We start from the raw sequence: 115,343 nt of genomic DNA, 5'->3' as shown, positions 1-115,343 counted from the left end.
GAGCTGATTCCACTGGCCTGACCAGTTAGAAGGAGAAGTGTGGGCTTGTGTTCCTCGAGGATGAGTGGTATCAAATCCTTTACCTTTCTGAAGCTAACGGGTAGCTGTACTTTAACAACCTCGGCTCCTTCTAGAGAGTCGGGTAAGAGCTTCACGGCTTCCCATGAAGAGTTTGTTTTGTCCCCGCCGAAGGGCTCGAAGCCTGAAACTATTATTTTCACAAGGGCTTCTATAGGGGGTCTAGACATAAAGGTAACTCTTAGTGATTCTCTTATCAGGGAGGGGTGATTCTTGCGCTGGCTAGTTTTGAAACCTGTATCTTGGACGGAAAGCCTTGTCAGGAGCTCTTTACACGTGAAAAATTTTTGTTTTCAACCGAGTTAGGACAGAGTTACTTGAATGTATTAGCCTTGTTTGTTATATTATAAAGAATTTCTTTCATAAAATTGCTAAGTAACTTTAAATGTGTAAATTAAGGCTGTCGAGTGCTATGGCTAAACCCGGCTCTAAAAAGACAACACTAGCAGTGGCTGTAGCGCTTATAGCTGTGGTAGCTGTTATAGCGGCCTACTTCCTCCTTGCCCCGAAAGCTCCGAGAGTTAAGAACGTCATAGTTATTGGCACCACCGACAATGTTCAAACGACTCTCGACCCTTGCGAGGCATACGACTACCTCGGGGTTAACATAATACAGAACATGGGCGAGGGGCTCTTCGCATATGAGCCTGGAACTGCAAAGCTGGTAAACAAGCTCGCCGTCAGCTACACAGTTAGCCCTGACAGGAAGGTATGGGACATAAAGATACGCACCGATGCCAAGTTCCAGGACGGGACACCCTTAACGGCCCAGGCTGTCGTGTGGTCCTGGGAGAGGACGATAAAGCTCAACCAGGACCCCGCCTTTCTAATCGGCGACTTGATCGAGAAGGCGGAGGCTATCTCCAGCGACACTGTGCGCGTATACCTTAAGCAGCCCTTCGAGGAAACATACGTTAAGTCGCTCCTCGCAACGTGGGTTGCTTTCCCCGTGAACCCGAAGACTACCCCGATGGATGTCGTGAAGCCGCCAAATACCGTAGACATGATAGGCCCCTACAAGCTCGCCAGCTGGAAGCCGGGGGAGTATATCGAGCTCGTCGCCAACCCCAACTACTACGGTGAGAAGCCTAAGACCGAGCGCGTGATTATAAGGTTCTACAAGGATGCCCAGTCTCTCAGGCTGGCTGTCGAGAACGGGGAGGTGGACGTGGCCTTCAGGACGCTCTCCCCAGCGGACGTCAAGGACATAATGGCTAAGGGTGCGCTACAGGTGGTTAGCGGGCCTGGAATAGCCCCGATCCGCTACATGGTGATAAACGTCAACAAGGAGCCGTTCAACGATAAGAGGGTTCGGCAGGCTATAGCCTACCTGATAGACAGGAACCAGATCGTGAACACCGTCTATATGGGGACCTTCGCGCAGCCCCTTTACAGTATGGTCCCGATAGGCTTCTTGGGCCACAAGGATAGCTTCAAGGAAAGGTACGGTGACAAGCCTAACGTCCAGGCGGCGAGACAACTCCTAGTGCAGGCCGGCTTCAGCGAGTCCAACCCATTAAAGATGGAGCTCTGGTACACCCCGGTCAGGTACACGCCCGCCGAGCCAGACATAGCGGCCATCATAAAGCAGAACCTAGAGGTGAGCGGCATGATCAAGGTGGACCTTAAGAGCGCCGACTGGGCCACCTATAGGTCGCTCTTCAAGCAGGAGAAGATAGCGGTCTGGCTTCTCGGCTGGTTCCCAGACTTCCTCGACTCCGACAACTATGTCAGGCCCTTCTACCACTCAGGGGCTAACGGTTGGCTACACGTGAACTACAAGAACCCCACGATTGACAAGCTGATCGACGAGCAGGTGCTCCAGCCCACGGAGCAGAGGATTAAGACGCTAGCCCAGATACAGGACATAGCCGCTGAAGATGCACCGATAATACCCTTGTGGCAGGAGGGGCAGTTCGCGGTTGCACAGAAGAACGTGAAGGGGATAGTCCTCGACTACTCGCAGATATTCAGGTACTGGCTGATCTACGCTGAGGTAAGCGGCTGAACGAGATTTTTCTCCTGGTGCTACTGATGGGTCTAAAAGAGTACGTTTTTTCCCGTATTCTACTCACACCTGTAATGCTATTCATACTCTTGACCTTCGTCTTCCTACTCCTAAGGGTCTTGCCGGGCGACCCTATAACGATGCTGGAGGGCAAGAACATACCCGAGGACGTTCTAGCAAGGCGTAGGGCCGAGCTAGGACTAGACAAGCCGATATACGTCCAGTACATAGACTACCTTTACTCCGTCTTCGTGAAGCTCGACCTGGGCGAGACTGCGCTAGAGAGAGTGCCGGTGGCCTACCTTATAGCTGTCAGGCTTCCAGCCACGATCGAGTTAGCAGTATCATCAACGATTATCGCGGCGTTGATAGGCCTATCAATGGGTCTACTCTCGGCGAGGTACCAGTACGGGAGGCTGCCCTACGCTGTTAGGGTCTACTCCTCCGTCGTCTACTCCATACCTGTTTTCTATATCGGGCTCCTGCTTCAAGCCTTCCTCGCAAAACCCCTGGGTATGCCTACAACGGGGAGGCTAAGCCCCATAAACATGGTTCTAGCAGACTCGCTACCCGTTAGGACAGGCTTTATTTTCCTCGACTCGCTTCTATCGGGCAGGCTCGACATACTATCCGACTACCTGATACATCTGCTCCTCCCCTCGCTCACGCTGGGAATATACCTTTCCGGGGTATTCTCACGGGTAACCTATCTCTCCGTGGAGGACGCCATGTCGCAAGAATATACCCAGGCAGCGCGTGGAAGGGGGCTGCGTGAGTGGACCATCGTTAAAAGGTACGGCTTGAGGAACGCGCTCATACCGATACTGACCATGGCTGGACTGCAGGTTGCGGCACTCCTAGGTGGTGCTGTGCTGACCGAGACCACCTTCAACTGGGAGGGCATCGGCCTACTAGTCTACGAGGGAATTCTCAAGCGGGACTACGCCATAGTTCAGGGCGCGGTCACGATATACGCTGTACTAGTATCCCTGACAAGCCTCATCGTGGACGTTTTGTATGCATATGTAGACCCGAGGGTGAGGTACTGATGAGAAGGCCCAAGACATTCGGCGAGTGGTCTTTACTCACAGGAGGGGTTTTGACGGGCATCGTGGTTGTTCTCGCTGTGTTCGGGCAATACCTGGCTCAGGGGAACGTTACCTCCAGCTACATATACGTGGACAGCCGGCCTGTTGAGGTGCCTCCACTGCTGCCACCCCTCTCACAGGTCAAAGTAGGCGAGGAGACACGGGTATTCTATCTGGGAACAGACCAGCTTGGACGGGACGTTCTCGGGAGGCTTCTAGCCGGGGCGAGGTTCGTGCTTGCAGTCGCGCTTCTGAGCACGCTTATCTCAGGGATTGTCGGAACCCTGCTAGGATTGATATCGGGCTATACGGGAGGGCTGCTCGACAGGGCTCTATCAGTCACAATGGACAGCCTGTACTCGCTCCCGGGACTTATAATCGCAATAGCTTTAGCCGCTCTTCTCGGGACCGGCCTGTGGAACATCTCCATGGCGATAGCCGTAGCCTATATACCATCGTATTTCCGCATGGTCAGGGGCAATGTTCTATCATTGAAGAACATGCCGTTCGTCGAGGCCGCCAGGATTTCCGGTGCAGGACCCCTCAGCATCACTGTGAGACAAATACTGCCTAACACCTTCCCATCTATAGCCTCCCTGCTACCCATAACCTTCGCCGACGCAATAATAACGGAGGCAGGCCTCTCCTTCCTAGGCCTAGGCATCGAGCCACCCACTCCCGACTGGGGATTCGACCTGAACAAGGGTAGACAGTTTTTCCTAGCAGGCTACTGGTGGATAGGAGTGTTCCCAGGCCTCGCCATAGTTGTGAGCGTTCTCGGATTCCTCTTGCTTGGAGAAGGGCTTAACGAGATTCTCAACCCGAAGAGGTGGGATATATGAGTCTCCTGGAGGTCAGGGATCTAAAGGTCAGCTATACTACAAGGCGGGGGAGAATAGAGGCCTTGAGTGGGGTCTCACTCGCGCTTGGGGAAGGAGAAGTCGTGGGGGTTGTTGGCGAGAGCGGCTCCGGTAAGAGCACCCTGGGACAGGCCATATTGCGTCTACTCCCCAGGTACGCTCACATTGAGGGCGGTGAAGTCCTGTTTCAGGGCAGGAACCTCCTCGAGCTGGAGGAGGACGAGATGCGCGAGATAAGGGGGAGGGAGATAGCGATGGTCTTCCAGGACCCCTATTCCTCCCTGAACCCCGTGATGCGTATAATAGACCACTTCAGCGAGCTCTACGAGGAGCATGGCGCCGGCTACACGCGCGAGGAAGCTGCTAAGTTGGCTGGAGATATCCTTGAAAAGATGGGCGTGCCCCGCGAAAAGCTTCTAGAGTACCCGCACCAGATGAGTGGGGGGCAGAGGCAAAGGGTAGCTATAGCGCTAGGCTTGGCTTTGAACCCGAGGCTCCTTATAGCCGACGAGATCACCACTGCTCTAGACGCTCTAGTAGAGGCACAGATCGTTGACCTACTAAAAGAGGTCCGGCACACATTCAAGACATCTATCCTCTTCATCACACACAACATGGGCCTCGTCGCCCAGCTGGCCGACAAGGTTACAGTGATGTATGCAGGCAAGATAGTCGAGTTCGGGAACACGAGAGACGTGATCAGCAGCCCCCTTCACCCCTACACGAAGGCCCTCCTAGCGTCTGTGCCTAGGATTGGAGGCTCCAAGGAACTTCAACCCATACCCGGAGACCCACCGGATATGAGGAGCCCTCCCCCGGGATGCAGGTTCCATCCGAGATGCCCCCTTGCCACTGAGAAGTGCAGGTCAGAAGAGCCTCCTTTAAAGTTGAAGGGTGATAGACTTGTCGCATGCCACTATGCATAAACTCTTGTCCTTGATAGACCTGAAGGTATACTTCCCTGTCAAGAGAACTATAGGGGAGGTGCTCAGCGGGAGGAGAAGGTTTTTGAAGGCCGTCGACGGCGTAAGCTTCGAGATAGGAAAGGGCGAGATACTAGCACTGGTTGGCGAGAGCGGCTCTGGCAAGACAACCGTTGCTAGGACGGTCGTAGGGCTTGTAAAACCGACCAGCGGAAAGGTCCTCTACGAGGGGAAAGACATATTTAGCCTCAACGGCGAGGAGCTCCGGAGGTATCGACGCAGAGTCCAAATGGTCTTCCAGGACCCTGCTGTGAGCCTTAACCCCCGGCTACGAGTAGGGGTCCAGGTCAAATACCCGTTGGATGTAAACAACATCGGAACGCCAGAGGAGCGCAAGGAGAGAGCCTTTAAGGCACTCGAAGCTGTCGGTCTAACTCCTCCAGAGGAGTTCTACCGGAGGTATCCACACCAGCTTAGCGGCGGGCAGAGACAACGCGTAGCGATAGCAAGGGCCCTCGTCCTCGAGCCAGAACTCCTGATAGCAGATGAGCCCATATCTAACATAGATGTCTCCGCGAGAGCCCAGGTCTTAACACTGTTGAAAGAGCTCCGCGGGAGAATGGGATTGAGTATGCTCTACATAACCCACGACCTCTCATCAGCATGGGCTATAGCCGACAGGGTCGCCGTGATGTATCTGGGAAAGATCGTGGAGTACGGCACAGTTGAACAAGTCTTCAGCGAGCCCCTCCACCCATACACTAGGGCCCTGTTAGGCTCAGTCCCAAGCATAACGCCACAACAAATGCTCGCTGTGAGGGTCGCCTTGAAGGGGGAAGTGCCGAACGCTTTGGATCTGCCCCCTGGATGCAGGCTAAATCCGAGATGCCCGTTTGCATCAGAAGCTTGCAGGGTAAGTGAGCCACTACTAGTCGATGTCGGTGGCGGACACCTAGTGGCATGCCACCTTTACTCGAAGGGATAGTGAAACGCCTTGTCGAAATAGAGCCGCCCGTTTCTCACGTTAGAGTTTAAACGTTGTCCCCACACGGGTCTATACGTATCCATGATACGTAGCCTCGATGCATCACTTTTAAACCACTGGATGTGGCTAGGGACTTGATGAGCCGTCTGAAACTAATTGTTACAGCATTGCTGGTATCGCTTTTTATAAGCCTTATAGCGATATTCTTTAACATGGCCCCCAAGACAGAGCATTCTCAGCCCCCAGCAACCGTGATGGCGAGCCCTCTAGACTCCTATACGGGCTTCGCGATACGCTTCTCCCTCAAGTCCGGCCTCGGGCAAAGGAACACTGTTGTTTCGCCGTACAGCGTCTACATGGCTTTGCTCATGCTGAGCGAGGGAGCCTCAGGGCAGACGAGGTCGGAGCTACTCACAGCCCTGGGCCTCTCATCCCTAAGTGATGCGAGAGAGTGGTTTAAAGAGTCTACGGGGAGGTTCCTAGCCTGCTCTACACCCACGAAGACAAGCATAGCGAACAGTATATGGGTAAAGAAGGGTGTTCCCGTCCGCGACTCCTTTGTGAAGACCTTAGTAGATTATTACATGGCCGAGAAATACACTTTCACGGATACGAATAGCGCTGTAAAGGATATAAACGAATGGGTATCAGACAAGACGCAAGGCCTGATCAAAGAGATACTTAAGCAGCTTGACGAGTCCAGCGTTGTAGTTTTGGTGAACACTGTTTACTTCAAGTCAAACTGGACTACACCCTTCGAAAACGAGTACAAAGACTTGTTCTTTTCACCGAAGGGTACAGTTGAGACCGAGTTCATGTCGGGCACGGTGCCAGCGGTCACGATCGAGACGGAGGACTATACTGCCGTCATGCTGGGCTACAAGGGCACTGACATCAAGTTCGTCATACTGATGCCTCGAAAGACCGGATTAAAGGAATTCATGGAGGGAATGACTAGTGAGAAGCTAATCTCCATATTCACGGAGCTCGCGACCAGCAGGGAGGAGAATATAAAGCTATCTATGCCGAGGTTCGACGTGGACAGCGGTATCCTGGAAGTGAAGCCAGTGCTTAAAGAGATGGGTATAAACAATGTCTTTACTCCGGAGGCGGATCTCTCCGCAATGATAGATACTTCTAAAATACTTGGGAATGTCTATGTAGACGACGTTTTTCACAGGGCTCGAGTCAAAGTGGACACAGAGGGTACGGAGGCTGCAGCGGCTACAGCTGTTGTGGTCAGGGTTACGGCAGTCCCCCTTCAAGTAAAGGCTGTGAAGATTGACAGGCCATTCGCATTCTTCCTCATAGACCCCCAGACGAAAGCCATCATCTTCGCTGGTAGTTTTGTTCAGCCGTAGAAGTATTACATGCACCCTGTCACTAATACGATTTTTTAGAAAAAGGGTAATTCCCGACCTGAAAGCGTTTCAGAGCCGTCTCCGATGCTAATCGGAGAGTAAGCTTGCTACTCGAAGCCCCACTTGTGGAGACTCGAGACCGCTAACGTTAAGACGGCAATCCAAAATGATAACAGAAAGACGATGTCGAGTGGGCTCAGCACGCTCATGTATCCACCCGCAGCTATCCGGGCAGCCTCGCCAAGAGGTGTAACCGGCAAGAGAAGTAATAAGGGTCTCATAGGCCAGGGGGTGAGGCTTAGGGGATAGAACACCGGTGAGAGCATAAGTATGAAGTTCATGACGGGGTTGGTCACTATGCTGAGCCTACTCTTAGGTTTTACATGGGGGGCAATGGCAAGGGTTGCGAGCATACCGAGAACTAAGGAAATGAGGGCTAGCGTGAAGAGCCAGGGAATAGAGCTGATGCTGATGTCCATCATTAAGATGAGGGCTAGGGGAAGCCATATCTCAAAAAGGAGGGCCGGTATGAGTGAGATTAAGATTCCAAGGAGATATTCAGAGAATGTTAGGGGCGAGGCTACGTAGACTTCGCGCTGGCCTGTAGCCCAATCCCACTCTAATATACGGGCAACACTACTCGACCCAAGGCTCCAGCCCCCGGCTATAAATGAAGCTATGAGATAGTCCCTTAAGAGGGTGGGACCGCCCCAGAAACCAACGAAGAAGAGCATCCCCAATAAGAAGCCAAATAATTGACCTAGGGGGCTCTTACGCCTCCACCAGAGGATAACCTGCATGCTAGCTACGCCGATTATCCTATATACCCTATCAGGGAGTCTTCGAAGGAAGAGTTTTCTAAGGAGGACGTATAATCTCCAATACTTTTCCATAAGCCTCCAGTAGATGTCCCTTAACCGCATGGCTTACACTCCCGCGCCAACCGACAGATCCTCCCCTTAATCCTTGGCCTCCTTCTTCTTCCAGTAGAAGGGCCCGAGTACTTCCCAGAGCTTCCTGGGAGGACCTTGAAACAATATGTAACCATCATCCAGGACTATAACCCTTTGGGCTAGCTTTTGAGCCTGGGAGAGATCCCTGAGTGTAAGCACGACCGTTATCCCCATTTCAACTCTCTTTTTTAGCCAGGAGATCATTAACTCACGTGTATTTTTATCGACTCCGCTAAACGGGTCGTCTAGAAGCAGAACCTCGGCCTGTGAAGCTAGGATTGCAGCAAAATATACCCTCTTCTCGAGGCCGGGACTCAGCTCGGCTATGGGCGTTCTCATATAGTCTTCTAGACCCAGTTCAAGCAGCCAGTCTCTCGTCTGCTCTCGGGCCTCGCCATATGAGAAGCCCCGAGACAATAGGTAAGTAAAGACGTATTCCCTAGGGGTCAAACTTGGAGGCGCAGAGTACCCTTCTGGGAGGTAAGCGATCATCTTACGAACTAAGCGAGGCTCCTTTAAAACATCAAAGCCTAGTATCTCTACCTTCCCAGAGTCAGGTTTGAGATTCGTTGATAGGATGCCTAGGAGGGTAGTCTTCCCAGAGCCTCCTGGTCCCGAGATAGCGACCAGTTCGACATCCACCTGGAAAGAGATACCCTTAAGAACATATTCGCCCTGCAGACTCTTATAAAGATCAGCGACATTGATCACAGTCATTAGGATACCCCGCCTGGGCTCCCTGTTCCTGAACGAGTAACTATAACCACAGGAATCTCCCGTTTTATTGGATATTTCTGCTTTATGCTAACACGTGTATTAAGGTCAAGAGGGCCTTTTAGATACAGGGCTAGACTGGAATTATATTCACATGGCAGTTTATCGGATCCCCCTTCTCGCCCACTAACCTTCTACTCGACTACCTCTGTTCTGGTGGTCCCGCTTTACTCGTGGGGATGCTATGCGTGCTTGGCTATCCAATCAGCTATCTCTGATGTTATTTGCCTCCACTCGGGTTCGTTTAATATCTCGTGCCTTAGGCCCTTATACACTTTGAGAGTCTTGTCTTTAGAAGATATTGACTCGTAGAGTTTCCTGCTTGCGGATGGTGGTACAAGGCAGTCCTCCTCCCCGTGCATTATAAGGGCTGGAACCTTTATGAGGGGGACCCTGCTCCACACGCTCGCCACCCCCTTTCCAAACTCGACGAGTAACTTCACGGTTGGGTCTTTGAGGACAAGGGGGTCGTCCACGTATCTTTTGATTATATCTTCGTCCCGTGTAAGACAGTCCGTCGCGACAGGTAATGGTATCCTCTTCCGTGGGGAGAAAACACCGAGGAGCTGGAGGAGTATCTTTTGTTTGAGAGGTGTTCTGACTTCTACTGCGGCCCCACTCGTTATGAATCCCCTGCTCTCATCTCCAAGTCTTGACACGGTGTGAGTGGCTATTAGACCCCCCATGCTGTGGCCAAATATAAAGAAACTCTTCACATCCGTCTTGCTTTTAACGTGCTCAACGAAGGCTATTGTGTCGCGGATGAAGTCCTCGAAAGAGTTTATGTATCCTCTTTCCGATTTTGAGAGGCCGTGTCCTCTTAAGTCGTACATGTATAGGGCTATGCCTTTCTCGACCAGAAATTCGCCGAAGTGGCTATAACGCCCACTGTGCTCCGCAAAGCCGTGAATGCCAACGACAACGGCCTTTGGGCTTGACTCGGGTTCCCAGAATCTCATTATTGTCTCGAGGCCTGTTTTAAGAAAGATATTTTCAGAGCCCGTCTTCATATGTTAATATACAGCATGTATGAGTTATTTGAGGCTTTCTCGATAAAACTTTTCCTCGTTCTTACATATCTCAAGAAGAAGAGGGGCAACGAGGGAATGCATTTATTGGCGTAACCCCACTTCAAATTGAGGATGATGATATTGAGTCCCGCACCGCACTGGTGAGGAACACCGACCTATCTGACCCACATGTTTTTGAACTTCAATCATCTCGGGAGGGATCAATCGTGGTGACTCGGGTTCTACAAAAGACTGATATATGAGACAGCCTTTCTATAATTTATGAGCATAACTCGCTCTGAACTAATAGGCAAGGCGGTTTATGATCAGGAGGCAAAATTCATAGGCACCGTTCAAGATATTGTGATCAAACTGGAGGAAAAGGACATCGGAATACAGGTTAGGACGCCACTAGGAACCCTCCTAGAGATCTCTTCAGACAAGATTCTAGCCGTCAAGGATATCATTTTGCTCAAGGAGAAGATCGAATTACCTAAAGAGGTTTCCCAAGGACCCGTACAACAAACCCCCCCGCTAGCCACCTCTCCCCCACAGCCATCTAGCGGGCTGAAGATTCCCATCCCGTTCAAACGGGAAGAAAAGATATGTCCTTACTGTGGAAAGCCTGCCACGTATATACCACAGTATAAGCGGTGGTACTGCTTTAATTGCCAGAGATATATTGACTAGGGATTCATCCTCAGAATTAACAATAGAATGTTTTCCCTATATAATCCAACAAGCCCTTAGCCTGACTACACAAAGGATTCTGACATTTTAAAATATAAGTTTTTATTCTAGCATCTTATATCCAAGCTGACGGTTCCAAAAAAGGTGGTGGATCTGCTCAAAGATAAGGTAGCTGAAGCTCTTAAAATGTATCGCGAGATTTCATCAAAAGCTCTATCGGGAGAGATTGAACCTAACCCGCCACAAAATGATTACTCTATTCTTGACTTATTAGCATCGGAGAGGCCAACCTTTCAACTCGTTAACCCCGAGGACCCTGTTTATGTTTCAAGCTTTAGGCTTCTAAGATGGTCGGAGCCCGTTGATCTCGGACAGAAGACATTTAACATTGTTTTATTCACGGCGGGTAGGGTTCTAGGGGAAAACGCTGTTGAACATGGCCTTATTAAGAACCTCGATGACCTTGTGGAATTTGCCTTGAATCAGAGGCTGGGAATATACGACATAGTCTCAGCCGATGATTCCAGTGTGGTTATCAACGTGTATGAGTCCATCTCGAGCTCCGGGATTCCTAACATTGGACGCACGGTATGCCACTTTGAACGCGGATTTTTAACGGCTGTTTTCTCGAAGCTTTACAAGCGTAGGGTAACCGTTGAAGAGACGCACTGCTGGGGGACCGGCTATTCCTTTGATAGGTTTGAGATAAAAATCAGCGACGTTTCTGTTTAAGCACGTTTACGAAGCATTAGAGTTTTTACTGGAGTTGGAATTTTTTCCTTAAGCCGCTTACACCTCTTTTAAAGAGTGTTGTTTCGAAAGAGATTTTCACTGGTTGGGGAGTCAGTTTAATCTTTTAGAAAGCTCTCTGGGAATGATTCTAATTTCCCTGAAAAAATCCTTTTATGCCATGTTATATTTGAAAATGCTCGTGAGTAGCGAGGACTTTTATGCTCAGTACTATGACATACTTTACTCGCACCGAAACGTTAAGAGCGAGGTCGACTTCTTAGAGAAGGTCTTCCAGAAACATGCCAAGCGAAGTGTAAAAAAGATTCTTGACGTTGGGTGTGGAACTGGAATACACAGCGTTGAACTTGCAAGGCGTGGATACTCTGTTTTAGGGGTTGACGCCTCGAAAGTCATGATAGAGCGCGCGAGAGAGAAGGCAAAAGACATCGATAACGTCTCGTTTATGGTGGCGGATGCGCGCCATCTTAAGCTACCTGAGAAGTATGATGCAGCTATCGCTATGTATGGCGTTATAAGCTATTTCACAACAGACGAAGACGCTCTAGACTTTCTAAAAAGCATCCGTGAATCCCTCGAGTCAGGCTCAATATTCGTATTCGATACCTGGAACATGTTAGGCGTACTCGAGAAACGTGTCTACTATGAGACGCCGAGCACCCACGTTCGCAAGTATGGCTCCCTTATAGCCCTTAAGGAGGAGTCGTGGAGGCTCAACGTGCTTAGCCAGACCTCTACTGCTGAGATATCCTGGTCCGTTATAGACTTGAAGAGCGGGGTAATCGACACGGCTAGCCACACGCTGGTTCTGCGATTGTTTACGCCCCGCGAATTGAAACACTTGTTGCGCGAGTCGGGGTTTGAAGTCGTCACAATGTTCGAGGATTACACCTGTAAGCCCATCACCGAGTCTAGCTCCGAACTAGTGGTTGTAGCTAGGGCTGTCTAGGGAGAAGAGGGACATCATAAAGAGAAAGAGTTCCTCATATTAAGGTATCCTTGTGGACTAATAGATTGAGAATAGATTAAGCAAAAATTCGCTTTACCGTTTCAGCCCGTTCTTTCTCGATAGGAACGCCTTTAAGGGTTCAAGGAGCAACACGGTTAGCGAGCAGGCTAGGACGGTTAGGATATCTTCGATGGACATCCTTGGCAGTATTACCCCGTATAAACCCATCAGTGTGAAGGCTAGGAAAGTGGCTATGATGCTTATAGTCAGTTCTCTCCCGGGCTTTGAATGCCACATCCAGTCCCTTTCACGAACCATGAGAACTCGGAATTGACTTGTATAAACCATGGCTAGGAGAGTTGTGGCACGTACTAAGCTCCAATCAGCACCATTGGAAAATGTAAACCTCGACACTAGGAAGACTGGCAATGCCATAAGGAATCCGAGCAGAAGAGATTGAATTGCTATGGGGACGAGGCGCCAACGGGTGGGCTTCTGGGAGGGAGTGGCATGGTCTGTCGCAAGGGACATTGTGAGGAAATCGTTGGCTAGAAGAAGCAAAGCCATGTCGACAGGCTCTAAAAGCATCCTTCTATAAACGAGCATGCCTGCTAGGAGCACAGCTATGCTTTGAACCGTCTTTGAGACCTTGTTTATAACCCAAGACAGAGCTCTCTCATGTAACGTCCTGCTAACCTTCACGGCCATAACTATAGGCTCGATGCCGGGCTTCACGAGGACTATGCTAGCCGCTGCCTTGGCTGCATCAGTGGCGTTTTCCACAGCTATTCCGACTTCAGCCTGGCTTAAGGCTGGTGCATCGTTAACGCCGTCACCAGTCATTGCCACGAAGTGCCCCTTTGCCTGTAGTGCTTTGACGACGTGGAACTTGTCCTCAGGATATACCTCAGCAAGGCCGTCGACCTCGTCTATTACGTCGACAAGCTCCTTGCCAGAGGATCTAAGATCTCTCACTGAGAGAACTCTTTCGCCTATTCCTACCTGTTTAGCGATTTCCTTTGCGACAGCTACATTGTCACCTGTGAGCATGATAGGTCGTATCCCGTTAGCCTTTAGCTCTAAGATCAGCTGCCTGGAATCAGGTCTGGGGGGATCTAAGAGGTGTATAAGCGCTACAAGATCGAGTTTTGAGATGTCTTCCTTGGATCTGGCCACTGCCAGTGTTCTCATTCCCCGCGAGGCTGCCTTATCAAGCTCCTCCAGAACCTCTTTCTCTATCTTTTCACGATTCGAAGAGAGTGAAAGCACTGTCCGGGGCTCCCCCATCACCACCTTAAAGCGTTCTCCGTCGTGCTGGACAACGGCTTCCGACCTCTTGATAGAGGGGTCGAACGGGGTAAATTCTACAACAGTGTATCTGCTCGCATCAACTCCTTTACTCTTGGCATACTCTATGACGGCAAGGTTGAGCGGGTCCTCCGCCTCGGCGCGTGAAGCGAGCAGCGCGTAGAGAGCAGCTTTCCCCTCATCTTCCATGAAGGTCCGAACCTCTACAACCTTCAGCTTGTTCATCGTTATAGTCCCCGTCTTGTCAAGGCAGCTTACATCGACAGCCGAAAAGTCTTCAGCCGCGCTGAGCCTAGTTACCAGGACTCCGTTCCGTGCGAGCTCAAGAGCGCCATAAGCCTGCATGATTGTCAATACTGCTGGGAGCGCTACCGGGACGGAGGACATTAGGAAGACGACAGCCATGTTTGTGAGATCTATGAGGGGTCTCCTCTCCCATATTGAAATAATCGAAGCGACGACAAGCCCTGCAAGCCCGATGAAGACGGCATATCTTGTTACCTGTAGAACGACTTCCTCCTGCTCTGAGCGGCTCTTTGCCTGTTTTATGAGCTCCAGCGTCTTCCCGAAATACGTTCTCGTACCTGTGTTGACCACTATGCACTTGGCCTCACCCCTCTTAACTATAGAGCCCGAGAAGGCCACGTCGCCAGGAGAGACCTCTACGGGCAGGGATTCACCGGTTAGAGCGGATTGATCGACGAGAAGTTTTCCTTCAATCAGCTTTACATCTGCAGGTACTACAGAGCCAAGCCTCAGGAAGACTATGTCCCCTGGAACAAGCTCACGGGCCGGTAGACTGACCCACTTGCCCTCTCGGAGAACCCTTGCGTTGACAGTCAGCTTTCTCTTTAAAAGCTCTACCGCTTTTTTCGAGGATCTCGCGTGGTAGTGGCCGAGTGTAGCATTTAAAACGAGTAGTCCCAGCATTATAGCTGCCTCAAAATATCTACCGGCGAGATAAGATACGGCGATCGTGAACTCCATAAGCCAGGGTAGGGGCCCCCAGTATCTTTTCAAGTATTCAAGGAGGGGGTTTTCCTTCTTCTCGAGGATCTCGTTGAAACCATACTCCTTGAGCCTTTTTTCTGCCTCCTGGCTGCTCAAGCCTTGCGGAGAGCTTCCCAGTTTCTCGAAAACCTCTTCAAGGCTCATCTTCTGGTAGTCCTTAGTCGAAATACTGCTCATGACACCTCGAAACTATCTAAACAATATATTGTTTATCTTATTTGCTTGGATTAAATCTCCTTATAGTTGTCGTCGAAGTGAAGGAAAAGACGAGCCTGGGGGTGAAGTCTTCTAGCCACCTCGAGGACTTTGAGGTCATCGTCGTGGATTTCTACTAGTTTCTGTATCCTGGCTAGAACGCTGGCTTTGAAGTCTACGTCTCTACGTCTCTCAGAGTTAGGCCTCATAACTAAAATCGTTCTCTCCATAGGCACCCCCATGCTCTTCAGCTGAGCGACTGTCGACTTGAATAACCTGTACGGCCTACCTGTGAGAATCAGGACGACGCCTTTACCCAGTCTGTCTAATAACAGCTTTATCCCAGTCTCCCTTGGCTTGTCAAGCTCGAGGAGCTCAGGGGACAAGAATACCTTCCAGAAAGCCTGTCTTAGCCCGGGCTCTATGTCCTCGGGCCTCTCATATCCCTCCAGGCCGACGCTCCTGAGGGCTGCTTTGAGACGCTCGCTTGCATCCACAAGTACCCCGTCTACATCGAAAACGTAGACGTCTTCGGTAGGAAGAAACACAGAATTCACCGTTTTATCTGGGGGAATTCGAGCTTTTCCTCAAACCTTCTTGAAGAGGATGGGAGCATCTTTAACCTTGAAAAGCTGGGTCTGACCGTAGGCGAGGTTCGGTGGTGGTATGATCTCGAATCCTAGGGAGCGAGAAACGATCTCACTCGTCTTTGGCATGACGGGGTAGAGGAGGTTTGTTGATATCCTTATAGCCTCGAGAACATTGTATAGTGGCTTGTTGGGATCCTCGCTGGACCATGGCTGTGTGCGGTTCAGGTAGGCGTTTGCCTCCCGGAGTAAGTCGAAGCTCAGGCTTAGGCTCTCAGCTATCTTGAGATCCCCCATGAGTTGCTGTGTCTTTGAGATAACTTCCGTTGCGAGACTGGCTAGAGACTCGTCTAGGCCTGCCTTTACAACCTCACCGTTGAGCCTCCTGAGGGCCAGGACGCCTGCTCGGCGTACAAGGTTCCCGTATGTGTCTGCTAGTTCGCCGTTGTATATGCTGTCGAGGAGGTTTTGGTCGAACTCTACGTCTTTCTCGAGGTTGAGTAGCCTCATAAGGAGGTAGCGTACAGCGTCTGAGGAGCCATACCTCTCGAGGAGGTCGTCTATCATAACGACGTTCCCGGTGCTTTTACCCATTTTGAGCCCCCGGTTCACGATGTAGGCGTGAACCACCAACATCTTCGGCGGGGCTACGCCGAGCATGCGGAGAACCGAAAACCATATGGCGCTGTGAAACCACAGGATGTCCTTGCCTATTATGTGGTGGGCCGAGGGCCAGTACTTCTCGAACCTGGAGTTGTCACGTAAGTACCCTACACCTGTCAGGTAGTTGAGGAGAGCATCTATCCAGACGTATGCAACAAAGTCTTTATCGAAGGGGAGCTCAACACCCCAGTAAACCCTTGACTTGGGCCTGGCCACTGAGAGGTCGCGGAGGCCCTCCTTTTTAATCCGGTTGGCAACCTCGCGTGCATAGCTCTCAGGCTTTATTATATTGCCCTCCTCGATTAAGTGGAGGATCTCGTCCTGCATGGCTGAGAGCTTTAGGAAGTATGTCTCCTCTTCAACCCACTCCAAGGGCTTGTTGTGGATAGGGCATAGTTTCTGCCCATCCTTCTCGACGTATTCGCCTTCACTGTAAAACTTCTCACAGCTTACACAGTACCAGCCACTATACTTCCCCTTGTACACGTAGCCCTTCTCATGCAACCTCTCGAAGACCCTGCCTACCAGCTCCTCGTGGTCTGGGTCGGTGGTTCTTATGAACCTGTCATACTGGATGTCGAGAAGTCCCCAGTACTTTTTGAATATCGGGACCATCTCGTCGACAAACTCCTTTGGAGTCTTGCCTGCCTTTTCCGCGCTACGCTGGAGTTTTAACCCGTGCTCATCTGTCCCTGTCAAAAAGAAGACGTCGTAGCCGTTACTCTTATGCCACCTGGCAAGCACGTCCGCCAGCACGGTCGTGTAGGCGTGCCCTATGTGCGGGACATCATTTGGATAGTATATGGGGGTTGTTACGTAAAACGTCTTCACCCTAATCACCTTTGAGCCCTAAGAGGCCCTGGAAATAAAAACTCTATGCCCCTATATTCCAGGGTAATATCGAGCGCCTCGACGTGACTCGGGACTTTAGACGCGCATATATGAGAGAGTAGCGTTCTCGTCCTATTCAACGATTTTCCATAGAAATGCTAACACGATCGCTGCAAGAATGTAGTAGAAGCAAAGGTCACACGTAGCCACCAGGGTAGATTTCCATTAAACCCTCAACAGAGATGGCCACCTCTCCATTTTCTTCAGAGAACAAAGCGGGGTATAAACAAATTCGTATACCGCTCAGAGGCTAGAGGAGAGATATAATCCTGTACTTGACGGCTTCTAAGCCTGTCCCCAAGGCCTCTAACACCTTATCCCTATTGCCCTCAAGCCTCTGGAAGCCTTCAATCAAAGGTAAGCATGCCAGCGCAGACGTATTTAATCTCCCCTGTATTTTTGAGCACTCATTACACATGTTAGCCACTATGCCTATGCTCCTTAACCCTTCCTGTGCGAGGAAGTCAATCATTCTTTTCGTCGATAAGAGGCTCATCTCGTCACAAGTTGAGATTATCAACACCCTTGAATCACGGTGGAGACGTAGGAGTTCTAGGAGAGTGTCCGAGAGGCCTGGGGGCGAGTCAACTATGAGGATCCTGCTTGACCACCTTGTAACTGCGAGAAGCTCGCGAAGCGCGTCTACGGTTTCATGCCCTCGTAGTGGTAGGGGCTTGTCCTTAGAGTAGAAAGCCGGGCTCATGAACTCAAGTTTATCCTCGACCCTTACAGGTAGGACTCCTTTTTCCTCTTCGGGAGTTATGCTCTCGGCGTCTAAGCCTAGCATAACGTGAGTGGTAGGGTTTGTGAAGTCTGCATCTAGCAGGCCTGTCGGTATGCCCTCCCTAGCAAGTAAGAGGCTGAGAGCACTCGCAACCGTCGTCTTACCTACACCGCCCTTCGGGCTGGCTACAGGCACGACGAGCCGGAAACTCTCAAGCCTCTCGCGTATAAGTGGGACGCGGAAGTCGAGATCCATCTTATATCACCCTTACCTTGACACCCCTTCCAGCAGTTATTTCGAAGTCCCTGCTACCGCACCTAGGACAAGAATAATGGGAGTGTACCACCTCTGGGACAAAGTGTACAGCCTCGCGGAACTCCTCCTTCACGGGCCATTCTTCCAGTGTCCAGGTGTGCCCGCAAACCTGGCACTTGAAGGCTGCTTTCTCGCGTGTAATTTTGAAGCCTTGAACATCTATCCCTTTCTCGCGGCGCATCTCTTCAAACAATTCTTTTAAGGCTAGCTCAAAAACCCCTTCATCAACAGCCTGAAGCTCCCCCAAAACGACCTCGACTTCCCTGACATCCCTGCCCTTTACTACTAGCTCCTCTACGGTCCTCGCCACAGCCTCTGCTAAAGCCCACTCGTGCACGAGTCGTAGACGTCATGTCTGCATAAAAGGGTTATGCTCTATCCTTTAACGAACAGGCAATAGCAATCTGTAAACGTCTAATATTGTTTAACATGCCTGATTAGTGCGTATAAGTTAATAAATCAGTAGGTAATCAAGGAGAGATTGTGCAGAAAAATCCTGGCGACGCGATAAAGAAAAAACTGTTAGCCTACAATTTCACCTCTAGCCTCTCCGGAAACCTAGTGTCGCCCTTCCTATCTTTATTCATTTACGAACTCGCGGGAGGCAGCTTCCTCGCAACGAGTATAGGAAGCCAGCTCCCGGCTGCCATATCAGCGGTAATGTCCTTTATATGGGCCCGCTTATCAGACTCTACAGGTAAGAGAAAGAGCTTCATACTCATGGCATCTCTCACAGGAATAGTTTCAAGCGTGGCCCTAAGCTTCGCGACAAACCTACAACAAGTCGTTATCATCCAATCGCTTGGCGCCATAACGGGAAGTGCTGGAGGATCCGCTTTCTCAGCACTCCTAGCAGAGAAATTCCGCAACGGGCGCGGGGAATTCCTAGGAAAATACAATGCTATGGGTGTAGCGGGAGGCTTCATTGGAGGCCTAGCTTCAGGGGAGCTATACACGCTGCTCGGCTACAGGAATCTACTTCGCCTATACGCGGCCCTGAACATAATACCGGTCGCCCTGATACTCTCCATAGACGAGGAGAAAACAACCAACGCTAAACCACACGCACGAGTTATTCTTCACATCCCAAGGGTTCCAAGGAGGTTTTGGAGATTATACGCGTCAAGGCTGCTTTTAACGCTACCCGGGGCGATTAGCGGGGGTGTCCTGGGTATATATTTCCTGAGATATCTTCGCGGCTCGCCCGAGGCCTGGTCAACGACTGTGGCAATAACCGTGCTGGCTGGGCTTTCTACGATACCTTACGGGAAACTTGCCGACAAGCTCTCCACGTCTGAGATGTTCACAATGGCTGGCCTGGGATGGACGATCCTCTATGCAGGATACTATCTTGCCCCGAATCCACTTGTCTTCGCCTTTTTCTTTATTATCCCCGTTTGGCCTTTGTTCTGGATAGCCTACACGAAGGCCCTGATGGACATAAGCGACGAGACGGAAAGAGCGACATTCTACGCCTTTGAGGGCGTGCTCTCAACAATCTATGGTTCAGTTATAGGGATCCTAGCCGGCTACCTTGCAGACGCGACCAGTCCTAGGACACTCTTCCTGTTATCTAGCCTCTCAGCACTCTCCGCAGCAATCCTTGTCCAGAAACTACTCCTACCGTTTAGCGGTCAAAAGAGGGCTAAGACTAATCCCCTACAATGGCTAATGGATTCTTCAATCCTTCAACCTATTCTTAAACGCTAGTTGAGACAGTTTTAAGCTTATCCATAACTTTGTCGAAATCGGCCACCCAGATCCCGATAGCGTAGTCTGAAAGCCCGCCCACCCAGATCAGGAGATCCTTGTAGTGTATTAGGCCGCATCCGAATGTCACGCCAGGTCTGTCTCCATAGAACTCTTCAAGCGTGGGTTCAGGCGCGATGAGATAATCGCTTATAGCGAGCAATCTTCCATCAGAATCCAGAAGCGCAAGTCCGTTCCTGTAGATATAATCGTTCCCGACGCCGTGCCAGCCTACAAGGTACTCGTTTGAGGAGATACGTACAGAATTCGTGGACCATCCCACCTTGATCTCGAAGGGCTCGTACAGGAGAACAGGCTCCATGGTATCTGCGCTTACAGTAAGTTCCTTTAAAGAGGCTACCGAGCGCCACCCAATCTCGAGGTAGCCACTGTTTTCAAGCGGGATGGAGGGCCTTAAAAGAAGGACTGAGTCTTTGTTACGTGCTTCTATAAGAGCGCTGTCTTTCCAGAAGGTATTGAAGAGTTCCCCCATGTATTCCAGTCTGAAATTACCCAGCTTTACTGCCTTGGAATCCTCGAGAACAGCTATCGCTTGTCTAGCCTCGACTCCCCCCGGGGACGGCTCAACAGCAGTATACAAAATGTAAGTCTTCGAGTCGAGCTCTTGAACCCTTGGATCCTCGCACCCCCTCATGTCCTCCTTTCTGGAAGGATAGATCACTATCCGTGTAGGAATTTCTTCGGGCAACAGGCCCTCCAGCGAGGCCTGGATGTCCAGCGAGAAAACGCCTATGGATGATACATACCAGTAATAGTCAAAGACGATTCTAGGATAAACGAAGAGTTCTCTCCCACGCAAGATGGCACCGGGGTTGAAGGCCGCAGATGGGTGTTCACGAACATAGTTGGTTATCTTCAGAGAGGCTGGAGTTATCAAGCCTACCCGTTTGAAGACCTTTTCTGTCGATGATTTTCTGAGGCCGGAAAGACGGTGATAATATTCCTTGTACAATGAGTAGAGTTTCTTTGTCAATGCGTCGTTTTTCTCTAATTTTTTCTCATTGCTCATAATCATTAAATATAAAGCCTTTTTTATGAAGCTTTTTGAGTAAGGTTTAAATACTACTTTTGGTAGTAAATTTCTTGGTGAAGGGGTTGACAACCCAAGGAAGCCCTGAGAAGGGCAAGAAGACAAGCTCTACTTTGATCCTTGCCGCTGCCATCGTAATACTCGCCCTTATTGTCGGCGCTGTATTCCTCCTGCAGCGCCCAGCACCCACACCCTCCCAGACCGTTGTAATTCGTTTCGCGGGTTGGAGTGCAGGAGAGACTGAGATGAAAAGCTACCAGAAGATGATTGACCTATTTGAAAAGCAAAACCCCAACATAATAGTCAAGTATGAGGTCATAACTCAGATGTTCTCGGAGAACATCCTTGCAAGCTACGCTGCAGGAGCCGCGCCGGATGTATTCTACCTTGACTCCGCGTGGGCACCAACCTTCATATCTAAGGGAGCTGTATACCCGATAGGGGATAAGCTCCCCAAGGACTTTGTAGACCAGTTCTATCCATTCCTGTTAGAGCCTTTCAAGGGATCAGATGGAAAGCTTTACGGAGTGCCCAAGGACTGGTCCGTCCTCTCATTATTCTACAATAAGAAGCTCTTCGCCCAGGCAGGAGTGCCTGAGCCAACCGAGAGCTGGACATGGCAAGACCTTTTCAACGCTGCGAAAACTATATACCAGAAGACCGGAAAACCTGGACTCGTCATACACGCGGAGTTTAACCGCTGGCTCCCATATTTGATGTCTAACGGAGCCCCGCCGCCCACCTTTAACAGCGCTGCCGATGCTGCTTACTTTGACAATCCAGCTGTTAAGACAGCATTAACAAACTTCATCACGCTATTCCAGCAAGGGAGGAAGGAGGGATGGATAGTCATACCATCTGATGTAAACGCCGGGTGGTCGGGAGAAGCGTTTGGTAAGGAGCTTGCTGCGATGACCATCGAGGGAAGCTGGATGATACCTTACATTGCCGACCAGTTCCCGAACTTTAAATATGGAAGCGACTGGGATCTTTCGTTGATCCCACAGGGCTCTTCAGGGAGAGCAACAATGGCATACACTGTCGCGCTCGGCGTGAACTCGAAGACTGAGAATATCGACGCTGTAATAAAGTTCCTAATGTTCATTGAGGGGCCTGATGGCCAGCGTGAACTAGTCGTCAAGATGGGTCATACCCTACCCTCGATAAAGTCTCTGGCTAACGACCCTAACCTTTGGCCCTCACACGCAAAGGAGCTAAGCAACATCGGAAAGTACAACATAGTTAAGGTCTTCTTCTACGGGCCCAAGACAGGCGACCTGGAGGGCCAGTTCAACCAGGTTCTCCAGGCTGCTGTTAGAGGCGAGGTCAGCGCGTCTGAGGCTCTTTCACTTTTGAAAACCAAGGTTTCACAAAGCTTTAAAGGCTGAAAGAAGAATTTTAACCTGGGAGGGATTAAAAAATATGTCTTTTTTTGAGGAGTCCCGAAGAATAGAAGCTCTAGTTTTTATCTTGTTCACATTATACCCTTTAACTCTCAACTTCTTCTTCGGCTATTTCTCGATGATGTTTGCCTTTACCCTGAGCCTCTTCGAGTGGGATATTCTGACACCCATGAGATTCGTTGGACTCAGAAACTTTTACGAAATGTTTCTGGAGATAGCAAAAGGGTTCCATGAGTTGATTACTTCTCCAACGCTTGTCTATTTACGCGAGCCATTCTTCAATGGGCTTAAGAACATTTTGATCTATACGGCCATGGTAGTGCCTGTACAAACCCTTCTTGCCCTCGTTCTAGCCGTTATAGGAAACCAGAAGATTAGAGGGTCACACTTCTTCAGAGTAGCATACTTTCTACCAGCAACAACCTGCCCCGTGATAGTATCACTCATCTTTATATGGCTCTTCATGAAGGATGGTTTTATAAACTACTTTGTTTCGGCTCTAACCGCGGGGTTTAAGCCTGACTGGCTAAATGACCCGAACTTCCTCCTGCCTGCGATAGCCATAGTAGCAATATGGGGGACAAGCGCTCATTTCTCTGTTACGTTCCTTGCGGGCTTGCAGGCCCTCCCGAGAGAGGTTTACGAGGCTGCAAGAATCGACGGTGCGAATGCCTTCAACCGATTCGTCCATATAACGATGCCGCTATTAAAGCCTCTGATAACTTATGTAGTTGTTCTAGGAACAATAGGTGCTTTACAAATGTTTGACCTTGCATGGGTTATGGCGGGGTCTGGTGGAGGCCCTGGGGGTGCAGGCTATACTATAGCCCTGGACATCTACAACACTGCTTTCATCCAGCTTAGGTACGGGTATGCTGCGGCCAAAGCTGTCCTCTTGTTCGCAATTATATTCACTTTAAACTACTACGTGCAGAAAAAGCTTGAGTTCGCAAGGGTGGTTTAAGTGGACAAGGGTAGAAGCGTGTACACGCTTCTATATGTCTTCTTTGCTTATACAATAATGAGCATCCTAGCCCTTATCTACCTGATGCCATTTGTCAGATCAATATTCGCGTCCTTCATGACCTGGGCTCAGGCATCTGCATACCCTCCCCAATGGATTCCAAACCCATTCACTCTAGAGAATTACTTGAAGCTTTTTAGACTCTCCTATTTTCCTAGGTGGGTCTTGAATACTGTATTTGTAAGCGCTTTGATAGTGGCTGCTAATACTGTCACGGCTTCTATGGCGGGATATGCCTTCGCAATTTTAAGGTTCCCTAGGAAAGAGCTCCTCTTCAGCGCCCTCCTTACACTCCTCATGGTTCCACCTTTCATCACACTCATACCTAACTTTATACTGGTCACGAAGCTCGGGCTTATAGACAACCTGCTTGGCTTAGCGCTTCTTGGATCAGCAAGCGTATCAGGCATTTACCTGATGCGGCAATACTACCTTTCCTTTGGAAAGGAGCTCTTTGAAGCTGCAAGAATCGACGGCGCAGACCCCTTGAAATCCTTCTTCTATGTAGCTTTGCCCCTCTCGAAGCCAGCGTTAGGCGCGTTGGCTATCTACCAGTTCCTGGGCTCCTGGAACGCTTTTCTAGGGCCACTCGTCTTTTTAAGGAGCGTTGAAAACTTCACTTTGCCTGTCGGCCTGAATTTTGCATTTAGCCGTAACATGTGGACTGAGTACACGCCAATTATAGCCGGGAGCCTCATAGCTTCGGCTCCAACAATAATATTGTACGTGCTTCTAAACAAGTACATGATTAAAGGGACGGTCGTGTCTGCGAAGAAGGGGTGATCCGTGTGAGCGTAAGCTTCAAAGGTGTAACGAAGAGGTTTGGAGACCTAATAGCTGTAAAAAACGTAAACCTCGAGATTCAGAAAGGCGAGTTCTTCGTATTCCTCGGACCTTCAGGCTCAGGCAAGTCCACTCTGCTCCGAATAATAGCCGGCCTTGAGGAGCCTGACGAGGGGGAAGTGATTATAGACGGTAAAGTGGTGAACAGGGTAGACCCCAGTAAGCGCGACATTGCTTTCGTGTTCCAGAACTATGCGCTCTACCCACACATGAAGGTCTACGACAACATAGCATTCCCGCTCAAGATGAGGAAATACCCACGTGAAGAGATACATACCAAGGTCCTCGAAGCCGCCGAGATGCTAGGGATACGACACCTCCTGGAAAAGTATCCATACCAGCTGTCCGGAGGTGAGCAGCAAAGGGTGGCCTTGGCTAGGGCTATAGTGAGGCGTCCCAAGGTATTCCTCCTAGACGAGCCCTTAAGCAACCTTGATGCGAAGCTCCGCGTACGGCTTAGATTCGAGCTTAGAAAACTCTTACACGACCAGCTTAACACGACGACGATCTATGTTACGCACGATCAGGCCGAAGCCATGACTATGGCGGACCGCATAGCCGTAATAAACAAGGGTGAAGTCGTGCAGGTAGATACTCCTGGAAGGCTATACAATAATCCTGTCAACACGTTTGTCGCGGGATTCATTGGTACGCCTCCCATGAACCTTCTTAAGGCTCGGCTGCAAAATGGTAGGATACAATTGGGCAGGCTATCTATTTTCTCGCCGAGCCTCGGCGAGAAAAAGGAGACACAGGATGTAATACTGGGTATTCGCCCCCAAGACGTTAAAATCGGGAGCGAGGAGGGCATAAAAGCTACACTCCTAGGCGTAGAAAAACTAGGTGGCGGCGTGATAGTACATGCTCTCCTAGAAGATCAAGAGATAACTTCCTATAGCGAGCAAAGGGGCTTAGACGCAAAGATAGAGGGAAAGGGACATATCGCATTATTGTTCGACGGTCCCTTGTATATCTTCGATGCATCAACTGATGAGCTAGTAAAGGTTTTAACGGATTACAAGTTTGAAGTGACGTAAACCTTTGTAGGCCAGGAATCCATGAAAAGTATTTTTATTTACCGTTAATACCCTTCTACGGGTACGACTCTCCTTGTCGACAGAATCTCTTCATGAACTGCTCAAAAAACTCGGGTTTACAAGTTACGAGGCTAAAGCATATATTACCCTAGTTCTCAATGGGTCCCTCACAGCCACCGAGCTAGCTATGAAGAGTGAGATACCGCAGCCGAGGGTCTATGACATTGTTCAATCGCTCCTGGAAAAAGGCCTAATCATGGTATCCGAGGGCAGGCCGAGAAAATTTCAGGCTATCTCACCCACTGTTGCCCTCCGGAATTATGTGAACAGAAAGCGCCAGCTCGAGGACGAGGCTCTCGAAACTTTTCTTGCAGAGCTTACCTCTCACGCACCTGCCTCTACAGAAGCAGGGGTATGGACTTCCTCTGGTTACACATCAGCGTTAAACCTACTTCGCGAATCATTTTTTATTGCAAGTGACGAGCTCCTATTTGCAGGATACTTGGAGATATTAGAAGAACTTGAGGAGGCCGCCAAAAAGCCTCTCTCTACCTGCGTAGTCTTATATGACGCCATTGAAGAGGCCACTGGAAACCTAAAACTTTACGATGAAGTCAGGGTTAAGCCCACCAAAGCTCCGGTCATGCTCATACCGGATTTCAGACATGCTCTTGTCATTATAGACTGGGAGACTAGAAAGCCTACATCCTACCTCATAACAGATGAAAACCTCATCAAAATATTCGCTGTCTATTATTTGAGCTATATTCGATCCGGCTCTAAGCTCATCCATAGCAGGTTAGACACACTCGACAAGAGAAGCTATGTTCACCTGACGAGAGCGCTCGACCACGTCAGGATACTGAGAGAGAAAGGAAGACGAGTGTTCGTCCGAGTAATTGGCAGGCGAACATCTGATGGTAGACTTGTTGAGCTTGAGGGTGAGGTCGTCGGGGAGTTTGAAAACTCGTTTAGGAGTATAGGATATCTTACAGTGAGGCTTGCCGACGGCAGAGAGGTGACCGTTGGAGGCATTGGAGCCTATCTTGAGGACGTAGAAGCTAGGAGAATCGAGATAATAGCACAAAAATAACAATTACATATGAATTATGAATCTATAATTCTACGCGGTAAGTCTTACCTCGATATTTGATATTGAAGGAAAGTTTCAAGCCATATGCTTTCTCTGGTTCCTCGAAGGTAATCGTCTCTTCCTCGCGAAGCCTCAACAAGCCGAAGAGGATAGCCATCCACACCCCGCCAGCCGATCCAATGTGGAATCCATCCTTAGAGTTTTTGTAAACGTCTGCGAGATCCGCTTGGGCTGCAATCTTAAGCATTCTTAACCCTTCCTCGATCCTACCTATGTACAGTGCAGCAGCCGCATACATAGGCAGCGAGAGAGAGCTCGCATGTGTTGTCCTGGGAAGATAATATTCATAGTTTTTCTCAATGACCTCCCGGGTAAACTTTTCTCTGAGCAAAAACATGGCTGCGACAACATCTGCTTGTTTAATTAACTGATAGTCCTGGATGGATTGTAGAACACTGGGGGGAAGGCTTTTCTCACCGATAACGCCTGGGTCGAGCTTGTAGTCCTTTAGCTTGAAGTAGCCGTCAAACTGCTCGCATAGTCCATCTTCGCCACAATTAACGTAGATCCCTTCTGCTATGTTCTCCCATGTCGTAATTTCTTCACTGCTAACTCTTAACTCGTCGAGGACAGGCCTGAGAGAGATGTCTGATTGTGCCCGCTTGCTATAGCTGGCGGCCAGCTCTAGATTGTGTCTAGCCATCAGATTTGTGTAGAAGTTATTGTCCACACCCACATGGTACTCGTCAGGGCCTATAACGTTCCTTATCACGTACCTGCTTAGCCGCGTGTCCCATTCGACGCGTGAGGTCCAGAACCTCGCTGTTTCTACAAGTATTCTTAACCCGCATTCAGCGAGGAAGTCCTTATCGCCGGTAAACCTGTAGTACATGTCCACTGCGTAAGCTATATCTGCAGTTATATGGTGCTCCTGATCACCTGTATATATTCTGACTTTTTTAGAGCCTGTGAGATCCAGGGGGACTTCCCTTGGAGTAGCCTCCACCCCATCGTCCGCGCTTTCCCAAGGATACTGGGCGCCTCGATAGCCGTTTCGCTTAGCGTTTTCGATGGCCGCTTCGAGTAGCCGACACCTGAATGTCAAAATTTTCCTGGCAGCGTCTGGCTTGAAAAATAGATAGAAGGGGAAGGCGTATATCTCTGTATCCCAGAAAACGTGGCCTCGATAACCATAGCCGTGGAGGCCTTTTGCGGGAATCGCAAAGACGTCGCTTTGATCATTGTATATCTGGAGGAGGTGAAAAGTGTTGAAGATGAGTGAGTCGGCTAATTCTTCATCCCCGCTTACGTTAAGGTTTATCTCTCTCCACTCCTTTTCCCACTCTCTCATGTGTTCCTGCAGGAGGCCTTCAAGGCCCCTGGATTTGGCGTTCGTTAAGGCAGAGTCAACGGTAGAGGAATCAAACCCATAGACCGCTAGTCTTTCTAAGTTTAATATGTCTCCAGGGCGTACGTCTAGGCTTAATACCTGGCCTATATTAGAATTTGTCGTAAAATTGTTTACTGTAGCCTCAGGTACCGAAGATGCAACTGATGCAATATATACTTTGTATCTGTCATCGGCTGTTACCACCTCGACCCTGGGATATGCCTTGTTTTCTAGTGATACCACCTTGAAGAGCCTCACGGAGACCTCTTGTGGAACAGAGGGGTTTGAGAACTCTAGCTCTACAGGGGCTTTGACGAAAAGCCTTCCACGAGCATTCAAGCTCTTAATACTGGCCTTTATACCCAAAAGACCTTTAATGTTCTTGTGAACAAATCTAACGCTCTTGTACGCGAAGCTTCCCAAAGGCGACGTTAGAGTTGATTCCATCTCAAGGAGCCCATGCTCCACGTCGAGAGTATACAACACGTTTTCAGGCTTGAGGGGGACTCCTTCAAACTCGGCGTAGATTGCATGAGCCCTTGGGAGGTTAACAAGCTCCCTGTAAAAAACCGGGGTGTACGAGTACACGCCCGCGATGAAGGTACCCTGCTTGGACTCCAAGAACTCTGGATCTCCTCTAACACTAATGTAGCCGTTAGACAGGGTGGTCAGCGTAGCTATCGTTTCTCGCTCAAAGTACTCTTCACTAAAAGTAAACTTCTTCTTCAATACTCACACCCCAGCCGAACAACTAGGTCGCGAGGAGACCAATATGAGAAATCCTCTATCACTATATCGGCCCCGTACTCCCGAAGCTGCGGGTCAAAGCATCCAACAGCCTTTCCACCCGCTTCTTTCGCTGCATGTACCCCAGCAGGAGCATCATCGAAGAATACGACGCAGGATATTCTTCCTGAGGTAATCCTTAACGCTTCGGAAAAAGCGGCCTTGAAAACTTCTAGCTTTGAAGCCCCCTTTCCACTCACATCAAAATCGAAGAGATCTGATAGACGATTCTCACCTATTTTTTCACGTGTAGCTATATAGAGAACATTCTTGGAGGCAGATGCCAGGATTTGTAGAAAACCCTCCTTACGCGAGGACTGGATGAATTCTACAACCTTCCAGTTAACCCTGTACTCACCTCTACTCACCATATCAAGGTAGATCTTCGTCTTGTAGTCTGCAAACTCTTTGAGTATTTCTTCGCCACGCCGTGCAAGTAGGTCTGGTGCAAGTTTTTCGAGGATATTCTTAGCTCCCTCTAGCCTTGGCCTCCCTGAAACATAGCTTGCGTAGAAAGAGCTGTCGAAGCCCTGAATCCCATACTTTAGGCTGGCTTGACGCCAGGCCTCCTCGTGCGGCGTTAGCGCAATGACACCGTCAAAATCCCACACAAAAACAATTTTAGACTTCATTAAGAATTTACTACCGGAAGTGGTATATATTATTTTTACAAAATAACTTGTTATCACCCTAACATACAGCTAGGAATGTCAAGAAAACTCAGAAAACGACAAGACCAGGTTAATTTTGATTATATCCTCTCAAGCCCTCTAAAGCACATGGGGATCTTCCGGCAGAACTGCCCGAAACTCTTTGAGGACTTTCAGCTTGACCCCGTAGACAGGCTCCAATATATCCTCCCTTATAACGTCGCTTGTGCGGCCCGCAGCGAAGACCTGCCCATCCTTCAAGATGAGCGTTTTGTCCGCATAGCGGTAGGCGTGGGTAAGGTCATGGAGACTCATGATTACCGTGGTCGAGAAGTTTCTACTCAGACTTCTCAAAGTCTCCAAGATCTCAATCTGGTGTTTCGGGTCTAGGCTCGATGTTGGCTCGTCTAGGAGCAGCACTTTGGGCTCAGAGGCTAGAGCCCTGGCTATGACCACTCGTTGAAGCTCTCCCCCGCTAAGCTGGTCTAGCCGCCTGGTTATCAGGTGGTCGGCCCTAAGCATTTTTAGGGCTTTGAGTGAGATATTGTAGTCTTCCCGGCTGTAGTCCCACGAGGCATAGGCCCTCCTTCCGGTGAGCACGAAGTCCAGAACAGGCATCGCGAAGTTTACTTCGAGTCGTTGGGGAGCGTAGCCTATGATCTTGGAAAGCTCCATTTTTGGTATCCTGTGCACCTCTTTACCGTCTAGGTAGACGGCCCCAAGCTTCGGGTTGAGAATCCCGCACATAGTCTTCAAGAGCGTGGTCTTACCGCTACCATTAGGCCCTATAAGTGCGAGGACCTCTCCAGCCTCGACTTCTACGTCTACCGTGTTCAGGGCCTTGAACGACCCATAGTATACTGTTACCCCTCTTACCCTAATCACTCCCACTCCTGTTCACCCTAAAGAGTAGGAATACGAGGAGTGGCCCCCCGATGAAAGAGAGAAGAATACCTACGGGTAGCACGAGGGGGGCTAGGAGCGTCCTGGAGAGCAGGTCAGACCACGTCAATAACAGTGCCCCGGTTAACATCGCTCCCGGGATTTGGAACTTGTGTCTCCCCCCGACTATCATCCTTGTCACATGGGACGATAAGAGACAGAGGAATGCTAGAACACCTACAAAGGCTGTTGCCAGTGCTGTTCCAAGAGCTGATATGATTACAGCTGTGAGACGCATCTTTCGTGGCTCTACGCCCGAGGCCTTGGCCAATTCGTCTCCAAAGACTATTAAGTCTAGATCCTTGTGAAGTGCGATGTACATGGCTGCAAAGAGCGGGAAGCCCACGAGAAGAATCGTAAGCTCACTCCAACCCACTTTTCCAAGGTCTCCGAAGGTCCAGAATATCACAGTTGCAAGCTGGACCTCGTCTAAAACAAGGTATTGCATGAAGTATAGTATGGCCTGATACGTGAAGCTGACAGCGATTGACGCTAGTACGAGGGCTCTCGTGTCAAGGCCAGCCCACCAGGAGAGTAAGAGGATTAAGACCACTTGAAAGGCTGCAAAGATAAAAGCGAAGAACGCGACGAAGAATGGCCTCGTGAAACTTATAATCCATGCTCCGCCAAGCCCCCCTACTTGGAGCAGAAGGGAGACAGCTACCCCGAGCGCTGCAGCATGAGATATTCCGAGCGTGAAGGGGGAGGCTAGAGGGTTTCTGAAGCTGGCCTGGGCCAACATGCTACTGCCACCTATAAGTGCTCCTACTATGACTGCGGCTATAACTCTCCGGAACCTTAGAGCTACTACCAGCCCTGCATCCGTCTGAGAATTACCGAACAGATACGAGAGCACGTCCCAGGGCTTGTAAACAGTTCCAAATGCAACTGCTATGGGTATCGAGAAGATTAGAAGAATTGAGAGAAGAAATAGGGAGAAAAACCTCCTTTTATCCAGGTGGGTTAAGACGTGCTCGATACCGCTAGCACTTGAAGACATCGCTCAGGTCACCAAAGCCTCGCTTAAGGCCAGTCACGAAGTCTTGGTATAATGGCTTCCCCAAGAACTTTGAGTATATCTCGTCGGCCTTCGCCGCTGGGTCCACATCTTTAAACTTGTCGGGATAAAGCACCTTCCCAATGAAGTAAGCATCTGCAATTGCAGTGGCGATGTTGGTGTGGTAGTAGTTAAAGGGTAGTATAGCGTAGACATTCCCAGACTTGAACGCGTTCAAGCTGCAATACTTAGCTTTATCCTTGTTGAAGTCGTCGAGGACAGTCTTGAGGTTGTTAAGGTCTATGAACACATATTCAGGCTGCTTCTTCAAGATGAACTCAAAGTCCAAGCTTATGAAGCCTGTCTTCCCTGTCTCGTCGGCTATGCTGGGGGTTTTCAAGAGGGAGAGGGGCGGGAACTTGCCCTGTGTAGCCGTAAAGGGCTGTGCACCCTTATAGGATACTGCTCCAACGTACACGCTAGGCTTCTGCTCGACACCCTTCACTCGGCTCTCCAGGTCAGATACGAGGCTATCCACGTAGGATGAGAGCTCTGCAGCCCTGCTCTCTTTCCTGAGAACTTTGCCTAGCAGGGTTATTGCCTTCTTGAACTCAGTGGTGTTCAGGTAGCCTGCAACACCGTAATCGAGGACTATGACGGGTGCCCCGACCTCGGATGAAAGCCTGTCGGGGTCGTATAAATCGACATAGACCCTTGACATGATGACGAGATCGGGTTTCACGCTGCGCAGGAGCTCGGGGTTCGGAGCCTCCCTTGGTCCGCCAGGGCCTATAACCGGGAGATTTTTGAATTTTTCGAAGTAGACCATAGCATAATCTCTACCTACAGGGTTCCAGCTCTTCTCAGCGTTTTCTACACCAGCCAGCATGTCCACCGCGTTCAAGTAACAGACCAGCCGTAGCATACCTGGACCTATGGCCACGATCCTCGAGACATTTGTAGGTACCTTCACCGTCCTGCCGGCATAATCAGTGACCTCTATGTATTGAGGGGCCTGCTCCTGTTGTGCAGGACTAGACCAGTTCGTTATTAAGATGTACGCTCCGATAAGTACGATTATTATTACAATCGCGGCCATTATTAATTTACGGGTATCCATGCCATCTCACCTTTAAAACGGCACATGGAAAGAGTTCACAATACCCCTACCGATGACGGCGGGGACCTCTAAGCCTGCACATTTCGCACAGTAAGGCTTCCCATCTAGATAGAAGACCCTGTCAGCCCTTACCAGCTCTCCACAGGACACGCACCTTACGCTCTCGAAAATGGGAGCTCTCTCAATTACCTGTTTAAGGGCCACATCCTCGATCTTGAAAAACTCCTCGGATAAGTCGGCCATCTTGTAGCCGATCTCTTCCCATATCTTCGCTAGTTCCTCAGCCTCCTCCTTCGAGCCTTTTCGCTCGACAACTACTTTCCTCCAGAGCTCGCTCCCCCTGCTTGGGAATAACTCGCGAACCTTGTCGCTATGAACGTATATTCTTACACCTTTACCCGTATCTCTCCTGTAGAAGGTTACAGCATTTTTCCCAGTGTCTAAGTATATAAGAGAATTGTTCCCGAGAGTGCAACCACTAGCTACCTGTACGCCATCAGCAAAACAGTTGTTTGCCTCCACTATCGCTATCACGTCTTCCCTAATGGTTTCAGCCTCGCCCGGCCTTCGTAGCCCGAGTTTCGAGAAGCCTATCTCTGTGGCTCTGAGCCCAAGAACAAGAAAGGGGCACACATGCCCGTGAAATGCTTTTGCTTTCTGGACCAACTCACGCGAAACCATGTTCCCCGCCGTATCGTATTATAAAATGATCATTTAGTATTAATAAACATTTTCGTGAACTCCTGACAGCCGGCTTAAAGAGCTTAAACACGTCTAGATGAGAGCTAAATTTGGGATCTATTCCCAAGATGAAAGGCTGAATATCGACATTTAGAACAGCCTATGGAAGGTGGATGCTTAAGGGCTCCTCCGGCTTTGGAGGGGCTGGAGGGGGCCTCGACACTCCGAGCTTCACTCTTGCCTCTGCTATAGCTGTGCCCAACTCTGTAAGCTTTACAATCCTGTTTCTCCCTTCCCGCGAGCGCTTCAGGAGGCCCCTCTCCTCCATGGATGCCACGATTCTGCTGTAAGTCGCCTTGATAACGGGATCCCTAGGATCCTCGCCCATCCATTCGATAAGCTTTGTTATGCTTTCCGCTGAACCATTCTTAGTGTAAAGCGTTACAAGTATGTCGACCTCTCGCTCGTTCTCGTAGACTTCTATCCTCTTTGAGGGCGCTTCAACCTCGAACACGGCGCCGAGCTGTAGGTTGTCCTTCCGTGCTATGAAGTCGGCGAACTCAGGAGTGTCGGGGTCGGGGATGAACTCGCCCTGCTGCTGTGGCTGGACAGCGTATATCCGCGCGTTTGCGAACATCATCGTGATGACTGTTACCGTGGACGCCATGTAGGGGGGCATGTCTGTTATGTCGATGAGTATCTCCTTGTCCTTCTCGTATTCCAGAATCATGTAGAAGGCGCTTGCTACGCTCGAATAGCTGAGAGGGTTGACCTTTACTAGCTTAGGCTTAAAGAAGGATAGCTGATCCTGTAGGCGTTTTAAGTTATACCTAGAGACAGCTCCGTACCTATCAGGCTTAGCATCGTAGACAAGGTATACTCTCTCGATAGGGTATCGTAGCCTTATCTGCTCGAACCCCTGGAAGACCAGGTTTGGGTGGAAGCCGATGTAATGCACTGTGACTACCATGACGCCCACGGTAACAGTTGTATATTACAGTAATAGCAGCGAGCCACTAGTATATATAGATAGTGTAACTGTTGCAAAGAAAAACTACAGTAGCATTTTAATGCAACTTTTCTCCCTAAACTCTCCCACGTAAAAGTACGCTTAAAACGTTACCGTTTTATCAACTTGATACAGTCTCAATACGTGTTTTTTGTAATTCAACGAAGTTATCTTCGAAACCTATTATAAAAAGTAAAAAGCTTTATGAGACGAGAGACATGGCGATGCTACATAGCTCAGGCTATATCGACCCCGACGTAAAGATCTTAATCGAGAAACTTGCCCAGGTCTACAAGCTCGGCGGGAAGAGCAAGCAGTTAACACTCGATGGAACCCCTTCAAGGCCGTATCCAGTAGCAAGGATAAACGGCGTGAAGGTTAGAGGGCCACCGATAAGCGAGGCAAGGTTTAGAGTTCTAGAAGAAATCCCCCATGACTTCGAAGTTGTGGCTGTGGACGCAGCTGCTCGTATATTATTCGATGCGGGTTCATACAAGATAGTCGCGGCGAAGGTCGTTGCAGGCGTCTGGAAAGGCGTACAGCGGATAAAGCTTCTCGGCCCGTACAAGCGTCTTCAACTGTTCGATGACTTGAAGCAGGCAGGCGACTGGCTAGCCGAGGTGGAGCTTGAAGCAGTCCTGCGCCTAGCCCGGGAACACAACTCATCTTTTATTCTTCTAGACAGGCCTCTAGTCTTCAGTCGTGGTTCACGGGCAGCTAGGGCCTATGAGATGATTTTAAGGAAAAACTGGAGGATCATAGGGATCCCGAAGACGACCTCCCTTAAGGTTTCAAGTGGAGAAAGCCTGGTGGGCTATCTCTACCGGCTCGGCGAGAAGTACTTTAAGGGTCTACCCTGGGTGTATTACCCTGTATTCGAGTCAAGCAAGATCCAGCCGGGCGGGCTGTCAGTATCGGTGGCTAGGCTATCAGGCGAGGCTCCGCCTTTCCGCGTGGACACGCCTTTCGTTATGGCTGAGAGGCTTGACGCCGAGGAGACCGCCTCGATACTCGCATACCTCCAAGACTTCTCGTCGCCAGGATATCCTTTACCGCTGAAGATTGTCCATGAGCTTTCAAGGATAAGTGAAAACGAGCTTGACCTTGATAGATCACTCTTGATGGAGGATCTCTCTCGTAGCGGCTTGTCTGTTAGGCTTGTCGAGGATGCTGCTGGATCCGAGTACAAGTCGAGGTATATCTGGGGTATGAGCTAGTAGGGGTGATTGACCTGGGAAAGCTGGGAGTAGTAACATGGGTTGAGGGGACCACGGTTAGGTTTAGGATAGCGGAGGGCGCTAGGGTCGAACGGGGGATGCTCGCCAAGGTAGAGGACTCGGGGAGGAGGTTCATCGTTAAAGTTGTGGACTTCAGGCCTGAGAGCCTCCTGAGCGCGGCAGAGGTAGCAGTGATTAGTAGTAAGGCCGATAAAGGTGAGAGAGTCAACCTTCGAGACAAGGATCTACGTTTGTACGATACCGCTATAGGAGTAATTGTAGCCCAGATCGACCCCGACGGAGAGGCTCATGGTCCTACCAGTGTACCATCAATCTTCTCGAGCGTCGAATTCCTCGACAAGGATGACCTTGAAAAACTCAAGCTTCACACGGGAGACATACCTATAGGCTACATCAGGTTCGGACACGACCAGGTCGACATGATTGTGACACTTGACGGGCAACGCGTAATACCTCATCATATACTCGTCGTAGGGGGGACGGGTGCAGGTAAGAGCAATTTTGGCCGCGTTTTTGCGGCATCAATACTCGACACGAAGGGTAAGTACAGCTTAGTCGTCTTTGACTGTGAGAGTGAATACCTGTTAGGCTCCCGGCCGGGTGAGATGGGGCTGGCGCATCTCCCCCTATCTGAGGAATATCTTTTCCTTGTAACTGGCAGGGTTAACAGGCCGGGTCGCCTCCGGGTAGAACTCCCAGAGCTTGGTGAAGTTCGAAGTATTCCCGCTTATCCCTTAAAGATGGACGTTGGAAGACTCAAGCCCCATGACTTTACCTTGACTGGAGAGTTTTCGGGGCCTCAGGAGGAGTTGCTCTGGCTTGCCTATAAAAATTTCGGGGAGGACTGGGTATACTCTCTCCTGACAGCCGACGCTAGGAGCATTTACGCCCGATTGGGAAGGCTTACAGCCGTTAACACAATTAACGTTACGAAGAGAAAGGTAAAGCACCTTGTTGGTGACGGGGACATCTTCTGCAGGGAGTGCGACTACGACCTAGCGTCAGCAATACTCTCTATGGTCGCGAAGGGCAGGGTCGTGCTAATCGAGACTCCCTTCGCCTCCGAGGGAGAAGAGAAGCTGCTGGCCACCGTTATAGCTGAGAGGATATTTAGGAGCTACGAGGAGATGAGGAAAAAGCTTCCTGACAAGTGGGTCACGCTCCCCCCGGTTTTAATCATGGTGGAGGAGGCCCACAGGTATCTAAGCGCTCAGGCTTTGGGAGGCAAGGGCGAAGTCCGCGAGAACATATTCTCGATCATAGCGAAGAGGGGCAGGAAGTATAAGGTTGGGGGATTATATATTACTCAGATGCCGAGCGAGCTGATGGAGGCTGTTGTGAGACAGGCGCTGACCAAGATTGTGCTCTCGCTTCCTACGCGTCCCGACTACTCCATGATAATAAATCACTCTCCCTACCTCGACGAAGCGGAGAGCGAGATAAAGACGCTTGATCGAGGAGAAGCTGTCGTGGTTAGCCAGCCCAGCGGTTTCCGTTTTGCAGTCTCTATAAAAGTGTTCCCTTATGAAGAATACTGTTCAAGACTCATCGAGAAGCATAGGGCCTCACAGCTAATCCAGAAGCCTGTTGCTGGAGAGGAGGCCTAGCCGAGCTTTTCCTCGATTCTAAAAATCGCAATAGTTTCTGCAGCCACATAGAAGAGTAGTCCTCCCGCGATGAAAAGGACACCTGCAAGGGGGGCGCTTATGAGCGTGATGGCTCCCACGAGAAGATCCAAGAGACCAAGGGATTTGAACCTCGACTCTCGATACCATTTATCTAGAACGATTGATATCGTCCCAGCCGATATCAAGTTTAAGGTGACCATGGGGAGGATTTCAGCAGCATCCTGCCATATTGGGGATCCCCTGAGAACGGAGTGCGCTAAGCGTAATGCCTGATATATTGCAAACACTATTGAGAACAGGACTGCCACACGCGTCACGACTTCGCCTGCCTTGAGGAAATACCGCGCAGTCTGTATGACTGAAACCGGGATTTTCTGTTGGGGGATCACGGGAGCCACACCTATGACGTTAGAGCTGGAAAAAAATATATTTTTTCCCGATAGACGCCTAAGTGGGAAAATGTCCAATGTTCAAAAGCTCGTAGCTGTTCTCAGCGTCCTTCTTGTTTCGCTAGTTTCGCTTCTAGTCTCAAGTCTTCTTGGCTTGCCGACAAATACACTTTTAGCGCTAAGCATATTCCTAGCAGAGATTTCAGCTACCCTTCTACTGTGGGATAATAGGTTATCCGTCGCCTTCATAGGAGTAAGCCTGTTAATCCTAACAGGTAGCCTGACACTGGAGAGCTTCCTGAAATACGCCAACCTCGACGTGATATTTTTCCTAGCCGCGATGATGATCCTAGTGGGAATCTTGGAGGAAAGGGGGTTCTTCGACAGTATAGTCTCGTTAACGATATGGGCTGCTGGAGGCAATGGCTTGCTCTTGTATGCAGTAATTATTTTACTCTCCTTTGCCCTTGCAGCGGTTATAGACGAGGTCACATCGATTGTTATAATGATTTTCTTTGTTCTCTCTTTAGCGAGGCAAGCACAGGTTAACCCGATCCCTCTTACCCTTGCGTGCATTTTTGCAACTAATATTGGGAGTAGCGCTACGCCCATTGGAAACCCTGTGGGAGTCCTCATAGCGTTCAGGGCCGGTCTATCCTTTGAGGAGTTTTTAAGGTGGTCGCTGCCAATCTCCTTCCTGGATGTAGGCCTGTTGATTGTTCTGAGCATGCACTTTCTTCGAGACGAGTTACGTGATTTTGTGAGGAAGATTTCCCTTAATATAAAATCGGAGGGGTTTAAAACGTACGATGGTTTCCTAGTTGACGCTGCACTTTTTCTACTCACACTGGTATTCCTGGCTATCCACCACCAGTTGGAATACCTCCTCGGCCTCGAGAAGAACTCGATGCTTCTTGCGATTCCCTTTATCTCAACAGGCATATCTATAATTGTTTACCCTCAATCCGCATCCAGAGCTTTACGCGAGCGTGTCGAGTGGCCTACTCTCCTCTTCTTTACGCTGTTGTTTGCATCAGTCGGCTCGCTAAAATCGACCGGGTTCATCGACTACCTCAGCAGAATCATCCTTGAGAATACTGGATCTTCGCTCTTAGAAAACATGGTCCTGATGACTACACTGACCAGCATGATCTCCCCGCTAATGGATAATGTAATCGCTGTCTCATTATTACTACCCGTGGTTGAAGGTCTAGGTAAGGCCGGCTTACGAGTCTATCCGCTGTACTGGGTTATGCTTCACTCAGCCGTCATCTCAGGGAATCTAACCCCAATAGGCAGCACAGCGAATATTGTAGCACTGGGGCTACTCGAGAGATCAGGGTATAGGAAACCCTCGCTAACTGAGTGGCTAAGGCATGGTTGGTTGGCTACATTACCCCCGCTCATTGTCTCATTAACCCTCTTAAGCCTACAGGAAAACCTTATGCCCTAGTATAGTCTCAGCCTTTATTTCGAGGAGAGGCAGCCCTTGGGTTGTGAGCAAAATTCAAATAATGCCATTGGAATATAGTCATGCATGTCTAGTGTTGGTGTTCTAGAAGGTTTCGATGCTTTTCGATACGTGTTGAGTAAGGCTGGGTGCCTACACCCTTTCAGGGCAAGCAGGATCATAGCATTAGCCGAGCTGAGGTACATCGAAGAGACAAATGAGAGATTAACGAACCTGATTTACGTGGAGGGGCCTGGGGCCTTCTACGTGGAAGGCTTGAAGGAACCCGTGGAAGAGGACCCTTGCTTTAAGAGAAGGAAGCCCGAGAAGGGCCACGGGTGCATAGAATACCTCTGCTCGGAACCATCGATCCGGGAAAACCTAAGAAGGTATTTGGACCAAGCCATTATGGTCGCTTCCCAACTTGACGACCGAGCGCTCAATGAGATGGTGGTTAAACACCCCTTATACAAAAAACTTTTCTCACGAACTATCATGAGTGGTTGATATGTTCCGGGTTGCGGTGACAGGCGGTAAAGGAGGAACAGGGAAGACATTTGTAGCCGTAAACATCGCCTCGCTTCTTGCAAGGAGGCATCAAGTCGTGCTAGCAGATCTCGACATTGAGGCTCCGAACGACCACATACTGCTCGGCGTAGATGAGCTAGGTGAGGGTGAAGACATAAAGTTATTTCTCCCGTTCATAGACACATCGCGGTGTACCTCTTGCGGTGTATGCGCCAAGGTCTGCGACGCAGGAGCTTTATTAATGCCGGGTAAGAGCCCGCCCCTTGTGCTGCCGCGGCTCTGCAGCGGATGCATGGCTTGTTACTATGCATGTCCCTATAAGGCGATAATCCCGGGATACCATGTCCTAGGGCACATACATATCAACAAGGTACATAAAGGTGATTCATCCTTAACCCTAGTCACAGGGATACTCCGAGAGGGAGAAGAGCACATAGCTCCGGGCGTGTACCGGGTCAAGATGAGGGCTCTCTCCCTTCAGACAGAGGTTCTTGTCATCGATACAGGTCCCGGCACTGGAAATCACATATCCATAGCACTCAAGGACTCGGACGTGGTGATAGTAGTGACAGAGCCCACACCTCTTGGAAGGCACGACATGGAGGCAATCCTTAAGATCGTAAAAAACTTGGGCTTGAGGACTTGGCTTGTGATAAATAGAGACGGGATCGGTAACGCCGAGGAATCCATAAAGATAGCCTCCTCTTATGGCGTAAAGAATATTTTCCGGATACCATATCACAGGGATGCAATAGAGTCTTACTATGCGAGAGTCCCAGTAATAGCCTTGAAGCCCGAGTCACCCGTTTCGAAGATCTTCCTACAGATGGCTGGGCTGCTGGAGGAGGTGATGGCGCAGTGAAACAAAAGGCTTACGAGATCGTCGTCGCTAGCGGTAAAGGTGGCGTTGGGAAATCCACGATAACGGCGTCACTACTAGTACTCCTATCCAGGCATGGCTACAAGCTTCTGGGCGCAGATGCTGACGCAGAAGCACCTAACCTTCACATATCGCTTGGTGTAGCCGACTGGGATCGGGTTGAGCCATACTACGAAGGAAGGGTTGCTTACATTCTGGACGAGCTATGCACACAGTGTGGTCGTTGCCTTGAAGCATGCCAGTTTGGAGCAGTAGAAATTGTTAATGGAAGATACAGGATTAATCCCTGGATCTGTGAGGGCTGCTACACGTGTAGCTTTGTGTGTCCAGTGAAGGCTGTGAGGTTCAATCGTGGGGTGGTGGCGGGATACCTGAAAGTTAAAGAGAGGACACGATATGGTTTTCCATTGGTTTCAAGTGAGAGCATGCCTGGCAGACCGAACAGTGGGAAGCTTGTCACGGAAACCAAGAACATCGCAAAGAAGATGCTAGGGAGCGAGGGGCTTATCTTTATAGATGCGGCTGCAGGGATTGGCTGCCAGGTAATCTCGAGCCTGGTAGGGGCAAGCGCGCTGCTTATGGTTGCTGAGCCTACGCCAACCAGCCTAAGTGACCTGAAAAGGTTGCACGCCTTAGCTCGTCACTTCAGGATTCCCTCCATGCTGGTGATAAACAAGGCTGACCTCGATGAAAGCTACAGGTTAAAACTCATAGAGTATACCCGCGAGTGGAGAATCGATTACCTGGGAGACATCCCTTATGATGAAAAAGTACCATACTCTCTGGAGAGAATGACTCCCATAGTGGAGGCATCGCCGGATTCCCTTGCCTCTAAAGCATTATTCCAGCTGGCAGAAAGGCTGAGGGAGATAATAGAGGACATGGATGAGTGGAGGATCAAGCACCTACCGCCTAGACAGGAACCATTCGTTCCGAAAGTTATAAAGCCTGAGGGTAGATAATAAGGGGTGTTCATATGAAGGTGGCAATAGCTACTAATAGGGGAGGGCTGGACGACGAGATAGCTGACAGGTTTGGGAGAGCTCCTACATTCACCATTGTAGAAATCGATGATACAAACCATGAGATAAAGAGAACTTATGTTGTAGAAAATCCTGGTAGCATCGCGGGAAGCGGGGCAGGTATAAAGGCTGTCCAGAAGCTCATCGAGGAGGGGGTAAGTATCGCTATAGGTCCAAACCCTGGCCCGAATGCCCTGGTAGCGCTTGAGAGTTCTGGAATAAGAGTATATTCTTATGTCGGCTTAAAGGCTCGCGAGGCGCTTGAGAAAGTTCTCCAGGAACTAAGGCAAGCCTGACTCAGGTAACGAAAAAAATATTTTGTTTAGCAAATCCTTAGCTGAGAGGTTAATCCCTCATGGTCAGTGATGATTGTGTACACGTAACGCTGGACAAGTTTATGCTCCCGCTGCTTTCAATAGGTTTCCTACTTGTCCTGTTCTCTCTGGGTGTTCTCCAGCACATGTACCCTGCGGCTGGTCTAAGCTCACCGTCAAGCTACGGTTACCCCTTATGGCTTGAGATCGCGGTTGCCGCAGTGCTCACCACTGTATTACATGAAAGCATCCATATCCTCTTCATGAAGAAACTGGGAAGCGGAAAGACCAGCATAAGACCATTCATGTTTAAACGATATATCCCATTGGGAGTATCTGTAGGCTTTACCAATTATCTCTCAGTTAAACGGTGGAGTATTGTAGCTATTGCCCCGCTAATTATCCTCTCACCAGTCTCTCTAGTTGCTTCCGGCCTCGAGACTCCCGTTACGAATATCCTAAAGTTTGTTTTTGTCTTCAACACCTCTGGAAGCGCGGGAGACCTTATTCTTTTAGCCATTACGTTGAGCGCGGGCCTAGACGCCAATGTGAAGGATGAAGGGGAAGCGCTTGCAATCTGCAACGGCAGACCCAGACTAGCCGCAATACTTTTCCTTGAATACGCAGCGACTACCATCCTGAGCTTCCTAGCACTCGGCTTTCTCGCAATCACTATGGCCTCCCTTCTTGGTAAAAACATTTACGTTGGCCCTCTAGAACTCGCAAGGATCGAAGCGAGTCAAAACCAGGTATCCGCGAGCACGGGCTCAGGTGTGATTGTTGTAGCCATTATACTTTCCCTCTTATATATAGTAATCAGCGGCACTCGTAGGGCCCGGAAAACCCTGGAATCAATGCAGAAGTAATCCTGTTGAAGACTAGCTCCTTGCAGACTAATAAACTCATAAATTTATAAGGGAAGCCTCTATTATATAATAAGCTTAGCATGAGACTAATCCTTTTACTCGTGTTAGTGAGCTTGTACCTTGCATTAACACTTGCAATAATCAATTTGGATTCAAACATAACGTCCCAGGAGGGTTACTTGGCATCTAACGGCTCTATACTAAGGTATAAAATATGGTATAATAAAGACCTGGCTTCGCCTAGGACGGTCGTGTTCTTGTTTCATGGCTTCGGGGGGAGTTCTGAGATGATGGGCTGGATCGCCGTGGAACTTGCGAGAAACGGTTTCCTTGCAGTAGCCTACGACACCCGTGGTCACGGTAAAAGTTCTGGGAAACTAAGCTATAATACAAGCGTGATTACAGGTGACTACAAGGCTCTCATAGAAGCATTGAATTTGACTCAAGCCAACATTACGCTAGTAGGGCACAGCATGGGTGGTGCCGCCGTGCAGCTCCTAGTCCAGGAGGGGTTCCCGGTTAAAAACCTCATTGTAGTAGCATCGCAGCCACGGCTGAACCCGTCACCCGTGCGCTCCCTACTAGTTCTGGCAAAGCTTGACGAGATATTTAATCCTTCGAGCTTAAACTCGTCGAGTTTGATCGGATGGAGGATTGTAATCCTTCCTTGCGAAGACCATTTATCAGTCCTATACTCTCCAAGGGCAATTCAGGCAATCCTGGACTATTTAACCCCCTACGAGAATGTTAACATGTCTGGTCTAAGGCTTGCTGTGACTCTCGCAAGAAGCTTCACACTCCTTGTGCTCTTATCGATTCTCCCCCTCTACCTGACTGGTTCATCCATAGCCCCTAGACCTAAGGGTGAAACGAGAAAAGTCGTTCTAGCTGCCACTCTAGCTGCATCCTTGGCCCCACTAACGTATATTTTGTTTGCAAAAGTTACCTCAGCGCCCATAGCTGCATATATACTCTCCGTGCTCCTACTTCAAGCACTAGGGTCGCTAGTCGCAGTCAAGCCATACCGGGAGATCATCATTACCACGGTTAGGAGTCTAGAACTCCAATACGTTTCAAAGGGACTACTAATGGGACTCGTAATATACCTCATTTTATACGAGACACTACAGCCTTTCATGAACGTGTCCCCCAGCATAAGCCGGGTATGGCTCTTCCTATCAATGCTCGTAATCATAACCCCCACGGTATTCCTATTTGAAATGCTGGGAAGACCTCAACTCATAGGCGCTAGCCTCCTAGGTTCCATAGCTAAATCATTCATTACAAGATCTCTAGGGTTTCTAGCCGCGTGGCTCGTGGTTTCAGCCATAATGCCTGCTGGTTTTGCTGGGTACCTCTTAATAGTGACTTTTATGAGCCTCATACTACTCCTTCCCATCGAGTCTGCTGCCACGGTCTGGGTATACAAAGGAGGCTCGCCGTGGGTCAATGTTGTATGGATATCTCTTGTATTAGGATTGATCTTGAGTGCTGTAACTCCCCTTGTTTAAACTTGAATAGAAGTAAGAGGAGTTACTCATCTATACTTCCGTTGAAAAGTATCCTTGTTGAAAAAGATAGGAATTCTAGTAAAATTGAAGAGTATACTGTAGGGTCTGTGTCTTATTGTATTATATTCAGCTTTCCATGACTAAAGAATTAATCATTTCAATTTAGAAATGCTATATGCGGAGAGTAGAAGTAATAGAGGACTTTGAAAGGCAGTTTAACAATCTTAGATCCAAGAGCATAAGATATTTCGAGGTCGCATTTCAGGATCTATCGGGAGTAATTAGAGGCAGGATATTAAAACCTGGCAAAGCCGATGACATCTTGAAAGGGTTCCGCGTAGATGCCTTTAGTACAGGTTTCACGAGCGTGGAGAATTCCGATGTCCATCTTCTTCCAGACCCCCATACACTCAGGCTTTATAGGACACGAATGGGTATTGTAGGTTTCCTTATAGGTGACTTTTATATTGATGGGAAACCCTTTGAGCTATACCCGCGAAATGCACTCAAGGAGGTTGTAGGAGGCCTTAGGAAGGAGTTACTACTTGGTGCTGAGCTTGAGTTTTACCTTGCACGTAACTACAAGCCCCTGGACATGGGAGGGTATATGGATTTGTCTCCTTACACGGTGAATCATGAAGTCTTATTAGAGATTATAGAGAATGCTAGGGAGGCTGGAGTCGAGGTAAAGGCGGGACACCATGAGGTGGGTCCAGGCCAGTATGAGATTGTACCGCCTCCGTTGAATCCCTTAGAACTAGCAGATACCGTCGTCTTCTTAAAGAAACTTGTATGGGAGACCGCTGCTAGGAGTGGTTTACAGGCAACCTTCATGCCGAAGCCTTTTGAGGGTCTACCCGGTAATGGAATGCATCTCCACATATCCTACGTTAGTGGTGGCCGAAACCTTCTCGTCGAGGAGGGAGAACTTACTAGCATGGGGTCAAGCTTAATAGGAGGCCTATTAACCTATGCTAGACCCTTCACACTACTAACTAACCCGACCGTTAACTCATATAAGAGGCTGACACCTGGATTTGAAGCCCCTGTTTATCTTTCATGGGGGAGGGGTAATCGCTCGACAATGATCAGGGTTCCTGTGGGGCTGGAGGGACTCTCCGGTACCGTTGAGTTCCGACTCCCAGACTCGTCGGGCAACATATACTTGAAAGTGTTGTCCACAGTTTTTTCAGTTTCTAAGGGCCTCGAAGATAACATCAAGCCGCCCCCTGAGTGTCATTGTAACGTCTTCGAATCCAAGGGTTTGGAACGCGTGCCTCAGAGTCTTGGAGAGGCGCTTGAAATCGCTGGTAAAGGTGTCAATGGTATCGAGCCCTTAAAGCCATTCATAGAAAAGATATCGGAGGCCAAGAGAAAAGAGTGGATAGCCTACCTGCAATCTCTAAACGGGCATGACCATGGAAGCGTGACACAGTGGGAGATAAAAGAATATTTTTACCGATAACTCGGATCCCTAACGCCTTACATTCCCCGTATATGATTAGAGCAGTTTTCATGATAGAAGAACCTTTACTTGGATTGAGTCGATACTTAAAAAATGTTTAAGTGTACAGGAAACAATTTCGTACCTTGCTCAAGGCTCAAGGAAATTTATTATCTTATCATCGCTGACACATATCGTAACCTTCGAGCCCTCCCCCACCTTCAGCAGTTTCACGAATTGTGTGAGGCCGATCTCGGGGGTCGCGAAGAATGTTTTTCCCTGAACCTCTATCGCTATATAGGTGTCACCCTTGTATACGAACTGGGCTACATGGCTTACTGTGCCCGTAACAAGCCTGCAGGGCTGCTTTAAGGGTTGCTCTGTCAGCCTTAACGCAAGGACGGTGTGCAAGAAATCCTGGAAGGTGCCATAGTCTGGATGATACTGGTAGATCTTCATGGACTGTGGGTTTGTCGCGTTGACTATAGCTATACCCCATAGGGTCACTATGTTTGTCTGCGCGTAGATTGGTACGATCCAGTAATAGCCGTCGAGATAGATGAGCTGGGAGTATTTAGCGTAGAGATATCCCCCGCTTATCGCTGGGAGCTTGCCCTGGACTAGCGACTGGATGTAGTAGGGACTATAGATGCCGATGCTCTTAACGTTGTAGTAATAAGCACCTGTGTTGTTTACCAGGATCAAGGAGACTATACTGTTCGGGTTTTGAGGGCTAACACCGAAATATACACGTACCGTTTCTCCCCTGCTTCCCGGTATCAATAATGTCATGTTGAGCAAGTCTTGACTGTAAGGGCTCGCAGGTATCCAGAGGAACCCCCTCGGAAAGAATGAGAAAGTCACAGGGTTTTCGTCCGCGAGGTGGTAAAGCCACTTCTCGATATACCAGTTAAAATATTCCCAGTCGTAGTCCTCGGGTAGGTGCGTATCCCCGCTAAACTGGGGTATAACCTTGAAGCCTCCATCCTCGCTATACACGTAGACTGAGTCGGGAAGCTCAACAAGTCCGAAGCCTCCGAGCCTATTCACGCATGCGGCGAAGTATGCTTTCCCGTCGTGAATGAACGGGTAGGTATTCCCGATGGGCTGTGCAGTCGCGAGGAATGTCCTGAGGACGATGTCGTTCAATAACCAGAGGCCGCTGCCTACCGTCAGGTGAACCGGGACAGACTTAACTTCTCCCGTTTGCACGTGTACTAGGATAATCTTGCTTACATAGTTTTGCGCTATTGTGTTCTGGGGGGTAACCGCGAAGACCCAGTAGGGGGTTCCGTTAACGATTATTTCCTCCCACTCGGATATCTTCTCGTTTGGGGAGAGCTGTGTGTGAGCTATAATGTCTGCCATCGCGTGACCGACGACCACGAGAGATGAAGGCCTGCTCAGATGGCTCTGAAGCTCCTTTAAATCTCCTATCTTGACGAGATTATGGCTCGTTACTGTCAGGTATCCTTTTGAGTAAAGCATGAGAGGTATGAATAGAAATAGGAAGACTAGGTATGCTATTAGTAGCTTAGGATGTTTGAGTGACAATAAGAAGAGATATACCAAGAGTGTAATCCAAGAGATGTAGAGGGGTGGTATGGCGGCGAGGAGAAAGAATAGAGCTATGATCACCGCTCCTGCCAAACCATATTTAAGGATATTTGTATTTATTACGCCTAGCCTTGAGAAGTAAATCGCAATCACGAAGGGGAGTAAGAGTAATGGTAGTAGTGAAAGCCAAGTAGAAGACAGGAGCGTGTAGATCGATAAGATTACACCTAAAAACGCGAGAAGAACACCACTTACTACACGCTTGCCAACGCTAGCCATAACAATCATGTTCTAACCGTAGTTTATTATATAAGAATTCTTGTATGAATAGGAATTTCAAAAATTGGGCCGAAGGACCTGCACCTAACCCATCCTAATATTTTCCCTGGGATAGTTCAAAGCCTCAATGTACATTTTCTCATACATGGCTCCCACGATGTCAATCGAGTATTTCTCCAGGGCTTTCCTCCTAGCATTCCAGGACATGAACCTCCAAAGACCGTCTTCCTGAGTTAGCTTTAAGATTGAGTCGGCCAAACCGGCGTGATCTCCAGGCTCGACTAGGACCCCGTTGAGGCCATGATCAACTATCTCTGGGATGCCCCCAACCCTTGTAGCTATAACCGGTGTTGCTGTAGCGAAAGCCTCTATGAGGACGACGCCGAAGCTCTCGCCAGAGATACTTGGAAGTACTAGAGCTCTTGCGCCCCTAAGTAGTTCAATTTTTAAGCCTTCATCCACTCTTCCAAGGAAGACCACATTTCTTAACCCGGAGGCAAGTGATTTCAGGTATTCCATCATATAACCCTCCCCTGCGATGACTATACGTGTAGTGTGTTCTTCTCGATGTAGAAGCCTTGCAGCCCTAATCAGGTTTTGAACGCCCTTCCTCCATACAAGTCTCCCTATGTAGATAACGTAGTCTCCCCTGAAATCCCCCATGCTTCTTGGCGCATACCTTTGCGTGTCAACGCCGTTAGGTATAACGCTTACGTTCCTCCATCCGAAGAATTTCTCCAGGAAGTGTGCTGCTGTCTTGCTTACAGCTGTGGCCCTTGTGGGCCTTATAATCCACCTGTGAGGAGTCAGATAAGACGCCGCGGCCCAGAGGTTAAAGTCACCCATTGGTGGTAGAGAGTGGTTTGTTGCTATACAGGGTATGTTGTACTTCCTGCAGAGCGCAAAGGCTAGAGCCGAGAAGGGCGTAAAGACGTGGTGGACGTGCACTATATCAGGTCTCAGCTCTTTTAAGGCTTCCCTTAAAAGGACGGGGTTCCTTATAGCTACGACGTGATCAAAGACTAAACGTGCTCTTCCATTAAAGGTTCGGGGGTTTAGTGCACCTGGTTCTCCGCAAACCACGCGTGCATCATAGCCTTTAGTCTGGAGCCAGCTGTAGAGAATCTTGACTTGAGAGGCTACACCGCCGGGCTTGTTAGGACACCAGGGGGAAACTAGTAGCACGCGCATATGGACACCAGGACAGGTAGACTGAGACCCGTTACGACTAAGAGGTCTATTCCTCTTTCCCAACTAAGAAGAGTACCGAGTAACGTTGAAGCCGCTAAAAGGACCAGCGTAAGGGTCGCATCATGCATAAAAGCCAGAAGAGCTCCGAGGCTTGAGGCAACTCCTGTCAGGTAGAGGAGAAACTTGGATAGACTTGGATACCTAACGGAGAGGGTATTGTCCCCTGCCAGTCCATCGTATTCTTTATCCTTTTCAAGGTTGCGCAGTTGCAGGAAGGCAGAGTAGAGAGAAGTAGTGGTCCCAGCAACCAATACGTTATGGGTTATAGTAGCTCCACTAATAAAGATGCCAGTTAAGAAGAGTAAGAGGCCAAAATATAACGAGTGAGACAGCACGTCCAGGCCGGCTTTTCCCTTGAGCCTTATCGGAGGAGCACTATAAAGAACTCCCAGGATAACCATGACCAGGTATATCGGGAAAACTCTCGGGTAGGCTAGAGCGACCAGTGCGGCTATAAACTGGTTCAGTATAACTACCTTGACGGCTCCGCTCCCACAGCCTCGTGTAAAGGGATTACCCTTAGAGTTGTTAAGCGAGTCGCCTTGAACATCATAAAAGTTGTTGACCGCAAAGGCCGTTGCTAGAAATGAGGCAACCATGTAGAAGCCTAGGAGCAAGGCCTGGGCATCCACCCTCCCATGCAGGACTCCCAGCAGCCACATCCATAGGTAAGCCCTCCATCCCCGAGGACGTATAGCTGCTATTACACATCTAGCAAGACTCATACATGACACCTACAGGATATTCGTGATTAGACTGTCGACTTGTCGCTTGATCAAACTCCTCAGAAAGTCCCTAAGCTCTGGTCTAGTAACCCTGGATGCCAGTTCATGATATGTGTTTAGAAGACTCTCGATCTGATTAGCTACGCTTGTGTCCCTTAAAGTGGAAAGAGCCCCCATTAGCGATCCAGCAAGCCTTTCAACATCCTCGCTTACCCTGAGGTGTAACTTCTGTTTATGACGGGGGTCCCGCTCCACCTTCAGGAATCCTTCCTTGTTCAGGTTTCTGAGAATCTTGATGAGTCTAGCCTTTGAGATACGCCCCTTCATCCTCTGGTAGAGTTTGTTAACGCTTATATGAGGGGACCTTAATATCTCGAAGAGTACTTCGAACTCCTCCTCCGACATAAACTGGTTCTATATAGAACCAGTTCTAGATAAACCTACCCATACGTTTTCAGCCCTGGCCCCCTTCAAATTTAAGCTCAGGGCCTACAGTCACCGTGTATCGACCTGGCGGCAGGAATGAAACCTTCAACGTGAAGGCTACGCAGTAACCACATGCCCCGCCGGGATCCTCCTGCAAAGCCAAACGGTAGTAAACCGATGTCTTAGTCCTGTTCACGAGGAGGGGTGTAACCTTGAAGCATTTACCACCTGGAAGGGGGAGCGTGACGTTAAGATAAGCAGCACCTTCATCTAACTTTGTCTTCATGGTTACCGGGCATATGTTCGACGACCTTATACCTTCGAGATAAACAACTTCAACCTTGAGATCTGAAGGGATCTCGGGCGGAGGCGCTCCAGGATAGGGGCCGCCTACAGCCTCGATTTCAAGATAGTAGGGCACAGGATAGTATGTATAGGTAGGCGTCGTGTTCCAAGCCGGGCCTTGTGGACTACTTGGGATCTCTAGGCTTGTGGATGCGTTGGAGACCTGGGAGGGTTGCTGGGGGTTACTCGTGTTGGGCTGACAGGTAGCTGGGGGCGTCGACTGGGGTGAAGGCCCCGAGACGGGGGAGGATGGGGTGACGTGTGAATGTTGTGAGCACTTGTCTAACAGAAAAAGCAGGGCTAGGTTGGAGGCTGCAAGAGCTAGGACGGCTACAAGCAGAGTAAGCATTTTTATGTCGATGGATCGAGACATTCCATGCTTGAAATTCAGGAACCTAAATATAAGTGTCGATAACTCAAAGTATAGCCTTGTATACCAAAAAGGTAATATCAGTAAAAAACAGGACAGTAAGGGGTATGTCCAGTAAACTCGCAATAGCCGTGAACAGGCTCAGACTCGCGCACGAGCTTAGGAGAAGAGGGGTCTATGTTAGGATGCATGCTTACGAGTATCTTCTAGGCTATAAGGGGAGAATAGCAGGTGTTCTACTCCTAGAACCCACTCGCAACAGGGCGAGCCTTTACCTTGTAAGCGGTGCGACGCAAACTGATCTGGAAATGATAGTAGAGGAAGCCCTGCGACAGATAGAGCCGGGGGTCCAGCTAGCCGTAAACACGCAGAGTAATTCCTAGTTTATAGATAAGTCCTCAAGAAAGTCAAGCTCTAGATTTCTGAAATGAATTTTGCAGTCATGATTGTAACAAGCATGATTGTAATAATATTGTAATAATCTAAATGCTACCTTTTCCATCTATAGGAAGACTGTGGCCAAAACAGTGACAAGCCTTGCCCCTTCCAGGGCGGGGAGGAGGTTAGGTGTGCCCAATCTGCTACGCATATATCTTAATAAACACTTAACATTTTTAGCAGGCATTAGAGGGTAGTTGGAGAGGTAGAGCTATCTCATTTTTGAGTACGACCTTGGGAGTTATGGCAGTACAAGATCCAAAGATTATGAGTGGTAAACAATGGGGCGATATAACTTCGTTATAAGAGGCATAAGACGAATAAATAACAAGAGGAATAAATAACAAAAAGAAAATTTTATATTTGATTGGATAAAAATTCATATCGATCACAGATGGATAAAAAACTCTTATATGGCATAGTTGTAGTTGCAGTCCTCCTTGTCGTAGCATTCCTAGTATACCCGATGCTTAACCCACAACCCGGGACAGCCCCCCGTCAGGGGACTCAACAACCCTCAACTCCATCCCAGCAGACTCCATCACAGACACAGCAGCCCAAGGAAAAAGTGGTCCTAAGAATCTCGACGACTACAAGCATGGATGCTACAGGGTTGCTACAGGCTATTAAGCAGAGGTTTGAAGCCAAATATCCCTGGATAAATGTGACATGGGTCGCCGTTGGTACGGGCCAAGCAATCGAGATCGCAAAGAGGGGGGACGCAGACCTAGTAATCGTTCATAATAGGGACCTCGAAAACCAGTTCATCGCAGAGGGATACGGCGTTCATGGTATAACTTTCGCCTATAATGACTTCGTACTTCTAGGGCCACCAGATGATCCAGCCGGAGTGAAGAGCGCTAAGAACGCTGTAGACGCATTCAAGAAGATCTATGCCGCTGCTGAGGCCGGAAAGACAGTCTTTGTCTCAAGAGGAGACAGGTCAGGCACTCACTTGAGAGAACTACAGTTATGGTCTATGGCCGGCGTTGACCCCAAGGGCAAGCCCTGGTATAAGGAGACGGGCCAGGGGATGTCCCAGACGCTCATGGTAGCCGACCAGCTGAACGGGTACACTCTCTCAGACCGATCCACCTACCTTGCCTTCAAAGACAAGATACACCTGGTCATTCTGAACGAGGGCGACCCCCTGTACCTTAACATTTACCGAGCAATACCAGTAAACCCCAAGAAGTTCCCACACGTCCATTACAATGAGTCTCTCCTATTTGTCACCTTCATAGTCTCACCCGAGGGCCAGAACTTGATAGGAACGTACGTTAAGGGCGGAGCTAAACTCTTCAACGTGTGCTTTGGTAACCTAACAAAGCTGGGAATATACGACCCCTACGAGTACGACCAGATGAGCGGACAAGTCGTCTTCTACCAGAGCCTGATAGGGAAGAGCTAGACACGACGGATTTAAAAAAAGTTAATTTTTTTAGAACGGTGGGCTTCTTGGAGTATTCCGAGATAATACAAATAACTCTTCTCTCCTTGAGGGTCTCGGGGATAGCTGTCCTCCTCTCTACACTAGTGGGCGTTTTTACTGGGGCTTATATTGCCGTCTCCCAGACGCGTTTTAAAAACATAATTGTAACTCTTGTAAATACATTTATGGGAACTCCTCCCGTACTACTGGGCCTCGTACTATACCTTTTGCTTTCCAGGTCAGGGCCTCTCGGCTTCCTAGGAATACTCTTCACACCTGAGGCCATGATATTGGCGCAGTTCCTCCTCACACTACCTATAATAACAGGCTTGACGATAACAGCTATAGAGGCGCTTCCGCAGGAGACAAAGGAGTTCTTCCGGTCTTTAGCTATACCAAAGCATTACGAGCTCCTTTTAACTCTCAACGAGGCGAGAGTTGGGATATTCGGAGGAGTGCTGGCTGCACTCGCGAGGGCTGTGTCTGAGGTTGGAGCGGTAATTATAGTTGGAGGTAATATACGGTACTACACGCGTGTTTTAACCACTGCAATAGTCTTCTACACGAATACAGGGGAGTTTGAAATGGTATTATGGCTGGGCGCAGTTTTGACACTTGTCTATCTCGCCATAAACACGGTACTATTAATACTCAGGTTCAAGCTGGGTGTCAAGGGTGCTTAGGGCCCAGAACCTCACGAAAAGGTTTGGAGACGACAAGGTAGTAGACAACGTAAGTTTAGAGAGCCCAGAAGGGAAAATTACCGTTATCATGGGTCCAAACGGTGCTGGAAAGACAACCCTCCTGAAGATGCTGGCACTGTTAATACCTCCGGACGCCGGGGAGATAGAATACAACGGGGTAAAGGTGAACACGCTCGGTGAAAAAGAGAAACCCGAATTCCAGAGGAAAATCTCTTTTGTCCCCCAGAAGCCCCCAGTGCTAACTGCTAGTGTTTTCAGGAACGTCTATCTACCACTGAGGTTTAGAGGGGTGGAGCCCTCAAGGGCTAAGTCTTTAGCGGAGGAGTGGCTGGCTCGTTTCCGACTTGCAGGCTTTTCGAGGAAGAACGCCCAGAACCTGTCTGGCGGCGAGAAGCAACTTTTGGCTCTCGCAAGGGCATTTGCCACCCAGCCTGAAATCCTCTTGCTGGACGAGCCTACAGCACACCTAGCACCCCAGAACGCAGAGTTTGTCCGAGAGTTCATAAAGCGGTTTGTATACGAGACAAAGGCCCATGCCATTATTGTTTCCCACAGTGTAACCGAGGCAAAAACTCTGGCCGACAGGCTCTTGGTTATGGTGTCAGGGAAGATTAAAGCTGTATACGATGGCGAGTTTAGAGAAGAAGAAATACTTAAGTGGATCTAAGTTATTCGGGCAAAGCAAAGATATATCCATGTCCTCGTTAATTCCATGATTCCGCTTGGAGGAGAGAGACCTCGAGAAAACCCTAAAGCTTTTGTCCCAGTTAAAACCGGTCATTAGCATACGGTTAGTTTTCGACGAGAGGGTTGTCTCGGAAGAGGATATTCATTTGCTCGAGACACTTGCAGATACGGGCTCTCTAAAGGAAGCCTCCAAAAAGCTTGGCGTCGACTATAAGACTTTATGGTTGAGGCTGAAGAAGATCGAGCAGCTACTCGGAGTCCGATTAGCGGACAAGAAGAGAGGCGGTGTCAGGGGTGGAGGGTTTGAGCTTACATTTGCAGCGGAAGCCCTGATGGAGAGGTACAGGGTTGTTGCCAGCATGCTCGAGAAAACCCTGAAAAATGTTCAGCTTAAGCCGGACTTAATCATTTATGGGAGCGACTGCCCTGGAATAGAACTAGCCGGCCGACTTCTTGCTGAGAAGGGTTTATCTGCGGAGTACCTAAGAGTTGGATCGCAGATGGGCCTTGAACTACTCTTAAAAGGATACTCGCACCTGGCGGGGGTACATGTAATAGATCCGGAGACGGGTGAATACAACTTGCACTTGATCAAGAAAAACAATGGCAAGGATCTCGTGCTTATCAGAGGCTACTGGCGTGAAATAGGATTTATTGTGGCTCCAGGCAACCCTAAAAACATTTTCTCCCCCGAAGACCTTCTGAGAAGAGATGTGGTGCTAGCAAATAGGAACAAGGGCAGCGGCACCCACATACTCCTGAACTACTTGTTCAAGAAACTTTCCCGAGAATACGGAATACCTCTCCACGCCATACATAGCAGGATCAAAGGCTACGACTCTAGCTACGTATCGCATCGCGAGGCAGCCCTGAGGGTATTAAACGGTAAGGCTGATGTAACGATAGGCCCTCTGTGGACAGCTAAGAGTCTGGGTTTAGACTTTATACCTATTTCAAGGGAAAGATTCGATTTTATAACACTTGGAAGCCACGTCAATTCGCATCCAGTCAAAATGTTTATTGAGGTGATAAGGAGTAAGGATTTTAGTGATGCTGCTCTTAGGTTAGGAATATTCACGGACTATGACACTGGAAAAATTATAAAGTAAAGCCATACTGACTCAGAGAAGGAACAACGCTCTAACAATGAGCCGAAAACACTTAAAGAATGAAAATTTACTAGAGTTTGAACGTAGACTGGCTAAACGGGACCGGCTAGCAACTGACTAGAGAAAAGGGTGATGAGGAGTCTTATGTTAATTTTTTGCCGAAGCCGGCTCTCGAGGGACTGTTGTTGAACACCTCCTCAACGTGGAAGATGTAGGTTGGCCTGTTCTCTCTTGCCTCTGGGGGAGTATAGTGGAAAGCGTCATGAACCAAGTTTACAAATCGATGATAATCATCGTCGAGATGTATGCTTATACTGCATCTCACCTCGAAGCTTATGGCGGGGGGCTGGTAGAAAACCAGGCATGCCTTTCTCGATCTCTGGACTATTCTCCATGTGTGTTTTGAAGAATGGGGTATTCTCAGGGCTAGCTCAAGGCTTGCCATCTTTTCAAAGTCAACTCTTTCCTCGGCCATCCCCCTAGGGAGGTATATGTAGTCTAGGAGAAGCTTTATGCCACGCCTTGAGTATTCTTCAAGTATTTCTTTTTCTCGCTCCGGGTGAGCGGCTAAGGCTTCATCTGCTACTTTGATGTGTTCCTCAAACTTTCTAGAGGCCTCAGCCAGGAACTCCTTCTTTAGGACATACCCGACACCTATTACCTTCCCGTTTACCTCTATAGTCCCGTTGTCCTGGAGTGCAGCGGTACACAATACGGGATTATGCCTCGTGAACTCCAACTGGAGCCTGTAGTGGTCAATCGACGCTCCTTCCAGGATTTGAGAAATCAGTGCACGCCTAGCGAAATAGTTCCATTCGATGAACTCCCGTGGTAGTTGAACCATTGCCTCTCAAAGATTTCTTAAAATAAAAAATTTTGCCCGAACTAGCGGGAAAATACTGTTCTTGTGAGAAGCATAGAAACGAAGACTAGAGAACCTATAGCTATGAGCAGGTAATCCCTCCTCCTCATCCTGAGTTGACGATACCACGTGTGGCACCCTGATGCGCCAAACCCTCTTAGCTCCATGGCGTCGGCTATATCGTAGACGTTTAGAGCAGCGCTGAGTGTGACGGGCAATATAAGTGGTATCACGCGAAGTACTCTTCCAAGGGGGTTATTCCCCCCGCTCGGCCTATAGCCTCTAGCCATCTGGGCCTCCAAAGTCTTTCTCAGTTCGCCTATCATCTCTGGAATGTAACGGAAGCTAAGCTCCACTACGTAGGCGGCTTTGTAGGGTAGGCCCATTTGCCCAAGGGCTGGTGCGTAGAGGTTTGGGGGTGTTGTGAAAATGAGGGTTAAGGTTACGGAGGCTATGGAGAGGAGCCTGACTACAGGGGTTATTGAGCTTATCAGGTTCTCATAGGTAACCTTAATAGGGCCGGCTTGGAGTAGGGTGTGTCCCTCCTTTGGATACAACAGTGTAAGCACAAAGAGGTTGAGAAAGGACAGAAATACAACTATGAGGAAAATGAATTTCCACGTGGGTAGCGTCTTCCTCAGGGGTAGGCGAGCAAGAGAGTAGAAACCAATAGATAGTAGAAGCAATAACAAGACTTCGAAGAGATTAGAGGCGACCAGTGTTGAGGCGATAAATAGAAAAACAAAAATTATTTTAGCCCTTGGGTCAAGCCTGTGTACGACACTGTCTCCCTCAATATACCGGACGATGTTTTCACTCATACCAGTTAAGCCCTTCTAGCCCTGCCCCGCGCGGCCTGATAGTAAGCGGCTACCAAAATTGGGGTCAGTATTGCTCCGTTTAACGCGTCTGTTACAGCGGCGGGTAGGAATAAGGCGTAGATTGCTTCTTCTATAGTGGAGATACCGTACCCAAATATGTAGTCGGTGAATGACGCGAAGCCCATCCCGATGATCGAGCCGATTACGGCTAGGACAGCACTCCAAACCAAGCCTAGACGGGTACTTCTTTTATCCTCGGGTAGTATATAGACTATGAGGCCTGGTATAAGGCCTAGTAACCCGTTGCCAACGTCCCAGTTCCACCAGAAGCCTCCCCATGATATTGCATCGCTGATAATATTTCCCAGAAAGCCTGAAACAAACCCCACCAATGGGCCAAAGACGTAGCCGAAAAACATGGGAATTGCCACGCTCGGCCGGAGCGCTACAAGTTGTGTACCGGGAAGCTGGAGCATATTGAAGAAGACGTTAAGGGCTGCGTAGAGAGCTGTCCCGACAGCCATAGCGACAATCGTGACAGTGCTAATACCGCCCCGTTGCGTTTTCGCCGTCACAATCTAATTAATTTATATTATTCATTTTAAGCGTTTTGCAACATCCTTTCTAAGTCCTTCTTCCGATAGACGCGCCTACCACCCGAGAGCTCACGGCCCAACCTTATAAGCTGGGTTTCACGGAGGCTCCCCTCCTTCAACACCTTCTCATCTGCTAGAATCTCAACTGTAGGCCCGTCAGCGATTACCCTCCCCCTGGAAAGGACGACCGTCCTACTAGTGTACTCGAGTGCAATGTCCACGTCATGGGTTATCAGAACAAGCGTTTTAACCTTCTCTAAACCCGTCACGAAGTCGAGAAACCTCATATAATTCGCGTAGTCTTGTCCAGCCGTGGGCTCATCCAGGATAAGGACGCGGGGGTACATTGTTAGAACCGCCCCTACACATATACGCTTCTTTTCCCCATAGCTCGACGCGAAAGGCGATGCGTTTAACAGGTGCTGGATACCACAGGCCCTTGAAACCTCTGATACCCGCTCCTCAATTTCTTCTCTAGTTACACCCAGGTTTCTTGGACCGAAAGCCAGCTCCTCTTTGACGGTTCGAGCGAAAAGCATTGAGTAGGGGTCTTGGACGACCAGCCCTATCTTCCCTGCCAGCTCATAGGGTTCCTTTTGTCTCGTATCCTCTCCATCTATAAGAACTCTACCTCTCGAGGGTTTCAGCAAACCGAGAATGTGCTTGGCTAAAGTCGATTTCCCAGCCCCATTGTTACCGAGAAGAGCTACCCGCTCACCCTCACGGATCTTCAAATTAATTGCCTCGAGGGCGTATCGAAGACCATCATAGCTGAAGTAGACGTCCTCAAACACAATAACTTCCTTTCCGAGGCTTACTTCTCCCTCATCTAAAACTTGAAAACCCGTTGAAACTTCAAACTTTCTCGGATAAAGGTAACCAGAGGGCACGCGAACCTTATCCTTAAACTCGATGAGTCCCTCAGGGGAATCCAGTTCCTTTACAATCCTCCCGTTCTCCATGACGATAATCCTATCTATATCGACGCCCTCGACGACCTCCTCCGTTCTATGTTCAGCTATTATCACTGTCTTCCCTCTACGCCTAAACTCCGCAATCTGGCCAAGTACAAGGCTAACCCCATCACTGTCAAGATTCGCCAGGGGCTCGTCGAGAAGGATAATCTCAGGATCCATCGCCAGAATCCCTGCAAATACAACCCTCTGTTTCTCCCCACCGCTCAGCGCATTTATATCCCTCCCGGCTAGGTGGAGAGCCCCAACAGCTTTCAGGCTAGCCTCCACTCTCCTTGCGACCTCCTCTCTAGGGAGACACAGGTTCGCGGGTCCAAACGCAACGTCGTCCTCCACGGTCTGCGCCACAAGCTGCCTGCTCACCTCCTGCATAACCGTCCCAACAGTCTTAGCAAGGATCTGGGGCGTTGATTCAGCTACGTCAAGGCCAGCGACACGGACTCTACCAGTGTATTCCCCTAAATATCTGTGAGGTATTAACCCATTTATAGCCCTTATAAGCGTAGACTTCCCGCATCCACTCGGGCCGACAAGGAGAAGGATCTCTCCTTCATCGATTGAAAGGCTAACCTTCTCCAAGGCAAACCTCTGGCTACCCAGGTACTTAAAGGTGAGATTGTCTACCTCGATAAGTGGCACAACTTAACCTAGCCTAACCAATTTTATTATTTACGGTTCATCTCTTGATCAAATAAAAGAAAAGTGAAGCTGGGAATAATGAGTGTTTCCTATATAGTGAAAGCCTTTTATATTATATATATTGTCAATACTGATTAATTAGTCAATAAATTCAATGTTTTTCATTTATTTCTTTTTATATAATATTGAATAACGAAAAACTTATAAGATACGATTTGAAAATATTTCTCGTGGCAGGACAACAGCCCAAGAATTATATAACACTGGCAGCCATAGCAGTAATTTTCCTCATTCTAGGCTATGCCTTGGCTCTACTAGTAACCCCCAAGCCTTCTGTTACTACTCCCCAAGGCTCTGTCACATATAACCTCCCACTAAATGAGAGAACAGTATACGTGTATAACTGGTCCCAGATAGAGTCCCTAGCTAAACAGGAAGGGAAAGTTGTTTTCGCAATATTCGGAGGAACTCATGAACAAGACGTCTTCAACCATGTGTGTCAGAACTTCCAAGCCAAGTATGGAATACAGTGCCAGGTTGTCCTGGGAGACTGGTATAGCACGGTTCAATCACTTATCGCCGACAAACAAGCAGGCAAGACTGTGGGACAATACGATGTTGTATTCCTGTGGTCTCTCCCGTTCAAAATGGCAAAGGAGAACGGTGTAGTCTGGGACGTAAACCTGAGGGAGATAATCCCGAATGCAAAGAAGGTCCCGCTCCTAGCTAACATGTTTGGCACAGACATGTACCCCACGGACGGGAGATACATCCCCATCGTATGGTGGCAGGTCGTCATGCTATACAGGAAGGACATTCTAGGTCAGTGGCCGAACGCCGATGTCCCGAAGAGCCTGGACCAGCTTCTTGACTGGGTCAAAAACCATCCCGGAAAGTTTACTTATTGTGATCCAAACAAGGGCGGTAGCGGACATACATTCCTCATGGCACTTCTCTACAGTCAGTACGGGTACGATAAGTTTGCCTTTGCAGGATACAGTGAGCAGAGAGCTCACGATATCATGTACAGCCCCGGTAAGAGCGGAATGAACTTCTGGGACTACCTCAACGAGATCGAGAAATACATGTATCAGCCAGGCAATTATCCACAAGGTAACGTCGCCGCTATACAGTTATTCGAGGCTGGCGAAGTCTGGCTTGAACCTCAGTGGATAGACACAGTCCTTGCCGAGATTAATGAGGGAAGACTTAAGCCAGAGTGGGTCGGGATGTACATACCTGACCCAGGCATGCCTGAACCTTGGGACGGAGTTATAGTAGCCTTCAACGCTCCACACAAGGCCGCAGCCTTACTCTTCATAAACTATCTCATCGAAGACGAGACTCAAGCATACATAGCTGCCAACGAGGGCACATTCCCCGTTGTACCTAATGCTTGGAACCTTGTACCCGCTGACGTTAAAGCGAACCCTGCTTGGCCGGTCAATATTCCTTACGGAAGCTTCGAGAAGTGGTTCTTCTACGGACCGTTCTACTTCAGACATGCAGAATACATGAACTACATGATGCAAAAGTGGGTAGACGAGGTGGCTAAGAAATAAATTACTTGTTATAAAAATAATTTCTTTTTTTGCCGGGGATGGTAATGTCTTCTCAGAATTCAGCTCCACTAATATATCTCTTGCCGATATACCTCTACCTATTAGTTATGCTAGTAATACCCCTGGGAATAGTCATCCTTGGGGCTTTCGGAATAATATCATTCTCTGGAGTCCAGCAACCAACACTCAAGGGATTCCAGACTTTCTTCACTCCTGGAAGCCTCTATCTGGAGTCTACTTTCTTTACTGTCTGGAACAGCACAGTCGCGACATTTCTAGCTGTGGCAGCCGGGTATCTTTTCGCAATCTACTTGACTATTCGAAGACCAGGCTGGTGGGACAAGTTTTCGTTTGTCCCACTGATAGCAATCTACACCCCGTACCTTATAGCTGCATTCATGTGGTGGACCCTTCTCTGGCCTAAAGGATATCTAGCCATAGGGATTAACTGGCTTCTTCAGAAACTGGGATTAATACGGGAACCACTATATCTAGTAAATGATCCTTACGGTATAGGCATCATCCTGGGTAAAGTGTGGTATACCTTTACTCTCACATTCCTTTTAACTTATGGCCCGCTTCAACTGATCAACCCTGAGATAGTAGAAGCCGCCAGAATACTTGGCGCGCCAATGAGAACGGTTATTACAAAGATATATTTCCCGCTTTCAAAATACGCTCTACTCGCATCCTCTTCCATAGTATTCTTGGATAATCTTACAGGCGTTTCGACGCCCCTGGTTCTTGGCGCCTCCTGGCCCCAATATCTGAGCGTCGTGATATTAAACGATGTCACACTGTTCTTCAACTACTTGATGGCATTCACCTCCGGCTTTGTCTACATAATTTTATCGCTTCTTGCAGGATACTTCTTCTTCAGATATACAACAAAAGCGATTGTTTACCAGGTGAGATAGAATTATGGATAGACAACGAGCCTGGGATATAATTATCCTTACCTTCCTATTATTCTTCTACATAGCGCCTGTATTCATGGCTGTGCTTTACGCGCTGGCTGAGCAATGGTACTTTGGCACAGACCTCTTCCCCTCCCGCATCGGTCTGAACTGGATACTTAAAATGATAAATGATCCCTATGTGCAGGGAGCGTTAATTAACAGCTATATACTCGCGCCACTCACAGCCTTGTCGACAGTAGCCTTGTGCATACTTCCGGCCTACTATCTAGCAATGAATAGAGACAGATTCGCCATACTAACCGAAACCATCGTCAACCTTACCATGGCATTACCGGCTATCGTCGTTGGAACAGGACTCCTATTCCTTTACACTTGGTTGGGATTAAGGAATAATCTCATCGCTCTTATACCTGCCCACATGTTCTTTGCAATACCCTTTTCACTTCGCAGTATAACGGCATCCTTCATGCAGGTTCCAAAGGATCTCGGGGAAGTGGCCAGAGTATTCGGAGCTACAAGGTTACAGGTAATAACAAAGGTCTACCTACCTATAACTTGGAGAGGGCTCCTCTCAGCCTTCATCTTCTCGATGGCTATATCCCTCAACGAGTTCGTAATGACACTACTGCTAGGAGCACCCTCCATTAAAACACTGACTATCATTGTGTATGAACTCATCCGAGGCTATGCGATTTCTCCTCCACGAGCCGCCGCCGTAAGCTTGTTTATCCTTTTCCCGAGCCTGATCGGCGGATTCATATCTGAAAAATATTTCCGTGTTTCTGTTTCACTAGGTGGAGCGGGTGGTAGGTAATGGTTCGGATAGAGCTTAAAGATATATATAAAGGGTATTACGGGGGAAAGGTAGTAGCTGCAGAGATAGAATATCTAGAGATTAAGGACAAAGAGTTCTTCGGGCTACTAGGGCCCTCAGGTAGCGGAAAAACAACAACTCTACGTATCATTGCAGGGCTAACCCAGCCCGACCGTGGAATGGTTCTGATCGACGGGGAAGATATAACGCAGCTTCCACCCGAGAAAAGAGGCTTAGGAATGGTTTTTCAAAGCTGGGCCCTTTTCCCTCACCTAACGGCCTTCGAAAACATAGCCTTCGGACTACGACTCAGAAAGATTCCAGAAGATGAAATTAAGAGGCGTGTCCAGTGGGCTGCAGAACTGTTACAAATCCAGGATCTCTTGAACAGGTATCCGTACCAGATGAGTGGAGGGCAACAGCAAAGAGTTGCAGTTGCGAGGGCAATCGTCGTCCAGCCTAGAGCATTACTCTTCGATGAACCTCTAAGCAACCTGGATGCAAAGCTTCGTGAACAAGTAAGGTTCGAGCTTAGAAAACTCCAGCGTGAGCTAGGAATAACTTCTGTTTACGTTACCCATGACCAGGCTGAAGCATTAGTCATGTGTGACAGAATAGCTGTAATGAATAAGGGGAGGATAGAGCAGATAGGCTCTCCTGAGGAGATTTATGGCTCTCCGGCCACGAGATTTGTGGCAGAGTTCATGGGTATAACCACATTGATACCTGGAAATGTCTTGGAAATAGTGAATCGTGACAAGAGCCTCGTCAGGGTGGCCCTAGAAGAGGGAAATATTGAACTTTTAGCCAGGACAAACTTAGAAAAAGTGACTAAAGATAGCAAAGTTTTCCTTGCCGTTAGACCTGAAGCTGTGAGACTCGCGCATCCCACTGAGACATCCAACGTAATAGACGTGAAAATCCAGACGGGATCTTATCTGGGTGATCATTATGAGTACATTATATCGTTGTCGGGCTACCTTATAAGGCTTAGAACGCCTGTCAACGTGCGCTTAGATTCTGGGAGCAGCGTGAAGATTAAACTTGAAGAAGAGACATTATTTGCAGTTCCCAGATGAATTTCTAGTTGTTTTTTAACACTTTAATCCTTTGATTATTATTTACAGAGGCGCTCAGATTAAATGGACAATTAGATTCCTTGAGGTTCATTCTAGAGGTGAGTAATAAATCTTAAAACTCCCTTTGCGCTTCGGGAAAATATCTTTTTATTTTGCTTACGAGTGATGAGTCAAGAACAAGCATGGGAAGGAGCCTTTTAAAGATCTTAATTGGACCAATTCTCTTCTTGCTGATGGTTATTTCTCCACCGCTTCCTTTAGTTGAGCAGGCATCCAGGGTGCCCGGAGCGCCTAAAGCCCCGCAGATCGCCCTGGGAGGGCTTCTATGGATTGCAGAGTGGTGGGTGACGGAGGCGGTTCCGTTAGGTTTAACCGGTATTTTGGCGGCGGCGCTGTTTAGTCTTCTTGGATACGTCTCGTGGTCGACGTCTCTAACCAGTTTTACGAACCCTATAATATGGATCTTTATGGGAGGTTTTGTTCTAGCAGCTGCTTTTAAAAAGTGGGGTGTGGACAAGAGGGCTGCACTAGCAATAGCTAAGCTCTACTCAGGAGGTGACCCTGCGCTAGTGGCCTTTTTCGCGGCAAGCCTACCTGCATTCTTGCTGACAATCACGGGTTCTATCACGGCTTCTGCTAGTGTTGTGTTCCCTATCGCGTTATCTTTGCTCACGCTTATGAGAGCTTCAGACCAGTACGTGGAGGCTACCATGCTGGCTTTGGGTGAAGCTGCCACCGCGGGGGCTATGTTATTTTTGATAAGCACTCCGCCCAACCTAGTCGCGAAGCAGGTTCTTGAGTCGAGTATTCAGGGTTTCAAGCTCACATTCCTAGACTGGATTATTGTTGGGACTCCACAAGCCTTGATAGGGCTATTTGTAACCTGGCTAATAGTCTTCAAGATCTTAAAGATTCCCGAAAAGCGTGTTGAGCCCCCTAAACTACTAGATGAAAAACCCCTCACTCTTGAAGAGAAGCTAGTATTAGCCGTATTTTTCGCCACATTAACGCTTTGGATTCTACCGGGAGCCATCCTACTAGCCTCCTCTCTGGACGCTCGCTATGAGCCGCTAGCTAAGACAGTCACCACCCTCCTGCCTGAAGCCGCGCCGGCCGTTTTAGCTATCATCGCCTTAGGCTTTATTAAAACGAAGAAAGGCCCCCTGCTCACGATGGACGAGATTTCAAGTGGGATAGACTGGAACGTGATATTCATGTTCGGCGGAGGAATAGCCATGGGATATGCGCTCGACTCAAGCGGCTTCTCAAATTGGCTAGCCTTAATGATCTCTAAGCTTGGAACCCTCGACATATACAGTCTGTCGGCTGTCGCGGCCCTGATAGGATTCGCTATAACGTTTCCAGCCTCAAACACCGCGGCTGCCATAATAACCGTCCCGCTTGTAGCCTCGATAGCCAAAGGTATGGGGGTAAACCCGGCCTATCCTGTGATCACGGCAGCACTTGCTTGCTCGATCTCTAGTGCTTTGCCGTCTACTACGCCTCCCATGGCGATAATATACGGCTCGAGAAAGGTGAAAGCTTCAAACATGTTCAAGGTTGGAATGCTCGCAGACGTTGTCCGGCTCATAATTTTAATGGCTACGGAGCCGATACTGGTCTCCATCCTCTTGAACATTAAAGGTATTCCATGATAGCCGTCTTTTTACCCTCTAAGACTTTTCCCTTTTCCAATACGAATTTCTACTCGCTGTTTTTCATGCCCAGAGAATTCCTCGCATAGTGTTATCCAGCCCTGCTAACCGTCAAGGATTTTACTCTTTGAAACGACTAGGAATTGCTTAGACAATGGCTAGACTCCGCTATATTGATGGGCTTTACTGGTCCTCCTGTCCAGACAGCGAGCTCCTGGCTTCTTTGGCGAGAGAGGGGCTGAGCATGATAGTGGATCTAACTGAGCACGAGTGCTCCTATGAACCGCCCCCCGGTGTCGAGATCATGGAGTACCCCATCATGGATTTTTCATTTAATCCTTTCGAAGACGTCTTGGTGCATGTAGCTCTACCTGTACTGCAAAGGCTTCAAGGTGGCGAAAAAGTTCTTGTACACTGCCGAGGAGGGATTGGAAGAAGCGGCATCACAGTAGCCATGATTCTAGGACTTAAATACAGGTTGCCAGCATCAGAGGTGAAGAGAAAGCTTAGCACGCTTGGATTTATGGGAGAGACGCCCTCACAGAGCCTAGCCTTTCGCTGGTTTTTCCGGGCAAGGGATCTTGTGGGAGAGGATTTGATAGTACGTCTTGTGAATAAACTCGAGAGTATCAGGGACGAGAAATCGAGCTACTGGGAACTCTATAAAAACCATGCCTCAACAGTCGCCGGCGTAGCCCTTGACATACTCGAAGCCATCTCAGGCATTATCAATCTTGAGAGAGAGGACTATCTGAACGCGTACGTTGCTGGCCTTCTTCACGATGTCGGGAGAGTAGTGTCTAGCGAGGAGGAGCACCACGAGAAAGGTGCTAGGCTTGCCCTTGAATTAGGAGAGCTGACAAAATGTTGTAACCGTTTGGTCGTCTCGAAGGCCATATTCCACCACAGGAGATCCACGGATCTTCTAGGCGATCCAGAGCTACAGAACCTTGGAGAAAAAGCCCGACTGATAGCAGCGACGGTCAGGCTGGCAGATACATTCGACGATGTTTACTCGGGCTGGGGCGCTTACGAGGCATACGGGTGTTACAGAGGAATAGAGCTCGAGGGGTCTTCGCTAATATTCCTGCTTTCCTGTAATCCACCTATATGGCTTGAGAGACGCTTAGCCGAGAAATCAAGCGCCTTTGAAACTCTAACAGGTATCAGAGCTATGATAGAATTTGCGGATGTAGAGCAGGATGAGTTGTAGCTTAACCCCTAAACTACTCAGGAAATCACCTATCAAGTAGTCACGTGAGGCCTACAGGGATTACTAAAAAGTAACATAAACTCATGCTGCCCCTACGTGACCAAAAGTTAACCTGGGATGATCCGACTACATCAATAAAGCTTAAGGTAATTTCTTCCAATATGTCTAAAGTAGATTTTTCTCCAAATAGATCTTCGGAAAAACCTCCCTGCTTGCTTCAACTATCTTGATGACGTATTCCCTCCAGTCTCTAAGAATCTTAGATCTTTCCCATGCTATGTCTAAGTTTTTCACAAAGGCTAATCACCCTTTCAGCGAGATCGATCAAGTATTCCCCGTCTTCTCTGTCAAAACTCTTATAGAAATACCTGCTTGTTAGGTAAGCGTCCTCCAAGTTGTGTAAACCTCTTTTATTTTCCCTTATAAACCCGTCTACCAATTTTTCATCTACTCGCTTGAGCTCGCTTAGGAGATGTATTAGGGAGTAGGTTCTTGGATAATCTCCTATAAGCTCTAATAGTGTGGCCTTAAGGTATATTTGAGCGGCCTGCTCTGCGTTAAAGGCTGCAAGGTCGTAGAACCCCTTCTGCAGTGAAAATTTCGCGGCCTCAAGGAATGAGAGCGCCCTCCTTTTCAACAGATCTATTTCTTCCTCGCTTCCACCGACATTTTATTAAGTTACCTGAAGGTCACCTTTAAGCTAATCGTTGGTTAACCACGCATCACGTATGGTGAACTATAATAGAACATACGGCCCTGCGAGTAGTCTAGCATGTAAAATAAAGGAGGTATAGCCCCTTGATCTTATATGAGGGCAAAGAAGTTTAGTTCTGAGAGAACCCTATGGGACTAAGACTTGGCTGACAGCAGCATACGTAAGTTTTCCGGCGTTCCTGCCGTCTTTAACAGATTAAGTGCTGCACCATAAAGCTTGGTCAACTTCTCAACGTCTTCCCGAGCGTAGCCCTGAGTAAGTAGAGTTACATTCATAGTGCTGCTTATAAGGGACTCTGCCTCCGCGAGCGAAATATTTCCAAGAACGTAATGGCTTAGAATATCCTCAAGAAATCTTACCGCTAGTCTTGGATCGTGTAAGAGTTTCCTCCTGTAGAGTGGGCCAGGGTTCTCGTGTAGTTTGAGAGTGGAGAGGTCGACGTCGCCAGATGGTAGATTTAACGTTTGTCTTATTACGGGGGGCTTTCCATCTAATCGTCTTTCATAGGAACTCTCACTCTTTTTGAGATAGCCTCCTATCTCGCGTAGAGCCTTTTCAGCAAGAGCCTCAGCCTCCCCCTCCTCGAAAACCCTCCAATCAGTATTGTGCTTGAATCTTGAGGGGTCTGTCCAAGAGGGCTCGAAGGAATCAAGTTCATCCGGCTTCAACGCTACGCACACTACATCCAGTTGCCTGTGCAGGCTTAAAGGCGCGGTAAAGACTCTCTGGGGATCCATAAGGTTCTCCACCTTTATTTTAGAGCCGTATCTGAGATTCACCGCGTGGACTTTTCCACGAATCCTTTCAAGTATAAGCTGTACTGCCGACCAGGTCGCGTCGAGGACGCCATTCTTCTTAAGGAACCCCTCGCTTAAAGCCCCCTCGTGCACGTGGACGTGCATCCCACGCCCGCTCCACTTGAGCCACACGCTCCTTGTAACGCCTTCCTTTTCGAGCTCTTCTACGATTAGACGCGCTACCTCGACGGTAGCCTTCCAGTGTTCTGGAGTGGAGTCTATGTCCCAGGTAAGCGTCCTTTGTCTGATGTTGCTTGAATAGTCAAGTGCGTCCTCTCGCCTTTCAAGTTTGTGGTAGATGTTCGCCGTGCCATAAAAAGACCTGGGACCTAGAGCAGCCAGCCGTTTGAAAACAGTATGAAAGTCCGCCGGCTTGCTTACACGCAACGGCAAGGCTCCTATATACCTTATGAGTATCGGCCTACCATCTTTGAGCTTCCTCTCACAGTGGACGGCTACCCATCTCCCCCTTAGAAATTCTGAGAGCTCTGCCACCACTCGAGGGTTCGAGTAATGCTTTAGAGGTAGAGAGGACAAGGCGGCTCTAGAAGTGATAAAACAACGTAACTATAATGTTTTACCGCACATTTCCTTCGTAGAGTTCACGGTTCATGAAAGTGATAAGGGCCATAAGCGTGGCGTGAAAAGTTAGATCCTCACGGGTTACCATAGACTTTGAGAGCAGCTTTATTAAGCCGCCCTTCTCGCCAATATCCTTCGTACCGTAATAAGCATCAGCCACCTCCTCTAGTTCACGGTAACCCCCTCTGAAAATTCCGTCTGTGAAGGCTCGTGGTAATGGGAAGCCAGGGCTTAATCCTATTGAGACACCCCCCTTATTGTCCATGACATAAGCCAGCTGTACATCAATGTAAAAGTCTCCTACCTGGATAATACCGGCTTCAACCCCCACAGAGAAGTCAAAGACATTCACCGATTTAGAAGCCGTTTCAGCCCTCAGCTTAGCCCCATGTAATATCTCTAACAATCCTAAGGGCTGTGGGTTCGGGGTTTCCACACGGATACTAGAGAGCTCTATGGCTCCATATACAGCTTCAAATGCCCTGCGTATACCCACCAGCTTGGACGGGTTTGTCGTACCAGCTATAACCCGCATAACCACTTCCATACTAGGAATCTTAGCTGCTAAAAATACTTTAAGACGAGATGAATAATTTTGCCTAAGACCTAGGGGGATACCTCCTCAAGCGGTTTCCCCTTTGTCTCTACACCCAGTGTGAATACAGTGAAAGCTGATACGATGTGCATGAGTGCGAATAAGGAGAAGGGCGTCAGTGGGTCTTTAAAAGTTTGCATGAGGACGCCGGCGGCATATGGTCCAATAATCCCCCCTATCCGACCAAAGCTGTTTGCCCATCCGCTCCCGGTCCCCCTCAACCGCGTCGGATAGAGCTCTGGCGTATAGGCGTATGTTACCCCCCATGCCCCAAGATTGAAGAATGAGACCAGACTACCCCAGATGAACAGGTCGAGTTGAGCTGACGCCATGAAGACTCCTATACTTGCTAGTCCACCCAGCAACATATAACTGGCAAGGGTCGGCTTCCTGCCTGCTTTCTCGATGAGGTAGGCTGCAGAGAGATATCCCGGGATCTGTGCTAAAGTTATAATTATTGAGAACTCAAGGCTCTTTGCATAGCCAAGTCCGCGTGCATTGAGCATATCTGGTAACCACAGGAAAATCCCCCAGTAGGTCAGAGCTATAGCGAACCAGTGTGTCCAGAGCATGATCGTTCTTCTAAGGTAAGGCGGCCTGAGAAGCTCCCATACAGAAACACTTGCTAAGCCCTTTGACTTCATAGAGTTTTTCGCTCCTTCTACTACAGAACTGCTTGAGTTCAACTCCTTTCTTAGTTTTAGGTATCTAGGCGATTCAGGTAAAGTAGGGTAAAGGATCATTGCAAGTAAGATCGACGAGAAGGCAGTTAGGAAAACCGGCCTCCAGCCATACATTGGTGCTATAATCCTCGCCAGGAATAACGCGAGGAGCCAGCCGAGAGCCCAGGAGCTCTCAAGAATGGCTACTAGCCTGCCGCGCGAGTATGTGGGGGCAAACTCACTCATCATCGTGCTAGCCACAACCATGTAGCCTGCATTAGAGGCTCCTGCTAGGATACGGTAAAAGCTTAAGTCTAACCAGCCACGAGCGATATAGCTCAGCGAGGTGAAGACTCCTAGACCAACCGTTGAGACTAGAATGCTGATCCTCCTCCCGAATCTATCAGCAAAATACCCATAGAGAGAGGCACCGACCAGCATTCCCAGGGACCAGCTACTTAGAACACGACCAGTTTCCTCGCCGGTTAGGTGCAGATCCGATTTAATAAGGCTTAGCGTCCCGCTGACTATCCCTGCGCACATCGCCCCTAAGCCCCAACCCAACATTAGAAGGATCAAAACCCTCCTCGCTGACATTCTACAATATAATACAAGATAGATCTAAAAATTTTTCATGGAGAATTTGATCCTTGATGGCTTCTAGGGCAGTATCCTTATCTTTTAAATTTTGGGTTAAAATCATATAAGGAAAAATTTTTATTAATAAAATAAAATGTTAGAAAATTGATAAACATGGATTTACTAAGCCAATGGCTGAGTTACCCAGCATCTATAGATAGGATTTTAAGCATCATCGGCATCGAAATACACTGGTTCATACTCCAGTACGTGCTCGGATTACCGCTGGTGATCCTTCTCGCCCTACTAGCTTACAAGAGAACAGGAAAAACGAATTACGAAAAAATAGCTAGAACAGCCACAAAAGCCCTGGGGTTAATATTCGCCGTCGGAGCTGCCTCGGGGACGGCATCCGAGTTCGGACTCGTAGTGATATGGCCAAACCTCCTAGAAGCTGCTGGACGTTACATTTATTTCCCACTGTACCTTGAAATCTTCGCCTTTCTCACCGAGATAGTCTTCATCTACCTACTTGTCTTTGCCTGGAGCAAGCTGTCGCTAAACGCGAGAATAGCTATAGCATTCCTAGCGCTCTTCGGTGCATGGTTCAGCGCAGCCATGATTGTGAGCGTTAACAGCTACATGGTTGCCCCCACCGGGATAGCCCCGGCCTTCGACCAGCAGAAAGGCTGGCTCTACCAGCAGGGATATCCCAAAGTTCTACTTGTTCTCCCATCGCAGATAGCCTCTGCTCTCGACGTGTCAAAACTTCTCCCTCTGGAGGTAGAAGTGGTTGGCGAGGTTAAAGAGGGGGTCGCCGTCTATGTCCCGTCAAGGATCGTTGCACGTCTCGCATACGAAGCTTGGAGTGGAGTGACCCTAAGGGACAGCGTACTAGCTGGTTTCTTGAAGCCCGGGATTCAACTTCCAGCTGAGAAGATACTTGTAAAAGATTTAGTCGACAGCATCCTGTTAGCCACAGTCGAGCACGTCGGGTATACAAGCGTCACTTTCCTGTCTCCCGTCTATCCAGGAAGCATCCTACACTCTATAGGTGCTGGAATCACCACAACAGCTTTCACCATTCTAGGGGCATACGCCCTTCTTCTTTTAAAGAAGAGGTCGGAATACTACGAGACCGGTCTACGCTTCGGCGTTATACTCTCACTCATAGCTATCATTGTACAGGGAGCAATTTTTGGCCACGTGATGGGAGAGGAAATAGCGCATTATAACCCTGAAAAACTAGCCGCAATGGAGGGCCAGAGCAGCAGCATCATGAGCATCCCTCGGACGTTTGGAATAGAGAACCTGATGAAAATAATAATATATGGGAGGCCTGATGCGCAGCTACCCGATTACGATCTTATACCTCCGGGATACTGTGTCCTAGGAGGTGCCCCGCCTATCTCTGATTGCAGGCCTCCCTTGCTCATCCACTATCTTTACTACGTTAAAACGGGCCTTGCAGTCCTGCTAGGACTCTTCGCGATAGTCATGTTTGTCCTCGTTTACAAGAATACAAAGATAAACACATCTCTACTCGTGCTTGCAGCCCTAAGCCCCATACTCGCACAGCTTGTATCATTTCTAGGTTGGGCTGTAAGGGAGATCGGCCGTAAGCCATGGTCCATCTACGGGGTGATGACCGTTGACGTTGCACACACCGCAAACCCTGCAAGCCCCTCCGCATACATTCTTGTAGCGTTTATCTTCTTGGCTGCCCTCTCTCTACTCATCTATGCGGCTTACAGGATATTATATCTCCCGTCATTGAGAGGTGATCAGTAATGAATGCCCCGGTGTTTTTCCTCGCGCTAGTCTTCGGCTTGCACATAGTCGCGGTAAACCTAGGCATAGCCTTGTCTACTATAGTTGTATTTCTCAAAAGGCAGGCCGACATCAAACTTGACAAAGAAATAGATGCAACAGCCTATAGCTTCTTCCGAATATACGCTGCAACCTACGGTCTAGCAGGCGTCATGGGAACGGCTTTCACTGTATTCCTCTTAAGCTTCTATCCAGGTTTCCTTGGCATCGCGGGAAACATAACAATGATCCCATTCGGGATATCTATAGTGGCTATTCTCCTACACTTCCTAGCAATAGTTGTCTACTACTACGGTTGGGACAAACTGGACAGGAATATCCATCTGGCCTTTGGAGTACTCCTAGTGCTGACAGCTTACCTGATACCCTTAGGCTTCAGAGCAGTTTTTGCCTTCTTGAATACACCTGTCGGCCTCACCCTCTCCCCTAAGCTCAGCCTAGACGTATTAGCAGCCTTACAAAACCCAACCTTCCTGCCCCTATACTTGAAGAGTGTCACTGGCGCCCTTACAGCCGGCTTTCTCTTCATTGCAGCTCTTCTCAACCACAAAGCAGTAACTAACGGAATCTCGGAGGAGGAGAAGAGTCTGCTCCGCAAAAGCCTTGAGTACGCGGGTATGGGATTGTTCGCGATGATGTTTCTTGGAGCGTGGTACTCGATATCACTAGCGGCTACTCCTATAAAGTTTAATAACATATTCGGCTTTCTAGGAGTAAACCTGGCGGCTCCAACGACATCCAACTACTCATGGTTATTCCTGCTGAAAATGGTATTGGTAGCTTGGCAGGGCTTCATACTCTTCAAGCTCTACAGAGCAAGGCTTGAACAGCAAGAGTTGAAGTCGACAACAATATTGACTTACTCTGGCGCAGCGGCAGGGCTACTCACCATAATGCTGGGAGAATACCTCAACGCCTTCTCACAATACCCATACCTCGTCGCCAATGCTCCGCTCATCCTCAATCAACTCCCCGAGCCGTACAAGACGATACTCGCAAGCGAGCTGAACATGGAAAAGCTGAACCCTCTCGCTCAGAGCCCTGAACTCTTCTTAGTGACAGCTGTCGGCTTAGCAATATTAATGACTGCTGCAGCCTACCTGATATACAAGGTTTTCTTTGAAAAAGGCCCCGAGTAATAGGATTCTCGTCAAAAATTATTTTTTTTTAAAAAATGATTCAGCAGCTTTTTTCAAATATTAAAAAGGTACAAGGCCCTGGAAAATTACAAGATCATTAAAGGTGAGACTCCCATGCAACGCTCTGGCAAAATCATCCTGCAAGACTTTTTTGCGAGAAAACCCGATACAGTAGCACGTCAGCTCTTAGGTAAACTCTTGGTTAATATTAAGCTTGACATGGCAGGAGTTATTTTAGAAACAGAGCCTTATTTTGGCCCAGAAGACCCAGCTTCTAGAGCCAGGAAAGGGGGAGACCTGGCAAGGACGATGGCCTCTCAGCCCTGTACTGCTCTGGTCTATGGTGTTCATAGACAGTGGCTCCTAAACATAGTTGCACATGAACCTAACTCTCTGGGAGCTGTACTGATCAGAGGCATCCTGCCAGTTAACGTTGCAAGTGGGACTGCTGCCGGCAAAGCGATATGGGGGCCTGGAAGAGTCACAAGGTATCTGGGGATCAATAAGGACCTTCACAAAAAGTTTCTCTGCTCTGAGGATAGCGAAGTACGACCCGTATATTTTCTAGATATAGATGAACCTTGTGTTTCTAGATCATCGAGGATTGGCGTCCGTGAAGACCTCCCGGAACCATTAAACTTTAAGATTAATTGCATTGATGAAATCAACAGAATGCTTAAAAAATGATTTGAAAATTACTTTAAACATAAAAAATTTTTTAATAACGAGAAAGAAAATGAATATTAGCCTACTTCTGCATTTCAATTTAATGCTGGTTGAAACCTGGCGAGTGTACCAGCCGGACTGCCCCGTTGTTGAGGCTTCGGAGAAACTTCAATCAACGAGGCTTGAGGCGATATCCTCTCGCGTCTCCGGTAAGTACATTCAAGGCCATCTAGCCGTAGAGACACGCGTGCTGAGAGAGCTGATAAACGTGTTAAGGAATAGCCCGCGTATTTTAAAGGCAGAGATCCTCATGAAAGGAGTAGGTACTTCTATCATCTCACTTGCAATGCATCGAACTAATTTAATGAATTCTTTATCCGGGAATCCTAAGCTCCTATGGTTTAGTCCGATATTTGCCAAGGGGGGTTACGAGTACTGGATAGTTGTTTCTTTGGGAAGTACGCGTATGATCCGTGAAGCCCTGAAAGCAAATAATCATGAGATTAAGGTGGTGAACTCAAGAGTTCTCCCTGGGGCTTACCCGCGAATAGCTTCAATCATACAAGCCTGTACGAATTTGACGGATGTTAGCCGTAGAGCCTCAACTCCAGCTAACGATGTGATAAACGATATACTTTCAGGATCAACTCTTGGGAACGTGGCTCGGAAGCACGGGTACTCGAAAAGCTACCTATCGAGAAAGAGAAGAGAAGCATTAAGTACCTGTAAAGAAGCGTTGGATGCTTTAAGTTTGATATTTAAATTTTTTGATGAACCAGGTTGAAACATATCTTTATTTTTTTCCCCTTGAGATATTTTAATGCTGAGCCCCATGAAAATAGTAGATTTGACTGTAGACCTTAAAACGAATACACCAGTCTTCCCCGGCTACCCTATCCCCATAATCCATCAATGGACGAGTGTGAAAGAGCATGGCTATTATAGCAATGTTCTCATGTTGGTGGAGCATACAGGTACACATGTTGACTCCCCGGCACACTTCATAGAGGGGGCTCCGACAATTGACAAGGTGCCACTCGAGAGATTCATGGGTAAGGGCGTTGTAGTGGATGCCACAGGTCTTGGACCTAAGGCACCTATTACGCGTGAGTTTTTGGAGAAAGCCCTTAAGGGTAAGGGTGTTGGCAAGGGCTGGGTCGTCCTTATAATGACGGGCTATGACTCTAAAGCCGGGACACCCGAGTGGTTTAACCATCCAGGCCTAGATGAAAGCGGGGCCAAGTATCTGGCAGAACTCGAGATTAATGCTGTGGGTATCGATGCGCCTAGCATTGACCAGGCACCCTTCCCAGGACACAAGGTGTTGCTTCCCAAGGGTATAGTTATATTTGAGAACCTGACCAACCTAAAAGAACTTGTAGGCAAGAACTTTCACTTCTACGGTTTCCCCCTTAAAATCTCCAACGGTTCAGCAAGCCCTGTGAGGGCATTGGCTGTTCTTGAGTAGGAGAAGCACCATGTCTAAACCATCTCATATTTTTTCTCCTCTCGCTGAGCAGCTAGAACCAGAGGGGGCATTCGTATACCTTGACCTAGCCAACGAGGCGAGGCGAAAGGGACTCGATATAATCAGCTTCGGCATAGGGCAGCCCGACTTCCAACCTCCACGAGAATCTATAGAGGCTGTCAAGGAGGCGTTGGAAAAAGGAAATACGAGATATATATCTCCGCTAGGCCTACAGGAGCTACGCGAGATGATAGCGAGGTATGTTAGCCAGAAGTACGGTGTGGACGTGAAGCCGAGCGAGGTCGCTGTCACCGTCGGGGCTAAAGCCGCCCTCTTCATGGCAATCTCGCTCCTGACTAGACCAGGTGACGATATCATAGTGCAAGACCCCGCTTTTCCAACCTACGAATGCGTGGTACGTTATGCAGGCGGAAGACCAGTATTTGTGAAACTCAGAGAAGAGAACGACTTTAGGCTTTTACACGAAGACGTGGATAAGGCCTTGACTAGTACGCGTAAACCAAGGGGTATGATTATTAACTCGCCTCACAATCCTACAGGCTCCGTTCTCGAGAAGAGTGACGTTGAGGGGTTGCTCGAACTCGCGAAAAGGAAAAACATGTACGTCATAAGTGACGAGATTTACGAGGACTACGTCTACGAGGGAAAGCATTACTCCTTCCTTTCAGACCCAGAGTGGAGAGATTATGTCGTCTATATAAGTGGTTTCTCCAAGACCTGGGGCATGACAGGGTTCAGGATTGGTTATGTTGTGGCCAACGAGAAAGTAATCAAGGCCATGGACGTTTTTGCCACGAACATGTATAGCTGCCCACCCGCACCCCTCCAATTCGCGGCAATCAAGGCTCTAGAGCTAGGGATAGACTGGTTTAAGCCCAAACTCCAGGACTACAAGAGGAGGCGTGACATGGCCTGGGAGGAACTGTCTAAAATTCCAGGCGTCCACGTCGTGAAGTCAAGGGGCGCTTTCTACCTGTTCCCCAACGTGCAAGAAGCTTTACAGAGAACAGGGCTGAAGAGTGTCGACGAGCTAGCTAGACAACTACTGTTCGAGAAAGGCGTTGTACTGCTTCCCGGGACGGCCTTTCCGCTCTGGGGCGGTGATGGCTATATGCGACTCTCTTATGTGCTTCCTGAGGAAAAGATACGTGAGGGTTTGAGGAGATTTAGGGAGTTTATTGTGGAGAAAGGTGGTGTTTCATGAGTGTGAAGTATAAGATTCCTATTGAGATAACAGTTGCTTATCTAGCAGCCCTGAGCCTCCTCGTAACGCTTCCACCCCTAGGCCTACCTGTATGGGCAACCTTCGTTACATGGGCTGGTTACTTCGCACTCGGCGCCGACAAGAAGGCCTTTAGGGAGCTTTACAAGGCCATTCCCCTGGGAGGCATCTTCGGATGGCTGGCGGTCGTGGGCTTTGATTTTGCCATAAAGGCTATGCCTGGCATACACTGGATAATCCCCGTAATGATTGTCGAGTTCCTAGACGTCTTGGTGCTCATGTACATTATATCTTGGTTCAAGTTCGTGGGTGCCGCCGTCTTCTTTGCTTTTCCCAGCTACTTTGGAACCTATTACGGGGGGTTCTTCCCAAAGACGGGCGACTTGATCACCGATGCCACCATGGCTCTTGTCTGGCAGGTCGCCGCGAACCTGCTTGGTCCAATTTTCGGGTTCTTGAGCATATACCTCTCGTTCCCGGAGAAAAGGTGAGCAAGTGAAAGCGAAGTTCTATGGAGTCATATCCCCGTTTATAACTCCCTTCAAAGAGGACTATACGATTGACGAGGAAGCCGTCAAGTGGCTGGCTAGACACCAGGCTGAGAACGGTGTCCACGGCATCTTCCCGAATAGCACTACCGGAGAGTTCGTACACCTCTCTAGGGAGGAGTCAATAACAATTACACGGCTAGTACTCGAGACTGTAGGCGGGAAAGTCTGGGTCATCCCAGGAATTAGTGCCAATTATACTGAGGAATGCGTCAGCCTGGCAAGAACCTTTAAGGAGATGGGCGTTGACGGCGCCGTGGTAACGCCACCGTACTTTTTCAAGGTATCTCCTGAACGACTAAAGGTACACTTCTCCACAATACTAGAAAAGGTAGACCTCCCTTTAATCATCTACAACATACCCGCCACCACGGGCATAAACATCCCTGTGAGCCTATACCAGCAACTGGCCAGGGAGTACAGCCACCTCGCGGGAGCGAAAGCTACCATCGAAAGCTTCACCTACTTCAGGCAACTGATACAGGCAGTTAAGGCTGAAAGGAAAGATTTTGCCGTCCTGACAGGCTTGGACGACCTTTTACTCCCAGTGCTTATGATGGGCGGAGACGGGGGTATAATGGCTCTCGCAAACGTAGCCCCACATCTACACAGAGCCGTGTACGACTCCTTTATAAGCGGCGACCTAGCGAAAGCGGTCGAAAACTGGCATAGACTGCTAACCCTCACAAAAGTTTACGACTATGCAACATCTTTCCCGACCTCTGTGAAGACTCTTCTAGAGGTGCTTGGAGCTCCTGTAAAGCCGTATGCTCGGAGCCCCCTGACACCTGAGAGCAACGATGTTAAACAGAAGATTGCCCAGGTAGCAAAAGAGTTAGGACTTAAAATTTAGTTTTTCTCTTTTTCCATCCCCTATATCTTCCAAGGAGGATGTCTAGTAGGAAATACTAACCTTAATTAAGGTAAAGCCACTACCCCTATGTGGATGGCTCTAAAAGGAATCAAGACTGAGAGAGACTATACAGCCACGAGTAATATCGAAGAATTTTCCATGAAAGCAAATACTACTTTTTCCTTTCTACGCCCAACTTTAACCCTTATACTCGTCGCCGCTATAACAGCCTCCTTGTTTCAAGTATACGGTCAGCCCGCGGTAGAATATCATAGCATTCAGGCTCCTAAAAAGCTCCTCATATACTACGGTTATCCGAGTCTATTCAACGGCAGCGAGAACATAGATGAGGCTGTAAGCCTCTTCAACAAGTATGACATAGTTGTCCTGGGAGACGGCCTCGAGTGGGAGAACCACACGGAGCACGAGAACACGATAAAGCTTGTGAAGAAGTCGAAAGCTGTGTTCTATGGCTATTTAGTCGCGGCACAACCAATAGAAGCCGCTAGGCGTGCAATAGACGCCTGGGCTGCAATGGGGGTTCAAGGCGTATTTCTAGACGAGTTTGGCTTCGACTATATTATCCCGAAGATTGCTCATAGCGCAGAGGAGGCGAGGAGACATCAGAAAGAGCTGTTAGATCATGCTCGATCCAAGGGTCTTATGATAGCGGTTAACTTCTGGTTCCCCGAGGATGCATTCCGGGAGGTCGGAGGGATAAAGCTTAACCTTACAAACGTGGCCGTAACAGTGGAGCACGCGATCTACGGCTTTTGGGAAAAAAAGGAGGAATACATAAGGCACTACTACGCCATGGTTGCTGGTGCACGAGCCGCGGGTTCACAGGTATGGTGTATCGTGTCGACAAGCGCGAAAACCTCGTATGAAAACAAGCTCATCGGTTATGATGCACTCACATACATATTCAGGGACTGCGACGCCGTAGCTATTCAAGAGGACTACGCCGAGGACAGTAATGTCTTCTACTCCTTCGCCGAAGCCCCCCGATGCAGCCCTATCTTCAAAGGGGTAAACGTGCCCTTGTGGCCTGGTCTCTCACTTTCTCTGCTGTCGAGTCTCCTTGAAAGACTCCACGAGATAGGCTTCAACGCTGTCCAGTTCACAGTCTATTACGAAATGCCTTCACCTAAATACAGCATAGTAATACCCTCAACCGCTACAGTCACGGACGATTTCCTACGCGAATCTATCAGGACTGCCAGGAAAATAGGCTTAAAGGTCTTCCTAAGGATAGGTCTAATAGTGCAGGGAAGCTGGCCAGGAGAGGTTCAGCCCTCTGACCCCGAGACATGGTTTAAAAGTTATAGAGCATTCGCTCTGAAATATGCAGGGCTAGCCGAGGAGGAAAAGGTTGACGCATTTGTCATAGGCACGGAGCTTACGCTCGTCCAGAACAATCCCCGATGGAGGAGCATAGTAAAGGAGGTAAGAGAAATATTCTACGGCCCAATATCATATTCAGCGAACTGGGGCTCAGAGGCCACCATCTTCACAGATATGTTAGACTTCATAGGTGTTGATGCGTATTACCCGATACTTAACTCCTCCTCGTGGGACTACATACACTCCACACGTATAGCCCCGTTGATGTACGTTTACGGTAAACCAGTAGTATTCCTGGAGATAGGCTATAGAAGCGTGTCTAACGCCGGTCTAAGACCTTGGGACTGGGAAATGAAAGGATACCCCGACGAAGAGCTGCAAGCAAAGCTATGGGAGATATTCTTTACGAGTGAGTATAAGCGGCTATGCGGCTTCTTCCACTGGGGTGAAGCCGTCTGGCTTGAGGGACCTACAGGCTATTCAATTCTGGGAAAGAAGGCTCAAGGTGTTTTTGAGAATTACCTATCACTTGGAGAAAAAACTCAGAATTCCTCTCCCAGGCAGGTCACGCAATGTAATTGTGCACAGCTGACAGAGGAGTTACAAAACTGTTGCTCTCAGTACAACATATGCACCCAGAACCTTTCACAGGCTATGGACATACTTAACCAAACCAGAATGAACTGTTCAGCCATCATAACGGAGCTGCATAAAGAAAACCGTGATCTAAAGAACCAAGTAGAAGAGCTCAAGGAGAAAATCGTCGATTTAGAAAAACAATTTAACTTCGCAATCCTGGTCTCTACCGCGTCTATATCCCTTCTAACAATAGTTGTACTACGCCTTTTTCAGAAAACAAAGGGCCTGGTGAGACCTAGCTAAGGACCTTAAAGTACAGCCTTCAAGATAAAGCTCCGGGGATAAACTGTATATTTTTAATATCATGCTGAGATGATGCTGAACAAAATTCGTTATACACGTAGTAGGAAATTAATACCCCTAATTTCGTCATAGAAACATGCTGGGGGAGAGGAGGGCAACCTCACCCGGGGTAGTGGGCTAGAGAGCACAACCCTCCCAGCCCCAGCACTACTTCCGCCTCTTTATAATCTTGGAGGAAGATACTGTATGTCCTTTCCGCTTCCCATTCCTCAAGAAAACCTTCAGTCCTAGTTGAGAGTTCTCCAAGCTCGCTAAGCGTTGCTTCGATGCCGCAGAGTGCTTTCCCTTGGTCTGGCAGGGTTTCCACGTATACCCTGAAAGCGGCTATGCTTGCGCATGTGTACCTCCTCGATCTCCTCGCTAATCGCCTGGTATGCCCTCCTTTCCTGCTCCTCATGCTCGACACGCAGCCTACAGTCTCGCATGGCTGTATGACTCCCCCATTAAAAGCATAACAGTATGGAATAAAGCAAGGTTATACTTTTACCCCTTTCCACGGGTCCACTTTTTAGAATGAAACAATAAGCAGTAGTATTAGCGCCGCTATAGGCCGTCAGGTGGCCTGTGCCCGGGGCGAAGAGGAGAGGAGAGCGCCTTGAGGCGTGCAATCCCATGAGACCCGTCGCCACACCCACCACGGCGGGGGTGGCTCCGACAAAAATGGAGGGTCGAAATCTGTGGGGTGCGACGTGATAAGAGCATAATACTAAAAAAGGAAGACCACACGGGAGCCCTGTGCCGCTGCTGCGACTATAAGTACGAGGATGAAGAACCAGGGAGCCATAGCTGTAGCATACACCTTAACGTCGCTTATAGCACGATAAGAGGCATAGATAACTGCTGTTAAGCTCGCAAGGAGCAGGTATATGAATATGTGGAAGGATAACTTTGATATAAAGGATGGAATATAGGGAACCAGGTAGGCTATCATAAAGCCGTCAATAAAACTGAGAACAAGGGCCAGTATAAAGGCGTCTAGTTCCTCCCTAGAGGGCCTCCCTTTCAGGAGGCGGAGCACAGCTACGACAAGCATGGAAACAAGGCCGGTGAGAACAGGAGTTGCCAGCTCAGGCATAATTCTAGCTCTAAACTGAGATATATAAATAATCTAGTTTAAAAAACTAGTTATTAGTGTATCAAGATATCCTTGAAACATCGAGGCTTATACAATTGGCCAATTGAACTAGAAACTATTTAAATCATAGGAAATTCGTTGGAATGGTGCACGCCTATGGCTGAGGGGCCGACCCCATTGTTCATAAACGTTTACATGTACGCGATTAACAAGGCTTCTGCTCGAGTTCTAGGGAAGAGCGCCACAGTGCTTTCAAGGTGTGTAACCGATGACCTGTGGCAGTACCTGGTCTCTAGGGGTTTACTACCTGAGAAGCCCTCACCTGAAGACCTACGTAGACTTTTTGTCGAGACACTGGGTGTTGCGCGTGACGTGGTCTACGAGGAGAAAAGTGGTGAGGTTATATTTACTTTTAAAGGGGTTACTCTAAGGGAGTTTATGGAGGCCATCATGAAGGAGAAGCTCCAGCCGGTTGTTTGCCCCTTTACTTCAATACTGGCAAAGGCATGCGAGGAAATGAGTACCGGGAAGCTTGTGATTTGGAAGATAGAGCCTCTTGATACGGAGAACCTTCGTGTTATATGCAGAAGGACTTTAAACTAAATCTTTAGAAGCTTCAAAAATTGTATTTCGTATCTCTAAAGAAATTTTTAGATTCAAAAATTCGAAAATGAAAGCATAAAGTATAAAAAGCATGTGTCCCTGTGAGAGTCAGGAAGATGAAGAAAGAGTATCTCAGGCTCCACGCTTTCCTCTTAACTACCCTAGTCGTATGTGTATATTCATCCTATGCCTATTCCGCCCCCTTGCTTCTCGTAACTCGTCCCGGAGTCCTAGTCGAGAGGACTACCACCGGAAAAATCACCTCTTATACACTGACACTAGTAATACCCCCTCTGACCGGTTTATCAAGTGAAAGGCTGGCATGTTTGAGCGAAGCTAATGTGGTTAAGAAACAAGCGTCTACAGGCTCCGTCGAGGTTAAAGATGGGTGCGTCTATTTTACTGTGCAAAACCCCAGCCTAGAGCCACTTAAAGCTGAAGTGGTGCTTGAAGTGGAGGAGATTCCAAGTGTTCAGCCACAGCCCCCTGTAGCTCTCATAGCGGCTGTCGCTTCCGTGGCTGCAGCATCATACCTGACGATGACTGAGGGGGGACGGGAGAAGCTTTTCACGGCTCTCTCATTACCCGTCTCTTATTACGTATCGCGTTATGAAGACGTTTCGAGAAGCCCTAAACGCGTAACAATCCTCGAGTACGTTAAAGCTAATCCCGGCGTAACAACCAGGAGAATCTCGAGAGAGACTAGCATAAGCTTCGGAGAGGTCCAGTGGCACCTGAGCATATTGGAGAGGCTAGGCTTCGTGGAGCGTGTAAGGATCGGAAAGTATTCTTGCTATTACTACAGGGGCACACCGTTAGAGGTGTGGCTTTCGAACTTCGTTACAAGGGAGCTCAGGACAAGCATTAATGCAGAGGCCTTGAGAAAAGCTAAGCCTCGATTCGAGTTCTTGGCCCAGAGGGGACTCATCCCATATAATGAGGTTCAGTTGATCGTTACAAGAGAAAATGGAAGAAAAACCTCCAGTTAAAGAGTTTAAAATAAAAAAAAAGGGTAATCTTTCCCTACCCTCTACCTATAACATCTAACTAAAAAATTTAAATATCCTAACCCTTCCAAAATAGCTGAAAAGGTGAATAAGCAATGGCAACAGCGCGTAAAACAAGCACAGCCCTACTGCTAGCATTACTAGCAATCACAGCATTCGCCGCCGCTGCAGTCACACTTACAAACATAACTGAGTGGCACATCAAGGCACAATATCCTCCCATCGTCAAGGTCGCTGGCGCTGATACTGGGACACTTGTTACCGTTACAACCTCCTCTGCCAGTGATGGGACTAACCGTACAGTAATCACACTGACGGGATTCACTGGAGACCCTACCCGCTATGATGAAGTTCTTAAGATATGTAACAAGGACGCTAGTAAGTCGTACACTGTACAGCTTGTCTATAAACAGGTGCTCAGCGGGGACTGGACCTACGTGCAGTATTTGAAGCTATGGCTTGGCTCTAGTGGCCCCATCACGATAACTTCAAGCGTTGCTACCGGCACAGCTACAGCGACAGTCGGGCCTAGCAGCTGCGTAAGCGTCCCTGCCGAAGTACTGGTTAAGCCCAACGCACCCACCGGCACGGAACTCATAAGTATAGAGGTAGACGTGGTCTCAACAGGGTAAAAATAAAAAAGAATAGTTTTTTCTCTATAATTTTCCTCTTACCAGGTGGGGATACGTGCCTAGCCGTAGAAGCCTCTACATATCTTTCTCAGTGATTGCACTCATAGTCGCGCTACTCATGGTTATATATTCCCCCCTAGGCCTCCAGGCTGTCGTAGCGGGAAAGATCAAGGATATAGTCGTGCAGCCCTCTTCTCTCACACTGTATGCCTCGCGCGCGAGAACGTTCTGCTACAGCAACGTAATCCAGGTGTCAAATCAGGGTAATGCTGGTTTATCCTACATGCTTAACTTCAGCCTTGAGGGCGCACCTGAATACTTCGAGGCTAGGGCCGGCAACAAAAGCGCTCTCATCCTTGGAAAAGGCGTAGCTGTTGCCAAGCAGCTTGAGCTGGGGCCCGGCGAGTCTATGGGTTTGACTATATGTGTTTTACCACCTTCTCCCCCACAGCTCGTGATGAGGATCTGGGATCCACGCTACCCTGCGGCCACGGAACAAGCCATAAAGATAACGGTGGCGGAGACCGACTGGTGGGACAATGGCTTCCCTAGGAGGATATCTTTAACACCTGTCACTTCTCGGGAGGGGGTTGTGCTTTTCGAGATCCTAGGCTCCGGGGATGTGTACGCAAACGGTCTCCGTGTGGGGAGAATCCCGCCTTTGCAGGACATGCGTTCCGACTCTATAGCAGTAGTTTACGTTAAGGAAAACATGAGCTTTCTCTTACCCTTCCAGGTCGAGGCCTGGGAAAGGGATTCCGACGGGGTTGTCAGGCCTAAAGGTCTAAGGAATGAGACGATCAGAGAGTACGACAGGCTCGTCTTCGCCGCGCACGTGAGCAACGACTCCAGGATCGACATATATACTGGAGGCAAGATGCGGGAGAGCTTTAACCCGGGCCTCAGCTACAGCGATAATATATTCGAGGCTAAAGGCTTCCGCGTACAGCTGGAAGAGTCTGGCTTCACGGCTCCAGGCACATACGTCAACCTCTCCGGTAGAATAGCCTACACCTACCAGCAGCACAAGACGTACTACAGCGACCCGGGGAAGTGGCGCCTAGTAGCTGTGGGCCCCGTGCGTGCACTTGCCGCTTTCAACACCAGCGGCCTCTCAGAGTACACTTCGGAGGCCTTCCTGGCTTTCTGGGGACTAGGGTTGAACTCGGTGAGCGTTGAGGTATGGCCCTCGGTCACATATAGAGGCATCATACTTGAGTGGGACTTGCCCCTTATCCGAGGCAACGCATCCATCCGCTTCATATGCGGCACCACGTGTAACACCCTCCCGGCTAGACTTGAAGCATGGGGTGTCAGGCTGTGCGAGAACTACTGGACGCCCGGAGCGCGTTACGGCCACTTCACACTATTATTCAACTGGACAGCCCTAGGTGAGGTTAAGATGTTCAGGGTCAGAATTTCAAGCTTCCCGGGTGTCTAGTTTGGTCGTAAAGACAAATAGGAGAAAAATGATCACATATGTTTTGCTGGGCTTAATGTTAGCCGTCTTCACCAGCGGGGCCATCGTTTTCTGGAATATCACAGCATGGAACATATTAGGAAGTACCCCGCCGGTAAAGAAGCTGGCTGGGACTGATCTTGGGAATCCTAGCTATGGGGTTAAGAATGCTTCAGTCTACTACAGAGTTGAGGATGGATACAACGTTACTTATGTAGAAGTTATTGTTCCAAGGTGCCACTGGACGACATTTAACCCGGTACTCATTCTATCCTCCACTAATACTGTTCCAGCAATCCTGAAAGCGGTATCAATCTCAGGTCCCTACCTCTCTCAGCTCTCAACGGACATCAGCATCGCCGGAGTCCTTCAGGTCAGAGTGACCAGTGGCAGTATTAGCCAGAGCTCTGGGCCGCCCGTTAGTCTCCCCTCTTCTGCCGGTTTACGCGTGCTCATAGGTTCAGGCGCACCCCTGGGCGTAGAAGTTGCCAGGCTCGAGACGTGGCTCTTGTACAACTATAGTAATGCGCGTGTTAGCCAGAAAATTGTGTGGATCTTCAAGACCCCCTCAAGTCCACCACGCGTTGTAATATTCTATAATGGCTTCGAATCCGGAACACTAACGGGATGGCAGTACACAAACTACGCATATGCGGAGCAAAAAATAAAAGACGTAAAAGTTACTGAAACGTGCTGGGCCGACGTTTTTCCTGTGCCTCAGACAATAACGGATACCACCAGACCTGTTGCTGGTAGCTGGCTCGCATGGATAGGTTTCAGAAACCAGGTCGCATGCGAGCCTGTTCCTGCTAGGGACGACTACCTTCAGACAGCCGTAAACGTGCCGAGCTCTATAGATGGCGTCGAGGTTCGATTTGTCAACGTGACCTTCTGGTGGAGGTTCTTGACCTGGGACAGCGCTAACTACGACTACATAAACCTTGTTCTCTCGAAGGGTGCCACCACATACTACTTCAAGCAGCGGTACAACCCCAACCCTGGAGACAATTATGGCGCGTTTAAGGACACTGGGTGGCAGAGGAACAGTACGATATTCAGCGGGCTAGCCGGGAGCACCGCCACGCTGACATTCCTTCTGCACACCTACAGCGATCAGTATTATAGGAGCTGGCTCTATGTGGACGAGGTGTACTTCATAGCGGTATTTGACTGTATTCCCGCATATGTCGATCCTATACTGTACTCGACCCAGCAGTCAAGAGTCCAGCAGGTGCAAAGTACTCAAAAAGCATCAGTTGAAGGGATTGGTGCTACTCCACTCATTTCAGGGAGGTAATGTCTCCCATACTCAGACCTTTGGAAAAACTAGAGTTCTAAGATGACGTGCCACGAGAAAATAGTTAAACTGGTTTCAAGAGCCTGATCAGGATGCTACGGGAGGACAGAAGAATAGTTTATATAAATTAGATATAGCGCTACAGCGATCATCACTACGGCGAAAATCCTCCTCAGGGTTCTCCTCGGCATGCTTGAAGCCACCTTGGAGCCGATCCATCCTCCAGCTAGTCCTCCCAGCAGGTAGAGCGTGCTCAGGAGGGGGTCTACGAGGCCGGCGTGAACCAGATATGTGGCCGCGGTAATGAGGCCGAAGGTTCCGACAGCTATAAGGGATGTTCCTATAGCTCTGAGAATATCCATCCTCGTGCTAAATAGCAGCGTCGGGACGACAAGGAATCCTCCACCTATGCCGAAGAAGCCCGAGGCAAACCCTACAGCTGTGCTTGAAAGGAAAAGTCTAAGCCAGCTATGCCTTGTCCTGCTTATGGAAAAGTCTTTTTCCTCATCGGGCTCGCTGCCTCGCAGAACATAGAACGCCATTGCGATCATAGCTAAGCCTAGCATAAAGATTAAAGATGCCCCGTGTACTGCAAGCCCTACCCGTGCCCCCAGATAGCTACCCGTTGCCCCTAGCAGAGTAAAGGTCGCACCCTCCTTGAGACGTACGTTTCCTCTTCTCCAGTGTATAAAGGCGTTAATGTAGGCGTTAAGCCCTACTGCCATGGCCGTTGTTCCAATCGCTATATGGCTGATATAGTCTATTGTGTAGCGAGGATCATAAGCGAGGCCTACAAAGTAGAGCAGCAAGGGTATTGCAAGTAAGGAGCCCCCGCCTCCAATTAGAGCTAGAGAGAAGCTCACGATAAAGCCGCTAATTAAAGTCAACGCGACCTGTGTCATAGTTAGGCTAAGCATAACTGGAACCTTTGCTCCGGTGGGCGTTATAAAACGTTTGTTTACCAGCTCACCTCCCTTAGTATTTGAGCCAAAACTCTGCTTCACGCGATGCCTGGATTTCACCATAACGAGTTCATCTTTGGATCTGAATTTTTGAAGCTTGATTTACCTTTTGAAGTCGGGTTACTTTCTTCATTGGTCATCCTATATCATTATAAAGAAGCGCCGTGTTCACCGCTGTGACTATCAAGCCCGCTTTTAGAAAGTCTTTTAAAATTATGGTCGTGTTCATTCTTGATTCAAGGTATTCGAGAATTATTATGTTGGAGGCTGCACCCAGGGGTGTAAGGTTCCCCGCGATGGTTGAGGAGAAAGCTAAAGCGATCCAGTATAATTCGTCGTGTCTCGTATAGCCGAGGCTCTTCATGTATATAGTAAAGAAGCTTGCGAAGGGCACGTTGCTAATAACCTGACTTATGAGGAGAGAGGAGAACGTAATGGAGGCTAAGGCTTGAGGACCTTCCATTCTGTGCGGCATCATCATGCTTAGGAGGGGGGTGAATACCCCACTCCTCCAGACGCCTTGCATGGTGATAAACATCGATATGAAGAATATTATTGTCCCCCAGTCTACCTTGCCTAGAAGTTCTCTTGGATTACTAGATACAATGTATAGCGCAGCAGCTATGAAGAAGGGTATAAGTCCTCTTTTCTCGACGTAAGGAAGACCTAGAAGCTGCATAAGATCGTTCGCTATAAGGATTAACACCGTTGATACCAGGCCGAGTGCTCCTAGAGCGGCATCCCTCTTATTAGTGATTGATTCTCCTGGAATCAGGATTAGGCTCTTCCTCTTCTCCTCAACCCCAAAGAGCTTCACGAGTATCATGGGAGTTATGACCAGGTTGATGAGTGTTGGTACAAAGAGCATACGGAAGAATTCGTAGAAGGGGGCTGTGATACCCGACTCCTCAACAATTAACACATTCTGAGGGTTTCCTATAGGGGTTGTAACTGAGCCTATTGTTAGGGAGAAGGCTAGGAGAAGAAACATAACCCGGGGATCTATGTCAAGCGCCCTTGAAACCGTGTAAGCTAAAGGCGGACCCATAAAGGCAACGGTATCATTCATGGATATCGCGGCGAGAAGGCCGAAGAAGATTGATGAGGCCAGGATTAGATGGTAACGAGATTCAAAGTGATTTATGAACCAGAAACCCATAAGGTTGAAGAGGCCTGAGGACTCCGCCAGGCCTACAATGCTGAACATGCCTACTAGGAAGAGGACTACGTTCCAGTCGATTATTGACCCGACCTCGTCCAGCCTTACGAGCCCGAAAGCGATTGTTAGAAAAGAGGTGAAAGCCATTATGCTCCATATGGGAATGGTTGGTTTTCTACTCCTGGCTATCATGGCTCCCAGGAGGAAGGATAATATTATGAATCCTAGTAGATGAGACACACCCATGATGGTAGACCCGTTAGCCATTTTGGACACAAAACAAAAAAACTTACTTGCCTCTAGCAAAATTTATTAAGATTGTTTAATAAAAAGAAGTATATGGCGTCGCATGCTTCTTCTCTAAAGCAAAACATGCCTTTGATTAGCTTCCTTACCGGATTATTAATGGTTATCATAGTTTTCCTGGTTGCATTATACTCCGCTCTTACTTACCAGCGAGTACCCCCTCTTACCGACTTAACTCAAGGGATAGGAACGCTTGCCACTGAAGGACTCTACCTGCTCGGAAAAATAGCCTTTCTCTCTGTTGCCCTTGCCGCGGGCGTCCAGCTCTTAAAACATGGCCTCTCAACGGGACGAAGCGAGTATGTGGCTTAAACTCTTAGCACTGGTCATTTCTTTTTTCGCCATAGTATACACTCTATCCCCACTGGTATTACTATTAAACCATCTCAGGGGAGGGGGACGAATAGTATTATTTAGCTATACTGTCCTGGGAGTAAAGCCATCAGGAAAGACTCAGATTGAAATAACATTTACCTACACTGGCCCTATCCCCATCCATGAATACAGCTTAAGCATTAAGCCCTATTGTCTCACATGTGTGCCTGTTACCAGGGAGGGGAAGATCCTTAATCCCGGTGACAGTATACGTGCAGTGCTGGAGTTGGACAGCACTACATCCCGTATCGAGTTCACTTTTTCAGGCTCCCTAGCCGGTATATACAGGTTTAAAATCTCATACAATTTTACGGGAGGCGTGGGGTTCTAGTATGAGTGGTAGGTTTTTGAGGTTCTTGCTGGGCGTCGCTGGAGCATTAGTGGGAGCATTCTCAGCACTTCTCTGGGCCGGGTTAGCCCTCATATTCTCACCCTTTATACCCTTCATGGGAGGAAGAATTGAGCAAAACTTACCCTTACTTCTGCTACTCATAGTTCTTGCCGCATTTATCGGGGGGTTTTCAGCCGCTCTACATGATCAACCCCTAAGTATCCTAATAAGGCTTCTTGGCAGGGTTTTGAACGTTTACATACTCCAATTAGCGATGGGAGGCTCGGTGACTCGTTTAACGCTTCAAGGATTAAATATCGAGGTTGATTTTTCCACCTTTATCTCAATAGTGGCGTTTTTCTACGTGATCCCGCTGACCCTCGTGGACTCTATAAACTACCACTTGTCTTCTCTCGAATGGGAAAAGAAAATACACCCCTCCCGCAGGTGAATCGTGTTGAACCAGTGTTGGAAAAGTAATAAGTGTAAGACGGCTAAGCCCACGCGGAGTTTGGAATGGGTGGGAGTGGGGGGTAAAGAGGGGGGTTGTCACTGGGGGCGGCTCCCGGGTGGGCCGCGTGGGCGCCGAGACGCAGGGGGCGTCCAGGCATGACGGGGCAGTGATACAGGGGGGAGGGGAGGGGTCTGGGGCAGGGTTCCCGGGTAACAACCCCACCCCTCAGGGGCCCGGGCCTACAGGCCTGCGCCCCTTCACTGGGGCCCCGGGCAACAGGAGCCCGGGCTACGCTGTGACGCGTGGACGCTGGCCACGGTTGGCGGCTCCACGCCGAGGAACCCGGGCCCCCGAGAGGGGTGAGTAAGGGATGAGCAGGAAGAAAGAGAGCGGAATTGCGGTGGCCCCGCCCCTCCAGGGGGGTGGGGGTGGGGCGAAGTCCAGGGCTTCAAGGAGAAAGAGGACGAGGAGAACCAACATAGTTAAACTCGTTGTAGATAAGAACGTCCATGAGAGGCTCGTTGAACTAGCGGTTCATACGGCCAAGTGCTGGAACACAGTGAACTGACTGCGAATGCAGCAGTTCAAGGAGAGGAGGAAGATAGACTTTACAAAGACGGAAAAAGAGGTCTACGAGAGATACAAGCACATATTAAAGGTTAATGCACAACAAGTTGCTAGGAAAAACGCTGAGGCTTGGAGGAGCTTCTTTGAGTTAGTTAGAGAGAAGAGGGAGGGGAAATTACCAAAGTGGTTCAAACCGAGACCTCCAGGATATTGGAAGGACGAAAACGGCGAGTACAGGCTGGCCGTCATCGTGAGGAACGACCGCTACGAGGTGGACGAGGAGGATAGAACCATCTACCTGAAGGACTTCAAGCTCTCGCTAGAGTTTAAGGGGAAACTCAAGTGGCATGGGAAACAAGGGAGGCTGGAGATAATCTACGACAAAACCAGGAGGAGTTGGTATGCATATATCCCAGTCGAAGTCAAAAATGTAGCTGAAAATAAGGGCGACCTGAGGGCTTCAGTAGATTTAGGGATCGTAAACCTGGCCACGGTTTACGTCGAGGACAGCACGTGGTACATCTTCAAGGGCGGTAGCGTGCTTTCTCTATATGAGTATTACAGCAAGAGGATAAGCGTAGTCCAGAAGGTTCTAGCTAGACATAAGCAAAAGGGGAGTAGGAAGCTGAAACTGCTTTACGACAAGAGGAGGAGGTTCTTGAAACACGCTCTGAACAGTATGGTGAGAAAGGTGATGGAGGAGCTACAAGGAAAGGGCGTGAGGGAAGTAGTCGTTGGCTACCCAAAGGAGATCGCAAGGAACCACGGCAATAAACTCACCGCGAACTTCTGGAACTACAACTACGTCATAAAACGTTTCGAGGAAATAGGGGAGGAACTAGGTATCAAGGTCGTCAAAGTGAGCGAGGCAAACACTTCCAAACTCTGTTCCTTGTGCGGGGAAGCCCACGAGGGTGGGCGTGTTAAACGTGGTTTGTTCAGGTGTCCCCGCACGGGGAAGGTCATAAACGCAGACCTAAACGGTGCTATTAATATCCTACATATCTCCCTACATATCCCCGAGTCCCTAGGATCTGGGAGCAGGGGGGAACTCCCCGTGAGGGATAGGGGTAATGGGCTGAAGACCCAGCCCGTGGTCTACCGCTGGACGAGTGGAGCGGGGTGGGTGCGTTGTGCACCCACTAGCAATGAAGCGGTGAAAATGAAGGCGGTAAACCACAAACCCATGATCCGTCCTGAGGACCCTCGCCCTTCAGGGCGGGGGAGGAGGTCAGGGCTGAGGCCCATCTGTTTTTACTTTCATCTATTGTCTCGAGTTTTTTAAAATATAACATGACGTGTTAATAGGAATCCATTTGAAGATTTTTTCGGAAAGTTTAAACTGGTTTTATCGTAATGAATAATATATGAGCGCCGAAGATCCACTCATAGAGCTGGAGAACTTAGAATCTCCACGCACGAGGAGTATAATCAACCGTTTCAATAACGAGGTCAATGAGCTCTTAGCCAACATTATAGACAAGCACTACTCCCGTATACGCGAGCTTCACGACGAGCCGCGCGTAGCGGGAGCCGTGCTTATACGCGAGGGCATAGCGGTTCTATACAGGGGTTCGACAGAGGAAGTCTACTTGCTACACAGGGATGGAACACGCGAAAAACTCCTGTCTTCCCCGGATAAAGAGGTTTTCACGTGGATTTCAAAGGTACATGGTTCTGAGAGACTGGTAGCTGTCTCCGCCTCGCTCGAGGGCAGGGATTATAGCAAGACTTACATCGTGGACGTTAATGATAGGGAAATTGTCTATATGCTGGATGGGATAGTGGACTCTTTCCACAAGGTGGGGGACTCGCTCATCTATGTTAGGAATTACCGCACTGAGAAGCCGCCTGATGGGGGAGACATTCCCACTGAGAGGCTTGTAATGCTACAGGATGGAAGAGAGGAGGTCGTGTGGGGGAGTGGAATAGTTGGTGCAGGCGAGCTCATGGGAAGGGTCTTTGCTTCAGGGGACTTTTCACGTTTAGCCGTGACTGTGCAGCGTGGCTGGCGCAGTGCAAGGCTTTATGTTATCGAGTATGGCTCTTGGAGCTCGAGTCTGGTTGAGGAGGCCGACCACCCTATTCGGCTTGCGGGCTGGTTTGAGGGGCCTGTCTATGTGAGGGCTAAGGATACGGGGGATGAGCTAGTTGTCCAGGGAGAAGAGTTGGGTATTAGGGGTATCCTTGAGAGTGCTCTAGTATCTGGTGACAAGTTGCTAGTGGTAACAATGACGGACGCCGTCCATAACGTCAACTTGTACGACCTACGCGTGAAGTCCTGGTCCAGCCCCAGCATGCCTGTAAGGTATGCTTCGATATCTATACAGGATGAGCACAATGGAGAATTCCTCCTGTTAGCCTCTACCCCCTCTCATAGACATCTTTTATTCACGGTTAGGGATGGTGAGGCTTTAACCTGGGATGCGAGCATGGCAATCCCCGATCTAGAAGTCAAGGACTTGTGGCTAAGGAGCAGCGACGGCGTAAAGGTTCACGCCTTCTACATTTCGCGCACATCTCCACCCAGGGCTGTCCTCATATACGCTTATGGGGGTTTTGGGATAAGCTTAACTCCATCCTATAATCCATTCTTCCATTACCTTCTCGAGAGAGATTATGCTATCGTGATAGTTAATGCACGTGGGGGGAGAGAGGAGGGAGAAGCTTGGCATCGGGCAGGCATGCTTGAGAACAAGGAAAACACCTTTAAGGACGTTGCGAGCTTTGCAAGATTCTTTAAAGCGTTAGGTTTTAGGGTAGCAGCTATGGGATCCAGCAACGGGGGTCTCACAGTAGCCGCGCTCGCGACCAGATGGCCCGAATATTTGGATGCTGCGCTTATAGGCTATCCGGTGCTGGATATGCTGCGGTATCATCTACTATACGTCGGGCGATACTGGATCCCAGAGTACGGCGATCCTGAAGACCCCAAGATGCGTGAGATTCTGTTTAGGTACAGCCCGTATCACAACATTCCAAGCGAAAAGAGGATGCCTCCAACGCTAATCTTTACGGGCTTGAATGATGACAGGGTTCACCCAGCCCATGCTTTGAAATTCGCAGAGAAGGCTCGCGGATCCGGGCATCCCGTCTACTTGAGGGTTGAAACAACTAGTGGACACATGGGGGCAAAGTCTGCCGTCAGGGCTCTAGAACAATCATACTTAGCAGCTTTCCTTGAGAAATACCTCGAGGGAAGATAACATTTAATGCGGAGAGTGTCTAGGATACAACTTAAGATAATGGTGGACAACGGGTGACATCGTATTGGGAAGAAAACTTGACTCATTAGTCCATGGGACAGCCCTGGAAAAATTTCATATGCCCCCTCTCAGCCTTGCCTGGAATAATCTGATATTTTACACTGGCCAAACATTCGAGCCGTTACATGTGAGCAATCTCCCTGGAAGCCCCAGAACCATCGGGCTTGAAGCTATGAGGCCTCTAAAGGTGCAAGCCCGTATGATGGTGTCTTGATATGCCGTATGTCACCGTCGCTCAAATCGAGCTCATCGCGATAAACGGTGGATCGCTCCCCTGGTTTAACGGTAGTGAGAGCAGGGGGGCTTTTCTCTCTATAGTCGCGCAGGCTAGCGAAAAGCTTGCACGGAGGCTCCATGATGCAAAACGATCCCCCTATTCGCTAAAACCAATAACGTTTAGGTCTGGGTTTAGGCTGGTCAAGAGCCGCGAACAGGCAAGCGCTGAAAGTGGAGTGCTGTTTGAGCCTGGAGCCCTAGCTGTACTGGAAGTGTCTTTTCTCGACGATACAATTTCGAGGAGTTTTATCTCAGAGGTTCTTCCAGCTGCTCCTGGTCTCATCGTAAAAGGGATTGAGTTTAGAGTGGAGGGCGTCTCACTAAGAGTTGTAAATCCGAGAGACATCTTGGCGGGAGGGAGTGAAGCGGAGATAAGCTCTCTTGATGTACGATTCATAACACCAACCTATTTCAACCCGCTTAGCGGGGATCAAAGATACAAGGTTCTCTATCCCGATCCTCAGCATCTGTTTTCTAGCCTGATAGCCTCAGCTCACGCACTTACGGGACTTGACCTGCCAAGGCCTCAGGAGCTAGCTGAAAAGGTTTACATTAGCGGAATAAGCATAAAGACGCCTAAAATGGTGGCTTCAAAACCGGCTCCGAATGGTTTTACTGGTTGGGTAAGGATAACGTTCAAACCAGGTGCCTCTGTGCAGGATAGAAGGCTTGTTACCGGGCTGTTAAAACTGGGGGAAATCGTTAACGTTGGAGGCAACAGGAGCGCGGGCTATGGCGTTATAAGCGTTAAGCCGTTGACCCCGAAAAATACCACCAATACTTCGCAGTAAGCTGAGCCCATAGGTATAGAAGTCCTGTGGAGTAGTATAGTCATACCCGGCTTGACCTGTAAAAACTTCTAGTCAGGGAAGATAGTCTCAAGTAATCCCTGTAGAGCTTGTCATACCTTCTAGTCCAGTCAGGCCTGGGCTTCACGACGTACTCAGTTCTTATCAGTCTTAGAGCTGACTCTTTAAGCGACCTGAATAACCCTATCGATTGGCCAGCCAGGATTGCCGCTCCAAGAGCAGAGAGTGCCTTGACCTTGAGAACCTCAACGTTTACACCTAGCACGCTAGCTCTAATCTCATTCCATAGAGCGTTTGCCGAACCTCCTCCGCCTATCCGTATACGCTTTAAGGGTTGGCCTAGATACTGCATCTCTTCCAAGACGTGTCTATCGGAGAAACTTATACCCTCAAGGAAAGCCCTGAAGATGGTAACTGTGTCGTGCGTCAAATCCAGTCCGAAAAGTGCCCCCCTAACACTGGGACTAAAGAATGGCGCATACTCTCCTTGCAGGTAAGGCAGAAAAAGGAGATTTAAGGATCCTGGGGGCCTCTTAGCAGCCCTCCTAGTTAAGCCTTCAATATCTAGCCCGAGAGTGTTAAATAGTCGGAGATAGAACTGTACTGATAAGCCTGAGGAGGCTGTAGAAGAATATAGCACGAAGGTAGACCCTTCAAAGTAAGGCCACGAGTAAAAGGAGGGATTACGGGTTTTAGGTTTCTGCAACGTCATCATGGCTATGATATCCGTTGAGCCGGAGGAAATCACAGCATCACCAGGTTCTAATGGTCCTCCTCCTATGAAGGCCGCCATACCGTCGATTGTCCCTGTAGCAACGGGGGTTTTTTCCTTTAGACCAAGCATCCTTGAAGCCTCCCTTGTTAGCTCTCCTGCAACCTCACCCGGATTTCTTATTAAGGGCAATTCGACATCCTCTAGCCCTAACATCTCCAGGATCTCATGAGACCATTTCCCATTAGAGAAAAGACCGGTCCACCATGCTTCAAGCCAATCGGTGGAAAACTCGCTTGTCAGAAGGTATCTGATGTAGTCTTTGGCTGGTAGGAAAGAATTGAACTTTACGCCTTTTCGTCTAAGATAAGAGAGTTTGAAGGAGGTTAGACTGGGGAATATCTCTCTAGGCAGACCTGTCAAATCTTCAATTGTTTTCAAATCGGCTGGTCTAAGTATCCTTTCAGGTTTAACACGGAGATCAGAGTATAGTATGGCGTTACCCGCTTCCTTCCCGTTGAGGAGGGGGACAAAGCTCGGAAAATGTCCTGTCACTCCTATTGAGATTATCCCTTCAAGTTTACCTTTGAGGTTCTTTGTAACTTTTCTAGTCGATTCAGTAACTGCCTTCCGCCACTCGGAGGTGTTCTGCTCTCTTATGTTCCTAAAAGCAATGGTGGATATTGGTGCGGTTGCGGTGGCAAACTTGCTCCCATTCTCGTCTATGAGCAACGCTTTGCAACCCGTGGTACCCAAATCTATACCTAACAGATAATTTGACACATTTGTAATTCTACACAAAAAATATAAATTTCATATGTTTTGAAAAAGGGACAAAACATGTTGGATACCCCGGGAAAATATAGTCGTTGGAGCAGACTCACAAAAAATTCTAAGAGGTTATTCATAGTAGCACTCGATCACGGGGGAGAGGATGCGATCTATGAAGGTCTACAAGACATGCCCAGACTCTTCAACGAGATACTCAACGAGAAACCCAACGCGCTGATACTCAACGAGGGAGTATACCTCTCCTATTTTAAACTGTTGATAGGCAAGACAGAGGTAATTCTTAACATTCCCTTTGATCCTAAGGCTGTTGAATTCGCCGCAAAACTGGACGTTGTTGGTGTTAAGACAGCTTACTTTGGAAAAGCCCCGCTCGACCCCTTGACTTCTGAGAAGATGAGGGCTGTGGCTAGAGCAGCCTATGATTTTGGACTGATATATATTAATGAAGTAATACCAGTAGATCCTCAGGGTAAGGTAATCTATGATGCCCACCAGATAGCCCGCATCGCACGCGTGGCGGCTGAGTACGGTGGCGACATAGTGAAAACAGCTTATGCTGAGCCATTCGAAACAATTGTGGAGGCTGTCCCTGTACCAGTCATAATAGCGGGTGGTGAGAAGGGCTCGATAGACATCTACAAGGTAATCGAGAAAGCTTTGAGAGCAGGAGCACAGGGAGTCGCTATTGGACGAAACATATTTCAATCGCCTAATCCCCGTGAAGCTGCTTCTAGGATAAGGAAACTAGTTGAAGAGGTCTAAAGGATGAGGGCTGCAATTTTAAAAGCTCCGAGAAGTGTTGAAGTCAAGGAGATCAGTGATTTAAAAATCGGTAAGGGAGAAATCCTCATCAAGGTCCACACTGTCGGCGTGTGTCCAACAGATATCCGGTATTACTTGGGCTTGAGTAAACCTGAATTGTGGGATGGTCGTTTAGAATACGGCTCTTCTTCCTATGGTCTGACTGGCCACGAGGTTAGTGGAGTAGTTGAAGAGGTGGGAGAAGACGTAAATGGAGTTACTCCTGGAGAATTAGTGGTCCCGGACAGTTATGTGTCATGTCTCGACTGTTTTTTCTGTAGAGACGGCAGGCATAATTTATGCCCCCGGAAGCTCGCCGTTGGTAGAGGATACGCGGAGTTCATGAAAGTTCCCGCTAAATGGGTTCATAAGATACCTGAGAAACTCCCTTTAGATGTTGCAGCCTATGCTGAGCCTTTAGCCGTTGTGTTGAATAGCGTCAGGAAACTCAAAATCGAGCCCTCCGAGGTTGTTCTCGTTGTAGGCGGAGGACCTATGGGCGTCCTTTCAGCGTTAGTGGTACGTGCACTAGGAGCGATTCCAATAATCTCAGAGGTCAAGGAGGAACGTATCGAATTTGCTAGAAGACTAGGGATTAATGCATATACGCCCGTAGAGGCAAAGCAGGTCGTCTATTCGCTTAGCAATGGACTCGGAGCCGACAAGGTTACCATAACAGCCTTAAGCCGGGAGACCATGGCTTTTGCACTAGAAAACTCTCGCAATGGATCCATCATAGCTCTTTTTGGTAGCATCCATCCGAGGAGTGAGCCACAGACTGATCTAAACAACATACACTATGCGGAGAAAATTGTAGTAGGGGTATCAGACTACCAGCTTAAGGATATGGATGTGGCCCTCAGGATGCTGAAGGAGAAAACCGTTCAGGTACAGGAGCTTGTCACTGCCGTATACCCCTTGGAAAGCATAGCCGATGCTTTCGAAGAAGCCATTAGTGGAAGACAGATGAAAATTCAAGTCAGAGTATCAGAATAGTTAGCTGTTTTCTTCACTGAGAAAGTAGTATAAAGCAGTAGATTAAAAGGGAGAAGAAATAAAAATCTTTAAGCTATGAATAAAATTATTTTCTTTGATATTCCTTGTTGATCAGGAGCTTTATCCAATCTCTGACTTTTAGCTCGCCGCCTGTTTGAACAAGAACCCCAGATTCTAGAAGTTTCCTTATGGAATCTCTCGTTAGTTGAGACTGTAGGGTATCTAAGCTCCCACCGCCCCTTGATAATAAATCTAAAAGCCGTAAAAGCTGTGGATCCGGCATAACAGGGATTATCGGAACCTCTACGGTATCCCTCATTGTCTCATGTATGTAGTAGGCCTTACCTTGTCCTAGTGTGAGACAAGCAGCAAGGTATAGAATAGCGGACTCCAGCTTAAAGCCTCCCGTAAGGTTAATGTAGACTACGAGTCCCTTCTCCCTGTACTCGACAAATTTCTTTACTATGCTGTCAAGGAGATTGAAGAGCCCCTTTTGGAAGTCAATACCCAGGTCTTGAACCCTTTGAACTTCAACCTCAACACCCTCCGCCTCAAGGTAGCTCGCGAGGACTCTAGCCTGGAACTCTGAGACACCTGTGTCTGATGCTAAGAGCGTAAGGGCTCTGACTATTCCTCTTTCAAGATAAGGTCTCATCGCGTTTAGCTCTGCGCTCAGCTCGAAGGGCTGCCCTCCAAGGGCCCTTAAGGCCGTTTCAAACTCCTCTGTACCCACGGCTGCCCTCCCTCCAGCAATAGCATCTGTAGGGCTACGGGGTGCGGCTCTTGTCCATTCGGAGAACTCTCTGAGAATATTATCTGGAATCCCTAATTCTTTTCCTTTCTGGGCGAGGTTCCTGATGAGACTTGTCCCCACTGCTACTATGTGTCCCGTTGCTGCCGAGCCTTGCATCATCTAGTTTTATGATTTTGATGAATATAAGAGTATATATCTAATTCTTGAAGTGTATTGTATATTACAATATACATATTGATTTATATACCACTTTTGATAAGAATAAATTTGATAAAACCATGACAAAAGGTTTGGCAATTATAATGTTCTCGGGTACAGCCGACAAGTTTATACCTCTTGGTGTTCTCACTCAGACCGCCGCCAACCTTGGAGTCCCCGTAAGGATCTTCGTCACAGGCTTCGCGACACCTTACTTCACTAAAAACAAGCCTCAACCCCGCTTCCCCAAAGAGTTTGAAGACATGGTCCCCCACCTAATTAAGGGACTAGAGAAGATAAAGGCTCCAAGCTGGTATGACATGCTTAAAGAGGCCAAGGAGGTGGGTGACGTCAAAGTTTATGTGTGCAGCCTCATAGCAGAAGCCCTAGGCCTTAAGAAGGATCATCTAGACCCAATAGTTGACGACATTGTAGGCGCAACCTTCTTCATGAAAGAAACCGCCGAATACGAGGTCATATTCATCTAGGCGACCCAAATGCCTGAAATCACCGTAGATGCAAGAGGAATGGCCTGCCCCGGCCCCATATCCGCTCTCACACGGGCTTACCGTAACGCGCAGAACGGGGATATCATTGTAGTTATGGCCACCGACCCCGGCTTCGAGCCCGACGTCAAAGCCTGGATTGAAAGGACTAAGAACGAGTTGCTAGAGTTGAAGAAGGAGGGCGAAGTTATAGTCGCGCGTATAAAGGTTGTAGCTAAAAAATGATTTTTCATTTTATCTTATATTAGGATTGAAAAGGCGATTAAATGAAAAAAGTTGTAATTGTTGGTGGGGGTGGAGGTGGAGCCATTCTAGCTAACCTATTACCGCATGACGAGTTCTCAGTGACGGTCATAGATAGGAGCCCTTACCACCATTTCCAGCCGGGCAACCTGTGGATTGCCTTCAAGGGTGTTAAGAAGGAGAAGTTCCTAAGGCCGATACGTGAACTCCTTAAACCTCAAGTAAGTTTCCTTAATGATAACGTTGTGGAGGTTAACCTCTCGGAGCGCTACGTGAAAACCGCTGGCGGAAAACATCTCGAGTATGACTATATAGTCCTAGCAAGTGGGGCTGAGCTTGATTATGACGCGATTCCCGGCCACCGAGAGTTGCTGGAAAAATTTGGAGACTTTTACTCTTCTCCCGAAAACGCCGAAAAATTGTATCATAGTCTTCGCTCTATGAGTGCTGGGAGATTCGTCATAGCTATTGCAGATCCGATCTACAAGTGCCCACCTGGACCTCACAAGGGGGCGTTCCTCTCATGGGACTTCTTCGCTAGGAGGGGGTTGAGGGAAAAGGTTAAAGTCGTGCTAGCTGTCCCCGTCCCACACGCCTATCCATCGAAGGTAATAGCAGACGTTATAGAGCCCGAGTTCAAGGCTAGGAATATCGAGCTGCACACGTTTTTCACAGCAAACGAGATTGACCTTGAAAAGAAGAGGATCCTAAGCCTTGAGGGCGAAGAACTCGCATTTGACGTTGCTACAGTTGTCCCTCCGCATAAGGGTGCTACGTATAAGATCACACCGGAAAGCGCGAAGGATCAAGGTGGTTTTATAGTGATCGATAAACACACAAGCAATATACAGGGATTCGACGATGCCTTTGCTATAGGCGACTGTACTAACGCTCCAACATCAAAGAGCGGTGTTACCGCCCACCTCCAAGCCGAAGTCGTGGCTGCTAGGCTCCAGGGATTTGACGCCCGGTACAGCGGGAGGACGAACTGCCCCGTCATAGCTGATGGGAAGGGCTTATTCGTGATAAGCGACTATGATCATCCTCCGATGCCTGTTCGCTTCTCTAAATTTAAGAGGCTTATGGAGGATCTCTTTGTCGCGACTTACTGGAGTGCTATTAGATACCCTGAGCTCTGGAGCCCCATCTTCAAGGCCTACTTCGACGCAACTGATGAGATGTTAAGAAGTGGTAGGGGGTGGTAGGCGTGTCGGGAGGAATCGAGGATATTTTAACCCCAACGAGAAGAGAAGCTCTTGAGAAATTCCTGGACCTTCTTGTAAAACTAAATGAATCCGGAATACTAGACACCGCAAGCGATATCGTTGATCCTGATGTTATAGGCCGTCTCTCAGAGATACTACTGAGGCCGTCAACGCTCCAGATCCTTGACCACCTAGACGAGATATTAGACGCTATGGGCCAGGTAAAACCTGAGACTTTGACAAAGAGCTTCGCGACGCTGGGCACTGTTTTAGAGGCAATGGAGAAGGAGGCAAAGCCTGTCGGTATCCCAGGCCTGTTGAAAGCCCTATCGGATCCAGAGGTTCAGAAAGGCCTTGGTGTAGCTTTAGAGGTTCTCAGAGCGCTAGGCAGATCCCATAAAAAGTAATTTTTTCTAACCTTTTTTGATTTTTTGCAGATAAAAGAATAACCAATTTAAGCTACCCTTGAACATCCAAACCGTAATATGGCGAAAGAGCAGCGACTCAAAAGGAAGCTTGGACTACTTGGAGTGTTTAGCTTCGGCTACGCCGACGTCGGCGCAGGAATCTACATGACGCTTGGATTGGTAGCTGCCCATGCAGGACCAGCTACGCCTATCGCATATGCTGTCGCCAGCATCTCTTACCTCCTGACAGCGTTAAGTTATGCGGAACTGAGCTCGTCTTTCCCCGAGGCGGGGGGAGGGATGATATTCGCTGAAAAGGCATTCGGGAAATTCATAGCATTTCTTGCCGGCTGGAGCCTGCTCCTAGACTACATAGTCACGGGCTCGATCTTCGCGTTGTCAGCTACAGGTTATCTTGGACACCTAATACCTCTACTTAAAACAGATCCTTATTTCGGCCTAACAGCAGCCCTCCTCGTAGGCTCTCTAGTTGTTCTCAACATCGTAGGGATTAGAGAGTCTGCAGCCGTGAGCTCTATACTCGTAGTGATGGATGTTGTAGGGCTTTCAGTAATCATGTTAATAGGCTATACCACCAGGTTTCAGCCCTTCTTCGACCAGATAGCGATAGGCACTAACCCCACATGGGAAAACTTCTTATACGGCTCCACCCTCGCAATGGCGTCCTACCTTGGGATAGAAGTCGTATCGCAAACGGCTGGAGAGACTCGTAAAGCAGGCTCGACTATACCCAAAGCCGTCAAACTTGTCAGCATAATAGTGATACTCTTCGCTGTCCTCTTCTCAACACTAGCCATAGGCGTGGTAGGCTGGCAAATCCTAGGAGAATCTGAGAAGGATCCCGCTGCCGTAGTTGCACAGCAACTTCCTTACGGAGGGATATTTGCGCTCTGGATCTCCATGATAGGCATGACAGTGTGTTATGTCGCAACAAACACGGGTGTAGTAGGCGTTTCGAGGATGGTTTACGCCATGAGCGAGCAGGGTATGCTTCCCGAGTGGCTCACCGCCCTACACAAGAGGTTTAATACACCCTACAAAGCTATAATACTATTCGCGTTCTTCCAGCTAATGCTCGCCTATATAGGGCATCTCGGTCTAGCAGCAGATCTATACAACTTCGGGGCATTACTCTCGTACATGATTGTAAACCTTTCTGTAGTGATGCTCCGCATCAAGGATCCGTATCGTTACAGGCCCTTCATGACCCCCGGAAATATTACGGTCTCAATAAAAAGGAAGAGCTACCTCATACCTCTAGGAGCTATCGGCGGTTTCATAGCAAACCTAGTAATGTGGCTGATGGTGGTGGGCACACATGAAGAGGGAAGGCTAGTGGGATTCTCATGGCTGGCCGTTGGGCTTCTTGCATATTTCCTTTACGTTGCGAGAAAACGCTAAAACTAGTGTTAGCCTTTAAGCTCTGTCTCAAGAGCCCTGTAGATCTTTCTCAGTACCCTTGAGCGCACGTCTTCAACCCTCTGGGGGTTTAGTATCCTCACTTTAACTTCAAGTTCTACCGTTTTAGCGTTCAATGAGACTACTTGAATCTCAGAGTCGCCGGTTCCTTCTTCACGAGCCTCTTCGCTTATCGCTTTCTCAATAGTACTTATAATATCGTCAAGACTTCGCGAGAGAGGAACGGATATTCTCGCAGTAACATCTATACCACCCGCCTTTGAAAGGTTGCTGATGGTATGCTTGACCAGCAAATTATTTGGGATGTAAACGCGTGCATGCGATCTCGTAACGACCTGAGTATACAGATCGTTTATTTCGACGACCTTGCCAACAATCTCCTCAATCTTTACCCAGTCCCCGACATTGAAGGGCTTATACATGTCAATGATCTGTTTTGCAAAGTAGTTTGGGAGGATGTCTCTGAGCCCGATGACGACAAGTACACCTATCAGTACCACAAAGACTAGTATTGTCTCGAGTTTAAGGTTTAACAGTTCTAATGAGAATAGTATGCCCACCATGTAGATCGCCCAGGAGCCATACCTTGCGGTGGCTTCCGCGAGCAAAGGGTTATACCTCCTAAGAGATCTCCTAATTATCCTCGAAAAGAGAAAGCCTATGACAAGCGTAGCCAATAAACTTCCAAGCACCGATAAAAGAAGCTCTAGCCGCAGCTCAAGCATCTGGAGCAAGCCAATCCCCTCCAAAATGACCTCTTTTCTTTTTTATATTTAAAGCGGATGCCTTACTCGTAAAGGACACGTATAAGTTCATTCACTCTTTCCTCCCTACCAACAACAACAATCTCGTCGTCGGCTTCCAGTACTAGATCTTCCGTTGGACGGCTTGGAATGCCCTCTCTCACCACTACTCCGACGAGAACTCCCATATCCTCTATACTTTTTATACTCCTTCCGACAAGCGGTGAGTCTGGTACAACGCGAATCAATGCGATGACTTTGTCCCGATCCCTTAGGAGATACTTGTACTCCGGGTTAACCACGGCTTCAATGAAGGCACTTAGTGAGTTAACACCCAGACAGACGACGGTGTCAGCCACCTCCCCGCCAACACGTTCACAGTTCTCACTCTGATTAATCCTGACGACGACCCTTGGTACGCCGAGCTTCTTTTTCGCTGTCGTGGCAACCTGTATATTAACGCTATCACTGTCTGTTACAGCATAAAGGACATCCGCTTCCTCCACCTGTGCGTCTCTCAAAAGACTTGTTGACCTTGCATCTCCACAGTAGACTACTGCATCATAATTTTTTGCTAGGAAGTCGCAGACTTCTTTCTTCCTATCTATTATTACGACCCTGTCCCCCCTACGTGCGAAAAAGTCTGCTATGGCTTGGCCAATTTTTCCACCTCCCACCACGACTATATACATAACAACCCAGAGCTATGAGAAGAAACAGCTTAAAAACTTTCCATGGCCCAATACAACAAGCGGTTTTTTACTTTTAAATTAGCCTTGTAAATAATGACGGAAGCCTTATAATACAAGTCGCTCTAATTCTGGTCTGTGTTGATTTCTAAGAACATTAACTGACTAAGGTTCTTATGCTCGTGTTTGAACTTAGAGGAACTTACTAAATCTTTAAAACCAGGGATATGAGTTCCCCCTGTAACAAGGCATGTACAATTTTTATAAAAATCACAAACACAGTCACAGTAACTTCTTCTCATGATGTATGGTTAATAAAACGAAATAATAGATAGGCTATAAAAGTTTTAAATTTTCCAGTAAAGAATATAAATACCCTAAACCAACTACTTAATGTATGGCAGGAAAAAAGAAACTCTTGGCACTACTTCCTATAGCATTACTATTCCTATCATCCACGGGATTGGCAGCTCAACTAAAGAACAGTCAGCTAAACCTCTATGGACAACAATACGAGAATACTCTTGTCCTCATAACGCCTTCGAACAAGAATCTTCTTAATGCTATAATTCCAGCGTTTCAGAAATACGCGAAGGAAAAGTTAGGAGTAGATGTAAAGGTTCAACTCATACAGGTCGGTTCTCCAGAAGCCATGAACAGAATTATAGCCTGGGGCGGAAAGCCAGACGCAGATATATTCTTTGGTGGTGACCTCATCTATCACTGGAAAGTCAAGGCACAAGGTCTACTTGAGAGGTACAAGCCAAACTCGCCTTATTATGACCGCCTCCCCTCCGTATTCATGGGTTTTCCATTGAAAGATCCAGACGAAATGTGGCATCCTAAGCTATGGTGGGGACATGGGCCAATGTATAACCTAGAAGTATTGAATAAGTTTGGACTCCAGCCTCCTAAGACCTGGGAGGAACTTCTCGATCCAAAGTGGAAGGATTTAATAGTGATGTGTACTCCTTCAAGATCTTCATCGACCTTCATCAACGTTGCAGTTATAATGCAACGTGAAGGCTTGGACAAAGGATGGGCGTTCTGGCGGCAACTAGCTGCAAATGTTGGCACATTTGTTCAGAGGAGCGCTGATGTCGTAGAGCTTGTCCAGAAAGGAGAATACGCGGTGGGCTTTACATACAGCCAAGGCGCAATTTTTGCTAAGGCCCAGGGTTACCCTGTTGGAATGTATATGGATCCCACAGGCTTCATAGTATCGGGAGTTTCACTTCTAAAAGGAGCTCCTCACCCCAACATCGCTAAAGCGTTTCTAGACTGGTGGTATACTCCTGATGCACAGCAGGCAGCTCTTAGCGCTGGCGGAATTCCAGTGCTCCCAGATGTTAAAATTGACGGTCCACCTGGTTCACCCGCTGCTATTTTGAAAGAGTTTCTTGGCGGGAAAGATACGATATATGATTACCTACAATCCTTCAAGAATGTACAGTTCTACAACTTCACCTTTGCTGAGAGCATCTACAACCAGGTAGCCAAAGAGTTTGATGACACAATAGTAGCTAAACACAACGAGCTGAAGGATGCCTGGGCTACTATCCTTGACGCTAAGACGAAGGTGGCCGGTGTGCCCCAGGCCGAGGCGAAACTCCAGGAGGCCATACAGCTCTTTAACAAGGGGAATTATGCACAGGCAAAAAGCATCGCGTTGGAGGCTGTCAATATAGCCGCTGCGGCTCCTAAGGGTCCCTCAGCCACAGACATAGCCTTATACATAGTGATTGCCATTGTAATCGTTGGAGCAGCATACTATGTGTACTCGCAGAGGAAAAAGAAGTCACAAAAGCAATGATAGTGTAATAAAAAAGATAATGTTTAATGTTTTTGGGCATCATCTTTAAATGGTTCTCTATGATAAGCGTGATGGATTAAAGGGAGATAATATGGTCTCTGTTCGCGTTGAAGACGTATGGATGCTTTTTGGAAACGTTAAGGCCCTACAGGGAGTAGACCTTGAGGTGAGAGAAGGAGAGATGGTTACCCTATTAGGGCCTAGCGGATGTGGGAAAACCACACTTCTCAGGGTAATAAGTGGCCTCTATAAACCCACTAAAGGAAAAGTGTACTTTGACTCCGAGGATGTAACTGATAAAAACCCTTGGGAACGTAACGTGGGTCTTGTCTTTCAGGATTATGCACTTTGGCCTCACCTGACAGTTTACGACAACATAGCATATGGTCTTAGGCTTAGAAAAGTAGAACAAAGAGAGATAAAGGAACGCGTAAGAGGCGTTGCCAGGCTTCTAGGTATAGAGGAATTATTAGACAGATACCCCCATCAGCTCAGTGGTGGTCAGCAACAACGTGTAGCTCTTGCGAGAGCCATTGTTATTAATCCAAGCGTAATGCTCTTAGACGAGCCTCTAAGTAATTTAGATGCCAAGATACGCATAAACGTCAGAACCGAGATAAGAAAACTCCAAAAGAAGCTTAACATTACATCAATTTACGTGACACATGACCAAGAGGAAGCGCTTGTACTCTCGGATAGAATAGTGGTTATGAACCATGGAAGAGTAGAACAAATTGGTACACCTTTCGAAATTTACTATCATCCAAAGACTCTATTTGTCGCAGACTTTGTAGGGCAAGTGAATATAATTAAGGGAAGAATTAATGGGATGGATGAGAGTAGACACCTAATAGAAGTTGATAGCGAGATCGGCCGAGTTCTCGTATCTAGCGACCAAGATGTAAAAAGTAGCAACGAGGTCTACCTTATATTTAGGCCTGAGATGGTAGAGGTATCAAAGGTAAAGCCTCGTGAAGATAACGAGTCTACGATAGTCGAGGGCATGATCGATGCTGTGCAGTTTCTAGGAAATATCTTACGAGCAGACGTCGCTGTTGGTGAAAAAAGGATAAGAGTAGAGCTTCATAATCCACTCTTCCGCGAGAAGTTTTCACCACAAGACAGAGTATTCGTCAGAATACCCGCTTCTAACATCAGGATTCTCACCGGGTGAAGATTGGAGATGATTGGAAAGTATAGCTTCACTGACATAGTGAGAGGGATACTGATAGCTTACGTCATATTTTTCATCCTTTATCCTCTAGTGTACTTCACTGTTTTTGTTATGTCCCCTAGAAGTATAAATGAAATTTTCTCCTTTCTTTCAAGCGACCTCTTTCGAATCTCACTTAACAACTCAATTTATGTAACCATAATCACAACCATATTTACAACTATTGTTGGGGTTCCCTACGCATATTTCCTTCACAGGTATCGAATACCTGGTAAAAGCGTAATATTACCCTTAACATTCATGCCTACAATGGTGCCACCATTCGTTGGAGCATTATCTATAATATTCCTGCTGGGACGATTTGGAACTTTAAATCTGCTTCTCCTCGAGGCTAAAATTATAGATCGCCCAATCAACTTCATATATGGCCTTCACGGAGTCATACTCGTACAGGTGCTCACTCTCTTCCCTTGGATCGCCATTAATGTCTATAACAGTCTGCTTAAACTAGATAGAACGCTTGAGGAAGCTGCAGAGTCCCTGGGAGCTGCCCCTCTACGGCGTTTTATTACAGTTACACTTCCAGGACTTATGCCTGGGCTGATAACAGGGTTGTTTATGGTAGCCTCATTCTCCTTCACAGACTACGCCACGCCTATAGTCTTAGGCCAGTACCAACTTCTAGCGCCACAAGCATTCGTCAACATACAGCAAGCAATAGACGAGTCTAGAGTCCGGACTGGAGCCTATATGGTTTTCTTTATGTTGATGATCGTCTTAGCCCTTTTCTTCGTTACTAAGCGCTATCTCACAACGAAGGAATATGCAAGTCTTCGCCTTCCACGCCCTGTCGAGGAGATACCGCTTAGGGGAGTAGCGGCTAAGCTTCGGGCAATGTACATCTATCTTATGATCACGCTCGCTTTGCTCCCCCATGCATACGTGTTCATCATCAGCTTTTCAAAGGTCTGGAGCTTCACTCCTTTTCCTACAGTATACTCTCTTGAAAACTTCCAAACAATATTGTCCAGAAGCACACCATTTATCAACACGGCTCTCTATGCAATCACTGGTACTTTGATCTGCTTTCTAACAGGAATGTTTGGAGCCTATCTTGTTGTCCGCACGAGACATCCTTTAAACGATTTTATCGATGCATCACTCTCAATGATGTTCATAGTTCCAGGTATAGTAATAGGAACTAGCTATCTGTTCGCCTTCAAGAAAGACATACCCTTAGCGGGATTGCTGGGTTCTGTGTGGATCATAATGCCTCTCATGCTGGCTACCAGGAGAATAAGCTACACACTTCGTTACTCGTACGCTTCTTACCTACAAATTAGGAAAACGTTAGAAGAGGCAGCATACGTACTCGGCGAGACCCCGTCGCGGGCATTCTTAAAGATAGTGGTTCCCAACGCTATTTACGGCATTCTCGCCGGAACAATCTTCTCATTTATCGAGATAGTGAACGAGCTAACAGCCTCGCTATTCCTTTACAGGCCTGGCTGGGAGACCATAACAATCCAGATGTTCGTCGCCATAACGGCAGGCGAGTTGAACATCGCGGCCGCATACGCTGTAATCCTTTTCCTTGCCTCAGCATTGCTAGCTGTCCTAGCCATGAGATTAGCGTCTCGAAAATAAGCAACAATACTTCCCTGGTCCTTGTGGGAGGTTTTCACAATTATTCTCAAGCAAAATTGTCAAGCCACGTCCCGGTCTGAAAGCATTGACGTTATTATTTCTGTTATTGTGTCTCCCGCCTCACGAACACTTCGTGACATCTCTGCTCCGAACTCTATTTTTTCCACTTGGATTCCAATAAGATAGGTCTTTACCTGAAGCATATCCACTAATATGGCTAGAGGGATGGAGTGCGTGCTAATTGGTACGGGTTTAAATTCTGATCCAGGTACCGGGGCAACCAATATGCATCCCGGCTTGAGGCCCATGTCCACAGCATCGATAAGTATGAGTACATCAGGTTTCTTCTCTTTAATTTTACGTATATGGAGCTCCGGGTTAGGGCCCGCTACGACTACGTATTCACCGAAGCCCTTTTTAATCAGCTTTCTAGCGACATAAAATCCGACTCCATCGTCTCCACTTAGAGGATTTCCTATCCCGACAAAAACCACCCTTAATCCTTTCAGCGTTTCGAGTAGCTCCTCAAGCTCTTTATGGCCCCTGCACCCGTCGTTCATAACCTTCTTTCATCATATTATCTAAGGAAACCTCAAGATATATCTTGCCCGGAAGCAAACCTTAAAGTTGTAAAAAATGAATATGTATAATATCGAGTATGGACTCTGAACATGAGAGTCATGACAGAGGCACTAAGCATTGACGCTATTGCCGGTCTCCTCCTAATAATAACTCCACTAATCCTTCTAGGGCTCTTCAGGAAGAATGTTTTATCTACCTCAATCATAACACTCGCCCTGGGAAGCATCCTAGCGATCAGCCAAGCCAAAACCCCAGTGCTCGTAAGCTCTCTCTATAACGGAGCGTGGACCGGTGTCCAGATATCCCTGCTTATCTTGGCTGCAATCTTCTTCTATGTCAACTATATATCGCTTGGCTATCTAGACTCTCTCCGGAGAAACATAAAACCGGGTAAGGGGACGGAGCTCTACTTGGCTGTCTTCTTCTCAGGATATATTGAAAGCATGTCAGGTTATGGAGTTTCACCCGCTGTAACAGCACCAATACTCTTGAACCTGGGGACCACTGCCCTTATGGCGACAACGCTCCCGATGTTTGGACATGCATGGGCTGTCCCCTTTGCTAGCCTTGGCGTCCCCACTCTTGTATTGTCAGGCGTCACAGGTGTGGATGCCCGTCCTCTAGCCATGGAAACCGCACATTTACTTACAATTCCTCTAGCATTAACCGTCATAACTATAGGTCTGATGGTGAGGCCCTCCTTTAAGGCATTCTCGATTGCTTTGCTCCTAGCCTTCTCGACATATATCTTTGCAGGGGCAGGTCTCTATACGGCTATTTTACTTGGTTTAACGGGTTTTACTGTGGGTATTCTTATCACGCAGGGATTCTCGCCCACAGTCAGCGTAATCAAAGGTCTTCTACCCTACCTCTTGCTATCAGTAATAGTCATCGTCCTAAACATTATCGGGCTTAGAGGCTTAGTGTGGGTGACCCTTTCCACGATCCTAACAGCCACGCTACTGGCTTTTTGGAATAGAGTGGGAATACTGGACAAAGTCAGGCGAGCAGTGAAAATGACGAGGAACACGCTTCTAAGCATTGTCGCCTTCTCTGTAATAGCCGAGCTGTCAAAGCAGGCTGGATATGCAATATCTCTTGCAAGGCTGATAGCATCTCTATCCGGAAACTGGTATACGGTCATAGTTCCCTTCGTAGCCCTTATAGGATCCTTTATTACGGGCAGCGCGACTAACAGTAATTTCCTACTGGGTGCACTTCAGATGGCATATAGTGACTTTGCCGGCATCGACCCAGTGTTTGTTTTAACGTTGCAAAATGCTGGCGCCGGTCTGGGGAGCGGGCTTGCCCCGGCGAAGATAGCGATAGCGGCATCTACGACAGGGGGGTCAAAGATAGAGAGTGAGGTTTTTAGAAGGAGTGCTTTAATGATACTGCTACTAGTCTTATCATTGACGATTACAGCTGTTCTGAGAATTCTCTAGGATGAGATGCCCCCTAGAAATTAATTTTGTACATGGTACGATTTATCCTTCAGTTATTTCGCTCAAGTGGATTCGTTTATTTTAGTAATGTATTCTAATAAAAGAGGATAAAGATCTGAAAAATCTACATGGAAAAAGTCGAAGCAAATAAATAGGGAAGTTTAATGAAGGTAGCAGGGGGAAGGGAGGGTAACCTCGCCCGGGGTTAGGGTTAGATTATAGCAACCCTCCTTTCTTCCCCCTCATATTTATTTTTAACGCGTTGAGCGATAACCCCAGGATTCGTCCATTTTTTGAGTAAAAGATTTTAAGACTAAAGTCGAGCGTCTATAGGAGATTGTGGATTGAACTTCAAGACACCCCGACATGTGATAATTCGCGAGGAAGCTCTTGACGACGTTCCCCAGGTCCTTAAGGAGTATGGGTGTGACTCACTCTTGATTGTGAGCGACGTCAATGTGAGGATGCTGTATGGCGTTAGAATTGAGCAAATCCTGTTGAGAATGAACATCAAGCCTATCTTTATTAATGTCTCGACCAACGACCGGCCAACGCTTGACAAGATGCATGTGGAGCTGTCCACTCTAGACTTTGACTGTGTGGCTGGGATGGGAGGGGGGAGACCTGTAGATGTAGGCAAGTATCTTGCCTTTAAGCTCGAGAAGCCTTTTATAAGTATCCCGACCTCTATCAGCCACGACGGGTTTGCAAGCCCTATAGTCGCGCTGAAGGATGAGAACGGCAACCCATTGTCGCTTTTCACGGCTCCCCCTATATCTGTTATAGTAGATCTAGACGTTATTTCGCAGGCTCCGAGGAGACTCTTAGCGAGTGGTGTTGGAGACCTGCTTGGGAAGATTACAAGCGTCGCAGACGCCAGGTTGGCAGCGCGAGAGGTTGGGGAACACGTCCCTGAGTCGGCTTTAAGGATGGCGGAAGCGGCTGCCCATATCGTCCTCGAAAACATTGAGAGTATCGTGTCCTTCTCCAAGAAGAGCATGACATTGCTAGCAGAGGCTGGGCTTCTTGCAGGGATGTCCATGTCAATCGCGGGAAGCAGTAGGCCATGTAGTGGTTCAGAGCATCTCTTCAGCCACGCGATTGACAAGCTTTACCCTGGACGCGCCTTGCACGGAGAGCAAGTAGGTGTTGGCACCATAATAGCTGCATACCTGCATGGAATGGACTGGATTCGAATTAAACAGGCCTTGAACGCGGTAGGAGCTCCTACAAGCATCGAGGACCTTCACATGACGCTTGACGAGGCCGTAACAGCTCTATTATTAGCTCCGAGGCTAAGAGATAGATATACTATATTACACAAACTCTCCCTTGAGGATAAGGAGCTAAGGGAGATAGTTCTAAGAACGGTCTCAAAGGCTAAGCATCAGTAGGAAAACTGTTAAAAGCCCAATGAACATAAAGACTATTCCTGAAATCTTGTGAAGAGTTGTAAGGTTTAACTTCCTGGCCAGTTGCCTGAGGGCTATCACGCCTAAGATGTTTGCAGCCATGTAGCCTATAACACCCCCGAGAAGGGGAAGGATGGGGTTTTCAGCCCCAGCAGCGGAAGCAATTGTAGCCAGTTGTGTTTTGTCGCCGATTTCCGATAGGAAAACTGTGGTGAAAGTTAATCCTTTGCCTTTAGATTCCAGCTTATGGTTTTTAGATCTATACATGTGGAGCCCAATCAAAAAGAAAAATAAGCCTGAGAGGAGTTTTAGGAGTAGTCTCGCCTCCTCAAGGAAATAGTAAACACTACACGCGACTACGACTGGTGCAGCGTTCGCTGTAAGGTAGCCAAGAATTGAGACGATCAACACGTGGAGTGGATTATTGGATAAGGCCAGGGTAGCTGTCGCTATCATCGTCTTATCGCCCAGCTCTGCAAGCATTACCAGTATTGAGGTTCTGAGGAGAGTTTGTAGTGCTTCATCAGCCACGGTCAATCCAAAATTGAAGAAGAATATTAGGCTTATTATATGCATTATCCATGGCAGGATGGTTAGGGTACTGAGACAGACAAGTATTTTAGGCATAAATAGTTAAAAGATGTGTGCAGGATCTTTGGCTATATCTCTGTCAAACCTTTAAGCCCTGCGTTTGCCTTCTTTAGCGGAGCTACAAACCTATTCACACTTTCAAAGGAGCATGATGACGGCTGGGGGATTGCATGGACAGGTAGCGCTGGCTGGGAACTCTACAAGGAAAGCTCTGCCTTATATCGGTCTGAAACGGCTCCGAGTCTGATAAGGAGCATAAAAGCCATGCTGGTCATAGCACACATCCGTAAGGCATCGCGTGGGGAGTTATCATTTGAGAATACTCATCCCTTTGTCAGCGATGGCTGGGCATTTGCACATAACGGGACAATCGAGGATTATTCAGTACTGAGGAGTATGCTCGGAGATAGGGAAGACAAGCTCCAGGGGAATACTGATTCGGAGGCTTTTTTCCAGCTACTCATCAAGAATATTGAGGAGAAAGGGAGCGTTGTAGATGGAGTTAAAGGTACCATTGAAGCAATGAATGGCTTAGAGTATACGAGTCTGAATGCAATATTCAGTGACGGCAACCAGCTATACGTTCTAAACTACTTCCTGGATGAAAACATCGAGTACTACACAATGCATATTGGGAGATTTATGATTGATGGCGTCGAGCTAATTGCTGCTGCTTCAGAGCCTGTAGGCGGGATAGAGGGGTGGGAGAAGATAGGCAATAGGAAGCTTGTTGTAATAGACAGGCGTTTGAGAGTTAGCGTGTATCCTTTTCCCTGACCCAACGGTCAACGAACTCGCTTAGAGTCCTTTGTCTCCTCCAAAGCATAACTGCTGCTATATGTGTGCATATTCCCTTCTCTCTAGTGTACCCATATCTGGTGTAGAAGCACTCGCACTTGTATTTCCCATTCGAAAGCCATACCCTGTAACTAGGCCTTGAGTCACCTAGCTCCCGGAATCCTTTAACAAGCCACTCTCCCTTTCTGACAGGTTTTACTCCTGCCAGTGCCCTGTAAAGAGCTCTGTAGTACCAGCTTTGACTTTTCGTGTTGAAGGTTTCTCTTAGTTCTCGGTAAGCAAGAGCGAGGGACTCCAGTTCTTGGGGGGCCTCACCTCTGATTATTCTTCTTGCGATCAGAGCTAAATCGTCCGTCAAACCCCTCTTTGATTTTTGTGGTGATGAATAAATAAAATATTATGCTGGTGGAGGCAGACTGCGGTTTCCTGTGGGATATAGGTGTCCCAGCATAACTTCGGGTCTGAATCCCAGAGCAAGTAGAATCGGTGAGAGCGCCCTGTCAAGGATCTCTGTGTACTTTTTCATGTCCAGACCCCTACCATCGTAAAGCTTCCAGGCCTGTACGCGTAGATACGGGTTGGGGTTCAGGGCATCCACCCACACATACTCAACATAATCGCCTACAGCCACGGTGTAGCCGTTCGACCTCAACTGCTGGGCTGCTATGAGGACCGGGTTTCTCGAGAGATATCTTTCCTTTCTGAGTGTGGAGCCGGCCACGAGGTCTTCGGGCCTCGCAGAGTAAAGCTCCTCATAAATCGCCTCAAGCTCCCTCAATAATACCTCCTTGAGCTCTTCACCGGGCTTGGCCCTTACTGCTCTTTCAACAATCCTAAGCTGTGCCTTTTTTACAATCCTGGGAACCCCGCTTCGCACAGCCTCAACTCCTTTAGCGTTGATCTTCCCGTTACTCACTCCTATGTACCTCTTGGCTACCCCTGCTTTCTCGTCTCTATCAGGGAATAGGAAAAGCCACTCGTAAAAATTATCCAGCCTCATGGGTAGGCCTACACGCTCAGAAAGTCTGAGTGCAAGTCTCTCATAGTCTTCAGCAGAGGCCCTGTCGCCTTGCAGGAACACGCTGTCCGTATCGCCATAGATAACCTTGAAACCCTGTCTCTCCACGTAGCCAAGGACTTCAAGCATCACCCTCCTAGAGTACCTGTTTATCCATTCAAAGGTAAGTGGGTTTCCCAGCCTGTTGTAATTGTTCCCGCTGTAACCGTAGCTCGAGACAAGTATCATTTTCAACTCGCTCTGCCTTTCATCAGCCCACCTCGTATCTGGGCCACTCGAAGAGCGCATAACCCCCTTGTAGTATAGCCTTCTACGCAGTGCATCCTCGATGAGCTCCGGGAGTAGGCCCCTCGGCCGCCTTCTAACTCCCCTCCGGTTGACTGTTTCATAGCTTATGTTCCGCTTAACAATAAGATTTGGAAACATCGACTCGAAGTCTAGTACAGCCACGTTCCGATAGAGGCCGGGGCGAGGCCTTATTATGAGCCCTCCCTTGTCGTAAAGGTGGATTTCCCAGGCTGTCCTCACGGGAATGTTGAGGTTCATCCTCCTAGGTACAGCATAGCCCCTTGAGAGCAAGACATAGCTCTGCCGCAGATCTATCATCCTACCATAGCTGACCCTCGCGGCATGGGTTGGTGGTAGAAAGGTAAACCCGCTCCTCTCCTCGAGGCCCGTTAGACCTATACGTTCAAGCAGGGAGTGCTCGATGAATATCCTGCCCTCTAGGGGCTGCTCTCCTCTGCCGAGACGTATGCCCCGGCGTCGCGCCTCCCTTGCAAGCCCCCTCAGCTCTTCGTAGCTGAGGTTGGAGGAGACGATGTCCGGATCATACTTCTGGATTGCCCTTGAGAGCTCTAAGAGGACGGTGTCTAGGGGGCCTCTAACAGAGAATTCCTCCCCTGCATGGAAGTGTAGCGCGTATTCCCCTGCTGGTCCCTTTATCAGCGAGAACCTGGCGGTTTTCATGGGTAGGGGCTCTATCCTGTACTCTTCGCCTCTAAGAGTCATTGGAACATACCCATGAGGGGCGAGAACCTTGTGATAAACTGGAACATCAGACGCGTAGGTTTCAACGTTTTTCCGTTCGAATAGACGCTTTGCGCTCCGGTACTCTGCTTGGGTCTCAAAGGAGACTTTGACTAGCTGCTTAAATCCTCTCGGGAAGAGTCTAAGCTTAACCTCCTCTACCTCGGAATAGAACACGTCA

112 protein-coding genes and 1 pseudogene (2 of these 113 cut by a window edge) are annotated in these 115,343 nt (G+C 48.4%); 70 read left to right on the top strand and 43 right to left on the bottom strand.

The genetic code is table 11. The features are described 5' to 3' along the window. Window positions 1-248, bottom strand: partial view of a pyroglutamyl-peptidase I gene (pcp, locus tag MA03_RS02675; RefSeq protein ID WP_236944919.1) — the 5' end (the start) only. 406 nt of this gene lie to the left of the window's left edge; 248 of the gene's 654 nt are visible here — the first part of the coding sequence; it begins with the start codon at window positions 246-248; its stop codon lies beyond the left edge, outside the window. Window positions 249-463: 215 nt separating this feature from the next. Between pcp and MA03_RS02670 the strand changes: the two genes are divergently transcribed. The 6 genes from MA03_RS02670 to MA03_RS02645 all read left to right on the top strand — a co-directional run bounded on the left by MA03_RS02670 (window position 464) and on the right by MA03_RS02645 (window position 7,303). Then, window positions 464-2,086 (top strand): ABC transporter substrate-binding protein, encoded by a 1,623-nt coding sequence (locus tag MA03_RS02670; protein WP_219731647.1) that lies wholly within the window; start codon window positions 464-466, stop codon window positions 2,084-2,086. 26 nt (window positions 2,087-2,112) lie between these two features. Next, a complete protein-coding gene (locus MA03_RS02665; RefSeq protein ID WP_191118691.1) occupies window positions 2,113-3,135 on the top strand; it encodes an ABC transporter permease in 1,023 nt (340 codons plus the stop codon). Then, window positions 3,135-4,016 carry an ABC transporter permease gene (locus tag MA03_RS02660; RefSeq protein ID WP_052883790.1) on the top strand — a complete coding sequence of 294 codons (882 nt, stop codon included), beginning with the start codon at window positions 3,135-3,137 and terminating at the stop codon, window positions 4,014-4,016. The genes MA03_RS02665 and MA03_RS02660 overlap by 1 nt, the downstream gene beginning before the upstream one ends. After that, entirely contained in the window at window positions 4,013-4,960 is a 948-nt protein-coding gene (locus MA03_RS02655; protein ID WP_052883789.1) for an ABC transporter ATP-binding protein, read from the top strand. The genes MA03_RS02660 and MA03_RS02655 overlap by 4 nt, the downstream gene beginning before the upstream one ends. Continuing rightward, window positions 4,938-5,942, top strand: a complete 1,005-nt coding sequence (locus tag MA03_RS02650; protein ID WP_236944918.1) for an ABC transporter ATP-binding protein — start codon at window positions 4,938-4,940, stop codon at window positions 5,940-5,942. The genes MA03_RS02655 and MA03_RS02650 overlap by 23 nt, the downstream gene beginning before the upstream one ends. Before the next feature lie 137 nt (window positions 5,943-6,079). After that, complete coding sequence (locus MA03_RS02645) at window positions 6,080-7,303, top strand: serpin family protein (RefSeq protein ID WP_191118690.1); 1,224 nt, start codon at window positions 6,080-6,082, stop codon at window positions 7,301-7,303. 107 nt (window positions 7,304-7,410) lie between these two features. Here the strand turns inward: MA03_RS02645 and MA03_RS02640 are convergent, their stop codons facing one another. The 3 genes from MA03_RS02640 to MA03_RS02630 all read right to left on the bottom strand — a co-directional run bounded on the left by MA03_RS02640 (window position 7,411) and on the right by MA03_RS02630 (window position 10,040). After that, window positions 7,411-8,226 (bottom strand): hypothetical protein, encoded by an 816-nt coding sequence (locus MA03_RS02640; protein ID WP_052883786.1) that lies wholly within the window; start codon window positions 8,224-8,226, stop codon window positions 7,411-7,413. A gap of 36 nt (window positions 8,227-8,262) precedes the next feature. Then, window positions 8,263-8,973, bottom strand: coding sequence for an ABC transporter ATP-binding protein (locus MA03_RS02635; protein WP_191118689.1), 711 nt, complete (start codon window positions 8,971-8,973; stop codon window positions 8,263-8,265). Window positions 8,974-9,212: 239 nt separating this feature from the next. After that, window positions 9,213-10,040 (bottom strand): alpha/beta hydrolase, encoded by an 828-nt coding sequence (locus tag MA03_RS02630; protein WP_052883784.1) that lies wholly within the window; start codon window positions 10,038-10,040, stop codon window positions 9,213-9,215. A gap of 282 nt (window positions 10,041-10,322) precedes the next feature. Between MA03_RS02630 and MA03_RS02625 the strand changes: the two genes are divergently transcribed. The 3 genes from MA03_RS02625 to MA03_RS02615 all read left to right on the top strand — a co-directional run bounded on the left by MA03_RS02625 (window position 10,323) and on the right by MA03_RS02615 (window position 12,429). Then, on the top strand, window positions 10,323-10,730 hold the full coding sequence (locus tag MA03_RS02625; protein WP_052883783.1) for a PRC-barrel domain-containing protein: 408 nt from the start codon (window positions 10,323-10,325) through the stop codon (window positions 10,728-10,730). A 144-nt stretch (window positions 10,731-10,874) separates the two neighbouring features. Then, on the top strand, window positions 10,875-11,462 hold the full coding sequence (locus MA03_RS02620; RefSeq protein WP_052883782.1) for a V4R domain-containing protein: 588 nt from the start codon (window positions 10,875-10,877) through the stop codon (window positions 11,460-11,462). 193 nt (window positions 11,463-11,655) lie between these two features. After that, entirely contained in the window at window positions 11,656-12,429 is a 774-nt protein-coding gene (locus MA03_RS02615; RefSeq protein WP_052883781.1) for a class I SAM-dependent methyltransferase, read from the top strand. 93 nt (window positions 12,430-12,522) lie between these two features. On the opposite strand, the gene MA03_RS02610 is transcribed toward MA03_RS02615, so the two are convergent. From MA03_RS02610 to hypA, 5 genes are all read right to left on the bottom strand, one after another. Further along, window positions 12,523-14,925, bottom strand: a complete 2,403-nt coding sequence (locus MA03_RS02610; RefSeq protein WP_052883780.1) for a plasma-membrane proton-efflux P-type ATPase — start codon at window positions 14,923-14,925, stop codon at window positions 12,523-12,525. A 50-nt stretch (window positions 14,926-14,975) separates the two neighbouring features. Continuing rightward, entirely contained in the window at window positions 14,976-15,491 is a 516-nt protein-coding gene (locus tag MA03_RS02605; RefSeq protein WP_052883779.1) for an HAD family hydrolase, read from the bottom strand. A gap of 39 nt (window positions 15,492-15,530) precedes the next feature. Next, a complete protein-coding gene (gene metG / locus MA03_RS02600) occupies window positions 15,531-17,024 on the bottom strand; it encodes a methionine--tRNA ligase (RefSeq protein ID WP_052884875.1) in 1,494 nt (497 codons plus the stop codon). Between the two features lie 310 nt (window positions 17,025-17,334). Further along, a complete protein-coding gene (locus MA03_RS02595) occupies window positions 17,335-18,063 on the bottom strand; it encodes a P-loop NTPase (protein ID WP_052883778.1) in 729 nt (242 codons plus the stop codon). A 1-nt stretch (window position 18,064) separates the two neighbouring features. Next, a complete protein-coding gene (gene hypA / locus MA03_RS02590; RefSeq protein ID WP_052883777.1) occupies window positions 18,065-18,460 on the bottom strand; it encodes a hydrogenase nickel incorporation protein HypA in 396 nt (131 codons plus the stop codon). 146 nt (window positions 18,461-18,606) lie between these two features. Here hypA and MA03_RS02585 point away from each other — a divergent pair, with 146 nt between their 5' ends. Beyond that, on the top strand, window positions 18,607-19,833 hold the full coding sequence (locus MA03_RS02585; protein WP_052883776.1) for an MFS transporter: 1,227 nt from the start codon (window positions 18,607-18,609) through the stop codon (window positions 19,831-19,833). On the opposite strand, the gene MA03_RS02580 is transcribed toward MA03_RS02585, so the two are convergent. Beyond that, on the bottom strand, window positions 19,823-20,902 hold the full coding sequence (locus MA03_RS02580; protein ID WP_052883775.1) for a glycoside hydrolase family 130 protein: 1,080 nt from the start codon (window positions 20,900-20,902) through the stop codon (window positions 19,823-19,825). The genes MA03_RS02585 and MA03_RS02580 overlap by 11 nt on opposite strands. A gap of 86 nt (window positions 20,903-20,988) precedes the next feature. Between MA03_RS02580 and MA03_RS02575 the strand changes: the two genes are divergently transcribed. The 5 genes from MA03_RS02575 to MA03_RS02555 all read left to right on the top strand — a co-directional run bounded on the left by MA03_RS02575 (window position 20,989) and on the right by MA03_RS02555 (window position 26,323). After that, a complete protein-coding gene (locus MA03_RS02575) occupies window positions 20,989-22,311 on the top strand; it encodes an extracellular solute-binding protein (RefSeq protein WP_236944917.1) in 1,323 nt (440 codons plus the stop codon). Between the two features lie 34 nt (window positions 22,312-22,345). Continuing rightward, window positions 22,346-23,290: a carbohydrate ABC transporter permease gene (locus MA03_RS02570; RefSeq protein WP_052883774.1), complete on the top strand. Its 945-nt coding sequence runs from the start codon at window positions 22,346-22,348 to the stop codon at window positions 23,288-23,290. Beyond that, on the top strand, window positions 23,291-24,133 hold the full coding sequence (locus MA03_RS02565; protein WP_236944916.1) for a carbohydrate ABC transporter permease: 843 nt from the start codon (window positions 23,291-23,293) through the stop codon (window positions 24,131-24,133). Between the two features lie 5 nt (window positions 24,134-24,138). Next, a complete protein-coding gene (locus MA03_RS02560) occupies window positions 24,139-25,230 on the top strand; it encodes an ABC transporter ATP-binding protein (RefSeq protein ID WP_052884872.1) in 1,092 nt (363 codons plus the stop codon). 73 nt (window positions 25,231-25,303) lie between these two features. Further along, complete coding sequence (locus tag MA03_RS02555; RefSeq protein WP_052883773.1) at window positions 25,304-26,323, top strand: TrmB family transcriptional regulator; 1,020 nt, start codon at window positions 25,304-25,306, stop codon at window positions 26,321-26,323. Between the two features lie 22 nt (window positions 26,324-26,345). Here the strand turns inward: MA03_RS02555 and MA03_RS02550 are convergent, their stop codons facing one another. From MA03_RS02550 to MA03_RS02520, 7 genes are all read right to left on the bottom strand, one after another. After that, window positions 26,346-28,442, bottom strand: a complete 2,097-nt coding sequence (locus MA03_RS02550) for a glycoside hydrolase family 65 protein (RefSeq protein ID WP_052883772.1) — start codon at window positions 28,440-28,442, stop codon at window positions 26,346-26,348. Further along, window positions 28,439-29,131 carry an HAD family hydrolase gene (locus MA03_RS02545; RefSeq protein ID WP_052883771.1) on the bottom strand — a complete coding sequence of 231 codons (693 nt, stop codon included), beginning with the start codon at window positions 29,129-29,131 and terminating at the stop codon, window positions 28,439-28,441. Before MA03_RS02545 ends, MA03_RS02550 begins: the two co-directional genes overlap by 4 nt. A 138-nt stretch (window positions 29,132-29,269) precedes the next feature. After that, window positions 29,270-30,040, bottom strand: a complete 771-nt coding sequence (locus MA03_RS02540; RefSeq protein ID WP_052883770.1) for an ABC transporter ATP-binding protein — start codon at window positions 30,038-30,040, stop codon at window positions 29,270-29,272. After that, the gene (locus tag MA03_RS02535; RefSeq protein WP_052883769.1) at window positions 30,027-31,091 is read right to left on the bottom strand and encodes a FecCD family ABC transporter permease; all 1,065 of its coding nucleotides are present in this window, start codon (window positions 31,089-31,091) and stop codon (window positions 30,027-30,029) included. Before MA03_RS02535 ends, MA03_RS02540 begins: the two co-directional genes overlap by 14 nt. After that, on the bottom strand, window positions 31,075-32,208 hold the full coding sequence (locus MA03_RS02530) for an ABC transporter substrate-binding protein (protein ID WP_052883768.1): 1,134 nt from the start codon (window positions 32,206-32,208) through the stop codon (window positions 31,075-31,077). Before MA03_RS02530 ends, MA03_RS02535 begins: the two co-directional genes overlap by 17 nt. 12 nt (window positions 32,209-32,220) lie before the next feature. After that, on the bottom strand, window positions 32,221-32,889 hold the full coding sequence (locus MA03_RS02525) for an FmdE family protein (protein WP_052883767.1): 669 nt from the start codon (window positions 32,887-32,889) through the stop codon (window positions 32,221-32,223). 160 nt (window positions 32,890-33,049) lie between these two features. Beyond that, entirely contained in the window at window positions 33,050-33,859 is an 810-nt protein-coding gene (locus MA03_RS02520; protein WP_191118686.1) for a helix-turn-helix transcriptional regulator, read from the bottom strand. A gap of 257 nt (window positions 33,860-34,116) precedes the next feature. Between MA03_RS02520 and MA03_RS02515 the strand changes: the two genes are divergently transcribed. Further along, complete coding sequence (locus MA03_RS02515) at window positions 34,117-35,115, top strand: DNA double-strand break repair nuclease NurA (RefSeq protein WP_191118685.1); 999 nt, start codon at window positions 34,117-34,119, stop codon at window positions 35,113-35,115. 5 nt (window positions 35,116-35,120) lie between these two features. After that, window positions 35,121-36,743 (top strand): ATP-binding protein, encoded by a 1,623-nt coding sequence (locus MA03_RS02510; RefSeq protein WP_052883764.1) that lies wholly within the window; start codon window positions 35,121-35,123, stop codon window positions 36,741-36,743. On the opposite strand, the gene MA03_RS02505 is transcribed toward MA03_RS02510, so the two are convergent. Continuing rightward, window positions 36,740-37,153, bottom strand: a complete 414-nt coding sequence (locus tag MA03_RS02505; RefSeq protein WP_191118684.1) for a hypothetical protein — start codon at window positions 37,151-37,153, stop codon at window positions 36,740-36,742. The two genes, MA03_RS02510 and MA03_RS02505, sit on opposite strands and share 4 nt — an antisense overlap. Before the next feature lie 70 nt (window positions 37,154-37,223). Here MA03_RS02505 and MA03_RS02500 point away from each other — a divergent pair, with 70 nt between their 5' ends. The 8 genes from MA03_RS02500 (at window position 37,224) to MA03_RS02465 (ending at window position 45,189) form a co-directional block, all read left to right on the top strand. Then, the gene (locus MA03_RS02500) at window positions 37,224-38,606 is read left to right on the top strand and encodes an ArsB/NhaD family transporter (RefSeq protein ID WP_052883762.1); all 1,383 of its coding nucleotides are present in this window, start codon (window positions 37,224-37,226) and stop codon (window positions 38,604-38,606) included. 84 nt (window positions 38,607-38,690) lie between these two features. Further along, on the top strand, window positions 38,691-39,110 hold the full coding sequence (locus MA03_RS02495) for a hypothetical protein (protein WP_052883761.1): 420 nt from the start codon (window positions 38,691-38,693) through the stop codon (window positions 39,108-39,110). Window position 39,111: 1 nt separating this feature from the next. After that, on the top strand, window positions 39,112-39,993 hold the full coding sequence (locus MA03_RS02490; RefSeq protein WP_052883760.1) for a P-loop NTPase: 882 nt from the start codon (window positions 39,112-39,114) through the stop codon (window positions 39,991-39,993). Further along, window positions 39,990-40,973, top strand: coding sequence for a nucleotide-binding protein (locus MA03_RS02485; protein WP_052883759.1), 984 nt, complete (start codon window positions 39,990-39,992; stop codon window positions 40,971-40,973). The genes MA03_RS02490 and MA03_RS02485 overlap by 4 nt, the downstream gene beginning before the upstream one ends. A 14-nt stretch (window positions 40,974-40,987) precedes the next feature. Then, on the top strand, window positions 40,988-41,329 hold the full coding sequence (locus MA03_RS02480) for a NifB/NifX family molybdenum-iron cluster-binding protein (RefSeq protein ID WP_052883758.1): 342 nt from the start codon (window positions 40,988-40,990) through the stop codon (window positions 41,327-41,329). 59 nt (window positions 41,330-41,388) lie between these two features. Further along, on the top strand, window positions 41,389-42,213 hold the full coding sequence (locus MA03_RS02475; RefSeq protein WP_052883757.1) for a DUF3267 domain-containing protein: 825 nt from the start codon (window positions 41,389-41,391) through the stop codon (window positions 42,211-42,213). Between the two features lie 80 nt (window positions 42,214-42,293). Beyond that, complete coding sequence (locus tag MA03_RS02470; RefSeq protein WP_052883756.1) at window positions 42,294-43,724, top strand: alpha/beta hydrolase; 1,431 nt, start codon at window positions 42,294-42,296, stop codon at window positions 43,722-43,724. Window positions 43,725-43,899: 175 nt separating this feature from the next. Further along, the gene (locus MA03_RS02465) at window positions 43,900-45,189 is read left to right on the top strand and encodes a glutamine synthetase family protein (RefSeq protein ID WP_052883755.1); all 1,290 of its coding nucleotides are present in this window, start codon (window positions 43,900-43,902) and stop codon (window positions 45,187-45,189) included. A gap of 129 nt (window positions 45,190-45,318) precedes the next feature. Here MA03_RS02465 and MA03_RS02460 read toward each other — a convergent pair whose 3' ends face one another. The 5 genes from MA03_RS02460 to MA03_RS02440 form a co-directional block, all read right to left on the bottom strand. Further along, complete coding sequence (locus MA03_RS02460; protein ID WP_191118683.1) at window positions 45,319-47,004, bottom strand: hypothetical protein; 1,686 nt, start codon at window positions 47,002-47,004, stop codon at window positions 45,319-45,321. 84 nt (window positions 47,005-47,088) lie between these two features. After that, a complete protein-coding gene (locus tag MA03_RS02455) occupies window positions 47,089-48,195 on the bottom strand; it encodes a glycosyltransferase family 4 protein (protein ID WP_191118682.1) in 1,107 nt (368 codons plus the stop codon). After that, window positions 48,180-48,980 (bottom strand): UbiA family prenyltransferase, encoded by an 801-nt coding sequence (locus MA03_RS02450; protein ID WP_052883752.1) that lies wholly within the window; start codon window positions 48,978-48,980, stop codon window positions 48,180-48,182. The genes MA03_RS02455 and MA03_RS02450 overlap by 16 nt, the downstream gene beginning before the upstream one ends. Before the next feature lie 9 nt (window positions 48,981-48,989). Further along, a complete protein-coding gene (locus MA03_RS02445; protein WP_052883751.1) occupies window positions 48,990-49,385 on the bottom strand; it encodes a MarR family transcriptional regulator in 396 nt (131 codons plus the stop codon). Window positions 49,386-49,434: 49 nt separating this feature from the next. After that, on the bottom strand, window positions 49,435-50,124 hold the full coding sequence (locus tag MA03_RS02440; RefSeq protein ID WP_191118681.1) for a hypothetical protein: 690 nt from the start codon (window positions 50,122-50,124) through the stop codon (window positions 49,435-49,437). 104 nt (window positions 50,125-50,228) lie between these two features. On the opposite strand from MA03_RS02440, the gene MA03_RS02435 reads away from it, so the two are divergent. The 5 genes from MA03_RS02435 to MA03_RS02415 all read left to right on the top strand — a co-directional run bounded on the left by MA03_RS02435 (window position 50,229) and on the right by MA03_RS02415 (window position 54,491). Further along, window positions 50,229-50,504: a hypothetical protein gene (locus MA03_RS02435; RefSeq protein ID WP_191118680.1), complete on the top strand. Its 276-nt coding sequence runs from the start codon at window positions 50,229-50,231 to the stop codon at window positions 50,502-50,504. A 449-nt stretch (window positions 50,505-50,953) separates the two neighbouring features. Continuing rightward, a complete protein-coding gene (locus MA03_RS02430; protein ID WP_052883748.1) occupies window positions 50,954-51,970 on the top strand; it encodes a substrate-binding domain-containing protein in 1,017 nt (338 codons plus the stop codon). Window positions 51,971-52,017: 47 nt separating this feature from the next. Continuing rightward, the gene (locus MA03_RS02425; protein WP_191118679.1) at window positions 52,018-52,674 is read left to right on the top strand and encodes an ABC transporter permease; all 657 of its coding nucleotides are present in this window, start codon (window positions 52,018-52,020) and stop codon (window positions 52,672-52,674) included. Continuing rightward, window positions 52,667-53,362 (top strand): ABC transporter ATP-binding protein, encoded by a 696-nt coding sequence (locus tag MA03_RS02420; protein WP_191118678.1) that lies wholly within the window; start codon window positions 52,667-52,669, stop codon window positions 53,360-53,362. The genes MA03_RS02425 and MA03_RS02420 overlap by 8 nt, the downstream gene beginning before the upstream one ends. Window positions 53,363-53,417: 55 nt before the next feature. Beyond that, window positions 53,418-54,491: a substrate-binding domain-containing protein gene (locus MA03_RS02415; protein ID WP_052883745.1), complete on the top strand. Its 1,074-nt coding sequence runs from the start codon at window positions 53,418-53,420 to the stop codon at window positions 54,489-54,491. A 142-nt stretch (window positions 54,492-54,633) separates the two neighbouring features. Here MA03_RS02415 and MA03_RS02410 read toward each other — a convergent pair whose 3' ends face one another. From MA03_RS02410 to MA03_RS02395, 4 genes are read right to left on the bottom strand one after another with little or no spacing between them, the layout of a single operon-like run. Beyond that, window positions 54,634-55,335: a hypothetical protein gene (locus MA03_RS02410; RefSeq protein WP_052883744.1), complete on the bottom strand. Its 702-nt coding sequence runs from the start codon at window positions 55,333-55,335 to the stop codon at window positions 54,634-54,636. A gap of 41 nt (window positions 55,336-55,376) precedes the next feature. Then, window positions 55,377-56,174, bottom strand: a complete 798-nt coding sequence (locus MA03_RS02405; protein WP_052883743.1) for an energy-coupling factor transporter transmembrane component T family protein — start codon at window positions 56,172-56,174, stop codon at window positions 55,377-55,379. A gap of 5 nt (window positions 56,175-56,179) precedes the next feature. Then, window positions 56,180-56,749 carry an ECF transporter S component gene (locus tag MA03_RS02400; RefSeq protein WP_236944915.1) on the bottom strand — a complete coding sequence of 190 codons (570 nt, stop codon included), beginning with the start codon at window positions 56,747-56,749 and terminating at the stop codon, window positions 56,180-56,182. Between the two features lie 26 nt (window positions 56,750-56,775). Next, entirely contained in the window at window positions 56,776-58,383 is a 1,608-nt protein-coding gene (locus MA03_RS02395; protein ID WP_052883742.1) for an ABC transporter ATP-binding protein, read from the bottom strand. 230 nt (window positions 58,384-58,613) lie between these two features. Between MA03_RS02395 and MA03_RS02390 the strand changes: the two genes are divergently transcribed. From MA03_RS02390 to MA03_RS02365, 6 genes are all read left to right on the top strand, one after another. Beyond that, on the top strand, window positions 58,614-59,945 hold the full coding sequence (locus MA03_RS02390; RefSeq protein WP_191118677.1) for an ABC transporter substrate-binding protein: 1,332 nt from the start codon (window positions 58,614-58,616) through the stop codon (window positions 59,943-59,945). A gap of 44 nt (window positions 59,946-59,989) precedes the next feature. After that, a complete protein-coding gene (locus MA03_RS02385; RefSeq protein ID WP_191118676.1) occupies window positions 59,990-60,862 on the top strand; it encodes an ABC transporter permease in 873 nt (290 codons plus the stop codon). A gap of 4 nt (window positions 60,863-60,866) precedes the next feature. Further along, window positions 60,867-61,679 (top strand): ABC transporter permease, encoded by an 813-nt coding sequence (locus MA03_RS02380; protein WP_052883739.1) that lies wholly within the window; start codon window positions 60,867-60,869, stop codon window positions 61,677-61,679. Further along, the gene (locus tag MA03_RS02375; RefSeq protein ID WP_052883738.1) at window positions 61,679-62,758 is read left to right on the top strand and encodes an ABC transporter ATP-binding protein; all 1,080 of its coding nucleotides are present in this window, start codon (window positions 61,679-61,681) and stop codon (window positions 62,756-62,758) included. The genes MA03_RS02380 and MA03_RS02375 overlap by 1 nt, the downstream gene beginning before the upstream one ends. Before the next feature lie 182 nt (window positions 62,759-62,940). Continuing rightward, entirely contained in the window at window positions 62,941-64,413 is a 1,473-nt protein-coding gene (locus tag MA03_RS02370) for an SLC13 family permease (RefSeq protein WP_191118675.1), read from the top strand. Between the two features lie 154 nt (window positions 64,414-64,567). Continuing rightward, window positions 64,568-65,626 carry an HD domain-containing protein gene (locus MA03_RS02365; protein ID WP_052883736.1) on the top strand — a complete coding sequence of 353 codons (1,059 nt, stop codon included), beginning with the start codon at window positions 64,568-64,570 and terminating at the stop codon, window positions 65,624-65,626. A gap of 259 nt (window positions 65,627-65,885) precedes the next feature. Here MA03_RS02365 and MA03_RS02360 read toward each other — a convergent pair whose 3' ends face one another. The 4 genes from MA03_RS02360 to MA03_RS02345 form a co-directional block, all read right to left on the bottom strand. Continuing rightward, window positions 65,886-66,263: a HEPN domain-containing protein gene (locus MA03_RS02360; protein WP_052883735.1), complete on the bottom strand. Its 378-nt coding sequence runs from the start codon at window positions 66,261-66,263 to the stop codon at window positions 65,886-65,888. 212 nt (window positions 66,264-66,475) lie between these two features. Then, window positions 66,476-67,675 (bottom strand): hypothetical protein, encoded by a 1,200-nt coding sequence (locus MA03_RS02355; RefSeq protein WP_191118674.1) that lies wholly within the window; start codon window positions 67,673-67,675, stop codon window positions 66,476-66,478. A 40-nt stretch (window positions 67,676-67,715) separates the two neighbouring features. After that, window positions 67,716-68,255, bottom strand: coding sequence for an inosine/xanthosine triphosphatase (yjjX, locus tag MA03_RS02350; RefSeq protein WP_236944950.1), 540 nt, complete (start codon window positions 68,253-68,255; stop codon window positions 67,716-67,718). Window positions 68,256-68,326: 71 nt separating this feature from the next. Further along, window positions 68,327-69,574: an MFS transporter gene (locus MA03_RS02345; RefSeq protein ID WP_052883732.1), complete on the bottom strand. Its 1,248-nt coding sequence runs from the start codon at window positions 69,572-69,574 to the stop codon at window positions 68,327-68,329. A 156-nt stretch (window positions 69,575-69,730) separates the two neighbouring features. Between MA03_RS02345 and MA03_RS02340 the strand changes: the two genes are divergently transcribed. The 9 genes from MA03_RS02340 (at window position 69,731) to MA03_RS02300 (ending at window position 79,529) form a co-directional block, all read left to right on the top strand. Next, window positions 69,731-71,347 carry a cytochrome ubiquinol oxidase subunit I gene (locus tag MA03_RS02340; protein WP_052883731.1) on the top strand — a complete coding sequence of 539 codons (1,617 nt, stop codon included), beginning with the start codon at window positions 69,731-69,733 and terminating at the stop codon, window positions 71,345-71,347. Next, a complete protein-coding gene (locus MA03_RS02335) occupies window positions 71,347-72,525 on the top strand; it encodes a cytochrome ubiquinol oxidase subunit I (protein ID WP_052883730.1) in 1,179 nt (392 codons plus the stop codon). The genes MA03_RS02340 and MA03_RS02335 overlap by 1 nt, the downstream gene beginning before the upstream one ends. Window positions 72,526-72,639: 114 nt before the next feature. Further along, complete coding sequence (locus MA03_RS02330; RefSeq protein WP_236944914.1) at window positions 72,640-73,212, top strand: DNA-3-methyladenine glycosylase; 573 nt, start codon at window positions 72,640-72,642, stop codon at window positions 73,210-73,212. A gap of 82 nt (window positions 73,213-73,294) precedes the next feature. Continuing rightward, on the top strand, window positions 73,295-73,975 hold the full coding sequence (locus MA03_RS02325; protein WP_191118673.1) for a hypothetical protein: 681 nt from the start codon (window positions 73,295-73,297) through the stop codon (window positions 73,973-73,975). A 48-nt stretch (window positions 73,976-74,023) separates the two neighbouring features. Next, complete coding sequence (locus MA03_RS02320; RefSeq protein ID WP_052884869.1) at window positions 74,024-74,659, top strand: cyclase family protein; 636 nt, start codon at window positions 74,024-74,026, stop codon at window positions 74,657-74,659. A 10-nt stretch (window positions 74,660-74,669) separates the two neighbouring features. After that, window positions 74,670-75,884 (top strand): pyridoxal phosphate-dependent aminotransferase, encoded by a 1,215-nt coding sequence (locus tag MA03_RS02315; protein ID WP_052883728.1) that lies wholly within the window; start codon window positions 74,670-74,672, stop codon window positions 75,882-75,884. Beyond that, window positions 75,881-76,393 (top strand): DUF1097 domain-containing protein, encoded by a 513-nt coding sequence (locus MA03_RS02310; RefSeq protein ID WP_052883727.1) that lies wholly within the window; start codon window positions 75,881-75,883, stop codon window positions 76,391-76,393. Before MA03_RS02315 ends, MA03_RS02310 begins: the two co-directional genes overlap by 4 nt. A gap of 4 nt (window positions 76,394-76,397) precedes the next feature. Further along, window positions 76,398-77,303, top strand: coding sequence for a 4-hydroxy-tetrahydrodipicolinate synthase (gene dapA / locus MA03_RS02305; protein WP_052883726.1), 906 nt, complete (start codon window positions 76,398-76,400; stop codon window positions 77,301-77,303). A 93-nt stretch (window positions 77,304-77,396) separates the two neighbouring features. Beyond that, entirely contained in the window at window positions 77,397-79,529 is a 2,133-nt protein-coding gene (locus tag MA03_RS02300; RefSeq protein ID WP_191118672.1) for a glycoside hydrolase family 113, read from the top strand. A 160-nt stretch (window positions 79,530-79,689) separates the two neighbouring features. On the opposite strand, the gene MA03_RS02295 is transcribed toward MA03_RS02300, so the two are convergent. Together MA03_RS02295 and MA03_RS02290 are read right to left on the bottom strand one after the other, a co-directional pair. After that, window positions 79,690-79,986 (bottom strand): hypothetical protein, encoded by a 297-nt coding sequence (locus tag MA03_RS02295; RefSeq protein ID WP_052883724.1) that lies wholly within the window; start codon window positions 79,984-79,986, stop codon window positions 79,690-79,692. A 309-nt stretch (window positions 79,987-80,295) separates the two neighbouring features. Then, window positions 80,296-80,664: a hypothetical protein gene (locus MA03_RS02290; protein ID WP_052883723.1), complete on the bottom strand. Its 369-nt coding sequence runs from the start codon at window positions 80,662-80,664 to the stop codon at window positions 80,296-80,298. Window positions 80,665-80,820: 156 nt separating this feature from the next. Here MA03_RS02290 and MA03_RS02285 point away from each other — a divergent pair, with 156 nt between their 5' ends. From MA03_RS02285 to MA03_RS02265, 5 genes are all read left to right on the top strand, one after another. Further along, window positions 80,821-81,267, top strand: coding sequence for a hypothetical protein (locus MA03_RS02285; protein ID WP_052883722.1), 447 nt, complete (start codon window positions 80,821-80,823; stop codon window positions 81,265-81,267). A 116-nt stretch (window positions 81,268-81,383) separates the two neighbouring features. After that, window positions 81,384-82,256 (top strand): winged helix-turn-helix domain-containing protein, encoded by an 873-nt coding sequence (locus tag MA03_RS02280; RefSeq protein WP_191118671.1) that lies wholly within the window; start codon window positions 81,384-81,386, stop codon window positions 82,254-82,256. A 113-nt stretch (window positions 82,257-82,369) separates the two neighbouring features. Next, window positions 82,370-82,906, top strand: coding sequence for a hypothetical protein (locus MA03_RS02275; protein WP_052883720.1), 537 nt, complete (start codon window positions 82,370-82,372; stop codon window positions 82,904-82,906). A 55-nt stretch (window positions 82,907-82,961) separates the two neighbouring features. Then, window positions 82,962-84,347 (top strand): hypothetical protein, encoded by a 1,386-nt coding sequence (locus MA03_RS02270; protein ID WP_191118670.1) that lies wholly within the window; start codon window positions 82,962-82,964, stop codon window positions 84,345-84,347. 1 nt (window position 84,348) lies between these two features. Then, complete coding sequence (locus MA03_RS02265) at window positions 84,349-85,662, top strand: hypothetical protein (protein ID WP_191118669.1); 1,314 nt, start codon at window positions 84,349-84,351, stop codon at window positions 85,660-85,662. A gap of 95 nt (window positions 85,663-85,757) precedes the next feature. On the opposite strand, the gene MA03_RS02260 is transcribed toward MA03_RS02265, so the two are convergent. Together MA03_RS02260 and MA03_RS02255 are read right to left on the bottom strand one after the other, a co-directional pair. Beyond that, complete coding sequence (locus tag MA03_RS02260; protein WP_052884868.1) at window positions 85,758-86,579, bottom strand: sulfite exporter TauE/SafE family protein; 822 nt, start codon at window positions 86,577-86,579, stop codon at window positions 85,758-85,760. A 181-nt stretch (window positions 86,580-86,760) separates the two neighbouring features. After that, window positions 86,761-88,050 (bottom strand): ArsB/NhaD family transporter, encoded by a 1,290-nt coding sequence (locus MA03_RS02255; protein WP_236944948.1) that lies wholly within the window; start codon window positions 88,048-88,050, stop codon window positions 86,761-86,763. A 72-nt stretch (window positions 88,051-88,122) separates the two neighbouring features. Here MA03_RS02255 and MA03_RS02250 point away from each other — a divergent pair, with 72 nt between their 5' ends. The 7 genes and pseudogenes from MA03_RS02250 to cas6 all read left to right on the top strand — a co-directional run bounded on the left by MA03_RS02250 (window position 88,123) and on the right by cas6 (window position 94,149). Then, window positions 88,123-88,401 (top strand): hypothetical protein, encoded by a 279-nt coding sequence (locus MA03_RS02250; RefSeq protein ID WP_191118668.1) that lies wholly within the window; start codon window positions 88,123-88,125, stop codon window positions 88,399-88,401. Next, the gene (locus tag MA03_RS02245; RefSeq protein WP_191118667.1) at window positions 88,364-88,795 is read left to right on the top strand and encodes a hypothetical protein; all 432 of its coding nucleotides are present in this window, start codon (window positions 88,364-88,366) and stop codon (window positions 88,793-88,795) included. The genes MA03_RS02250 and MA03_RS02245 overlap by 38 nt, the downstream gene beginning before the upstream one ends. Before the next feature lies 1 nt (window position 88,796). Then, complete coding sequence (locus MA03_RS02240; RefSeq protein WP_052883715.1) at window positions 88,797-89,246, top strand: hypothetical protein; 450 nt, start codon at window positions 88,797-88,799, stop codon at window positions 89,244-89,246. 481 nt (window positions 89,247-89,727) lie between these two features. Further along, a pseudogene (locus MA03_RS02230) lies at window positions 89,728-91,057 on the top strand (RNA-guided endonuclease InsQ/TnpB family protein). Between the two features lie 126 nt (window positions 91,058-91,183). Further along, complete coding sequence (locus MA03_RS02225) at window positions 91,184-93,022, top strand: prolyl oligopeptidase family serine peptidase (protein WP_052883713.1); 1,839 nt, start codon at window positions 91,184-91,186, stop codon at window positions 93,020-93,022. A 64-nt stretch (window positions 93,023-93,086) separates the two neighbouring features. Next, a complete protein-coding gene (locus MA03_RS08895) occupies window positions 93,087-93,296 on the top strand; it encodes a hypothetical protein (RefSeq protein WP_219731645.1) in 210 nt (69 codons plus the stop codon). 1 nt (window position 93,297) lies between these two features. Beyond that, window positions 93,298-94,149, top strand: a complete 852-nt coding sequence (gene cas6 / locus MA03_RS02220; RefSeq protein ID WP_052883712.1) for a CRISPR system precrRNA processing endoribonuclease RAMP protein Cas6 — start codon at window positions 93,298-93,300, stop codon at window positions 94,147-94,149. Between the two features lie 40 nt (window positions 94,150-94,189). Here cas6 and MA03_RS02215 read toward each other — a convergent pair whose 3' ends face one another. Continuing rightward, window positions 94,190-95,662 carry a xylulokinase gene (locus MA03_RS02215; protein ID WP_191118666.1) on the bottom strand — a complete coding sequence of 491 codons (1,473 nt, stop codon included), beginning with the start codon at window positions 95,660-95,662 and terminating at the stop codon, window positions 94,190-94,192. Between the two features lie 57 nt (window positions 95,663-95,719). On the opposite strand from MA03_RS02215, the gene MA03_RS02210 reads away from it, so the two are divergent. Together MA03_RS02210 and MA03_RS02205 are read left to right on the top strand one after the other, a co-directional pair. Further along, window positions 95,720-96,433, top strand: coding sequence for a class I fructose-bisphosphate aldolase (locus MA03_RS02210; protein ID WP_052883710.1), 714 nt, complete (start codon window positions 95,720-95,722; stop codon window positions 96,431-96,433). A gap of 3 nt (window positions 96,434-96,436) precedes the next feature. Further along, window positions 96,437-97,468, top strand: a complete 1,032-nt coding sequence (locus MA03_RS02205) for a zinc-dependent alcohol dehydrogenase (RefSeq protein WP_052883709.1) — start codon at window positions 96,437-96,439, stop codon at window positions 97,466-97,468. A gap of 85 nt (window positions 97,469-97,553) precedes the next feature. On the opposite strand, the gene MA03_RS02200 is transcribed toward MA03_RS02205, so the two are convergent. After that, entirely contained in the window at window positions 97,554-98,381 is an 828-nt protein-coding gene (locus MA03_RS02200; RefSeq protein WP_052883708.1) for a putative CRISPR-associated protein, read from the bottom strand. 119 nt (window positions 98,382-98,500) lie between these two features. Between MA03_RS02200 and MA03_RS02195 the strand changes: the two genes are divergently transcribed. The 5 genes from MA03_RS02195 (at window position 98,501) to MA03_RS02175 (ending at window position 102,203) form a co-directional block, all read left to right on the top strand. Then, entirely contained in the window at window positions 98,501-98,908 is a 408-nt protein-coding gene (locus tag MA03_RS02195; RefSeq protein WP_052883707.1) for a DsrE family protein, read from the top strand. Window positions 98,909-98,917: 9 nt separating this feature from the next. Next, entirely contained in the window at window positions 98,918-99,151 is a 234-nt protein-coding gene (locus MA03_RS02190; RefSeq protein ID WP_052883706.1) for a sulfurtransferase TusA family protein, read from the top strand. A gap of 41 nt (window positions 99,152-99,192) precedes the next feature. Then, window positions 99,193-100,374, top strand: a complete 1,182-nt coding sequence (locus MA03_RS02185; RefSeq protein ID WP_052883705.1) for an NAD(P)/FAD-dependent oxidoreductase — start codon at window positions 99,193-99,195, stop codon at window positions 100,372-100,374. A gap of 2 nt (window positions 100,375-100,376) precedes the next feature. After that, window positions 100,377-100,781 carry a DUF1641 domain-containing protein gene (locus tag MA03_RS02180; protein WP_052883704.1) on the top strand — a complete coding sequence of 135 codons (405 nt, stop codon included), beginning with the start codon at window positions 100,377-100,379 and terminating at the stop codon, window positions 100,779-100,781. A gap of 78 nt (window positions 100,782-100,859) precedes the next feature. After that, window positions 100,860-102,203, top strand: a complete 1,344-nt coding sequence (locus MA03_RS02175; RefSeq protein ID WP_052883703.1) for an APC family permease — start codon at window positions 100,860-100,862, stop codon at window positions 102,201-102,203. A gap of 8 nt (window positions 102,204-102,211) precedes the next feature. On the opposite strand, the gene MA03_RS02170 is transcribed toward MA03_RS02175, so the two are convergent. After that, complete coding sequence (locus tag MA03_RS02170; RefSeq protein ID WP_052883702.1) at window positions 102,212-102,970, bottom strand: mechanosensitive ion channel family protein; 759 nt, start codon at window positions 102,968-102,970, stop codon at window positions 102,212-102,214. 38 nt (window positions 102,971-103,008) lie between these two features. After that, the gene (locus MA03_RS02165; protein WP_052883701.1) at window positions 103,009-103,656 is read right to left on the bottom strand and encodes a potassium channel family protein; all 648 of its coding nucleotides are present in this window, start codon (window positions 103,654-103,656) and stop codon (window positions 103,009-103,011) included. 394 nt (window positions 103,657-104,050) lie between these two features. Here MA03_RS02165 and MA03_RS02160 point away from each other — a divergent pair, with 394 nt between their 5' ends. The 3 genes from MA03_RS02160 (at window position 104,051) to MA03_RS02150 (ending at window position 108,287) form a co-directional block, all read left to right on the top strand. Further along, on the top strand, window positions 104,051-105,466 hold the full coding sequence (locus MA03_RS02160; RefSeq protein ID WP_052883700.1) for an extracellular solute-binding protein: 1,416 nt from the start codon (window positions 104,051-104,053) through the stop codon (window positions 105,464-105,466). A 91-nt stretch (window positions 105,467-105,557) separates the two neighbouring features. Next, window positions 105,558-106,640, top strand: coding sequence for an ABC transporter ATP-binding protein (locus MA03_RS02155; RefSeq protein ID WP_052884866.1), 1,083 nt, complete (start codon window positions 105,558-105,560; stop codon window positions 106,638-106,640). A 9-nt stretch (window positions 106,641-106,649) separates the two neighbouring features. Then, on the top strand, window positions 106,650-108,287 hold the full coding sequence (locus MA03_RS02150; protein ID WP_052883699.1) for an ABC transporter permease: 1,638 nt from the start codon (window positions 106,650-106,652) through the stop codon (window positions 108,285-108,287). 59 nt (window positions 108,288-108,346) lie between these two features. On the opposite strand, the gene MA03_RS02145 is transcribed toward MA03_RS02150, so the two are convergent. Continuing rightward, complete coding sequence (locus tag MA03_RS02145) at window positions 108,347-108,847, bottom strand: hydrogenase maturation protease (protein WP_052883698.1); 501 nt, start codon at window positions 108,845-108,847, stop codon at window positions 108,347-108,349. 111 nt (window positions 108,848-108,958) lie between these two features. On the opposite strand from MA03_RS02145, the gene MA03_RS02140 reads away from it, so the two are divergent. Beyond that, the gene (locus MA03_RS02140; RefSeq protein WP_052883697.1) at window positions 108,959-110,314 is read left to right on the top strand and encodes an L-lactate permease; all 1,356 of its coding nucleotides are present in this window, start codon (window positions 108,959-108,961) and stop codon (window positions 110,312-110,314) included. A gap of 344 nt (window positions 110,315-110,658) precedes the next feature. Continuing rightward, window positions 110,659-111,708: an iron-containing alcohol dehydrogenase gene (locus MA03_RS02135; protein ID WP_191118665.1), complete on the top strand. Its 1,050-nt coding sequence runs from the start codon at window positions 110,659-110,661 to the stop codon at window positions 111,706-111,708. Here MA03_RS02135 and MA03_RS02130 read toward each other — a convergent pair. Next, window positions 111,688-112,353 carry a TMEM165/GDT1 family protein gene (locus MA03_RS02130; protein WP_052883695.1) on the bottom strand — a complete coding sequence of 222 codons (666 nt, stop codon included), beginning with the start codon at window positions 112,351-112,353 and terminating at the stop codon, window positions 111,688-111,690. The genes MA03_RS02135 and MA03_RS02130 overlap by 21 nt on opposite strands. 15 nt (window positions 112,354-112,368) lie before the next feature. On the opposite strand from MA03_RS02130, the gene MA03_RS02125 reads away from it, so the two are divergent. Beyond that, window positions 112,369-113,094, top strand: a complete 726-nt coding sequence (locus tag MA03_RS02125; protein ID WP_052883694.1) for a class II glutamine amidotransferase — start codon at window positions 112,369-112,371, stop codon at window positions 113,092-113,094. Here the strand turns inward: MA03_RS02125 and MA03_RS02120 are convergent. Then, on the bottom strand, window positions 113,072-113,473 hold the full coding sequence (locus MA03_RS02120; protein ID WP_052883693.1) for a hypothetical protein: 402 nt from the start codon (window positions 113,471-113,473) through the stop codon (window positions 113,072-113,074). The two genes, MA03_RS02125 and MA03_RS02120, sit on opposite strands and share 23 nt — an antisense overlap. Window positions 113,474-113,512: 39 nt before the next feature. Then, window positions 113,513-115,343, bottom strand: partial view of a DNA polymerase domain-containing protein gene (locus tag MA03_RS02115; RefSeq protein ID WP_052883692.1) — the 3' portion only. The gene runs 143 nt beyond the window's last position; only the last 1,831 of its 1,974 coding nucleotides appear in the window; the start codon falls outside the window, past its right edge; the stop codon is at window positions 113,513-113,515.

The sequence above is a fragment of the Thermofilum uzonense genome (assembly GCF_000993805.1).
GTDB classification, from domain to species: domain Archaea; phylum Thermoproteota; class Thermoprotei; order Thermofilales; family Thermofilaceae; genus Thermofilum; species Thermofilum uzonense.
This window is presented reverse-complemented; position numbering and strand designations above follow the sequence as displayed.

Bases quoted from the DNA above. Each gene is read 5' to 3' on its own strand.
- MA03_RS02195 (WP_052883707.1), top strand. From the start codon at position 98,501: ATGACAAAAGGTTTGGCAATTATAATGTTCTCGGGTACAGCCGACAAG.
- MA03_RS02145 (WP_052883698.1), bottom strand. From the start codon at position 108,847: ATGAACGACGGGTGCAGGGGCCATAAAGAGCTTGAGGAGCTACTCGAA.
- MA03_RS02365 (WP_052883736.1), top strand. From the start codon at position 64,568: ATGGCTAGACTCCGCTATATTGATGGGCTTTACTGGTCCTCCTGTCCA.
- MA03_RS02470 (WP_052883756.1), top strand. From the start codon at position 42,294: ATGAGACTAATCCTTTTACTCGTGTTAGTGAGCTTGTACCTTGCATTA.
- MA03_RS02670 (WP_219731647.1), top strand. From the start codon at position 464: ATGTGTAAATTAAGGCTGTCGAGTGCTATGGCTAAACCCGGCTCTAAA.
- MA03_RS02435 (WP_191118680.1), top strand. From the start codon at position 50,229: ATGTCCAGTAAACTCGCAATAGCCGTGAACAGGCTCAGACTCGCGCAC.
- MA03_RS02545 (WP_052883771.1), bottom strand. From the start codon at position 29,131: ATGAAGTCTAAAATTGTTTTTGTGTGGGATTTTGACGGTGTCATTGCG.
- MA03_RS02205 (WP_052883709.1), top strand. From the start codon at position 96,437: ATGAGGGCTGCAATTTTAAAAGCTCCGAGAAGTGTTGAAGTCAAGGAG.
- cas6 (WP_052883712.1), top strand. From the start codon at position 93,298: ATGCCGTATGTCACCGTCGCTCAAATCGAGCTCATCGCGATAAACGGT.
- MA03_RS02460 (WP_191118683.1), bottom strand. From the start codon at position 47,004: ATGGCTAGCGTTGGCAAGCGTGTAGTAAGTGGTGTTCTTCTCGCGTTT.
- MA03_RS02320 (WP_052884869.1), top strand. From the start codon at position 74,024: ATGAAAATAGTAGATTTGACTGTAGACCTTAAAACGAATACACCAGTC.
- MA03_RS02630 (WP_052883784.1), bottom strand. From the start codon at position 10,040: ATGAAGACGGGCTCTGAAAATATCTTTCTTAAAACAGGCCTCGAGACA.
- MA03_RS02595 (WP_052883778.1), bottom strand. From the start codon at position 18,063: ATGGATCTCGACTTCCGCGTCCCACTTATACGCGAGAGGCTTGAGAGT.
- MA03_RS02645 (WP_191118690.1), top strand. From the start codon at position 6,080: ATGAGCCGTCTGAAACTAATTGTTACAGCATTGCTGGTATCGCTTTTT.
- MA03_RS02225 (WP_052883713.1), top strand. From the start codon at position 91,184: ATGAGCGCCGAAGATCCACTCATAGAGCTGGAGAACTTAGAATCTCCA.
- MA03_RS02240 (WP_052883715.1), top strand. From the start codon at position 88,797: ATGAGTGGTAGGTTTTTGAGGTTCTTGCTGGGCGTCGCTGGAGCATTA.
- MA03_RS02445 (WP_052883751.1), bottom strand. From the start codon at position 49,385: ATGTCGGAGGAGGAGTTCGAAGTACTCTTCGAGATATTAAGGTCCCCT.
- MA03_RS02300 (WP_191118672.1), top strand. From the start codon at position 77,397: ATGGCTCTAAAAGGAATCAAGACTGAGAGAGACTATACAGCCACGAGT.
- MA03_RS02255 (WP_236944948.1), bottom strand. From the start codon at position 88,050: ATGGCTAACGGGTCTACCATCATGGGTGTGTCTCATCTACTAGGATTC.
- MA03_RS02405 (WP_052883743.1), bottom strand. From the start codon at position 56,174: ATGAGTGAAAACATCGTCCGGTATATTGAGGGAGACAGTGTCGTACAC.
- MA03_RS02450 (WP_052883752.1), bottom strand. From the start codon at position 48,980: ATGAGTCTTGCTAGATGTGTAATAGCAGCTATACGTCCTCGGGGATGG.
- MA03_RS02615 (WP_052883781.1), top strand. From the start codon at position 11,656: ATGCTCGTGAGTAGCGAGGACTTTTATGCTCAGTACTATGACATACTT.
- yjjX (WP_236944950.1), bottom strand. From the start codon at position 68,255: ATGCGGGTTATAGCTGGTACGACAAACCCGTCCAAGCTGGTGGGTATA.
- MA03_RS02210 (WP_052883710.1), top strand. From the start codon at position 95,720: ATGTTGGATACCCCGGGAAAATATAGTCGTTGGAGCAGACTCACAAAA.
- MA03_RS02245 (WP_191118667.1), top strand. From the start codon at position 88,364: ATGGCCTCTCAACGGGACGAAGCGAGTATGTGGCTTAAACTCTTAGCA.
- MA03_RS02490 (WP_052883760.1), top strand. From the start codon at position 39,112: ATGTTCCGGGTTGCGGTGACAGGCGGTAAAGGAGGAACAGGGAAGACA.
- MA03_RS02455 (WP_191118682.1), bottom strand. From the start codon at position 48,195: ATGCGCGTGCTACTAGTTTCCCCCTGGTGTCCTAACAAGCCCGGCGGT.
- MA03_RS02290 (WP_052883723.1), bottom strand. From the start codon at position 80,664: ATGCCTGAGCTGGCAACTCCTGTTCTCACCGGCCTTGTTTCCATGCTT.
- MA03_RS02480 (WP_052883758.1), top strand. From the start codon at position 40,988: ATGAAGGTGGCAATAGCTACTAATAGGGGAGGGCTGGACGACGAGATA.
- MA03_RS02370 (WP_191118675.1), top strand. From the start codon at position 62,941: ATGGGAAGGAGCCTTTTAAAGATCTTAATTGGACCAATTCTCTTCTTG.
- MA03_RS02465 (WP_052883755.1), top strand. From the start codon at position 43,900: ATGCGGAGAGTAGAAGTAATAGAGGACTTTGAAAGGCAGTTTAACAAT.
- MA03_RS02310 (WP_052883727.1), top strand. From the start codon at position 75,881: ATGAGTGTGAAGTATAAGATTCCTATTGAGATAACAGTTGCTTATCTA.
- MA03_RS02330 (WP_236944914.1), top strand. From the start codon at position 72,640: ATGCAACGCTCTGGCAAAATCATCCTGCAAGACTTTTTTGCGAGAAAA.
- MA03_RS02130 (WP_052883695.1), bottom strand. From the start codon at position 112,353: ATGCCTAAAATACTTGTCTGTCTCAGTACCCTAACCATCCTGCCATGG.
- MA03_RS02655 (WP_052883789.1), top strand. From the start codon at position 4,013: ATGAGTCTCCTGGAGGTCAGGGATCTAAAGGTCAGCTATACTACAAGG.
- MA03_RS02295 (WP_052883724.1), bottom strand. From the start codon at position 79,986: ATGAGGAGCAGGAAAGGAGGGCATACCAGGCGATTAGCGAGGAGATCG.
- MA03_RS02580 (WP_052883775.1), bottom strand. From the start codon at position 20,902: ATGAGCAATGAGAAAAAATTAGAGAAAAACGACGCATTGACAAAGAAA.
- MA03_RS02475 (WP_052883757.1), top strand. From the start codon at position 41,389: ATGGTCAGTGATGATTGTGTACACGTAACGCTGGACAAGTTTATGCTC.
- MA03_RS02285 (WP_052883722.1), top strand. From the start codon at position 80,821: ATGGCTGAGGGGCCGACCCCATTGTTCATAAACGTTTACATGTACGCG.
- MA03_RS02190 (WP_052883706.1), top strand. From the start codon at position 98,918: ATGCCTGAAATCACCGTAGATGCAAGAGGAATGGCCTGCCCCGGCCCC.
- MA03_RS02430 (WP_052883748.1), top strand. From the start codon at position 50,954: ATGGATAAAAAACTCTTATATGGCATAGTTGTAGTTGCAGTCCTCCTT.
- MA03_RS02175 (WP_052883703.1), top strand. From the start codon at position 100,860: ATGGCGAAAGAGCAGCGACTCAAAAGGAAGCTTGGACTACTTGGAGTG.
- MA03_RS02515 (WP_191118685.1), top strand. From the start codon at position 34,117: ATGGCGATGCTACATAGCTCAGGCTATATCGACCCCGACGTAAAGATC.
- MA03_RS02530 (WP_052883768.1), bottom strand. From the start codon at position 32,208: ATGGATACCCGTAAATTAATAATGGCCGCGATTGTAATAATAATCGTA.
- MA03_RS02335 (WP_052883730.1), top strand. From the start codon at position 71,347: ATGAATGCCCCGGTGTTTTTCCTCGCGCTAGTCTTCGGCTTGCACATA.
- MA03_RS02535 (WP_052883769.1), bottom strand. From the start codon at position 31,091: ATGTCTTCAAGTGCTAGCGGTATCGAGCACGTCTTAACCCACCTGGAT.
- MA03_RS02495 (WP_052883761.1), top strand. From the start codon at position 38,691: ATGTCTAGTGTTGGTGTTCTAGAAGGTTTCGATGCTTTTCGATACGTG.
- MA03_RS02200 (WP_052883708.1), bottom strand. From the start codon at position 98,381: ATGATGCAAGGCTCGGCAGCAACGGGACACATAGTAGCAGTGGGGACA.
- MA03_RS02160 (WP_052883700.1), top strand. From the start codon at position 104,051: ATGGCAGGAAAAAAGAAACTCTTGGCACTACTTCCTATAGCATTACTA.
- MA03_RS02610 (WP_052883780.1), bottom strand. From the start codon at position 14,925: ATGAGCAGTATTTCGACTAAGGACTACCAGAAGATGAGCCTTGAAGAG.
- MA03_RS02150 (WP_052883699.1), top strand. From the start codon at position 106,650: ATGATTGGAAAGTATAGCTTCACTGACATAGTGAGAGGGATACTGATA.
- MA03_RS02665 (WP_191118691.1), top strand. From the start codon at position 2,113: ATGGGTCTAAAAGAGTACGTTTTTTCCCGTATTCTACTCACACCTGTA.
- MA03_RS02275 (WP_052883720.1), top strand. From the start codon at position 82,370: ATGGCAACAGCGCGTAAAACAAGCACAGCCCTACTGCTAGCATTACTA.
- MA03_RS02440 (WP_191118681.1), bottom strand. From the start codon at position 50,124: ATGTCTCGATCCATCGACATAAAAATGCTTACTCTGCTTGTAGCCGTC.
- MA03_RS02625 (WP_052883783.1), top strand. From the start codon at position 10,323: ATGAGCATAACTCGCTCTGAACTAATAGGCAAGGCGGTTTATGATCAG.
- MA03_RS02660 (WP_052883790.1), top strand. From the start codon at position 3,135: ATGAGAAGGCCCAAGACATTCGGCGAGTGGTCTTTACTCACAGGAGGG.
- MA03_RS02315 (WP_052883728.1), top strand. From the start codon at position 74,670: ATGTCTAAACCATCTCATATTTTTTCTCCTCTCGCTGAGCAGCTAGAA.
- MA03_RS02325 (WP_191118673.1), top strand. From the start codon at position 73,295: ATGCTGGTTGAAACCTGGCGAGTGTACCAGCCGGACTGCCCCGTTGTT.
- MA03_RS02165 (WP_052883701.1), bottom strand. From the start codon at position 103,656: ATGTATATAGTCGTGGTGGGAGGTGGAAAAATTGGCCAAGCCATAGCA.
- MA03_RS02185 (WP_052883705.1), top strand. From the start codon at position 99,193: ATGAAAAAAGTTGTAATTGTTGGTGGGGGTGGAGGTGGAGCCATTCTA.
- MA03_RS02380 (WP_052883739.1), top strand. From the start codon at position 60,867: ATGGATAGACAACGAGCCTGGGATATAATTATCCTTACCTTCCTATTA.
- MA03_RS02520 (WP_191118686.1), bottom strand. From the start codon at position 33,859: ATGGTAGTCACAGTGCATTACATCGGCTTCCACCCAAACCTGGTCTTC.
- MA03_RS02340 (WP_052883731.1), top strand. From the start codon at position 69,731: ATGGATTTACTAAGCCAATGGCTGAGTTACCCAGCATCTATAGATAGG.
- MA03_RS02260 (WP_052884868.1), bottom strand. From the start codon at position 86,579: ATGCTTAGCCTAACTATGACACAGGTCGCGTTGACTTTAATTAGCGGC.
- MA03_RS02525 (WP_052883767.1), bottom strand. From the start codon at position 32,889: ATGGTTTCGCGTGAGTTGGTCCAGAAAGCAAAAGCATTTCACGGGCAT.
- MA03_RS02280 (WP_191118671.1), top strand. From the start codon at position 81,384: ATGAAGAAAGAGTATCTCAGGCTCCACGCTTTCCTCTTAACTACCCTA.
- MA03_RS02375 (WP_052883738.1), top strand. From the start codon at position 61,679: ATGGTTCGGATAGAGCTTAAAGATATATATAAAGGGTATTACGGGGGA.
- MA03_RS02635 (WP_191118689.1), bottom strand. From the start codon at position 8,973: ATGACTGTGATCAATGTCGCTGATCTTTATAAGAGTCTGCAGGGCGAA.
- MA03_RS02570 (WP_052883774.1), top strand. From the start codon at position 22,346: ATGTCTTTTTTTGAGGAGTCCCGAAGAATAGAAGCTCTAGTTTTTATC.
- MA03_RS02250 (WP_191118668.1), top strand. From the start codon at position 88,123: ATGGCGTCGCATGCTTCTTCTCTAAAGCAAAACATGCCTTTGATTAGC.
- MA03_RS02345 (WP_052883732.1), bottom strand. From the start codon at position 69,574: ATGTCAGCGAGGAGGGTTTTGATCCTTCTAATGTTGGGTTGGGGCTTA.
- MA03_RS02385 (WP_191118676.1), top strand. From the start codon at position 59,990: ATGTCTTCTCAGAATTCAGCTCCACTAATATATCTCTTGCCGATATAC.
- MA03_RS02140 (WP_052883697.1), top strand. From the start codon at position 108,959: ATGAGAGTCATGACAGAGGCACTAAGCATTGACGCTATTGCCGGTCTC.
- MA03_RS02640 (WP_052883786.1), bottom strand. From the start codon at position 8,226: ATGCGGTTAAGGGACATCTACTGGAGGCTTATGGAAAAGTATTGGAGA.
- MA03_RS02410 (WP_052883744.1), bottom strand. From the start codon at position 55,335: ATGGTTCAACTACCACGGGAGTTCATCGAATGGAACTATTTCGCTAGG.
- MA03_RS02155 (WP_052884866.1), top strand. From the start codon at position 105,558: ATGGTCTCTGTTCGCGTTGAAGACGTATGGATGCTTTTTGGAAACGTT.
- MA03_RS02500 (WP_052883762.1), top strand. From the start codon at position 37,224: ATGTCCAATGTTCAAAAGCTCGTAGCTGTTCTCAGCGTCCTTCTTGTT.